This is a genomic window from Streptomyces sp. NPDC002994 (genome assembly GCF_040611155.1).
Taxonomy (GTDB): domain Bacteria; phylum Actinomycetota; class Actinomycetes; order Streptomycetales; family Streptomycetaceae; genus Streptomyces.
Genome location: NZ_JBEXNQ010000013.1, coordinates 1 through 115,343 on the forward strand (window position 1 = coordinate 1; position 115,343 = coordinate 115,343).

Sequence of the window (115,343 nt, forward strand, 5' to 3'; positions counted from 1 at the left end):
GGGGCTCCGCCCCAGACCCCGCTCCTCAAACGCCGGAGGGGCTGGATTTTCCAGCCCGTCCGGCGTTTGAGGACACGCCCGTAGGGCGTCCCGGGGGGCTGGGGGCTTGCCCCCAAGTTCGGGAAGGGGCGGGTAGGGGAAAGCCGAAGGGCCCGGCCGAACGAAGTCGGCCGGGCCCTTCCCCTGGGCGTTACGCCTCGGTCTTGCGGAGGCGGAAGGTCAGGGACAGGCCCTCGTCCGTGAAGGGGGTGCCGTACGTGGCGTCCGCTTCAGCCTTGGTGAAGTCCAGGGCCAGGACCTCGTCCGCGATCAGGGCCGCGTGCTCGGACAGGGCCGCCGCCGTCTCCTCGGAGGTGGTGGTCCAGCGGACCGCGATGCGGTCCGCCACGTCCAGGCCGCTGTTCTTGCGCGCCTCCTGGATCAGCCGGATCGCGTCACGCGCCAGGCCCGCCCGCCGCAGCTCCGGAGTGATCTCCAGGTCCAGGGCGACCGTCGCGCCCGAGTCGGAGGCCACCGACCAGCCCTCGCGCGGAGTCTCGGTGATGATGACCTCCTCGGGGGAGAGGGAGACCGTCTCGCCCTCCACCGTGACCGTTGCCGTGCCCTCGCGCAGGGCCAGGGAGAGGGCTGCCGCGTCCGCCTCCGCCACCGCCTTGGCCACCGCCTGTACTCCCTTGCCGAAGCGCTTGCCGAGGGCGCGGAAGTTCGCCTTGGCGGTCGTATCGACCAGGGAGCCTCCGACCTCCGAGAGGGACGCGAGCGAGGAGACGTTCAGCTCCTCCGTGATCTGAGCCTGGAGCTCCGGGGTCAGAGACTCGAAGCCCGAGGCCGCGACCAGGGCCCGGGACAGCGGCTGGCGGGTCTTGACGCCCGACTCCGCCCGCGTCGCCCGGCCCAGCTCGACCAGGCGGCGTACCAGCGCCATCTGCCGGGAGAGCGTGGGGTCGATCGCTGTGAGGTCGGGGTCCGGCCACGTGGAGAGGTGGACCGACTCCGGGGCGTCCGGCGTCACCGGGGTGATCATGTCCTGCCAGACCCGCTCGGTGATGAAGGGGGTGAGCGGGGCCATCAGGCGGGTGATCGTCTCGACCACGTCGTGCAGGGTGCGCAGCGCCGCCTTGTCGCCCTGCCAGAAGCGGCGGCGCGAGCGGCGTACGTACCAGTTCGAGAGGTCGTCGACGAAGGCGGACAGGAGCTTGCCCGCACGCTGGGTGTCGTACGCCTCCAGGGACTGGGTGACCTGGTCCGTCAGGGCGTGGAGTTCCGAGAGGAGCCAGCGGTCCAGGACGGGGCGGTCCGCCGGGGCCGGGTCCGCCGCGCTGGGCGCCCAGTTCGACGTACGGGCGTACAGGGCCTGGAAGGCGACCGTGTTCCAGTAGGTGAGGAGGGTCTTCCTCACTACCTCCTGGATCGTGCCGTGGCCCACTCGGCGCGCCGCCCACGGCGAGCCGCCGGCCGCCATGAACCAGCGGACCGCGTCGGCGCCGTGCTGGTCCATGAGCGGGATGGGCTGGAGGATGTTGCCCAGGTGCTTCGACATCTTCCGGCCGTCCTCGGCCAGGATGTGACCCAGGCAGACGACGTTCTCGTACGACGACTTGTCGAAGACCAGCGTGCCCACCGCCATGAGCGTGTAGAACCAGCCGCGGGTCTGGTCGATCGCCTCCGAGATGAACTGCGCCGGGTAGCGCTTCTCGAAGAGTTCCTTGTTCTGGTACGGGTAGCCCCACTGCGCGAACGGCATCGAGCCCGAGTCGTACCAGGCGTCGATGACCTCGGGGACGCGCGTCGCGGTCTGCTCGCAGGTGGGGCAGGGGAACGTGACCGCGTCGATGTACGGGCGGTGCGGGTCCAGGGACGACTGGTCGGTGCCGGTCAGGTCCGAGAGCTCGGCCAGCGAGCCCACGCACGTGAGGTGGTTGTCCTCGCAGCGCCAGATCGGGAGCGGGGTGCCCCAGTAGCGGTTGCGGGACAGCGCCCAGTCGATGTTGTTGTTCAGCCAGTCGCCGAAGCGGCCCTGCTTCACCGAGTCCGGGAACCAGTTCGTCCGCTCGTTCTCGCGCAGCATCGCGTCCTTGACCGCGGTGGTCCTGATGTACCAGGACGGCTGTGCGTAGTAGAGAAGCGCGGTGTGGCAGCGCCAGCAGTGCGGGTAGCTGTGCTCGTACGGCGTGTGGCGGAAGAGCAGGCCGCGCGTGTCCAGGTCGGCGGTGAGGGCCTCGTCGGCCTTCTTGAAGAACTGGCCGCCGATGACGTTGAGTTCCGGGGCGAAGGTGCCGTCCGGGAGGACCGGGTTCACCACCGGGAGGCCGTATGCCCGGCAGGTCTTCAGGTCGTCCTCACCGAAGGCCGGAGCCTGGTGGACCAAGCCCGTGCCGTCCTCCGTGGTGACGTAATCGGCGTTCACCACGAAGTGGGCCGGCTTTTCGAACTCGACCAGGGCGAAGGGGCGCTCGTACGTCCAGCGCTCCATCTCCGCGCCGGTGAAGGTCTGGTCGGTCGGCTGCCAGCCTTCGCCCAGGGACTTCTCCAGGAGGGGCTGGGCGACGACGAGGTTCTCTTCGCCGTTCGTGGCCACCACGTAGGTGACGTCCGGGTGCGCCGCCACCGCCGTGTTGGAGACCAGGGTCCACGGGGTCGTCGTCCAGATCAGCAGCGACGCCTCACCCGCGAGCGGGCCCGAGGTGAGGGGGAAGCGGACGAAGACCGAAGGGTCTACGACCGTCTCGTAGCCCTGCGCCAGCTCGTGGTCGGACAGACCCGTGCCGCAGCGGGGGCACCAGGGGGCGACGCGGTGGTCCTGGACCAGCAGGTCCTTGTTGAAGATCTCCTTCAGGGACCACCAGACGGACTGGACGTACGACGGGTCCATGGTCCGGTACGCGTTGTCGAGGTCCGTCCAGTACCCCATGCGGGTCGTGAGCTCGGCGAAGGCGTCGGTGTGGCGGGTCACCGACTCGCGGCACTTCGCGTTGAACTCCGCGATGCCGTACTCCTCGATGTCCTTCTTGCCGTTGAAGCCGAGCTCCTTCTCGACGGCGAGCTCGACGGGCAGGCCGTGGCAGTCCCAGCCGGCCTTGCGGGCCACGTGGTAGCCCCGCATGGTGCGGAAGCGCGGGAAGACGTCCTTGAAGACGCGGGCCTCGATGTGGTGCGCGCCCGGCATGCCGTTGGCGGTGGGCGGGCCCTCGTAGAACACCCACTCAGGGCGTCCCTCGGACTGTTCGAGACTCTTCGAGAAGACCTTGTTCTCGCGCCAGAATTCGAGCACGGCGTGCTCAAGGGCGGGCAGGTCGACCTGGGCGGGCACCTGGCGGTACAGCGACATCGATTCCTCCGGCGGACTGTGACTTCCGTCGGAGGGACGAGAGCGCTGTGCTGCTCCCGCGGTACCACCCTCCTTGGCCCCGGGCGGCGCCCGTGACCCCCTCATTGGGGCAGCGATGCCGGTTCTACTTGCCTTGCACCCGTGGGCGGAGCCCACTGTTCAAAGCTTTCTTCCGGCGGCTCAGGGGTGATGCTTCACGTCGGGCTCCACCCCCGGGCTCACACCGTCCCCGGGTCGCTCTTGGCTGCGTACGACGCTACTCGTCCCCTTCGAGGCCTTTCGCTGCGCCCAGTGTACGGGCCGGGGGGCCGGGGGGCCGCCCCGTTTTTCGCGCGGCGCCGGAGCGTACGGCGATAACCCGAATGGCCATACGTCGTTCCGCGGACTCCGTCCGTGCCCCCGGAGCGGATTACCCGGCGGAGAGCTGGGCACAACCGATGCAGGCTCACCGTGTCCCGCGTGCGGCGGGGCCGAACCGGCGGCGTGCCCCGTTGCCGCGGGGCTGGGGTCGACTTATCGTCCCAGCACGATGCGCGAGCAAGATCACAATATGTGAAGGGGCCGCGGCCATGGTGGCTAAGAAGACCGCCGCAGAGAGCGCAGACGGGATCGGCACGACGGAGCACGCGGAGCACGTGGACAACGCGGACAACGCAGCCGTCGCGAAGAAGGCCGTCGCGAAAAGGGCCGCCGCCAAGGAGACCGCCGCGAAGAAGAGCGCCGCGAAGAAGGCTGTCGCGAAGAAGGCGGCACCGGCCAAGAAGGCACCTGCCGAGAAGGCGGCTGCGAAGAGGGCCGCTCCTGCGGCCAAGGGGGCGGCTGCGGCCGCGGAAGAGACAGGAGCCAAGACGGTGGTTGCAAAAAAGGCTGCGAGCAGGACCACGGGCGTCAAGAAGGCGGCCACGGCCACGACGACAGCGCTTCCCAAGTCCCGCACGGTCGTCCCGGCGGCCCCCGGCGAGCTCGCCGTCAGGCCGGGGGAGGATCCCTGGACCCCGGACGAGGTCTCCGAGGCCCGGGCCGCGCTGGAACAGGAGGTCGCCGGTCTCAGGGCCGAGATCATCGCGTCGGAGGAGGCGGTGACCGGGCTGATGCGGGACTCCGGGGACGGCGCGGGCGACGACCAGGCCGACACCGGTACCAAGAACATCTCCCGTGAGTACGAGCTGGCGCTGGCGGCCAGCGCCCGCGAGCGTCTGGAACAGACAGAGCGGGCCCTGGAGCGGCTGGACGCCGGGACGTACGGACTCTGTGAGATCTGCGGAAAGCCGATCGGCAAGGCGCGCATGCAGGCCTTCCCGCGCGCCACGCTGTGCGTGGAGGACAAGCAGAAGCAGGAGCGCCGCTACTGACACCACCAGTCTGTCCGTACGTGTGTGCCGTACCCTCGTCCTCAGTCAGGCACCTAGGTTGAGGGACTCACGTGGCAGAGGCGGAGCGCATCATCGGTACGCCGGATACCCCTGATGAGGTCGGGGGACCTGAGCCGGAGGAGACCTCCGACGCGGCGGCCTCCGACACGGCTGCGGACGAGCAGCCGGCGGGCAGGGGCAAGCGCAGGATCGCTGTGCTGTTCACGGTGGCCCTCGTGGCCTATGCGCTCGATCTGAGCACCAAGATGCTCGTGGTGGCCAAGCTGGAGCACCACGAGCCGATCCAGGTCATCGGTGACCTGCTGAGGTTCGAGGCGATCAGGAACGCGGGCGCCGCGTTCGGGATCGGCGAGGCCTTCACCGTCATCTTCACGGCCATCGCGGCCTCCGTGATCGTGGTGATCGCCCGGCTCGCGCGCAAGCTCTACAGCCTGCCCTGGGCGATCGCGCTCGGCCTGCTGCTCGGCGGCGCGCTCGGCAACCTCACGGACAGGATCTTCCGCTCGCCCGGCGTCTTCAAGGGAGCCGTCGTCGACTTCATCGCACCGGCGAACTTCGCGGTCTTCAACCTCGCGGATTCCGCGATCGTGTGCGGCGGCATCCTCATTGTGATCCTGTCGTTCCGGGGGCTGGACCCCGACGGGACCGTTCACAAGGACTGACAAGGCATACTCGACGGGTGAGTACCATTCCCGAGTTCCGCACCCTGCCCGTACCCGATGGCCTTGAGGGCGAGCGCGTCGACGCCGCCATTTCCCGGATGTTCGGGTTTTCCCGCACGAAGGCGGCCGAGCTTGCCGCCGCCGGGAAGGTTCAGGTCGACGGGGCGGTGGTCGGGAAGTCCGAGCGGGTCCACGGCGGGGCCTGGCTGGAGGTGGAGATGCCGCAGGCCGCAGCCCCCGTCCAGATCGTCGCCGAGCCCGTCGAGGGCATGGAGATCGTGCACGACGACGACGACATCGTCGTCATAGACAAGCCGGTCGGCGTCGCCGCCCACCCCAGCCCCGGCTGGACCGGCACCACCGTGATCGGCGGCCTCGCCGCCGCCGGGTACCGCATCTCGACCTCGGGCGCCGCCGAGCGCCAGGGCATCGTGCACCGCCTCGACGTCGGTACGTCGGGCCTCATGGTCGTGGCCAAGTCGGAGCGGGCGTACACGCTGCTCAAGGCCCAGTTCCGGGACCGCGTCGTCGTGAAGAAGTACCACGCGCTGGTCCAGGGCCACCCCGACCCCATGAGCGGCACCATCGACGCCCCGATCGGGCGCCACCCCAACCACGACTACAAGTGGGCCGTGACGGCCGAGGGCAAGCCGTCGGTCACGCACTACGACCTGATCGAGGCCTTCAGGGCCGCGTCGCTCCTCGACATCAAGCTGGAGACGGGGCGTACGCACCAGATCCGCGTGCACATGTCCGCGCACCGGCACCCCTGCGTCGGCGACCTGACGTACGGCGCCGACCCGACGCTGGGCAAGCGGCTCGGCCTGACGCGGCAGTGGCTGCACGCGATGCGGCTCGGTTTCGAGCACCCGTCGGACGGGCAGTGGGTCGAGTTCGAGAGCGCGTACCCCGCCGACCTGCAGAAGGCGCTGGACGTGATCCGCGCCGAGAGCGAGTGAGCGCGCGGCGATGAGTACGTCTGCTGCGTACGTCGTCCGGATCGCTGACGGGCCCGCCGACATGGAGGCCTGTTTCGCCGTACGCAAGCAGGTCTTCGTCGTCGAGCAGCGGGTGCCCGCCGACATCGAGTACGACGCGTACGACGCCGGCGCGGTGCACGTTCTGGCCGTGACCGGCGAGGGACTGCCGCTCGGCACGGGACGGCTGCTGTACGGCGCCGCCGCGGCCGGCAAGACCGGCGGGGACGAGTCGGTCGGCTCGCTCGGCCGCCTCGCCGTCAGCCGCGAGGCGCGCGGGCTCGGCGTCGGGGCGGCGCTGGTGCTGGCGATCGAGGACGCGGCGAGGGAGCGGGGGCTGCGCGCGGTGGACCTGCACGCGCAGACGCACGCGCTCGGCTTCTACAAGCGGCTCGGGTACGCCGTGTACGGGCCGGAATTCCCGGACGCGGGGATTGCGCACCAGGCGATGAGGCGCGGGTTGTAGGCGCAGCTCAGAGGCGCTCATGGGGTCACAGCTCAACGCTGTGGCCCCATTTTCGCTGTCCCGCTAATGGTTAGGAAAGTTTCCCAACACTCTTGACGGTAATGGGAAACAACCCTAACTTTCACGCGAACTCCCGTACCGGACCCCACCCGAAGGGAGCACCACCCCCATGCGCAAACCCCTGCTCTTCACCTTGGCGCTCGGAGTTGTGATCGCACTCCAGTCGCCTGTCGGCGCCACCGAATCCGCCTCCTCCGCCTCCTCCGCCGTCTCCGCCAACGGACAGCTCAAGGTCTGCGGCCGCCAGCTCTGCAACGAGCAGGGCCAGGCTGTCCAACTGCGCGGAATGAGCACCCACGGCACCCAGTGGTACTCCCAGTGCGTCACCGACGGGTCGCTCGACGCTCTCGCCGGCGACTGGCGCGCCGACGTCCTGCGCGTCTCGACGTACGTCCAGGAGGGCGGCTACGAGAGTGACCCGCAGCGCTTCACCGCGCTGGCCCAGAAGTTCGTCGACGGCGCGCACCGGCGCGGCATGTACGCCGTGATCGATTGGCACATGCTCGACCCGGGCGACCCGAACTTCAACTTCTCGCGCGCCAAGACCTTCTTCACCGCGATGGCGAAGAAGTACAAGGACAACCCCGGCGTCCTCTACGAAATAGCCAACGAGCCGTCCGGCACGAGCTGGTCGAAGATCAAGTCGTACGCCGAGAAGATCATCCCCGTCATCAGGGCGCAGGACCCGGACGCGGTGGTGCTGGTCGGCACGCGCGCATGGTCCTCGTTCGGCGTCTCGGAGGGCGCCGACGAGCAGGAGGTCGTCCGTAACCCGGTGAGCGCCTCCAACATCATGTACACCTTCCACTTCTACGCCGCCTCCCACCGGGACGAGTACCTGAACGCCCTCAACCGGGCCTCCGACCGGCTGCCGGTGTTCGTCACCGAGTTCGGCACGCAGAACTACGCCGGTGAGGGCGCCAACGACTTCGCCCAGTCCCAGCGCTTCCTCGACCTGATGAAGCGCAAGAAGATCTCCTGGACCAACTGGAACTACTCCGACGACGACCGCTCGGGAGCCGTCTTCAAAACCGGCACCTGTAACGGCGACACCTGGACCGGCAACGGCGTACTGAAGGAAGCCGGCGTCTGGATCCGGCAGCGGATCCGGGAGTAGTGGCACGCTTGGGGTCTTGATCGTCCAGATGGTTGAGATTTCAGAATGGCCGGAAGGTGCACCGTGGATCAATTGGCCCTACTGTTCCTGCTGTTGCTGGGGGCCGTCGTCACGGTGCCGCTCGGGGAGCGCCTCGGGCTGCCGGCGCCGGTACTGATGACGCTCGCCGGGATCGTCCTGGCGCTGCTGCCGTTCGTACCGAATGTCGAGATCCCGCCCGAGTACATCCTGCCGCTGGTCCTGCCGCCGCTGCTGTACGCCGCCGTACAGCGCACCTCCTGGCGGCAGTTCGCCGCGAACATCAGGCCGATCCTGCTGCTCGCTGTGGCGCTCGTCTTCGTGACGATGGCCGCGGTGGCCGCGGTCGCGGGCGCCCTCGTCCCGGGGCTGCCGCTCGCCGCGGCCATCGCGCTGGGCGCGCTCGTCGCCCCGCCCGACCCGGTCGCGGCGACTGCCGTGGCCGGGTCGCTGGGGCTGCCGCGGCGGCTCGTGTCGATCCTGGAGGGCGAGGGGCTGTTCAACGATGTGACGGCCATCGTGCTCTATCACGTGGCGATCGCGGCGGCGGTGAGCGGAACGTTCTCCTGGCCGGTCGCGGTCGGCGAGCTCTTCCTTTCCGCTCTCGTCGCCGTCGTCGTCGGGTTCGGGCTCGGCTGGATGACCGACAAGCTGATGGGCTACCTCGGCGACGCGACCCTGCAGATCAGCCTGACGCTGCTGGCGCCCTTCGTCGCCTATGTGCTGGCTGAGGAGTTCAAGGGGTCCGGCGTGCTCGCCGTGCTCGTCATCGCGCTGTATCTGGCCGAGCACGCCGTCGACGCCGACGACGTACTCGGCCGCATCGCCGGACGGACCTTCTGGCAGATCGTCGACACCCTGGTCACCGGCATCGCCTTCGGGCTGATCGGCCTTGAGCTGCACAACGTCTTCGGTACGGCCGACGATCGCCTGGGCGAGATGCTCGGCTGGGGTGGAGCGATCGTCGCGGTGGTCGTCGGCGTACGGCTGGCGTGGCTGCTGCCGGCGACCTGGCTGGCCAAGCGGCTGCACACGCTGCGGGACTACGACGAGGACATTCCCGTCAGCTGGCGGGAGACCGTCGTCATGTGGTGGTCGGGGATGCGGGGCGTGGCGTCGGTCGCGCTGGCGCTGGCGATTCCGCTCAAGACGGCCGACGGTTCGCCGTTCCCGGCGCGGGAGGAGATCATCTTCGTCGCGTTCGCCGTCATCCTGACGACCCTTGTCGTTCAGGGGCTCACGCTGCCGTGGCTGGTGCGCAGGCTCGGCGTACGCGCGGACACGGGGGCGGAGCGCGAGCTCGAACACGAGCTGGCGGTACGGGCCGCCAAGGCCGCCAAGCGCAGGCTCAAGGAGATCCAGGACGTCGAGGACCTGCCGGAGGACGTCCTGGAGCGGCTCCTGCGTGGTGCGTTCGACATCGGGGCCAGGATCAGTCCGGACATCGTGGACGATGAGCGGCGCGAGGCGTACGCGCAGCGCGTCGAGCGGGTGAAGTCCGTGCACCGGATCCAGCGCGAGATGATGTCGGCGGCGCGGCACGAGGTGCTGTCCGCGCGGAACGAACCGGGGGCGGACCCGGAGGTTGTCGACCGGGTGCTGCATCACCTTGATGTGCGCAGCCTGAGGTAGGGCGATGGCCGGCGCCCGGGGCCGGGTCCGTGTCGCGTCACCCGCGGCCCGTGCGCGGGGTCGGGTCGGTCGTGTCGTCCTCGGCCTGCGTGATCGCCTCCGACAGGGGGCGGCCGTTGCCGTTGGGTGGGTGGGCCGCCGGGGCTGTCGCGATGCGGGGGAGCGCGTACGGGTGCTTCTCGGTCAGCCAGCCGATCAGCTGTTCGCGCACGGTGCACCGCACGGTCCAGACGTCGTCCGCGTCCTTGGCGGTGACGACCGCCCGTACCTCCATGGTGTTCGGCGTCGTGTCGGTGACCGCCAGGCCCCAGTCGCGGCCGTCCCAGGCCTTGCATGTGCCCAGGATCTCCTGGAGCTTCTCCCGCATCAGGTCCACCGGCGCGCTGTGGTCGAGGTGGAGGAAGACCGTGCCGGTCATCTGGGCGCCGCCGCGCGACCAGTTCTCGAACGGCTTGCTGGTGAAGTACGACACCGGCATCGTGATCCGCCGCTCGTCCCAGGTCCGTACGGCCAGGAACGTGAGCGTGACCTCCTCCACCGTGCCCCACTCGCCGTCCACGACCACCGTGTCCCCTATGCGCACCATGTCGCCGAAGGCGATCTGGAAGCCGGCGAAGAGGTTGCCGAGGGTCGACTGGGCCGCGACACCGGCGACGATGCCGATGATTCCGGCCGAGGCGAGCATTGACGTACCGACCGCCTTCATGCCGGGGAAGGTCATCAGCATCGCACCGGCCGCCACCACCGCCACGACGGCGGTCACGATCCGCATGATCAGCGTCACCTGGGTACGGACGCGCCGCACTCGGGCGGGATCGCGTGTCGTGGACGCGTAGCGGGCGTACGACGACTCCACGATCGCGGAGGCGATCCGTATCACCAGCCAGGCGCCGGCGCCGATCAGCACCAGGGAGAGCACCTGGCCGATGCCGGCCCTGTGGTCGCGGACGATGCTCAGGTCGGTCTTCTCGTACGCCCCTCTCAGGACCGCAGCGAGCAGCAGCACCTGCAGTGGGACACGGCAGCGGCGCAGCAGGCCCCACAGGGGGGTCTCGTGGTGACGGGCATCGGTCCGGCGCAGAAAGAGATCGGCGGCCCAGCCGACGAGCAGCGTGAGCGTGACCGAGCCACCGATGATGAGCAACGGGCGCAGTACGTTCTCCATGACTCCGACGCTAAATGGGAGGATGACGGGATGGACATCATGCTTTTCCACTCCGTCTGCGGTCTGCGCCCGGCGGTGCACGCCGCGGCAGAGCGGCTACGTGCCGCCGGGCACCAGGTGCACGTGCCCGACCTCTTCGACGGGCAAACCGCCGAAACCGTGGAGGAGGGTATGGCGATCAAGGACGCCATCGGCCGGGACGAGCTGCTGCGGCGTGCCGTTCTCGCGGCTGCCCCGCACTCCGAGAGCGGTCTGGTGTACGCCGGTTTCTCCTTCGGCGGGTCCGTCGCGCAGAACCTGGCGCTCGGTGACGAGAAGGCCCGTGGGCTGCTGCTTCTGCACGGCACCTCGGACATCGCGGACGACGCTTCGGCGCACGATCTGCCCGTACAGCTGCATGTCGCGGACCCGGATCCCTTCGAGTCCGACGACTGGCTGAACGCCTGGTACCTGCGGATGCGGCGGGCCGGTGCGGACGTGGAGATTTATCGCTATCCGGGAGCCGGGCACCTCTACACCGACCCGGATCTGCCGGACTACGACGCCGATGCGGCCGCGCAGACGTGGAAGGTCGCGGCCGGGTTCCTGGCGACGCTGTAGAGCGGCGCGGGGCCCCGCGCGTACCCGCTTCGGCGGGACGCGCGAGGCCTCGGGAGTACCGGGGTCGGTCAGCCGGCTCGGTACGCCGTCCAGCTGTCGGTCATCCGCATCACCTGGCCGGTCGTGAACTGGTACATGCAGTTGTCGTACGTGTAGTCCATGAAGTTGTGGACCGGGTCGACGCCGGGCTTGCTGGCGCAGGAGTCACGGCCGGTCGGGCACTGGTACGCGGCGCTCTTCTCGGCCGGGGTGTCGGTGACGTAGTCGCCGTTGCCGTTACAGCCGCCCTGGAAGGTGTGGTAGAGCCCCAGCCAGTGGCCGACCTCGTGGGTGGCGGTGTCGCCCTCGTTGTAGTTGGCGGAGCTGCCGCCCGGGAGCGACTTGTCGAGGACGACGACGCCGTCCATGGTCGGGTTGGACTGGTACGAGCTCGGGAAGGTCGCCCAGCCGAGCAGACCGCCGCTGAGGTTGGCGGTGTAGAAGTTGAGCGCGCCGGCGCCGCCCTGACGCAGTGCGGCCTTCATCTCCTTCTCGGCGGTCGAGCCGGACGCCAGGTTGTACCAGGAGGCGTTGTCCGTGTAGTCCGTGGCGGCCAGCGTGAACTGGAAGTTGGAGTTGACGTTTCCGGTGCCCTGGCCGCCGAACGCCGAGTTGAGGACCGCCATCTGGTTGTTGATGTCGGTCGTCGTCAGCTTGCCGGTGGTGCCGCTGTGGATGACGTGGAAGTACACCGGGATGTTCGTGACGGCGGTGGCCGAGAAGTCCCTGGCGGCGCCGCCCGACGTACGCAGCTTGTCGAGTCTCTCGCGCAGGTCCGCGTCCATGGCCTGGGCCTTGGCGGCCGTGACCTCGTTGGGCTCGTGGGCGTGCTGGTCGCCCGAGGGACGCGCCGCGCGGGCGGTGGCGCTCGCGTGGGTGTCCTCGACGCACTTCTCCGTGGGCGCCTTGGCGACGGCCATGCCGGCGGGTGCGGACAGGGTGGACAGGGCCAGGGTTCCGGCCATTACCGCCGTACCGATGAACCGCTTGCGCAGAAGGGGGGATATACGGGCAAGAGCACGCACGTTGACTCCTCGCGGGGGTGGGCGAGGGTGGGTTGTTCCTCGCCGCTGCCCGGAGGTTATGTGTGCATGTCAGATCTTGATGAGAAGCGATCAAGCCCAATCAATTCACAGAGCAATTGGGGCATCGGGACGAAAAGTTTCGGCCTGGTCCAGACTTTGAGATGCGCAGGTAAGGCCTGGGGCTACCGAGGCGGGTGGTGTGTCCGCATTCGGATGGCGGATTAACGCCACCCGCCTCCTGGCGTGATCTGCTCGTAACAGGTTGCCTGGTGGCTGAAAATCGCCTGTCAGAGAACCGGCTGGTTCACCCGCTCGACCTTCTGCGTTCCGCTGAGCGTGCGGTACGAGCGCGCCCAGCGCGCGGTCGCGTCCTGCCGCGTCTTGTCGGAGATGACGAAGTAGTCCATCTGTGAGCGCTCGCCCGTGATGTCGAGGACGCCGAAGCCATGTGAGTCCATGTCCAGCCACTTCACATGGCGGTTGGCGGCCTTGACCGCCGTGGCGGCGACCAGCGAGACGGTCTGCGGCGCGACGTGCAGGATGTCGTCGAGGTTGTCCGAGGAGACCGAGGTGACCACGAACTCGGTCGCCGCCGACGGTGAGAGCGGATACGTCGCCGCCCTGACCGGCACGTCATTGGCCCACGCCATGTGGATGTCACCGGTCAGGAAGACCGTGTTCTTGATCGCCCGGTCCCTGAGGTGGGTGATCAGCTCCTTGCGGTCGTCGGTGTAGCCGTCCCACTGGTCGACGTTGACCGCGAGTCCTTCCTTGGGCAGACCGACCAACTCGGCCAGCGGCTCCAGCAGATGGGCCGGTACGGAGCCGAAGGCCACCGGCGAGATCATCACCGACGTACCGACCAGCTTCCAGGCGGCGTCGGAGGAGGCGAGTCCGGACTTGAGCCAGTCCAGCTGGGCGCGGCCCGTGATCGTACGCTCGGGGTCGTCGACCGAGCCGTTGCCGATTTTCGCCTGCTGGGAGCGGAACGACCTCAGGTCGAGCAGGTGCAGATCGGCCAGTTTGCCGAAGCGCAGCCGTCGGTAGACGGTGCCCTCCGTGGAGGCGCGGACCGGCATCCACTCGAAGTACGCCTGCTTCGCGGCGGCCACGCGCGCGGACCACTCGCCCTCCGCGCCCGGCGTGTGGTTCTCCGCGCCGCCCGACCAGGCGTCGTTGGCGATTTCGTGGTCGTCCCAGATGGCTATGACCGGGTGCGCGGCGTGCAGGGCCTGGAGGTCGGCGTCGGTCTTGTACTTGCCGTGGCGGGTGCGGTAGTCGGCGAGGGTGAGGATCTCGTGGGCCGGCTCGTGCTGCCGTACGACAGACGGGAGCGCGGGGTAGGCGCCGGTCGCGTACTCGTAGAGGTAGTCGCCGAGGTGGAGGACCGCGTCCAGGTCGGCGCGGGCGGCGAGGTGCCGGTACGCCGAGAAGTAACCCGACTCCCAGTTGGCGCAGGAGACGATGCCGAAGCGCACACCGGGCGTGGTGGCGTCGGCGGCCGGAGCGGTGCGGGTGCGGGCGGTGGGGGACACGACCTCACCCGCGGTGAAGCGGAAGTAATAGGCGGCTCCCTGAGCCAAGCCCCTTACGTCGACCTTGACGGTGTGGTCGGTCGCCGCACTCGCGGTCGTCGTACCGCGGGCGACGGTCTTCGAGAACCCCTTGTCCTCGGCGACCTCCCAACTCACCGCCACGTCGGGCCCCTTGCCGGAGCCCGGCCCGGCGTCAGGGGTGGGAGTTATTCGGGTCCACAGGAGGACGCCGTCGGGCAACGGGTCGCCGGAAGCGACTCCATGGAGGAATACGGGTCTCTGTACGGCGTCGGCGGCAGCGGCTCTGGAACTCGTACCGGCGACGACAGGGGCGGCGACAGCGGTGGCGGCGGCGGCCTTGAGAGCCGTGCGGCGGCTGGGAGATGAAGCGAATCGACTGGTCACGGCCGTACATTACTGATCAGTACGGCCCAAGGGTGGGCAAACGCAAAAACGTATCCCCACCCTTGGGTGAAGTGCCGTGCGGCCGCTACGCCTTGAGGGCCTTGTCGATCGCGGTCTTGAACTCTGCGGACGTCATGGGCGGGTTCTCGCCGTCCGAACCGGTGACCTTCTTGCCGTCCATCTTGAGCGTCGGCGTGCCCTTCACGCCGCTCTTGTCGAAGGTGTCCGACATCTTGAGCGCCCAGGCGTCGAAGGTGCCGTTCTGCACGTTCTGCTGGAACTTCTTGTTGCCCTTGAGGGCGTCCACCTCGTCGGCCACCTTGATCAGGTAGTCGTCCTTGGCGAACTTGTCGTCCTGCTCCTCGGGGTGGTTCTTCTGCGAGTACAGCGCGCCCTTGTACTCCAGGAACGCCTCGGGGCTGACGTCGAGCGCGGCGCCCAGCGCGCTCAGCGCGTTCCGCGAGCCCTCGCCGGGGATGGTCGTGTCGATGAAGGTGGCGCCGATGTACTTGACCTTGTACTTGCCGGCGTCGACGTCCTTCACAATCGTCTCGCCGTTGGCCTGCTCGAACGTCGCGCAGACGGGGCAGCGCGAGTCCTCGTACAGCTCCAGCGTCTTCTTGGCGTCCTTCTTGCCGACGACGACGGTCGTGCCGTCCTTGCCTTCGGTGTTCGCCGGAGCGGTGATCTGCTTCTCGTTCTTGGCGGCCTCCCAGGCGGAGGGCTTGTTCGCCTGCATGACGCCGTATCCGACGCCGCCGGCCACCGCCAGGACGCCGACGATCGAAAGGGCGACGATCAGCTGGCGGCGGGTCCTGTCCTTCTTGGCCTGACGCTCGCGCTCGGCGCGCAGCCGCTCGCGAGCCGCTGCTTTGTTGGCCTGGTTGTTGCGTGCACTCATGGTCGTGTTCTCCGTAAGGGGACTGGGGGGGGCTGGAGTAGGGGGCTGCTGGGCTCAGGCGAAAACGCATGCCGAGCGCGGCGGGCCCCTGCGTCCTACGGAGTGCACGAACAGACGGCCGGGGGAGGCGGTACGGACCCGGCGGGCGGGCCGCACCGCGCGGCGTACGGGCCAGTGGGCCGCGCCGGTCGCGGCGACGGCGATCAGCAGCGGCCGGAAGGTGAACGCGGCCACGGTCCGCACCACACCGGCGAGCGCCGCCTCACCGCGCCGCAGCCAGGCCGCGGCGAGCAGCCCCACCGCGATGTGGGCGCCGAGCAGCAGCCAGGGCAAGGCGGGATCGGGGGAGCTGAGGAGGGCGGCAGCGCTCTCCTGGGGGCCCGTGGCCCGTACGAGCGGAGCACCGAGCTCGCCCTTCGCGCCGCCGCCGCACAGCACATCGAACCCGACCGAGCGTAAAGAGCCCGCGACCGGACCGCCCGCAGCGCCATAACAGAGGTGCTGTCCGGTGGTGAAGACCGTGTCGGCGGCCAGCTCCAGCGGTACGAGCAGACCGGCGATCGCGCCGAAGCCGCGCTCCCGGCCCGCCAGTGCGTACGCGACGGCGAACACGGCGGCCGCGATCCCGGCCACCACGGTCAGCGGCAGCGGGACCCGGGAGAGCAGCACATGGGACGCGGCGGAGAGCGTGACAACGAGCGCGGTGAAAAGCGCCGCCCGCACCGCCCTCAGCTGCGTCCCCGATACGTCCATAGCTGGTGAGTTTGCCACGGGTCGCTGTAAGGGAGCCCTAAAGCCGTGGTGGGTGGCCGGTCAGAGGCCGGGGATCCGGCCGTTGCGGAACAGGTCGACGAAGATCTGGTGGTCGGCCCGCGCCCGCGCTCCGTAGGAGTGCGCGAAGTCCACCAGCAGGCTTCCGAAGTTGTCCACCGAGCGCGCGATCGCCGCGTCGATCGCGCGCTCGGTGGAGAACGGCACCAGCGAGTGGCCGCTCTCGTCGTCCGCCGCCGAGTGCATGGTGGCGGTCGCCCTGCCGAGGTCGGCGACGACCGCCGCGATCTCCTCCACCTCGTCGATGTCCGACCAGTCCAGGTCCACGGCGTACGGCGAGACCTCCGCGACCAGCTGCCCCGCCCCGTCCAGCTCCGTCCAGCCCAGCCACGGATCCGCGTGCGCCTGGAGGGCGCGTTGCGAGATCACCGTGCGGTGGCCCTCGTGCTGGAAGTACTCGCGGACGGCGCTGTCGGTGATGTGCCGGGAGACCGCCGGGGTCTGCGCCTGCTTCATGTAGATCACGACGTCGTTCTCGAGGGCGTCGCTGTTGCCTTCGAGCAGGATGTTGTACGAGGGCAGACCGGCAGACCCTATTCCGACGCCACGCCGCCCGACGACGTCCTTCACGCGGTAGGAGTCGGGGCGGGTCAGGCTGGACTCGGGCAGCGTCTCCAGGTAACCGTCGAAGGCCGCCAGGACTTTGTAGCGGGTGGCGGCGTCGAGGTCGACCGAACCGCCGTCGGGAGCGAAGCGGCGCTCGAAGTCGCGGATCTCGGTCATCGATTCGAGCAGCCCGAAGCGGGTCAGCGAGCGGGCGGAGCGCAGCGCGCCGAGCAGCGGGCCCTCGGCCGTGTCCAGGGTGAAGGGCGGCACCTCGTCATTCTTCGCTCCGGTCGCCAGGGCGTGGATGCGCTCGCGGTAGGCGGCGGCGTACGTCAGCACCAGATCAGTGATCTGGTCGTCGCTCAGCGCCTTGGTGTAGCCGATGAGCGCGACGGAGGCCGCGAAGCGCTTGAGGTCCCAGGTGAAGGGGCCGACGTACGCCTCGTCGAAATCGTTGACGTTGAAGATCAGCCGGCCCTGGGAGTCCATGTACGTGCCGAAATTCTCGGCGTGCAGATCGCCGTGGATCCACACCCGCCCGGTGCGCTCGTCCAGGTACGGGCCGGCGTTCTGCTCGCGCTCCAGGTCGGCGTAGAACAGGCCGGCCGTGCCCCGGTAGAAGGCGAAGGCAGAGGCGGCCATCTTGCGGAACTTCACCCGGAAGGCGGCCGGGTCGGCGGCCAGGAGCCTGCCGAACGCGGTCTCGAAGACGGCGAGGATCTGCTCGCCGCGCTGAGTTGCGTCTGTCTGCTGGACCGACATCGCCGGTGGCCTCCTGGTGCATGACGTACATGGCAAATGGGACAGGTGATTCCGCAGGTGATTCCCTTGTCCAACGCCTGACCGTACTCGTGAGTGCCCCCTCGCTGTCAGTCCGCCGAAGTAGACTTCCGAGCTGTCCACCCAACCTGTCACCGACCGTTTTGCCGGAGGCCTTCACCGTGACCAAGCCGCCCTTTACGCACCTCCACGTTCACACCCAGTACTCGCTGCTGGACGGTGCCGCGCGGCTCAAGGACATGTTCGAGGCCTGCAACGAGATGGGCATGTCGCACATCGCGATGACCGACCACGGCAACCTGCACGGGGCGTACGACTTCTTCCATTCGGCGAAGAAGGCGGGTGTGACGCCGATCATCGGCATCGAGGCGTACGTCGCGCCCGAGTCGCGGCGCAACAAGCGGCGCATCCAGTGGGGCCAGCCGCACCAGAAGCGCGACGACGTGTCCGGTTCCGGTGGATATACGCACAAGACGATCTGGGCGGCGAACAAGACCGGCCTGCACAACCTCTTCCGGCTCTCCTCGGACGCGTACGCCGAGGGCTGGCTGACGAAGTGGCCGCGCATGGACAAGGAGACGATCTCCCAGTGGTCGGAGGGCCTGATCGCCTCCACCGGGTGTCCGTCGGGCGAGGTGCAGACGCGGCTGCGGCTCGGGCAGTTCGACGAGGCAGTGCAGGCGGCGTCGGACTACAAGGACATCTTCGGCGAGGGCAAGTACTTCCTGGAGCTGATGGACCACGGCATCGAGATCGAGCGCCGGGTCCGTGACGGTCTGCTGGAGATCGGCAAGAAGCTCAACATTCCGCCGCTGGTGACGAATGACTCGCACTACACCTACGCCAACGAGGCGACCGCGCACGACGCCCTCCTGTGCATCCAGACCGGCAAGAACCTCTCCGACCCTGACCGCTTCCGCTTCGACGGCACCGGCTACTACCTGAAGTCGACCGACGAGATGTACGCCGTCGACTCCTCGGACGCCTGGCAGGAGGGCTGCGCCAACACGCTCCTGGTCGCGCAGCAGATCGACACGGAGGGCTGGTTCCAGGAGCGGAACCTGATGCCCAAGTTCGAGGTGCCCGAGGGCTTCACCGAGGTGACGTGGTTCCGCGAGGAGACCATGCGCGGCATGGCCCGGCGCTACCCGAACGGCATCCCGGAAGACCGGCTCCAGCAGGTCGAGTACGAGATGAAGATCATCATCGACATGGGCTTCCCGGGGTACTTCCTCGTGGTCGCCGACTTCATCATGTGGGCCAAGAACAACGGCATCGCGGTCGGTCCGGGGCGTGGCTCCGCGGCCGGTTCGATCGTCGCGTACGCCATGGGCATCACCGACCTCGACCCGATCGAGCACGGCCTGATCTTCGAGCGGTTCCTCAACCCCGAGCGCATCTCCATGCCCGACGTCGACATCGACTTCGACGAGCGCAGGCGCGGCGAGGTGATCCGGTATGTGACGGAGAAGTACGGCGCCGACAAGGTCGCCATGATCGGTACGTACGGCAAGATCAAGGCCAAGAACGCGATCAAGGACTCCGCGCGCGTCCTGGGCTACCCGTACGCGATGGGCGACCGGCTCACCAAGGCCATGCCCGCCGACGTACTCGGCAAGGGCATCGACCTCAACGGCATCACCGACCCGAAGCACCCGCGCTACAGCGAGGCGGGCGAGATCCGGGCGATGTACGAGAACGAGCCGGACGTGAAGAAGGTCATCGATACTGCGAAGGGTGTCGAGGGCCTGGTCCGGCAGATGGGCGTGCACGCGGCCGGCGTGATCATGTCCAGCGAGACGATCACCGATCATGTGCCGGTGTGGGTGCGGCACAGCGACGGCGTGACGATCACCCAGTGGGACTACCCGAGCTGCGAGTCGCTCGGCCTGCTGAAGATGGACTTCCTGGGCCTGCGCAACCTCACGATCATGGACGACGCCGTCAAGATGGTGAAGTCCAACAAGGGCATCGACCTGGAGCTGCTCAGCCTCCCGCTGGACGACCCGGCGACGTACGAGCTGCTGTGCCGCGGTGACACGCTCGGTGTGTTCCAGTTCGACGGCGGCCCGATGCGGTCCCTGCTGCGGCTGATGAAGCCCGACAACTTCGAGGACATTTCCGCCGTCTCGGCCCTGTACCGGCCGGGCCCGATGGGCATGAACTCGCACACGAACTACGCGCTGCGCAAGAACGGCCAGCAGGAGATCACGCCGATCCACCCGGAGCTGGAGGAGCCTCTCAAGGAGGTCCTCGGCCTCACCCACGGCCTGATCGTGTACCAGGAGCAGGTGCAGAAGGCCGCGCAGATCATCGCCGGCTACTCGCTCGGCGAGGCCGACATCCTGCGCCGCGTGATGGGCAAGAAGAAGCCCGACGAGCTCCAGAAGAACTTCGTCCTCTTCCAGGCGGGCGCGAAGAAGAAGGGGTACTCCGACGCGGCGATCCAGGCGCTGTGGGACGTGCTGGTGCCCTTCGCCGGATACGCGTTCAACAAGGCCCACTCGTCGGCGTACGGACTGGTCACCTACTGGACGGCGTACCTCAAGGCGAACTACCCCGCCGAGTACATGGCGGCGCTGCTGACCTCCGTCAAGGACGACAAGGACAAGTCGGCCGTCTACCTGAACGAGTGCCGGCGCATGGGCATCAAGGTGCTGCCGCCCAATGTGAACGAGTCGCAGTCGAACTTCGCGGCGCAGGGCGACGACGTGATCCTGTTCGGCCTGACCGCCATTCGCAACGTCGGGCAGAACGTGGTGGACTCGATCATCCGGTGCCGGAAGGCGAAGGGGAAGTACAGCTCGTTCCCGGACTTCCTCGACAAGGTCGAGGCGGTCGTCTGCAACAAGCGGACCGTCGAATCGCTCATCAAGGCCGGTGCCTTCGACGAGATGGGGCACACCCGCAAGGGCCTCGTCGCGCACCACGAGCCGATGATCGACAACGTGGTGCAGGTCAAGCGCAAGGAGGCGGAGGGGCAGTTCGACCTCTTCGGCGGCGGCGAGGAGGAGAGCGACGAGCCGGGCTTCGGGCTCGACGTGGAGTTCTCCGACATCGAGTGGGAGAAGTCCTACCTGCTCGCGCAGGAGCGCGAGATGCTCGGCCTGTACGTCTCGGACCACCCTCTCTTCGGTATCGAGCACGTGCTGAGCGACAAGGCCGACGCCGCGATCTCCCAGCTCACCGGCGGTGAGCACTCCGACGGCGCGATCGTCACCATCGGCGGCATCATCTCGGGCCTTCAGCGCAAGATGACCAAGCAGGGCAATGCCTGGGCGATCGCGACCGTCGAGGACCTGGCCGGCTCCATCGAGTGCATGTTCTTCCCGGCGACGTACCAGCTGGTCTCGACCCAGCTGGTCGAGGACACCGTGGTCTTCGTCAAGGGCCGGCTCGACAAGCGTGAGGACATTCCGCGGCTTGTGGCGATGGAGCTGATGGTTCCGGACGTGTCGTCGGCGGGGACCAACGCGCCCGTGGTCCTCACCATCCCGACGGTGAAGGTGACGCCGCCGATGGTCACCAAGCTCGGCGAGATCCTCAAGCACCACCGGGGCAACACGGAGGTCCGGATCAAGCTCCAGGGGGCCCGCAAGACGACGGTGCTGCGGCTCGACCGGCACCGCGTGCAGCCGGATCCGGCGCTCTTCGGAGACCTGAAGGTGCTGCTCGGCCCGTCCTGCCTGGCGGGCTGAGCACGTAGTGAGAAGGGGCGCACCCGTCGTCACGGGTGCGCCCCTTCTTCATGTACCTGCGCGGCGGGGTCAGTTGTGGCCGAAGCGCCGCTGGTGCTTACGGGCAACATCAGCAGGGCTGCCCTGAGCGTGCGTCTGCGGCTGGGCGTGGGACTCGAAGGCACTGTCCTTGGCCTGCTCGGTTCCACGGACCACCGAGGACGCGCGGTCCTGTTGGGCGCCCTGCTTGCGATTCTTGTTCTTGGCCATGGTGCTGCCTCCTGTGGGGGTTCTGGGGGCCAGGGCCGGGACCAGATTCACACAGGTCGACATAGCTCGCATTTTGGATCATTACCGTGCGTAATTGGGGCTGTTACGAAGCAACTTCGGCATCCGCCACGCCGATGATCGAGTTCCGGCCGTTAACCCTTACGCAGTCGGGCAGACTCGAAGGAAGCCTGAAGCATCTCCCCAAGCACTGCCGAAGCACCTGAGCACCTTTCGATCCCGAGGTTCCCGAAAGAGGGTGGAACGCGTGGACCGCTGCGTCGTCCTGGTGGACGCCGGCTATCTGCTGGGCGCCGCCGCGAGCCTGCTCGCCGGAGAACCGGCCCGCTCCCGCATCACCGTGGATCACGCGGCCCTCATCCAGGGCCTGCGAGAACGGGCCGAAGCGGATACGCAGCAGCCGCTGCTCCGCATCTACTGGTTCGACGGCGCGCCCGACCGCGTTCCGCAGCCCGAGCACCGGCGACTGCGGGTCATGCCGCGCGTGACGGTCAGGCTCGGCGCTCTGACCCGGAGCGACGGGCGGTGGGCGCAGAAGGGCGTCGACGCGGCGATGCACGCGGAACTGACCGAGCTGGCCAGAAATCGCGCCTGTTCGGACATTGTGCTGGTGACCGGGGACGGGGATCTGCTACCGGGGCTGATGTCGGCGAAGGAGCACGGCGTAGCGGTGCACCTGTGGGCGGTGCAGGCCGCGGACGGGGATTACAACCAGTCCGAGGACCTGGTCGCCGAGGCCGACGAGCGGCGTGTCCTTGACCGGGTCTGGATCACCAAGGCCGTACGGGCCAAGGACCTCACCGGGATCTGCGCGCCGCCGCCGGTGCCGCGGCCGGAAATCGCCGCGATCCTGTCCGCCCCGCTGCCGGAGTCGGCGCTCGCGGCTTCGGCGGAGCGGGCCGAGCGGGCGGCGCACTCCCAGGCTCAGGCTCAGGCGCGGGCCGAAGCCGAAGCGGCGGGTTCGGGCGCTGCACGGAACGGGTCCGCGGGGGCGGCGGATTCCGCCGCCCCGCCGGCTACCGCGTCGGCCGGCGCCGCGAACGGTTCCGAGGAGGGGGCGCATCCTGCGCACGGCACCAAGGGCGTGCCGACCCCGAAGGACCTCGCGAGCCTGCGCGGGCCCGGCACGCAGGCGGCGCAGCATCCGCATCCGAACACCGCCCCGGCGGCGGGCGCCGCCACCGGGGCCACCTTGCGCTGGTCGTCCGACAAGGGCTGGGCGGAGCGTCCGGGTAACGGCAGTGCGCTGGGCGAGCCGGCCGAGACCGCCTCGCTGCCGACGCTGGCGCAGCTGACCAGTGCGGAGCAGCGCTGGGCGGACCGTGAAGAGGACATCACGACGGTCGGCGGCGACCCGTTCGAGGTCGGGCAGGTCTTCGCCCGGCGGTGGATGGAACGACTGCCGGACCCCGGCCACACGCAGAAGCTGTCGACGATGTACCCGAGGATTCCGCACCGGATCGACGGCGAACTGCTGCGGTACGCGGCACGGTTCGGGCTGCTCGCGCACAAGGATGACCAGATCGACGAGCACGACCGGTACGCGATCAGGGCGGGCTTCTGGCGAGAGATCGACGTACGGGCGGCGGCGGAGCATGTGACGGCGGGGGAGTAGGGAGTGCGGGTGGGTGGCCCTGCGGGGCTGTTCCCCGACCCGCCCCTTCCCGCTGTGACACTTTGCGGCTCCGCCGCGTGAGGGGCTCCGCCCCAGACCCCGCTCCTCGAACGCCGGAGGGGCTGGAGTTGCCCAGGGGAGGGACCCCGCGCCGCCCCGGGGACCGCGCCCGGCCGGGAACCCCGTAGGCTCGTCCCTCGTGAGTACGGGCACAGCGCAGGCGGGACGCAGCACGGGAGTCGTGTGTGCGGTGCGGGAGCTGGTCAAGACGTATCCCGCCGCCCGGGGCCGCCGCGGGGTGCCCGCGACACCGGCCGTGCGGGCCACCGACGGGATCTCCCTCGACGTACGCCGCGGTGAGATCTTCGGGCTGCTCGGGCCCAACGGCGCCGGTAAATCGACCTTGGTACGTCAGCTGACCGGCCTCATGCGGCCCGACTCCGGGAGTGTCGAGCTGCTCGGGCACGATCTCGTCCGGCATCCCGAGCGCGCCTCACGGCTCGTCGGGTACCTCGGCCAGGAATCGACCGCGCTGGACGAGCTGACCGTGTCGCTCGCCGCCGAGACGACCGGGCGGCTGCGCGGGCTCACCGCGAAAGCCGCGCGGGCCGAGCGGGACGGCGTACTCGAAGAGCTGGGCCTGGGCGACATCGCCGGACGGCCGCTCAAGAAGCTTTCCGGCGGGCAGCGGCGGCTCGCCTGTTTCGCCGCCGTACTGGTGGGCGAGCGGCCCGTACTTGTACTGGACGAACCGACCACCGGCATGGACCCCGTCGCGCGCCGCGCGGTGTGGGCGGCCGTCGACCGGCGGCGGGCTGAGAACGGCGCGACCGTGCTGCTCGTTACGCACAATGTCATCGAGGCCGAGACGGTGCTGGACCGCGTCGCGGTGCTGGAGAGCGGCCGGGTGATCGCGTGCGACACCCCCGCCGGGCTCAAGGCGCGCGTCGCCGGTGAGGTGCGGCTCGACCTCGTGTGGCGGGAACGGGCGCCGCTGGACGTGCCCGAGGTCGCGGCGCTGCGGGAGTCCGCGCAGGAGTCCGGGCGGCGCTGGGTGCTGCGGCTGGCTCCCGACGAGGCGCGGGCGGCCGTCGCCGCCGTGACCGGGGGCAGGGCGTTCGCGGCGCTCGACGACTTCACTCTGGCGACGCCGAGCCTCGAAGACGTCTACCTGGCACTCGGCGGAAGCACGAACGGTACGAAGGGGCTGGTCAAGGCGTGAGTGTCGTGCCGGCGGAGGCGGAGACCGGCTCCATGCGGATCCGGGTGGCGAGAGACACGGAAGCCGGCGCGGCCGGTGAGGTGTGGCCCGCGCCGCTCGCGCCCCGCGCGCGGCTGCTGCCGTCTCTCGCCGCCGTCTACCGGGCGCAGTTGTCCCGGGCGCGGGTGGCGCGTATCCCGCTGCTCTTCGTGGCGACGTTCCAGTCCGTCGGGATCATGGTTCTGATGCGCGGGGTCGTCGACGGGGGCGATGAGGCGCGTGCGGTCGTCGCCGGGTCGAGCGTGCTCGTCGTCGCCTTCGTCGCGCTGAACCTGCTCGCCCAGTACTTCGGGCAGCTGCGGGCCAGCGGCGGCCTCGACCACTACGCCACGCTGCCGGTGCCGCCGGCCGCGGTGGTGCTGGGGGCGGCCGCCGCGTACGCCTCCTTCACCGTGCCGGGCACGTTCGTCACGGCCGTCGTCGGGTGCGTGCTCTTCCAGCTGCCGCTCACGCATCTGTGGGTGCTGGCGGCCGTCGTCCCGCTCGCGGGGGCCGCGCTGGCCGGTCTCGGCGCGGCGCTCGGGCTGCTCGCGCCGCGCCAGGAACTCGCGACGCTGCTCGGGCAGCTGGGCATGTCGGCGGCGCTGCTGCTCGGGGTGCTGCCCGCCGAGCGGCTGCCCGTGCCGATCTCGTACGCCCGGGATCTGCTGCCTTCGACGTACGGCGTCGAGGCTTTCGCGCGGACCTTCGACGCGCATCCCGACTGGCCCGCGGTGGCGCTCGACCTGGCCGTGTGCGCGGCCGTCGGAGTTGTCTCGCTGGCGGTCGCGACGTGGGCGTACCGGAGGGCTGCGGTCCGTTAGGCGACCGCCCGCAGTGGTCCGGTGAGGCGTGGGCCGGGGGCGCCTGGCACGATGGCAGGGTGACCGCTCCTCTGACGCCGCCTCACCAGCAGCCGCCGAACGACCCCTGGCAGAAGTCCGACGCCGGGGGCGCCCCGCAGCCGCCGTCCGAGCCCCACCCCGGCCACGGCGGGGGGACGGCCGCGGGCGGGGAACAGGACCCCAGCATCTCCACGGAGGTGGTCAGGGCCGCTGTGGTGGTCCTGGCGCTTACGGTCCTGGGTGTCGCGCTCGGACTGCTGTGGCTGTGGCTGGCGCCGCGCGTGCCGCTGATCTCCACCGACAAGGCCGTCTTCCTCAAGGACACGGAGGGTGAGGAAGCGGTCGGGGCGGACGGCACGTTCGTGCTGCTGGCGCTCGCCTTCGGCGTGGTCAGTGCGGCCCTGGTCTTCTGGTTCAACCGGCGTGGCGGTATTCCGCTGGTCATCGGGCTCGCGCTGGGCGGGCTGCTGGGCTCGCTGCTCGCGTGGGGAGTCGGCGTCTGGATCGGGCCGACGGGCGATGTGGTCGAGCGGGCGCGGGAGGTCGGGCAGGGTGTGGCGTTCGACGCGCCGCTCAAGCTGGGGGCGAAGGGGGCGTTGCTGGCGTGGCCGATGGCGGCGCTGCTGGTTCATCTGGGGCTGACCGCGCTGTTCGGACCGCGGGATCCGGAGCCGGAGTGGGGGGCGGGGTATGGGGACGCGGCACCGATGCCCGGGCCGGGTGCGGGTTCGGGTACGCAGGACGGTACGCCGAGCTGACGCCTGCGGCGGGCCTTTTCCCCGACCCGACCCTTCCCGAACTGGGGCTCCGCCCCAGACCCCGCTCCTCAAACGCCGGAGGGGCTGGGTGGTTGCGGCCGAATCCAGCCCGTCCGGCGTTTGAGGACACGCCCGTAGGGCGTCTGTGTTGTCTGGGGGCTGGGGGCTTGCCCCCAGTTCGGGAAGGGGCGGGGTGGGGAACAGCCCCGCAGGGCACGATCGGCCGCCCGCTCCCCTACGTGCGGCCGATGGGGGCTATTACCGCGTCCGTCAGTTTCGCCAGGTCCGCCGGGGACAGTTCGACCTCCAGGCCGCGGCGGCCCGCCGAGACGCACACCGTGTCGTACGACGACGCCGAGGCGTCCAGCACCGTACGGAGCCTCTTGCGCTGGCCCAGGGGCGAGATCCCGCCCCGTACATAGCCCGTGGTGCGTTCCGCCGCCACCGGGTCCGCCATCGCCGCGCGCTTTCCGCCGACCGCCGCCGCCAGTGCCTTGAGGTCCAGCGAGCCCGCCACCGGTACCACCGCCACCGTCAGCGCGCCGTCGACGTCGGCCACCAGCGTCTTGAAGACGCGGTCCGGCGAGACGCCCATCGCCTCCGCCGCCTCCTCGCCGTACGACGGGGACGCCGGATCGTGCTCGTACGCGTGGAGCGTGTACGCCGTCCCCGCCTCGGTCAGGGCGACGGTCGCCGGGGTGCCTCCGGCCTGGCGCTTCTTCTTGGCCACTGCGGCTCTGCCTCCGGTCGGTTGTCAGTTCGGGCTGGTGGGTGCCCTGGTGAGGTCCACCGCCGGCAGCGAGGGCAGGTGGCGGATCACGGCCGTCTCGGCGCGCAGCAGCTTCAGCTCTTCGCGCAGGCGGGTCGCGATGTCGGGCGCCTGCAGCAGGCGCTGCTTCGCCGGGATGTCGAGAACCGTCGCGGCGGCCACCAGGTACGAGACGACGGACGGCTCGTCCGGCAGCTCCGCCCCGGTGGTCAGCGAGCGCTCACGCGCGCCCGCCAGCCGCTTCTGGTAGCTGCGGAACGCCCGCAGCACGCCCTCGGCCAGCGCACCCGCGTCGTCGCCGGGCTCCTCGGGCAGTTCCTCCACCTCGGCGGTGAGGTACGGGCCGCTCGCGTCGACGGAGAGGATCTTGACGCGGGTCGTCCCGGTGGCCAGCACCTCGTAGCTGCCGTCCTCGCGCTCGCGGATCGTCGCCGCGTCCGCGATGCAGCCCACCCGGTGGAAGGCCTGCACCGGGTCCGGGCCGAAGCCCGCGGCGGGACCCCGCTCGGCCATGGTGGTGGAGTCCGGCATGCCGGGCGCGGTGGTGGCGACCTCACGGCCGTCGCGGATGGCGACGACCACGAAGCGGCGCGGCTCGTCCTCGGGGGAGGAAGAGGCGTCGTCGCCCGAGTCCGCGCCCTTCAGCAGGTCGCGCATCATGGCGCGATAACGCTCCTCGAAGATGTTCAGCGGCAGCACCAGGCCGGGGAACAGCACCGAGTTCAGGGGGAAGAGGGGAAGACGAGCGGTGGTCACAGCGGTTAAGCGTAATGGCCGCCGGTGCCGGCCCCGCGGGCCGTCCTGCGCAAAGGCCGCAAAGGCATCGCCGTGGCCACCTGGATCCTCGCCGTGTCCCGCAGTTCCAGGAACTCGCCCAGCACGTCGTCGCTGAGAAACGCCCAGGGGAACGAGGTCACGTACGGCCCGATCAGCCGGAACTGTTCCAGGGCGTCGGCCCACCGCCCCCTGGTGACCAGGACGTACGCCAGCAGGTTCCGTACCTCGGCCGGCCACGGGTCCCCCGCCGCGTACTCGGCGGACAGCGCGATCGCCAGATCGGCCGCCGCGTCGACGCGCTCGCCGGGGATCGCCGTGGTGCGACCGGCCGTGCCGCCGCTCAGCAGGTGCGCGAAGGCCGCGCGTACGGGCAACGCCTGCACCAGTGATCCCGGCAGCGCGTCCTCGGCGGCTTGTTCGGCGAAGTCGAAGCACTCGCGGTGCGAGCCGTACCACTGGGCGGAGAGGTACTGGAGGGCGGAGACATGGCACCCGTAGTGGTGTGAGGAGCGGCCCACCGCCTGGGCCCACAGTTCCTCGAAAGCGGAATGCGTGGCGTACGTGCCGCGCGCGTGATCGAGGGCAATGCGCCACGGCACCGGGTCGCGCGGAGCGGCATCGGCCGCCGCCTCGATCAGCGGGCCGACGTCTCGCAGCCGCTCCGCACGGGCCGGCGAATCCCACGCCCTGCGCACGGACAGCTCGGCCTTCACGAGCAGGGCGTCGGCGTCGTGCGGGGAGGCGGCCAGCCAGTCGCTGAGCCACTCCTCGCGGCTGTGCGCGAAGGTGGCGAGGCGGGTGGCGTACCGGTCACGGTTCTCCCACTCGGCGCCCTCCCTGGTGGCGGCGAGGAGTTTGGCCGCGGGCCCGTGGTCGCCGAGGGCGGCGGCGACGAGGGTCGGCCCCAGGCGCTCGTCGGGTACGTCGAGCAGCACCTCGTCGTCGTCGAGCAGACCGGCGCCGAGATCCGAGGTGTGGCGGATCATGCGCGCGGCGCTGATCAGAGCGCGAAGGAATGGCATCGTTGAACCATTGAAAACCGCAGGTCGGGGCCGCGCCAGTGGGCGTCTGTGAAGCTTTCGCATCGGCTGGAAAGGTTGTGCTGGCGTCAGTCAAGGGACAGTAAAGGAAGCGGGGGTGGCGGGGGTCGCCGTGGTGTCCCGGTGACCCCCTCCGTCCCCGATCGAACTGGCTCAGCCCCGCCGCAGCAGCCGTGACGCGCCCGCCGCCACCGTCGTCGCCAGGATCCAGCCGAGCAGGATCAGGCCCGCCGCCGCCCACTGCCAGCCGCCGGTCAGCCGCCAGTGCCCGTCCTGTCCCAGGTTGATCACGGGCAGCAGCAGGTCGAGCGCGTACAGGGACGCGTTCCACTGCGGATGTTCCTCGGGTTTGATCGCGGGCGGATCGAGCTGCGCGAACGCCACCGCGCCCGCCGCCCACAGCACCGCCATCCACACCATCGCCCGGCCGGGACGGTAGCCGTACGCCACGGTCCAGTCCTGAAGGAAGCCCCACAGCTTCCCGGCGAGAGGCAGCGTCTCGCGCCGTCTTCGCTGCTTGGCCAGGAGCACTTCGCGGGCGTCGGCGTCCTCCCCGCTGCCGCGCAGGACGGCGGCCAGCCGCTCGTACGGCTCGGGGTTGTACTCCGGAGTCGCCGCCGTCACCCACTCCAGCCGCCGCGAGAGCGGGAACAGCCCGCGCGGCACCAGGGACTCGTAGGTGAAGCCGCCCATGGTGAGGCCGCCGGGGTGCGGCCAGCTGTCCGCCTTGTCCACCAGGTTGCCGACCTTCGCGCCGGACAGCACGACCTTCCCCTCCTCGGGCCGGTCGCAGAGAAACCGCAGCTCGGGCGTCTGCACCCGGCGCATCGACAGCTCCTGCCCGAGCGACATGACGAACCGCGCGCCGTCGAGATCCACCGCGTCGCCGAACCGCCCGTCGTCGAGCCGCAGCCCGCCCTCGCATTCGAAGCGCTGCACGCGCGTGCCGCGTACCGGCGTGTTGCCGATGCCGTACGGCGGAGTGGTCCCCGGCGCCGCGCCACGCGGCCCGATACCGGCCGGTGTCAGGTAGAGCGTGCGCTCGACGGTCAGCTGCGGGGCGTTGAGCGCGCGCCGCCCCTCCACCCCGTACGGCCGGCGCAGCCTGCTGCCGCGCAGGCTCAGCGACACGCCGACCTTCGCGCCGCGCAGGCTGAACTCGCCGTGCGACTCGATCATCTCGGCCTGGAGGTCCTGGGCGACGGACAGACCGTCGGCCGCGATCGAGCGGCCCCTTCGGTCCTGGCGTACGACGATCTGGTTGATCAGCAGATCCGTGCCGATCTGGGCGTCGGTGAGCCGGATGCCGCCGGGGACATGGCAGCGCGGCAGATGCAGGTCGCCCTCGGTGTGCAGCCGGGCCGCCTCCAGACGCGGGATGGAGCAGCCCACCATGCGCAGCGTGGTGAAGTGGCACTCGGGCAGCAGCACCTCCTTCTCGAAGCGGCAGTTGTTCATCTCGACGTACGGCTCGACGCGGCCGCCCGCCAGTTTGAGCGTGCCGGTGATCTGTACGCCGCTGAGCTTGAGCGCGGCGACGCGCCCGGGCAGCGCGGACGGCCCACTGAGCAGCAGCAGCGCGACCACGCGCGCGCGGACGCTGCGTTCCGGGGGCCAGGGCCGGGTGGACAGCGGGTCGTCCAGGACGGGATTGCGGGTGCGAAGGTCATACGTACTGCCGTTGCGGAACGCCTGCCACATGCCGAGTTCCGAGGCACTGAGCCAGTCGGGCGCTTCGACGTCTTGCTGCGGCTCGGTCAAGGCCGCCCCTTTCGCCGATTCGTACAGCCGTTCTTCCCTCTGAGTGACGGGCTGAACGCTAGTGGTCATGAATGACTTGTGGGGCGCGTATCAGCCACTGATACAGAGGCTCGGCTGCCGGATGGGGTCTGAGAGAATTGGCAGCGTGATTTCTCGAATCGATCTGCGCGGTGACGCCCTCCCCGAGGGCGCCGACCTGCGCGACCTGCTGCCCCGTGCCGACTTCGACGTACAGGCCGCCCTCGAAAAGGTGCGACCCATCTGCGAGGACGTGCACCATCGGGGCACGGCGGCGCTGATCGAGTACGCGGAGAAATTCGACGGTGTGAAGCTGGAGCGCGTACGCGTGCCCGCCGAAGCGCTGAGCAGCGCCCTGGAGCAGCTCGACCCCAAGGTCAGGGCCGCCCTGGAGGAATCCATCCGGCGGGCCAGGATCGTCCACCGCGAGCAGCGCCGCAGCGAGCACACCACCCAGGTCGTGCCCGGCGGCACGGTCACCGAGCGGTGGGTGCCGGTCGGACGGGTGGGCCTGTACGCGCCCGGCGGCCGGTCCGTCTACCCCTCCTCCGTGATCATGAACGTGGTCCCGGCCCAGGAGGCGGGCGTCGAGTCGATCGCGCTCGCGTCCCCCGCCCAGAAGGAGTTCGGCGGCCTGCCGCACCCGACGATCCTGGCGGCCTGCGCGCTGCTCGGCATCGACGAGGTGTATGCCGCGGGCGGCGCCACGGCCGTCGCGATGTTCGCGTACGGGACCGATGAGTGCGCGCCCGTGAACATGGTCACGGGCCCCGGCAACATCTGGGTCGCCGCCGCCAAGCGCTACCTCACCGGCCGCATCGGCATCGACTCCGAGGCCGGCCCCACCGAGATCGCCGTCCTCGCGGACGACACCGCCGACCCGGTGCACGTCGCCGCCGACCTGATCAGCCAGGCCGAGCACGACCCGCTGGCCGCCGCCGTGCTCGTCACCGACTCCGAGGAGCTGGCGGCCGCCGTCGAGAAGGAGCTGGAGCCGCAGGTCGCGGCGACCAAGCACATCGAGGACCGGATCGTCCCGGCGCTCGCCGGCCGCCAGTCCGCGATCGTGCTCGTCGCCAGCCTGGAGGACGGCCTCAAGGTCGTCGACGCTTACGGCGCCGAGCACCTGGAGATCCAGACCGTCGACGCCGCCGCGCTGGCCCGGCGCGTACGCAACGCCGGCGCGATCTTCGTCGGCCCGTGGGCGCCCGTGTCGCTCGGCGACTACTGCGCCGGCTCCAACCACGTCCTGCCGACCGGCGGCTGTGCCTGCCACTCGTCGGGCCTGTCGGTCCAGTCGTTCCTGCGCGGCATCCACATCGTGGACTACACGCGGGACGCGCTCGCCGAGGTCACGCACCACGTGGTGACGCTGGCGGAGGCGGAGGACCTGCCGGCGCACGGGGCCGCGCTGAAGGCGCGCTTCGGATGGAAGGTGCCGACGCAATGACGAGAACCACCCGGATTGACGATCTCCCCATCCGCGACGAACTGCGCGGCAAGTCCCCGTACGGTGCGCCTCAGCTGGACGTACCCGTACGGCTCAACACCAACGAGAACCCTTACCCGCTGCCCGAGGCGCTCGTCGAGCGCATCGCAGAGCGCGTGCGCGACGCGGCCCGCGAGCTCAACCGCTACCCCGACCGGGACGCGGTCGAACTCCGCACCGAGCTGGCCCGCTACCTCACCCGCACCGCCGGGCACGAGGTCGCCATGGAAAACGTCTGGGCGGCCAACGGCTCCAACGAGGTCATCCAGCAGCTGCTCCAGACCTTCGGCGGCCCCGGGCGTACCGCGATCGGCTTCGAGCCGTCGTACTCGATGCACGGCCTCATCTCGCGCGGCACCGGAACCGGCTGGATCTCCGGACCGCGCAACGACGACTTCACCATCGACATCGCGGCGGCCGAGAAGGCCATCGCCGAGAACCAGCCCGACGTCGTCTTCATCACCTCGCCCAACAACCCCACCGGCACCGCGGTCGAGGCCGACACGGTGCTCGCCCTGTACGAGGCCGCCCAGGCGGCCAAGGCTGCGACTGCCGGCGCTGTTGTGGTCGTCGACGAGGCGTACGGCGAGTTCAGCCACCACCCGTCCCTGCTGCCGCTGATCGAGGGCCGGCCGAACATGGTGCTCTCCCGCACCATGTCCAAGGCCTTCGGCGCGGCCGGCCTGCGCCTCGGGTACCTCGCCGCCGACCCCGCCGTGGTCGACGCCGTACAGCTGGTGCGCCTGCCGTACCACCTGTCGTCCGTCACGCAGGCCACCGCGCTCGCCGCGCTCGAACACACCGATACGCTGCTGGGGTACGTCGAGCAGCTCAAGACCGAGCGGGACCGCCTGGTCAACGAGCTGCGCGCCATCGGCTTCGAGGTGACGGACTCGGACGCGAACTTCGTCCAGTTCGGCCGGTTCGACGGCGCGGCAGGCTCGCACCAAGCGTGGCAGCGGATCCTCGACCAGGGTGTCCTGGTCCGGGACAACGGCGTACCGGGCTGGCTGCGGGTCACGGCCGGCACCCCCGAAGAGAACGACGCGTTCCTGGATGCGGTACGCGAACTCAAGAAGGAGCAGAGCTCATGAGCCGCATAGGGCGAGTCGAGCGCACCACCAAGGAGACGTCCGTCCTCGTCGAGATCAACCTCGACGGCACCGGCAAGGTCGATGTGTCGACAGGCGTCGGCTTCTACGACCACATGCTCGACCAGCTCGGCCGCCACGGCCTCTTCGACCTCACCGTGAAGACGGACGGGGACCTGCACATCGACTCGCACCACACGATCGAGGACACCGCCCTCGCGCTCGGCGCCGCCTTCAAGCAGGCGCTCGGCGACAAGGTCGGCATCTACCGCTTCGGCAACTGCACGGTGCCGCTGGACGAGTCGCTCGCCCAGGTCACCGTGGACCTCTCCGGCCGCCCGTACCTCGTACACACCGAGCCGGAGAAGATGGCGCCGATGATCGGCGAGTACGACACGACGATGACCCGGCACATCCTGGAGTCCTTCGTCGCGCAGGCCCAGATCGCCCTGCACGTGCACGTCCCGTACGGGCGCAACGCGCACCACATCGTGGAGTGCCAGTTCAAGGCCCTGGCCCGTGCCCTGCGGTACGCCGCCGAGCACGACCCGCGCGCCGCCGGCATCCTCCCCTCGACCAAGGGCGCACTGTGACGGGCCTCTCGACGATCCTGATCGTCGTCGGGCTCTTCCTCCTCGGCGGCGTGTACTCCTTCTGGAAGCAGGAGCTGCCCAAGGGCGTCATCGTGCTGCTCGGCATCGGCGCCGTGATGTGTCTGGTCGCCGGTGTCATGCGAATCCAAGGAATCTGGGCATGAGCGACGCAAGCAAGAAGGTCGTCGTCTTCGACTACGGCTTCGGCAACGTCCGTTCCGCCGAGCGGGCACTGGCCCACGTCGGCGCGGACGTCGAGATCACCCGCGACTTCGACAAGGCCATGAACGCCGACGGGCTCCTCGTCCCCGGCGTCGGTGCCTTCTCCGCCTGCATGAAGGGGCTGCGCGAGGCGCGCGGCGACTGGATCGTCGGCCGAAGGCTGGCCGGAGGCCGGCCGGTCATGGGGATCTGCGTGGGTATGCAGATTCTCTTCGAGCGCGGCATCGAGCACGGTGTGGAGACCGAGGGCCTGGACGAGTGGCCCGGCACGGTCGGCCCGCTCCAGGCACCCATCGTTCCGCACATGGGCTGGAACACGGTCGACGCACCGGCGGACAGCGAGCTGTTCGCCGGCCTCGACGCCGACGCGCGCTACTACTTCGTGCACTCGTACGCCGTGCACGACTGGAGCCTGGAAGTCACCAACGCCAAGATTCGTGCGCCCAAGGTCACTTGGAGCACGCACGGCGAGCCCTTCGTGGCGGCCGTCGAGAACGGCGCGCTGTGGGCGACCCAGTTCCACCCCGAGAAGTCCGGCGACGCCGGCGCCCAGCTGCTGACCAACTGGATCGGAACCCTCTGATGTCCCAGAAGCTCGAACTGCTCCCCGCCGTAGATGTCCGCGACGGTCAGGCCGTGCGCCTCGTCCATGGCGAGTCCGGCTCGGAGACGTCGTACGGCGATCCGCTCCAGGCCGCCCTGGCCTGGCAGCAGGCGGGCGCCGAGTGGCTGCACCTCGTCGACCTCGACGCGGCGTTCGGCACCGGTGACAACCGGGCTCAGATCGCCGAGGTCGCCCGCTCCATGGACATCAAGGTCGAGCTGTCCGGCGGCATCCGCGACGACGCCTCGCTCGCCGCGGCCCTCGCCACCGGCTGCAAGCGCGTCAACCTCGGTACGGCGGCGCTGGAGACCCCGGAGTGGGTCGCCAAGGTCATCGCGGAGTACGGCGACAAGATCGCGGTCGGCCTGGACGTACGCGGCACGACCCTGCGCGGGCGCGGCTGGACGCGGGACGGCGGCGACCTCTACGAGACGCTGGCCCGCCTCGACTCCGAGGGCTGCGCGCGGTACGTCGTCACCGACATCGCCAAGGACGGCACGCTCCAGGGCCCGAACCTGGAGCTGCTGCGCAATGTCTGCGCCGCCACCGACAAGCCGGTCGTCGCCTCCGGCGGCGTCTCCTCCCTCGACGACCTGCGGGCGATCGCCGCGCTCGTCCCCGAGGGCGTCGAGGGCGCGATCGTCGGAAAGGCGCTGTACGCGAAGGCGTTCACGCTGGAAGAGGCGCTGGCGGCGGTGTCCGCATGACGGTTTCCTCCACCGGTTCCGTACGCAAGGTCACGACCGGCGCCCCGTGGGAGGAGCAGTTCGGCTACTCCCGCGCGGTGGAACTGCCGAACGGGCTGGTCCTGGTGTCGGGTTGTACGTCGGTCGTCGACGGCGTCATCAGCGCCGGTGCGCCGTACGACCAGACTGTCACCGCCTTCAATGTCGCCTTCGGCGCGCTGGAGCAGATCGGCCTCGGCCGCGAGGATGTCGTACGCACCCGCATGTACATCACGCATGCCCGGGACGTCGACGACGTAGGCCGCGCGCACAAGGAACTGTTCGACGACGTCCGCCCGGCGGCATCGATGATCATTGTCTCGGGCTTCGTGGACCCGAGCCTGGTGGTCGAGATCGAGATCGAGGCCTACCGAGCAGACCGAGGAGGTCGGGAGTCATGACCCTCGCGGTCCGAGTAATCCCCTGCCTGGATGTCGACAACGGCAGGGTCGTCAAGGGCGTCAACTTCCAGAACCTGCGCGACGCCGGTGACCCCGTCGAGATGGCCAAGCTGTACGACGCGGAGGGCGCCGACGAGCTGACGTTCCTCGACATCACCGCGTCCTCCGGCAACCGGGAGACGACGTACGACGTGGTGCGGCGCACCGCCGAGCAGGTCTTCATCCCGCTGACGGTCGGTGGCGGCGTACGCACCACCGAGGACGTCGACAAACTGCTGCGGGCCGGCGCGGACAAGGTCGGCGTGAACACCGCCGCCATCGCCCGGCCCGACCTGATCCGCGAGATCGCGGAGCGCTTCGGGCGGCAGGTCCTGGTCCTGTCGGTCGACGCGCGCCGTACGGAATCCGGCTCCTTCGAGGTCACGACGCACGGCGGCCGCAAGTCCGCCGGCATCGACGCGGTCGAGTGGGCGCACCGGGCGGCGGAGCTGGGCGCGGGCGAGATCCTGCTCAACTCGATGGACGCGGACGGTACGAAGGACGGCTACGACACGGAGATGATCGCGGCGGTACGCAAGCACGTCACGGTCCCGGTGATCGCCTCAGGCGGCGCGGGCAAGCTGGCCCACTTCCCCCCGGCGATCGAGGCGGGGGCGGACGCGGTGCTGGCGGCGTCGGTGTTCCACTTCGGTGACCTGCGCATCTCCCAGGTCAAGGACACGCTGCGGGAAGCAGGCCACGCGGTCCGCTAGCGGGTGCGGGTGCGGGGCCGCTGCGCGGGGCTTTCCCCACCCCGCCCCTTCCCGAACTGGGGCGCTGCCCCAGGCCCCAGACCACACAGACGCCCTTCGGGCGTGTCCTCAAACGCCGGACGGGCTGGATTCGGCCGCACTATCCAGCCCCTCCGGCGTTTGAGGAGCGGGGTCTGGGGCAGCGCCCCAGTTCGGGAAGGGGCGGGTCGGGGAAAAGGCTCCGCGCAGCGGGCCGGTCGTTACATCGCGATGCCCAGCTTCGCCTCGCGCAGGCGGGCGATCGCTTCCTTGTCGCCCTCCATTTCCACCCGCGCCGCGTCCTGCCGGCCAAACGCGAAGAGGACCAGCTCGCCCGGCTCGCCCGTGACCGTCACCACCGGGGTCCCGCGATGCGCCACCGCCGTCTGCCCGTCCGGGCGCCGCAGCACCACACCCACCGGCGCCTTGCGGCCCAGCACACGCGCCGCCTTCTCGAGCCGGGACCACAGGGCGTTCGCGAAGATCGGGTCCAGTTCGCGCGGCGTCCAGTCGGGCTGCGCGCGCCGGACGTCCTCGGCGTGGACGTAGAACTCGACGGTGTTGGCCGCCTCGTCGAGCTGCTTCAGGGCGTACGGGGACATCCGTGGCGGACCCGTACGGATGAGCTGGATCAGCTCCTCGTACGGCTTGGCGGCGAACTCCGCCTGCACCCGTTCCAGCCGGCTCTTCAGCGCCGCCAGCACTATCCCGCCGGCCGCGTCCGCGCGGCGCTCGCGCACCACCACATGGGCGGCGAGTTCACGGGTGTTCCAGTCGTCGCACAGCGTCGGGGCATCGGGTCCGGCCGCCTCCAGCAGGTCGGCGAGGAGCAGTCGTTCGCGCTTGGCATGAGTCGACATGACGGCCAGCGTAGGGCCGGGACCCCCTCCGGGGCCACGGCGGCGCGCGTCCAATGACCGGACGGGGGCAGTGTGCCGCCCCACGGGAGCGGCACAATGGCGGACATGACCAGTACGCCGCCTCCCAGCAGCCTCGCCCCCGCCATCGCCGCCCGCCTCAAGCGGAGCGCCGACGGCCTGGTCCCGGCCATTGCCCAGCAGTACGACACCGGCGAGGTGCTCATGCTCGGCTGGATGGACGACGAAGCGCTGCACCGGACCCTCACCACGGGGCGCTGCACGTACTGGTCGCGCAGCCGCCAGGAGTACTGGGTCAAGGGCGACACCTCCGGCCACTTCCAGCACGTCAAGGCCGTCGCCCTGGACTGCGACGCCGATACCGTGCTCGTCAAGGTCGACCAGGTCGGCGCCGCCTGCCACACCGGCGACCGCACCTGCTTCGACTCCGACGTCCTCCTCCCGCTCGCGAAGTGAAGTAAGGCGCCGAATCATGGACATCGAGACCTTTCGCAAGCTGGCCGTCGACCGGCGAGTCGTCCCCGTCAGCCGCCGGCTGCTCGCCGACGGTGACACCCCCGTGGGCCTCTACCGCAAGCTCGCCGCCGAGCGCCCCGGCACCTTCCTCCTGGAGTCCGCCGAGAACGGCCGCTCCTGGTCCCGGTACTCCTTCGTCGGCGTACGCAGCGCCGCGACCCTCACCGCCCGCGACGGGCAGGCGCACTGGCTCGGAACGCCGCCCGTCGGCGTACCGGTGGACGGCGATCCGCTCGACGCGCTGCGCGCCACCATCGAGGCCTTGCACACCCCGCGCGACCTCGCGGGGAACCTGCCGCCGTTCACCGGCGGCATGGTCGGCTATCTCGGGTACGACGTCGTACGCCGCCTGGAGAAGATCGGCGAGCACGGGCGGGACGACCTCAAACTGCCCGAGCTGACCATGCTGCTCACCTCGGACCTCGCCGTACTCGACCACTGGGACGGCTCGGTCCTGCTGATCGCCAACGCGATCAACCACAACGACCTCGACACGGGTGTCGACGAGGCGTACGCGGACGCCGTGGCCCGGCTCGACGCCATGGAGGCCGACCTCAGCCGGGCCGTGCCGACGTCGTACGCCGCCCTGCCGCCGTCCGAGCTTCCGCCGTACACCGCGCTGTGGGGCGGCGAGGCCTACCAGGACGCCGTCGACGACATCAAGGAGCGCATCCGCGCGGGCGAGGCCTTCCAGGTCGTACCGTCCCAGCGCTTCGAGACGCCCTGCACGGCGAGCGCCCTGGACGTCTACCGGGTGCTGCGCGCCACCAACCCCTCGCCGTACATGTACCTCTTCCGCTTCGACGGCTTCGACGTCGTCGGCTCCAGCCCGGAGGCGCTGGTCAAGGTCGAGGACGGGCGGGCCATGGTGCACCCGATCGCCGGCACCCGGCACCGCGGCGCCACGCCGCAGGAGGACCAGGCGCTCGCCGACGAGCTGCTCGCCGACCCCAAGGAGCGCGCCGAGCACCTGATGCTCGTCGACCTCGGCCGCAACGACCTGGGCCGGGTCTGCGAGCCGGGCAGCGTCGAGGTCGTCGACTTCATGTCCGTCGAGCGGTACTCGCACGTCATGCACATCGTGTCGACCGTGACCGGGCGGGTCGCGCCGGGGCGCACGGCCTTCGACGTACTGACCGCCTGCTTCCCGGCGGGCACCCTGTCCGGGGCGCCCAAGCCGCGCGCCATGCAGATCATCGAGGAGCTGGAGCCGTCGCGGCGCGGACTGTACGGCGGCTGCGTCGGCTACCTCGACTTCGCGGGCGACTCCGACACCGCCATCGCCATCCGCACCGCCCTGCTCCGCGACGGCACGGCGTACGTGCAGGCGGGAGCCGGTGTGGTGGCCGACTCGGACCCCGTCGCCGAGGACACCGAGTGCCGCAACAAGGCGGCCGCGGTGCTGCGCGCGGTGCACACGGCGAACCGCCTCTGACCGCGATCGGGACGTAAGGGATAGTGGGGTACGTGAGTGCCGCAAACCCCGTACCCCTTCCGCTTCCGCGAAGCGAGACACCGGTCGCGGCGGCCGTCTCCACCGGCCGCCGCAGTCTCGCCGCCGCGCTGCTGCTCGGCGCCCTCGGCGCCGCCGTCGTGCTCCTCGCCTCGGGCCGGCCCTGGGCCGAGGGCGCGGCCGTGGTCCCGGGCGGCACGCTGCCGCTCAAGGTCGAGGGCCAGGACGTCACCGGCGCCCCGGCGGCGCTGGCCATCGTCTCTCTCGCCGCGCTCGTCGCCGTCTTCGCCGTCCGCAGGGCGGGCCGGCTGCTGGTCGCCGGGCTGCTGGCGCTGAGCGGCGCGGGCGCCGCCGTCACCGCGCTCCTCGGCGCCGCCGGCGGCGCGGCCCTCGACGAGAAGGCCGCGAAGACGACCGGCGACGCCGCCGCCGCGGCCACCTCGCTGACGCACACCGCCTGGCCGTACGTGACCGCGGCCGGCGGCCTGCTGATCCTGGTCGCCGGGCTGCTGGCGCTGTGGTGCGGCGGGAAGTGGCCCGCCATGTCGGGCCGTTACGAGCGCGACGGCAGCCCGCGGGCCCGCAAGGTACCCGCCGCCCCGGACCCGGACCGGCCCGAGGACCTCTGGAAGGCGCTCGACCGCGGCGAGGACCCGACGCGCGACGCATGACCCCCGAGATCACCTCGCCGGTCCCCGTGCGGGACAATGACTGGCGAGCGACGAGTGACGAGCGTACGACTCACGGACTCACCGCCTCACCACCTCACTACAGAGCAACAGCAACGAGGAGCAACTCATGGCGGGCACTAGCCACGGACACACCCCGGCCGCCTGGACCGGTGTCACCATCTCCTTCATCGGTTTCTGCATTTCGGGCGCCTTCATGGTGCTGGCCAACCCGCTCGGCTTCTGGGCCGGAGTCGTCGTGATACTGCTCGGTGGTGTCGTCGGAATGGTCATGAAGGCCGCGGGTCTCGGCATGCCGAAGGAGTCCGAGGAGATGGTGCGGGCCCGTAACGAGGCGGGTCGGGCGCAGCCCGGCAGCCAGGTCCAGACCCACTGACGACCGCCAGCGGGTCCTGGGACGCGAGGCGCAGCCCCTGAGGGGCTGCGCCTTTCCTCATGAGCGGGGACAATCGGCGGGTGGATACCGTGCCTTCGCCCGACCCGGCCCCTTCGCCGCCGCCCTCACCGGCCCCCGTGCGACCCGCTCCGGTGTCCCTCGCCCGGCGGCTCGCCGCGCCGGCCGCCACGCTGGCGGGTGTCCTCGCGGCCTTCGCGTACGTCGGCACAGTCGACCCCAACGAGCCGGGCCACTACCCCGTCTGCCCGCTCCTCCAGCTCACCGGGATCTACTGCCCCGGCTGCGGCGGACTGCGCAGCGCGCACGGCGTCGCGACCGGCGACTTCGCCGGTGCGTTCGGCGCCAACGCCATGGCCGTCGTCGGGTACGGGGTCTTCGCCGTGCTGTGGACCGTCTGGGTGGTACGCGCCGCCCGGGGAATCCCGGTGCGGATCACCCTCAAGCCCGTCTACTGGTGGAGCATCGGCGCCGTGGCGGCGGTCTTCAGCGTCGTCCGGAACCTTCCGTTCGGCTCGGCGCTCGCGCCGTGAAGTCCCAGGTAGTGGGACTGATCGCCACTCGATGCGAGACCTGAGGCCTCCTGCGGATAGCATTGGTATGGCTGATCCTGGTCCACCATCACCCTCCCGGAAGGGGGCCGCTCGCGTGAGTGTGCTCGACGAGATCATCGAAGGCGTGCTCGCCGACCTTGCGGAGCGGCAGGCAGGCGTAAGTCTCGACGAGCTCAAGGACCGCGCGGCCAAGGCCTCCCCGGCCAAGGACGGGGTGGCGGCACTGCGCGGCGACGGCGTCAAGGTCATCTGCGAAGTCAAGCGCTCCAGCCCCTCCAAGGGCGCGCTCGCAGCGATCGCGGACCCGGCCGGGCTCGCCGCCGACTACGAGGCGGGCGGCGCGGCCGTCATCTCCGTACTGACCGAGCAGCGGCGCTTCGGCGGGTCCCTGGCCGACCTTGAGGCCGTACGCGCCAGAGTCGACATCCCGGTGCTGCGCAAGGACTTCATCGTCACGGCCTACCAGCTGTGGGAGGCGCGTGCGTACGGCGCCGACCTGGCGCTGCTGATCGTGGCGGCCCTGGAGCAGGAAGCCCTCGTCTCCCTGATCGAGCGTGCCGAGTCCATCGGGCTCACGCCGCTGGTCGAGGCGCACGACGAGGAAGAGGTCGAGCGCGCGGTCGAGGCCGGCGCGAAGATCATCGGCATCAACGCGCGCAACCTCAAGACGCTCAAGGTCGACCGCGGCACGTTCGAGCGGGTCGCCCCCGAGGTCCCTGCGGGCATCGTCACGGTCGCCGAGTCCGGCGTCCGCGGCCCGCACGACCTCATCGCGTACGCCAACGCGGGCGCCGACGCGGTGCTCGTCGGCGAGTCGCTGGTCACCGGCCGCGACCCGAAGGGCGCCGTCGCCGACCTGGTCGCCGCGGGCGCCCACCCGGCCCTGCGCCACGGCCGGAGCTGACACCGACTCCCATGACCACCGTCATCCGCCGTACCGTCGCACTCACCCGGCCGGGGCTTCGCCCGCTCGCCGGGGCGCCGGCGCGTGACCCGCACGCGCCGCTGGCGCGCGGGTGCCGTCCGCGCGGGTGCCGGGCTCCGGCGCGGCGGGTGCGGGGACGCCGGGTGCGGTACCACATCGGTTCCGAGCCGGGTCAGATCAACGGCATGCGATGGCGTCGCGCCGAAGGCGCGCTCTAGCGATCCGCAACCCGTCAAACCGCCGTACCCGTACGCCCGAATGCTCTGAGGCGTACCGGGGGCGTAAGGGGGCGGACTCGCGCGTGGCGCATACGGTCAAGTCCACCCGTTGATCTTTCATGGGGCGCGAGCCCCTTCTGAGGAGTACGTCGGATGTCTTCTGACTTCTTCATTCCGGACCCCGAGGGCCAAATCCCCAGCGCCGATGGCTACTTCGGCACGTACGGCGGCAAGTTCATCCCCGAGGCGCTCGTCGCCGCGGTCGACGAAGTCGCCGTCGAGTACGACAAGGCCAAGTCCGACCCGGCCTTCGTGGCCGAGCTGAACGAGCTGATGGTCAACTACACGGGCCGGCCCAGCTCGCTCACCGAGGTGCCGCGGTTCGCCGAACACGCGGGCGGCGCGCGGATCTTCCTCAAGCGCGAAGACCTCAACCACACCGGCTCGCACAAGATCAACAACGTGCTGGGCCAGGCGCTGCTCACCAAGCGCATGGGCAAGACGCGCGTCATCGCGGAGACCGGCGCCGGCCAGCACGGCGTCGCCACCGCCACCGCGTGCGCCCTCTTCGGCCTCGAATGCACCATCTACATGGGCGAGATCGACACCCAGCGCCAGGCGCTCAACGTCGCCCGGATGCGGATGCTCGGCGCCGAGGTCGTCGCGGTGAAGTCCGGCAGCCGGACGCTGAAGGACGCCATCAACGAGGCGTTCCGCGACTGGGTCGCCAATGTCGACCGTACGCACTACCTCTTCGGCACGGTCGCCGGACCGCACCCCTTCCCCGCCATGGTCCGCGACTTCCACCGGGTCATCGGCGTCGAGGCCCGCCGCCAGATCCTGGAGCGCGCGGGGCGGCTGCCGGACGCGGCTGTCGCGTGTGTGGGTGGCGGTTCGAACGCCATCGGTCTCTTCCACGCCTTCATCCCGGACACGGACGTACGCCTCGTCGGCTGCGAGCCCGCCGGGCACGGCATCCATACCGGTGAGCACGCGGCCACGCTGTCCGCGGGCGAGCCCGGCATCCTGCACGGTTCGCGGTCGTACGTCCTCCAGGACGAGGAGGGCCAGATCACCGAGCCCTACTCGATCTCGGCGGGCCTCGACTACCCCGGCATCGGCCCGGAGCACGCGTACCTCAAGGACAGCGGACGCGGCGAGTACCGGGCCGTGACGGACGACGCGGCGATGCAGTCGCTGCTGCTCCTGTCCCGCACCGAGGGCATCATCCCGGCCATCGAGAGCGCGCACGCGCTCGCCGGCGCGCTGGAGCTCGGCAAGGAGCTCGGCAAGGACGGGCTGATCCTGGTCAACCTGTCCGGGCGCGGCGACAAGGACATGGACACGGCCGCCCGCTACTTCGGCCTGTACGACACCGCAGCCGACGCCACGGTCGAGGCCGACGCCTCCGCCGTCAACGGCGCCGCCGAGATCCAGAGGGACACCAAGTGAGCGGGAACATTCAGCTGCTGACCGACACCCTGGAGCGGGCCAGGTCCGAGGACCGGGCGGCTCTCATCGCCTACCTCCCGGCCGGATTCCCGACCGTGGACGGCGGCATCGACGCGGTCAAGGCGGTCATCGCGGGCGGCGCGGACATCGTCGAGGTCGGGCTGCCGCACAGCGACCCGGTGCTCGACGGCCCGGTCATCCAGACCGCCGACGACATCGCGCTGCGCGGTGGCGTGAAGATCGCCGACGTGATGCGGACGGTCCGGGAAGCGCACGAGGCGACCGGGGCCCCGGTGCTCGTCATGACGTACTGGAATCCGATCGACCGGTACGGCGTCGAGCGCTTCACGACGGAGCTGGCCGAGGCGGGCGGCGCGGGCTGCATCCTGCCCGACCTGCCGGTCCAGGAGTCCGCTCTGTGGCGCGAGCACGCGGAGAAGCAGGGCCTGGCCACGGTCTTCGTGGTCGCGCCGAGCAGCAAGGACGAGCGGCTCGCGACGATCACCGCGGCCGGGTCCGGGTTCGTCTACGCGGCCTCGCTGATGGGCGTGACGGGTACGCGCGAGTCGGTGGGCGCGCAGGCGCAGGACCTGGTGCGGCGGACGCGGGCGACGACGGAGCTTCCGGTGTGCGTCGGCCTCGGGGTCTCCAACGCCGTACAGGCCAAGGAGGTCGCCGCCTTCGCGGACGGTGTGATCGTCGGCTCGGCTTTCGTCCAGCGGCTGCTGGACGCGCCGGATGCCGAGGCCGGTCTGAGCGCCGTACGGGCGCTGGCCGGGGAGCTGGCGGAAGGCGTGCGCAGGAACGGCACGAACAACTGACACGAACACCTGACACGGACAACTGAGTGGTGTAACCCGTACGGGTGGACCTGGACCGGGGAGGCACGCTGGTGCCTCCCCGGTTCGTTGCTGCGGATGTGAGTGACAAGAACCGTGACGGAAAACGAACCGCCCGCGAGCGCCTCATCGAGGAGCGCGAGGCGCAGAAGGCGCGTGACAAGCGCAGGCGGACACTGATCGTGGCCGCCGCCGTGGTCGGCGTGCTGGGCCTGGCCGCCGTGGCGGGCATCCTCGCCGCGAACATGGGCTCGGACGGGGACGGCGACGACAGCGCGAATGCTGTGGTGACGCCCGAGGGCACGGACTCCAAGGGCGATCCGATGATCCCGGTGGGGGCGAAGGACGCACCGTCGACGCTCACGGTGTGGGAGGACTTCCGCTGCCCGGCCTGCGCCCAGTTCGAGAACGCCTTCCGGGAAACGATCCATGAGCTGGAGCGGGCGGGCCAGATCAAGGTCGAGTACCACCTGGCCACGCTCATTGACGGGAACATGGGCGGCTCGGGCTCGCTGAAGTCGGCCAACGCGGCGGCCTGCGCGCAGGACGTGGGCAAGTTCGTGCCGTACCACGACGTGCTGTACCAGAACCAGCCGCCCGAGACCGATGACGCCTTCAGCAAGGACAGCCGTCTGATCGAGCTGGCGGGCAAGGTCGACGGGCTCGTGACCGAATCGTTCAGGCAGTGTGTCGCCGACGGGACGCACAACGGCTGGGTGCAGAAGTCGAATGAGGCGTTCCAGAAGGGCGACTTCCGTGGGACGCCGACCGTGCAGCTCAATGGCGAGTCCATCTTCCCGCAGAAGGGCAACGAGCAGATCTCGCCGGCCAACCTGAGGAAGTGGGTCGCCGAGGCGAACAAGGGCAAGAAGGCGGGGACGGCGACCGCCACGCCGCCGGAGTCCGCGTCCGCCACCTCCCCGGCGCCCGCGCCTCCGGCGCCGTCCGCGCCCCAGGCTTCTGTGCCGCCGGGGGCCGCGTCCCAGGCTTCGGTGCCTCCGGCGTCGTCCGTGCCGCAGGTTTCTGTGCCGCCGGCCTCCGTGCCTCGGGCTTCTGTTCCCCCGGTCACGCCGTAGGCGCTGGGCGTGCGGCGTGGGGCCTGGGCTCGGGGCCGCTCGTTATCCAGACGTTGCCGGGTGGGTTGCCGTACCTCCCGCCCGGCAGGGTAGCGTCGACCCTGCCATGGAACTTGCTTATATCCCCAGCCCGTCGACCGGTGTGATCGAGCTCGGACCGATCCCGCTCCGCGGCTACGCGTTCTGCATCATCATCGGCGTTTTTGTGGCCGTCTGGTACGGCAACAAGCGGTGGGTCGCCCGGGGAGGTAAAGCCGGGACGGTGGCCGACATCGCTGTGTGGGCGGTGCCGTTCGGCCTGGTCGGCGGGCGGCTCTACCACGTCATCACTGACTACCAGCTGTACTTCAGCGAGGGCCAGAACTGGGTCGACGCCTTCAAGATCTGGGAGGGCGGCCTCGGTATCTGGGGCGCCGTCGCTCTCGGCGCGGTCGGCGCCTGGATCGGCTGCCGCCGCCGCGGGATCCCGCTCCCGGCCTGGGCCGACGCGATGGCTCCCGGTCTCGCCTTCGCCCAGGCCATCGGCCGCTGGGGCAACTGGTTCAACCAGGAGCTTTACGGGCGGCCGACGGATCTGCCGTGGGCGCTCAAGATCTCCGAGGGCGTGAACCGCGAGGCCGGGACGTACCACCCGACCTTCCTGTACGAGTCGCTGTGGTGCGTCGGCGCGGCGCTGGTGGTCATTTGGGCCGACCGCCGCTTCAAGCTCGGGCACGGGCGGGTCTTCGCGCTGTACGTCGCGCTGTACTGCGCCGGCCGCGGCTGGATCGAGTACATGCGGGTCGACGAGGCGCACCACGTGCTGGGGCTGCGGCTCAACGTGTGGACCTCGATCGTGGTCTTCGTGCTCGCCGTCGCGTACTTCGTGATCTCGGCGAAGGCGCGGCCGGGGCGCGAGGAGATCGTCGAGCCGGTTGCTCTGGGGAAGGGCGACGCGGGGGATGACGGCGGGGCGGACGCGGGTGCGGACGCGGGTACGGGTGCGGGTGCCGACGTTGGTGCCGGTGCCGACAGCGATGCACCGGGCAAGGCCGACGCCGAGGCCAAGGACTAGCGCGTCCGGGGGAGTTTTGATTTCCCCACCCCGCCCCTTCCCGAAGGCCTCAAACGCCGGCCGGGCTTGATTTCCCGACCTGGGCCGGCGTCGGCCCGTGGTCACCCGGGGCGGGAGGCCAGGGACAGCGTTCTGTGGGCTTGTGCTACTACCGCCGCGTCTACGAAGCGGCCGTCGGGGAGTGCCAGTGCGCCGCCGTCCGCTGCCGCCGCTTTGACGATTTCCTCCGCCTCCTCGACCTCCTGGGGTGTGGGGCGGAACGCGCGCTCGATCACCGGCAGCTGGCGGGGGTGCAGGGCCGTACGGCCCAGGAAGCCCAGCGCCCGCCCCCGCGCGCACGACTCCGCCAGGCCCCGCAGGTCATGGATGTCCGGGTGCACCGACTGGACCGGCGGCTCCAGACCCGCTGCCCGTGCGGCGACCACCACCCGGCTGCGTGGCCACGCGAGGCCGGCGTCGTCCCGTACGCCCAGATCCGCGCGGAGGTCGGCCTCGCCCAGGGCGATGCCCCGTAGGTAGGGGTGCGCCCCCGCGATGGCGTGGGCGTGCTCGATGCCCAGCGCCGATTCGAGCAGGGCGTACAGCGGTACGTCGGGCATCAGGTTCGCGACGTGCCGCACTTCGGCCGGGTCGGTGACCTTGGGGAGGCGGAGGGCCGCGAGGCCCGGCAGTCGGGCCAGGGCGTGCAGATCGGCCTCGGCGAAGAGGCTGCCCAGGGCGTTCACGCGGACGTGGACCGGGGTGGCGGACGGGCGCTCGGTGAGCAGCTCGGCGGTGGCTGAGCGGGCGTACTCCTTGCGGTCGGGCGCGACCGCGTCCTCCAGGTCGACGATCACGACGTCGGCGCCGGAACCCAGCGCCTTGGCTACCGTCTCAGGGCGGTCACCCGGTACGTACAGCCAGGTCAGGGCGGTCAGTGCCGTCAGTGGGGATGTCATTTTGTGCCGCCGGTGGCGCGGAGAGTGGCGATGTCGGACTCGGAGAAGCCCGCTTCGGTGAGTACGGCCTGGGTGTCGGCGTTGTGGGGGCGGCCGGCCCAGCGGATCGCGCCGGGGGTTTCGGACAGGCGGAAGAGGACGTTCTGCATGCGCAGCGGGCCCAGTTCCGGGTCCTCGATCTCGGTGATCGTGTCCAGGGCGCGGTACTGCGGGTCGGCCATGACGTCCTGCACGTCGTAGATGGGGGCGATCGCCGCTTCGGCCTTCTCGAACGCGGCCAGTGCCTCGTCGCGGGTGCGGCGGGAGATCCAGTGGCCGACCGCCTCGTCGAGTTCGTCGGCGTGCTCGGCGCGGCCGCTGCCCGTGGTGAACCACGGCTCGTCGATCAGGTCGGGGCGGCCCACCAGGCGCATCACGCGCTCGGCCACGGACTGGGCCGATGTGGAGACGGCCACCCAGGCGCCGTCGGCTGTGCGGTAGGTGTTGCGCGGGGCGTTGTTACGGGAGCGGTTTCCGGTGCGGGGCTGGATGTAGCCGAGCTGGTCGTACCAGAGCGGCTGGGGGCCGAGGATCGTGAGGATCGGTTCGATGATGGCCATGTCGACCACCTGGCCGCGGTTGGTTGTGGTGCGGGCTGTCAGGGCTGTCATCACCGCGTAGGCGGTCGCGAGTGCCGCGATCGAGTCGGCCAGGCCGAAGGGAGGGAGTGTGGGCGGGCCTTGGGATTCGCCGGTGATCGCCGCGAAGCCGCTCATCGCCTCGGCGAGCGTGCCGAAGCCCGGGCGGTGGGAGTACGGGCCGAACTGGCCGAAGCCGGTGACGCGGGCCAGGACCAGGCGGGGGTTCGCGGCGCTCAGCTCGGCTGGGCCAAGGCCCCATCTCTCCAGGGTGCCCGGGCGGAAGTTCTCGATGATCACATCTGAGGTGGCCGCCAGGCGCAGGAGAGCGTCGCGGCCGGTGGGGGCGGACAGGTCGAGGGTGATCGTGCGCTTGTTGCGGCCGAGGAGTTTCCACCACAGGCCGATGCCGTCTTTGGACGGGCCGTGGCCTCGGGAGGGGTCGGGTTTGGTGGGGTGCTCGACCTTGATCACGTCCGCGCCGAAGTCGCCGAGCATCGTGGCGGCCAGCGGGCCGGCGAAGAGGGTGGCCAGGTCCAGGACGCGGAGGCCGGTGAGGGGGGCCGGTGTGGGCGTTGTCATCTTTTGGTCTTCACTCGTGGTCACGGTCGGTGCGCCTCCGTGTGGGTGAGGTGGGCCAGGGTGTCGAAGCCGATGCCGTCAAGGCCTGCGATGGACGTGGCGAGGCGGTTGCGGAGGGGGGTGGTCCAGTGGGCGGGGATCGCCTCTGGGGAGCCCGCTAGGAGGCCGGCGATGCTGCCTGTGGTGGCGCCGTTGGAGTCGGTGTCCCAGCCGCCGGACACCGCGCGGCAGATGGAGCCGGTGAAGTCGCCGTCGGCGTGGGTGAGGGCGGCGGCGATGAGGGCGGCGTTCGGGATGACGTGCACCCAGTGGTGGTGGCCGTAGGTGGCGTGGAGATCGTCCACGACGGTGTCGAAGTCGCGGGTTCTTCTGGCCGTTTCGATGCCGTGGTGGACCGCTTGGGCCAGGCGGGACTGCGGGGGGACGACGGTCAGGCCGGTGCGCAGGCAGTGGTGTACGTCGGTGGCGCCGGCGGCGGCTTCGGCGATGGTCGCGGCGATGAACATCGCGCCGTACACGCCGTTGGTGGTGTGGGTGAGGGTGGCGTCTCTGTGGGCCTGTTCGGCTGCGGCGGCCGGATTGCCGGGGTGTGTCCAGCCGTGGACGTCCGCGCGGATCAGGGCGCCGATCCATTCTCGGAACGGGTTGTTGTGGGAAGCGGTTTGAGGGGGCGTCAGGCCTAGGAGGAGGTTGCGGTAGGCGATGCGTTCGGCGGTGAAGGTGCGGCCGGCCGGGAGTTCGTCCAGCCATAGGTGGGCGAGGTGGGTTGTCGTGAAGGACTTGGTGTGGCGTTGGAGGAGGAGCAGGTTCAGGAGGGGGTAGTTCAGGTCGTCGTCCTCCGGCATGCCGTTGATGTTCTCGGCGAGGGAGGTGGCGGCGGAGCGGCGGTTCCAGGGGTGGCGGGCGAGGAGGTGGCGGGGGACGCCTTGGGCTGTGAACCAGGTGGTCAGGGGCCAGTTGCCGGTGGCGGTGGCCAGTTGGCGGATGGCGGTGAGGGGGAGTTTCTCGACCGGTTTGCCGAGGAGGCAGCCGGCGGCGCGGCCCAGCCAGGCGGCGTGGAGGCGGTTGAGGAGGGCTGCGGCGGTTGGTCTTGCGGGTCGGGTGTGGCCACTGGTTGCGGGGGCTCTGGGGTCGGTGCCGCGCCGTGGCGTCTCCTCGGTCGTCGAACGTTCGGGTACGGGGATTTCTTCGGGCTCGTTGCGTTCAACGCCCTGCGGGGAGCGCCCCGGCACGTCCCCTCCTGGCACCGGGATGCTGTGCCGCGGGCTGCTCCCGGCGCCGTCCGGTGGCGCGTTCTTGGGTGGGGTTGGGGTGTGTGGCCGGGCCGGCCAGGTGGGGCAGGCTGATCTGATGGTGGGGAGGTGGGTTGGTTCTGGGTGGGGTGTGGGGAGTTGGGAGAGTTCCGTCAGGAGGGCTTCTGCCAGGGTGCGCAGGTGTGGGGGTACGGGGGTGGGGGACGCGCCTGTGGTTGGTGGGGTGGGTGGGCCGCCTGCTGCTTGCCAACGGGTGCTGATCGCTGTCGTGTCGCGGCCGTCCTCCGAGGACTGGCGGAGTTCGTGGGTGATCAAGTCCTCGGGTTGCAGCCAGGTCAGCCTCACGGCGTGCCTGCCAGCGCCGCGAATGTCGCCTCGTGGGTCCGGCGGCGCTCCGTGTCCCGGGCGTACACCTCGCGGGTTACGGCCGCCAGGGTCCGGGGTGGGGCGTGCAGGTCGGTGCGGCTTGCCTCGGCGATTGTTTTTGACCAGTCGGACGGGATGGCTGATTCGCCGTGCATCGCGCCGGCGATCGCCCCGCTCATCGTGGCGATCGAGTCGCAGTCGCGGCCGTAATTGACCGAGCCCAGGACTGTGCGGCGGTAGTCGCCGCCGGCCACCAGGAGCATTCCGAGGGCGATGGGGAGTTCCTCGATGGAGTGCAGGCGGGAGGGGCGGCGGGCGGCGAGGGACGGTTTGCGGTAGTCCGGGCCGACGGTGTCGAAGGGGGCGACGGCGGTGCGGAGGGGGGCGAGTGCGGACTCGAAGTCGTGGTGGCGGACCGCTGCTTCGGCTACCGCTTCGATTGCTGCGCGGGTGCCGTCCTTGGCGAGGGACAGGCAGGTGTCCACCACTGTGGCGGGGGTGGCTTCGGGGGCGCAGGCGGCGGCTACCGCGGCGGCGAAGACTCCGGCTGCCTCGCGTCCGTACGACGACTGGTGGGCGCCGGCGATGTCGATTGCTTCGGCGTACGCCGCTGGGGGGTTGCCCGCGTTGATCAGGCCGACCGGGGCCATGTACATCGCGGCGCCGCAGTTGACGATGTTGCCCGTGCCCGCCTCGCGGGGGTCCACGTGTCCGTAGTGGAGGCGGGCGACGATCCACTTCTCGGCCAGGAAGATGCGCTGGAGGGGGAGGGCCTCCTTTTCCAACTCCGGGATCCAGACGGGGGATTCGATGAGTTCGGGGACCAGGTGGTCGGCCATTGAGTAGGCGTCCAGGTGGTCGCGTACGGCGTCGTACACGCGGACCAGGGCGTGGGTCATGAGGGTGTCGTCCGTGATGTGGCCGTCGCCCTTGTGGTACGGGGCGATGGGGCGTGCCGTACGCCAGTCTTCGTGGAAGGGGCCGACGATGCCGTGGACGCGGCCGTTGTGGCGTTCGGTGATCTGTTCGGGGGTCCAGCCTTCGACCGGGCCGCCCAGCGCGTCGCCGACTGCCGCGCCGATCAGGCTGCCGGTGGTCCGGTCCTCCAGGGTGAGGGGTGGGAATGTCGCCATGGTTCGGTCAGCCCTTCATGGGGTGGGTGGGGTGGGTGGGGTGGAGGTGTGTGGTGAGTTTTTCGGCCAGTTCCACCAGGTCTGTGCCGGCCAGGCGGGGGAGGGCGCAGCCGACCAGGGTGCGGCAGGTGTCGCGCCAGCCGGGGGGCAGGGCGTCGCCGCCGCAGAGTGCGCCGGTCAGTGCGCCGGCGAGGGCGGGGGCCGAGTCGGCGACCCGGGACAGGCAGGCGGCGGCGGGTACGGCCTCGGTTACGCGGCCGCGGGCGGCGGTGGCGAGCGCCAGGGCCACGGGGACGGTTTCGGCGGCGGCGATGCCGTAGCTGTAGACGTGGTCGACGATTTGGTGTTCGAGGGTGGGGACGAGGGCGAACGCTCCGGCGTTGGAGGTGGTGGCGAGGTGTACGGCGTGGGCTGCGTTGCGGCCGATTTCGGTGGCTTCGGGGAGCTGGGCGAGGGCGGCGTTCACGGCTTCGTCGACCCCGGCGCCGCCCAGGGCTGCCGCGATCGCCGCGGCCATGGCGCGGGCGCCGTGGACGCCGTCGCCGTCCTGGGTGTAGCGGGCGTCGAACTCGGCGAGCTCGGCGGCGGCGATCGGGTCGCCGGGGTGGGCGGTGGCGAGGACGGCGGCGCGGATGCAGGCCGCGTCGTCGAAGTAGTGCGGGTTGTCGTGGCCGGTCGCGGGTGGGCGCAGGCCGGTGGCGAGGTTGCCGAGGCCCGCGCGTACGGAGATCCGGGCGCGGAGGGGGAGTACGGCGGACTCGACCTCGGGGGCGCGGTCGGCTGCGGCGGCGACCTCGGCGGCGAGGGCGGTCCAGGCGCGGTCGACCGCGGCCCGGATCTTGCCGGGGGTGGCGGCGAGGATCGTACCGGCTGTGAAAGCGGCCCACTCGGCGTCGTCGGAGGGTCCGAGGCGCAGGGGTTCGGGGGGCTGGTTGAGGGCGATGGGGACGGGGAGGGTGGTGGTGGCGTTCTGCTCGGCGAAGGTGTCGAGTTCGCGGGTGAGGCGGCGGGTCCAGTCCGGCATGCGGGCGGCGCGGTGGCGGGCGGCGGGCCAGCCGGCGGCGTCGCCCGCGGCCAGGCCGAGGAGGAGCCCTTCGATCCGGCGCGGACCGGCCACGCCCCTGGCGGCCACCGCAACCCCGGACCGTGCGCCACGTGTGTCGGGCCCGGGCCAGCTGGGGGCAGGGGCTGCGCCCCTGGGGGTGGAGCCCGGCGCTCCGCGCGGGCGGTGGGGTGGGGCTGCGGTCTGGGGCGTTGTGCCCGGCGCTTCGCGGGAGCTGGGAGGTGCGGCCGTGCCCCTTGGGGTTGTGTCCGGCGCTTCGCGCGGGTGGTGGGGTGGGGCTGCGGTCTGGGGGGTTGTGTCCGGCGCTTCGCGGGAGCTGGGAGGTGCGGCCGTGTCCCATGGGGTTGTGTCCGGCGCTTCGCGCGGGTGGTGGGGTGGGGCTGCGGTCTGGGGGGCTGCGCCCGGCGCTTCGCGCGGGCTGGGGGTGTCGTCCGGGGCGGGGGTGTTGTCGGTGGGGGTGGACTCGGGGGTTGGCGTGGGCTGTGGGGGGTTGTAGGGGGTCATCGCGCTGCCCGGGGGGTGTGGGGGGTGGCGTGCGGGGGGTCGTCGTCCGGGGTGAGGAGGTCTGCCACGTCCAGCACGTGGTGGTTGCGCATCGAGGGGAGGCAGCTGCCTCTGGCCGGGGTGATGGCAGCGGACCAGGCCAGGGGGATCGCCCCCGCGCCGCACATCGCGCCGGCCAGGGCGCCCGCCACCGCCGCCGTGGTGTCCGCGTCGCGGCCCATGTTGACCGCCGTCAGGACTGAGCCGGCGAAGTCGCCGCGGGACGCCGCGAACGCGCCGAAGGCCAGGCCCACCGCCTCAGGGGCCAGGTCCGTCCAGGGGTAGCCGCCGATCACCACCGCCGAGCGGACCGCGCGTTCGCCCTGTGGGGCGGCGGCCACCGCTCGGCGCAGGGAGCGGGCCGTCCAGGAGTCGGACGGGATGACCGAGAGGGCGGCCGCGGTGATCGCGGAAGGGGTTCCGCCCGTCATGGCCACCGCCACGCCCGCCGCCACCGCCTGGCCGCCGTAGATGCCCTCGCCCTCGTGGCTCACGCAGCCGTCGATCGCCACCAGCCGCGCCGCCTCCGCCGGGTGGCCCGCCGCGAAGACGCCGAACGGGGCGGCGCGCATCGCCAGGCCGTCGCTCCACGCGTGGCGGTGCTGGGCGGAGATGGGGGCGGCCAGGCCGCGGCGGAGGTTTTCCAGCGTGCCCCTTTCGCTGAAGCCCGCGCCGCGGAACGGTCCCTCGTCCAGGTCGGCGATCCACAGGTGCCAGGCGTTCTCGACGTGGGCCACGGTGAGCGCCGAGCCGTGGCGGGCCAGGAGGAGGCCGGAGAAGATGGCGTACTCCGTGTCGTCCGTACCGGCGGGATCGCAGGACACGAAGCCCTCGATGCGGCCCCAACGGCGGCGGATCTCGGATGGCTTCATGTTCTCCGCCGGCGCCCCGAGCGCGTCGCCCACCGCCAGGCCGAGCAGGGCGCCCCGTCCCCTGTCGCGGAGCGCCCGAACGCCGTGAAGTTCGCGCAGCCTCTGAAGCGCGCGGCCGTGACCGGTGCGGGATCGCATGCAATCAACTCCCAGGGCTCGTTCCTGGATCTGTGCCACGCGAGGGCCCGGCGAAGGCTCCGAAACGTCAGCGTCACCCGGTCGGCGTGGGGTCTGAGCTGCGGGTAAGTACGGCCTGCCTTGCTGGCGGGCGTCTTGAATCGTGCGTACTTTCGATGGCGTTGAGGGGGTGGAGGGGCCGCGGACGGCCCCGCCTCCGGCGAGAGGGGAACTGGCGACATGGCCATCATCGAGACCGAGGCGACGCTCCACGAGGCGCACCGCGACAACCACACGCACCGTGACGTGAATGGGGGTTGGCTGCGCCCGGCGGTCTTCGGGGCCATGGACGGTCTGGTGTCGAATCTGGCGTTGATGACCGGGGTGGCCGGTGGTTCCGTGGGGCAGCAGACGATCGTCATTACGGGGCTCGCCGGGCTTGCCGCCGGTGCCTTCTCCATGGCGGCGGGTGAATACACCTCCGTGGCCTCGCAGCGCGAGCTTGTCGAGGCCGAACTCGACGTGGAGCGGCGTGAGTTGCGCAAGCATCCCAAGGACGAGCTGGAGGAGCTCGCCGCGCTGTACGAGTCGCGGGGGGTCGAGGCCGGACTGGCGCGTGAGGTTGCCACGCAGCTGTCCCGGGATCCCGAGCAGGCGCTGGAGATCCATGCGCGCGAGGAGCTGGGCATCGACCCCGGGGACCTTCCCTCACCCCTGGTCGCCGCCGTATCGTCGTTCGGGGCGTTCGCTCTGGGTGCTTTGTTGCCCGTACTGCCGTACCTGCTCGGGGCCTCGACGATGTGGCCCGCGGTGCTGCTGGCGCTGGTCGGGCTCTTTGCCTGCGGGGCGCTGGTGGCCAGGGTGACGGCGCGTTCCTGGTGGTTCAGTGGCATCAGGCAGCTGGCGCTCGGTGGGGCCGCCGCCGGTGTGACGTACGCCCTCGGCACTCTGTTCGGAACGGCCGTAGGGTGAGACCCTATGCGGGGCTCCACATAAGTACTCTGTTACTCGGTGGTTTCATCTTCGCAATCACCGGGCAAGAGCCCACGACACCGCAGGCAATGACGCCTGCGCTGTGATCGCCCGACGGGTGTCGGTCTGTCCGCCCGTGAACCACCTGCACCGCTATGCGCGGTGTCCGCATGCTGGAATGAGCTATCCACCTCGCGAGAAGCCAGCCATCATGTAACCTGCACGAAATTTCGCGGAGGGCCAACGTCGTCCCTCGGTAGTTGCATATGCCACGACGACGACGGGAGTGCCAATGCGTTCCGACGCCTGGTCGCCCATGGACGGTCGCCCCGCCCAGCAGGGGATGTACGACCCCCGTAACGAGCACGACGCCTGTGGCGTCGGCTTTGTGGCCACCCTTACCGGTGTGGCCAGCCATGAGCTGGTCGAGCAGGCGCTGACCGTACTGCGCAATCTCGAACACCGCGGTGCCACAGGATCCGAGCCCGACTCCGGCGATGGCGCCGGAATCCTGCTCCAGGTTCCCGACGCGTTCCTGCGCGAGGTCACCGAATTCGATCTTCCCGAGGCCGGGGCGTACGCCGTCGGCATTGGTTTCCTTCCCGCAGACGGCTCCGCACAGGCCGTCGAGCAGATCGAGACCATCGCCGGTGAGGAAGGTCTCGACGTTCTGGGGTGGCGTGAGGTTCCCGTCACTCCCTCGCTGCTCGGCAACGGCGCCCGCGCCACCATGCCGGCCTTCGCCCAGATCTTCGTGGCGGACGGTACGTCGACGGGGCTTGAGCTCGACCGCAAGGCCTTCGTGCTGCGCAAGCGCGCCGAGCGTGAGGCCGGTGTCTACTTCCCGTCGCTCTCCGCGCGGACCATCGTCTACAAGGGCATGCTCACCACCGGGCAGCTGGAGCCGTTCTTCCCGGACCTGTCCGACCGGCGCTTCGCGACGACTGTGGCCCTTGTCCACTCGCGCTTCTCGACGAACACCTTCCCCAGCTGGCCGCTCGCCCACCCGTACCGCTTCGTCGCGCACAACGGCGAGATCAACACGGTCAAGGGCAACCGCAACTGGATGAAGGCCCGCGAATCCCAGCTCGCGTCCGACCTGTTCGGTGCGGACAAGCTGGAGCGGATCTTCCCTGTTTGTACGCCCGACGCGTCCGACTCCGCTTCCTTCGACGAGGTACTGGAGCTGCTCCATCTGGGCGGGCGCTCGCTGCCGCACGCCGTGCTGATGATGGTCCCCGAGGCGTGGGAGAACCACGACTCGATGGACTCGGCCCGGCGGGCCTTCTACCAGTACCACGCCACGATGATGGAGCCCTGGGACGGCCCGGCGTGCGTCACCTTCACCGACGGCACCCAGGTCGGCGCCGTACTCGACCGCAACGGTCTGCGTCCCGGTCGCTACTGGGTGACGGACGACGGGCTTGTCGTGCTGTCGTCCGAGGTGGGCGTGCTGGACATCGACCCGGCGAAGGTGGTCCGCAAGGGACGGCTGCAGCCCGGCAAGATGTTCCTGGTCGACACCGCCGAGCACCGGATCATCGAGGACGACGAGATCAAGGCCGGTCTGGCCGCCGAGGCGCCGTACCAGGAGTGGCTGGAGGCGGGTGAGATCGAGCTGGAGGATCTGCCCGAGCGTGAGCACATCGTGCACACGCACGCGTCGGTTACGCGCAGGCAGCAGACCTTCGGGTACACCGAGGAAGAGCTGCGCGTCATCCTCGCGCCGATGGCCCGTACCGGTGGCGAACCGCTCGGTTCCATGGGTACGGACTCGCCCATCGCGGCGCTGTCCGAGCGGCCCCGGCTGCTCTTCGACTACTTCACCCAGCTCTTCGCCCAGGTCACGAACCCGCCGCTGGACGCCATCCGCGAGGAGCTCGTCACCTCGCTGCGCTCCACGCTCGGCCCCCAGGGCAACATCCTGGAGCCGACCGCCGCGACCTGCCGCAATGTCACGCTGCCGTTCCCGGTGATCGACAACGACGAGCTGGCCAAGCTCATACACATCAACGCCGACGGCGACATGCCGGGCCTGACGGCCGCCACGCTCTCCGGCCTCTACCGCGTCAGCGGCGGCGCCGACGCGCTGGCCGCCCGTATCGAGCAGATCTGCACCGAGGCAGACGCCGCCATCGAGGCCGGCGCCCGCCTGATCGTGCTCTCCGACCGGCACTCGGACGCCGAGCACGCGCCGATCCCGTCGCTGCTGCTGACTTCCGCTGTGCACCATCACCTGATCCGTACGAAGCAGCGCACCCAGGTGGGGCTGCTCGTCGAGGCCGGCGATGTGCGCGAGGTGCACCATGTCGCGCTGCTGATCGGTTTCGGTGCGGCCGCCGTCAACCCGTACCTCGCGATGGAGTCCGTCGAGGACCTCGTCCGCGCCGGTACGTTCATCGAGGGCGCGGAGCCCGAGCAGGCCATCCGGAATCTGATCTACGCGCTCGGCAAGGGCGTCCTGAAGGTCATGTCCAAGATGGGCATCTCGACTGTCGCCTCCTACCGGGGCGCACAGGTCTTCGAGGCTGTCGGTCTGGACGAGGCCTTCGTCGAGAAGTACTTCAACGGTACGGCGACCAAGATCGGCGGCGCCGGTCTGGATGTGGTGGCCCAGGAGGTCGCCGCCCGGCACGCCAAGGCGTACCCGGCCTCCGGCATCGCCGCCACGCACCGCGCGCTGGAGATCGGCGGCGAGTACCAGTGGCGGCGCGAGGGCGAGCCGCACCTGTTCGACCCGGAGACGGTCTTCCGCCTCCAGCACGCCACGCGCAACCGCCGGTACGACATCTTCAAGCAGTACACGGACCGGGTGAACGAGCAGTCCGAGCGGCTGATGACGCTGCGTGGGCTGTTCGGGTTCAAGAGCGGTCGCGAGGCTATTTCGATCGATGAGGTCGAGCCGGCCTCCGAGATCGTCAAGCGCTTCTCCACCGGCGCCATGTCGTACGGCTCCATCTCGCAGGAAGCGCACGAGACGCTTGCCATCGCCATGAACCAGCTGGGCGGCAAGTCCAACACCGGTGAGGGCGGCGAGGACGCCGAGCGGCTGTACGACCCGGCCCGGCGCTCCAGCATCAAGCAGGTCGCCTCGGGGCGTTTCGGTGTGACGAGCGAATACCTCGTCAACGCCGACGACATCCAGATCAAGATGGCGCAGGGCGCCAAGCCCGGCGAGGGCGGTCAGCTGCCCGGCCACAAGGTGTACCCGTGGGTCGCGAAGACCCGGCACTCGACGCCGGGTGTGGGGCTCATTTCGCCGCCGCCGCACCACGACATCTACTCGATCGAGGACCTGGCTCAGCTGATCCACGACCTCAAGAACGCCAACCCGGCCGCGCGTATCCACGTGAAGCTGGTGTCGGAGGTCGGTGTCGGCACGGTCGCGGCGGGTGTGTCCAAGGCACACGCCGATGTGGTGCTGATCTCGGGCCATGATGGTGGTACGGGTGCTTCTCCGCTTACCTCGCTGAAGCACGCGGGCGGTCCCTGGGAGCTCGGGCTCGCCGAGACCCAGCAGACGCTGCTGCTCAACGGGCTGCGCGACCGTATCGTGGTCCAGACCGACGGCCAGCTGAAGACCGGCCGCGACGTCATCATCGCCGCGCTGCTCGGCGCCGAGGAGTTCGGTTTCGCGACCGCGCCGCTCGTCGTGTCCGGCTGCGTCATGATGCGTGTCTGTCACCTGGACACGTGCCCGGTCGGTATCGCCACGCAGAACCCGGTGCTTCGGGACCGGTTCTCCGGCAAGGCCGAGTACATCGTCAACTTCTTCCAGTTCATCGCGGAGGAAGTGCGCGAGCTGCTGGCGGAGCTCGGCTTCCGTACGCTCGAAGAGGCCGTCGGCCACGCCGAACTCCTCAACACCGACGCGGCCGTTCAGCACTGGAAGGCGCAGGGTCTCGACCTGGAGCCGCTCTTCTACGTGCCCGAGCTGCCGGAGGGCGCGGTCCGTCACCAGATCACGACCCAGGACCACGCGCTGGAGAAGGCGCTCGACAACGAGCTGATCAAGCTCGCCGCCGACGCCCTGGCCGTGGACAGCGCCGAGGCCGCCGGGCCGGTGCGCGCGCAGGTCGCGATCCGCAACATCAACCGGACCGTCGGCACGATGCTCGGTCACGAGGTGACGAAGAAGTTCGGCGGGGCCGGTCTGCCCGACGACACCATCGACATCACCTTCACGGGGTCGGCCGGTCAGTCGTTCGGTGCGTTCGTGCCGCGTGGTGTCACGCTGCGGCTCGAAGGTGATGCGAATGACTATGTGGGGAAGGGCCTTTCGGGTGGCCGGATCGTTGTCCGGCCGGACCGGGGCGCCGACCACCTCGCCGAGTACTCGACGATCGCGGGCAACACGATCGCGTACGGCGCCACGAGTGGCGAGCTCTTCCTGCGGGGCAGGACGGGCGAGCGCTTCTGCGTCCGTAACTCCGGCGCCACGGTGGTCTCGGAGGGCGTGGGCGACCACGGCTGCGAGTACATGACCGGCGGTCGCGCGGTGGTGCTGGGCGAGACCGGGCGTAACTTCGCGGCCGGCATGTCCGGCGGTGTCGCGTACGTCATCGACCTCGACCCGGACAACGTCAACTCCGGCAACGCCGGGGCGGTCGAGGCGCTCGACGAGACCGACCAGGTGTGGCTGCACGATGTGGTGCGCCGCCATGAGGAGGAGACCGGTTCTACGGTCGCTTCAAAGCTGTTGGCTGAGTGGGACACCGCGGTGACCCGCTTCAGCAAGATCATCCCGTCCACGTACAAGGCAGTGCTCGCCGCCAAGGACGCCGCTGAGCTCGCCGGTCTCTCCGAGCAGGAGACCACCGAGAAGATGATGGAGGCGGCGACCAATGGCTGACCCCAAGGGCTTCCTGACCACCGGACGCGAGGTCGCCAAGACCCGTCCCGCCGGTGAGCGCGTCAAGGACTGGAACGAGGTCTACGTTCCCGGCTCCCTGCTGCCGATCATCAGCAAGCAGGCCGGGCGCTGCATGGACTGCGGCATCCCGTTCTGCCACAACGGCTGTCCGCTGGGGAACCTGATTCCCGAGTGGAACGACTACGCCTACCGCGAGGACTGGGCGGCGGCGAGCGAGCGGCTGCACGCGACGAACAACTTCCCGGAGTTCACCGGGCGGCTGTGCCCGGCTCCGTGCGAGTCGGCGTGCGTGCTCGGCATCAACCAGCCGGCCGTGACCATCAAGAACGTCGAGGTCTCGATCATCGACAAGGCGTGGGGCAATGGTGACGTCACGCCGCAGCCGCCCGAGCGTCTGTCGGGCAAGACTGTGGCTGTCATCGGCTCGGGGCCCGCTGGTCTCGCGGCCGCGCAGCAGCTGACGCGGGCCGGCCACACGGTCGCGGTGTACGAGCGCGCCGACCGCATCGGCGGGCTGCTGCGCTACGGCATCCCCGAGTTCAAGATGGAGAAGGTGCACATCAACCGGCGCATCGAGCAGATGCGCGCGGAGGGCACCAAGTTCCGTACGGAGGTCGAGATCGGCCGCGACATCGACGCCGCGAAGCTGCGGCGCCGGTACGACGCGGTGGTCATCGCCGCCGGCGCGACGGTCTCCCGCGACCTGCCCGTCCCGGGCCGCGAGCTGAACGGCATCCACTTCGCGATGGAGTACCTGCCGCTCGCGAACAAGGTGCAGGAGGGCGACCTGACGGTCTCCCCGATCACCGCCGAGGGCAAGCACGTCGTGGTCATCGGCGGCGGCGACACCGGCGCGGACTGCGTGGGCACCGCCCACCGCCAGGGCGCGGCGTCCGTCACGCAGCTGGAGATCATGCCGAAGCCGGGCGAGGACCGTAACGCCAACCAGCCGTGGCCGACCTTCCCGATGCTCTACAAGGTCACCTCCGCGCACGAGGAGGGCGGCGAGCGGGTCTACTCCGTGTCCACGACGCACTTCGAGGGCGACGAGGACGGCAATGTCCAGTTCCTGCACCTCGTCGAGGTGGAGTTCAAGGACGGCAAGCTGGAGCAGAAGCCGGGCACCGAGCGCAAGATCCCCGCTCAGCTCGTCACGCTGGCGATGGGCTTCACGGGGACGGACCAGGAGAACGGTCTCGTCCAGCAGTTTGGCCTGGAGCTCGACGCGCGCGGTAATGTGGCGCGCGACGCGGAGTACGCGACGAACGTCGACGGCGTCTTCGTCGCCGGTGACGCTGGGCGCGGTCAGTCGCTGATCGTGTGGGCGATCGCCGAGGGCCGCTCGGCGGCCCGTGGCGTGGACCGGTTCCTGACGGGGGCGAGCGAACTGCCCGCCCCGGTGAAGCCGACGGACCGTGCGCTGACCGTCTGACGTACGCACCCCAAAGACGTCCCGTACAACGGCGTACGGAACTGATCGGCGCCCGCCCTGTCCCCGACCGGACTTGGGGCGGGCGTCGCTGCGCGTGCGGGGACGTGGGCGCGGCCCGGCAGGAGGGTGACCCCGGCGTGGAACCTACGCGTTCGGGGAGCCCGCGGGCGCGGGGGTGGGTACGGGCACGATGACGGGGGGCGAGGGTGGCGGGGCCGTGTCGAGCAGTTGCTGCTCGACCCACTCCAGGTCGTCGATCGCGTGCTCGATGTCCTCTTCCAGCACCGCGAAGATCAAGGGCGTCTCGGGCATGGCTGTCCGGAACGTGGTGGCCCGGCGCCGCGCCGCGCGAAGGTATTCGAGAACGGTCCGGGTCTGCTGTGCCGGAGGAACCCCGATGTACTCGCTGAGCAGCGATTCCAGCGTGAGTGACGCCTTCTGGACATCGGTGGTCATGACGGCGAACAGATCCCAGGGCTGCTCGTTCTCCTGTGGAAGTTGCGCGCGGAGCCACTCGTATGCCTGGTCCCGCCGGACGAGCGCCTCATGTACGTTGCGTCGCACCGATTGCAGGGCCAGCCTGACTTCAGGTGGGACGGGATAGCTCTGACCAGGGTCGACGTCCAGCGCCTTGCGCAGGTCGGCGAGGTTGGTGAGGGACTTGTCTATGTCATTTATGGCGACGCGCAGCACTCCGATGTTCCGATAGAACTCGGGGTCCCTGCACTGGAGATCGTGATAGCCGGAGAGCCGCTCCGCCGCTGCCTTGACATTGCGTTCCATCAACGCGATCTGCTCGAAGGCCCCGGAGTCCCGCAGAACCTCCATCGCACGCTCTCCGCGTGGTCTGGTCAGCGCCTTCGCGAAACAGAAGCCGGCCAGTGAGAAGAGCGTGCCGACGACGAAGTCCTTCTCCTGATTGAAGATGTTCTGAAAGTTCTGGTACGCGACCACGGATATCAAGATCAGGGTGCAGAGACCGCCAAGGCCCCATCCGTACTGGCTTGTTGAGACGTTCCCCCTACCGTTCGACCGGTACCTCATCGCCCGTCCCCCTCGGCGCAGTGGTCAGTGGAAGGTCAAGGGTCTTGAGCTCGGTCTGTGGTGTCAAGGTCGGAACAACGGCGCGCGGGGGCATCAGCATGCGGTGGACCAGGACCGCTGCCGCCGTCATCACGATAGCCACCAGCGTCAGGGCGAACTGCCAGGCGTACGTGAACTGTCCGGCCAGTTCGGCGTGGCCCGGGCCCGCCAGCTTGCCCGACGCCACGTCCGCCGCCAGGGCGTCGTCGCCCACGCGGGACTGGACCAGAGTGATCAGGGCGGCGCCGAAGACGGCGAGCATCAGGGAGTTGGAGCCTGCCCGGATCGTGTTGAGCAGACCCGATGCCATGCCTACGTGTTGCTGCCCGACCATGCTCATGGCCTGTGCGTCGACCAGGCCCATGCTCAGACCACTGGCCACGCCGATCAGGATCAGCGGGGCCGCGAGGGTGGCGGCGCCGGCGCCCGGGCGCAGCAGGAGCGCCAGCAGGGCGTTGCCGGTGGCGGACAGCAGCAGGGCCGTACCGATCAGGTGGCGGGGCGGTACGCCGCGGTTGACCAGCCGGCCGCCGATCTGCGGGACGACGAAGACGGGGGCGGTCATCATCAGCATGATCAGGCCCGCGTCGCCGGCGGAGAGGTTGTTGGCGCCCTGGAGGTAGGTGGGGAAGAAGATCATCACTCCGGAGGAGCCGATGGCCACGGAGGTCGCGCCGACGATCCAGCCCATGAAGCGGCGGTTGCGCAGCAGCGCCAGGTCCAGCATGGGGTGGGCGGCGCGGCGTTCGATCGCCACGAAGAGCGCGAGGAGGCCGAGGCCGCCCAGCAGGGGGACCAGTACGAGCGGGCTGGTCCAGCCCGCCTGACCGCCCTGCGTGATGGCGAACATGACCAGGCCGAGGGCCGTGATGAAGGTGACCGCGCCGGCCCTGTCCACGCGGGGGCGGGCCGTGGCGCGCGACTCCGTCATGAGGAACGTCGCGGAGATGATGACGATCCCGGCGACCCCGAAGACGAGGAACGTCGTACGCCAGCCGAACGCGCCGACCAGTGCGCCGGAGACGGTCGGGCCGACCGCGATGCCGATGCCCGCGACCGTTCCGACGGTCGCGAACACCTTGGTACGGGCCGGTCCTTCGAAAGTTGACGCGAGGATCGCGCCGCCGCCCGCCATCACGCCGGCCGCGCCGATGCCCGAGAGGGTACGGGCCGCGTCCAGGACGAGGATGCTCTGGGCGGTGGAGGCGACGAGGGTGCCGGCGGTGTAGATCGCGGCTCCGATCGCGTACACCTTCCGCCGCCCGAAGAGGTCGCCGAGCGAACCCGCGACGAGCATGAAGGCGGACGCGGTGAGGAAGTAGCCGGTGACGACCCACTGGAGGGACGCGCCCGAGGCGTCGAGGTCCCGGCCGATCTCCGGGAGGGCGATCGTCGTGCCGGACATGGACATGGGGAACGTGAGGTAGCCGAGCAGGACGATCAGCAAGGTCACCTGGGGGCGGGGGACGCGTAGCACGGGGCGTATCGGCTTCATTGGTCAAAGCCTCGTACCTCAAGCGGAGTTGAGGTCAAGCGCCATCTATTGACTAAAAGTCAATTGCGCTCCAGTGTGTCGGGGCATGACAGCGCTGAATGAACTCGCGGCAGAACTGGGCGGGGCTCAGCCGCCTCCGAGTGTCGCCGGGCTGACCGACAGCCAACTTCGGCTCCTCGCCGAGGCGTTGCGCCGCGAGCGCGAGGCCCGCGCCTCCGGTCTCGGCGACGCGGCGGAGGAAGCCCTCAAGCTCGTGCCCGCCCTGGCCCGTGGCCCCGTACGCCGCATCCTCTTCAAGTGAGCCGGTGATCCCCGACATGGACAAGCTCCGCAACAGGGCCGAGACCGAGAAGATCGCCGCCCTCGTGGGCGAGGGCCCCGACCGCCTCGCCTTCCTGCGTGCCCTCCCCGCCGACGACGTACGCCGCCTGCGCGAACAGGCCGTCGCCTCGCTCTTCGACGGTACGCCCGAGATGCTCGACCGGATCGCGAAGGCCACCAAGCTGGTCCCGGCCGGCGTCGCCGCCGCCATCTCGCAGAAGGCGCTCGGGCCGCGCCTCGCCGCCGCGGTGGCGGGCAAGCTGGAACCGCCGCGCGCCGCCGACATCATCGAGAAGCTGCCGGTCTCCTTCTCCGCCGAGTCCTGCGCGTATCTCGACCCGCGCCGCATCCCGGGCATCGTCGACCGGCTGGACGAGGACCTGCTCGTACGGATCGCCGTCGCCCTCGCGGAACGCGGCGACCACCTCACCATGGGCCGCTTCGTCGGCCACCTGCGCGATTCCGCGCTGGAGCGGATCCTGCCGCAGGTGCCGGACGACGTGGTGCTGCGTACCGGCTTCGCCATCGACATGCCGGAGCGGCTGGGCCGGATCATCGGCCTGATGGGGGAGGAGCGGCTCGCCGCCGTCATCGCCTCGGCCGCCGACAGCGGACTGTGGCCCGAGGCGCTGGCCATCGCCGGAATGGTCCCGGACGCACAGCGCGGACGCATCGCCTCGCTCGCCGCCGGGCAGCCCGAGGAGCGGCTGGACCCGCTGGTGCTGATCGTGGCTGAGCAGGACCTGTGGGAGTCGCTGCTGCCGCTCGTCGCCCTGCTGGGAGAGGGGGAGCGGCGGGCGGTCGCGGGGCTGCCGTCGCTGCGCTCGGCGGACGTACTCGGCCAGGTCGTACGGGCTGTGGTGGCGACGGGGCTCTGGGCGGAGTTCCTGCCGCTGGTGGACGTGCTGCCCGCCGAGTCCCGGAAGACGGTCGCGGACGCGGCGGCGGGCCTCACGGACGGCGAACTGGACGCGCTCGCCCGCGAGGTGGACAAGCGCGACCTGTGGGAACTGGTGCTGCCGCTGGTGGAGTTGATGGACGACACCGGCAAGCAGCGGGTCTTCGAGCTGCCGGCCTTTCAGGAGCAGGGGGGCGGGTGAGGTCGTAACGGGCGGGTCGTGGCGGGGCGGGTGCGACCGGCCCTGCGGGGGCTTTTCCCCTACGCCACGGCCGACGTCAGCGCCGATGTCTTCATCAGCACAAGCGCGACCAGCAGCACCAGCACCCCGGCGCCCGCCGCCACCTGGATCGCCGTGCGGTTCTTGCGCGGTGCGTACGCCAGAGCCAGGCTGACCAGGGCGCCGGTGAGCAGGCCGCCCAAGTGGGCCTGCCAGGACGCGAACAGGGCCGAGACCACCATCCAGATCACGAGGCCCGTCATGAAGCGGTTCACCGCCTGCATGTCGCGGCCCAGGCGGCGACAGATCACGTAGTACGACGCCGAGACGCCGAAGATCGCGCCCGAGGCGCCCACGACGAGGGTCTGCGGCGCGATCAGGTAGACGAGTACCGAACCGCCGAGCGCCGACAGGAGGTAGAGACCGGCGTAGCGCGCCCGGCCGAGCTGGTCCTCGACCGTCCTGCCCACGTTCCACAGACAGAACATGTTCATGACGATGTGCATGATCCCGAAACTGCCCCCGGTCGGGAGAAGGTGGAGAAAGGCGCCCGTGAAGAGCCGGTACCACTCGCCCTCGGCCACCCCGGCGAGGGTCGGCTCTGGATAGCCCCGGCCGGGGTCGCCCCCGTCCTCCGGGCCCATCAGCGCCCAGCCGATCATGCCGAACCGGTCGAGGAGGTCGGGACGCGCCAGTGCGCCGAGGTAGGCGAGGACGTTCAGCGCGATCAGTGTGTACGTGACCACGGGCGCCGCCGCCCCGGCGACCGTGCCGCCGAAGACGGTGCGTGCCTGGCGTACCGACTTGTGGCCCTCCTTCACGCACTCGGGGCACTGGTGACCGACCGCCGCCTCACGCATGCAGTCGGGACAGATGAAGCGCTCGCAGCGCGTGCAGCTCACGTACGTCTCGTACTTGGGGTGGCGGTAACACGTCGTGACAGCGGCTTCCACAGCCGGCTCCTTGGACTTCTGGGCAAACGGGGGAGAGCCGGTGGGGGTCGGCGCCGATCAAGATAACGTACGGATCCGTCCCAGCCAGTCGGCAGCGGAGTCGAGCGCCGCGTCCGCCTCCGGCAGGTGGCCCGCCGCGCCCAGGAAGCCGTGGAACATGCCCGGGTGGAGTCGCACTTCGGCCCGTACGCCCGACGCGGCCAGCCTGCGGGCGTACGCCAGACCCTCGTCCCGCAGCGGATCGCAGTCGGCCAGGACGATCAGGGCCGGCGGGAGGCCGGTGAGGGTGGGGGCGAGTCCGGGGGAGGCGTGCGGATCGGACGGGTCGCCGTCCGGGCCGAGGTACTGCTCCCAGTACCAGCGCATATGGGCGGTGGTGTGGAAGAAGCCCGTGGCGTACGCCGCTGCCGAAACGCCTTCGAGACGGTGGTCCAGAGCCGGGTAGAAGAGGAGCTGGGCCGCGATCGCTTCCGGGGCCCGCAGCGCCGTAACCGCCGCCAGGTTGCCGCCGCTGGAGTCGCCCGCGACGACGATCGGCCCCGACCAGCGCGCGGACGCCTGCTGGACGACGGTGTACGCGTCGTCGGCCGCGGCGGGGAAGCGGTGCTCCGGGGCCAGGCGGTAGCCGGCCGAGACGACCGGGGCGCCGGTGCGGGCGGCGAGCTCGCGGCAGAGGCCGTCGTGGGTGTCGAGGTCGCACAGCACCCAGCCGCCGCCGTGAAAGAAGACGATCAGCGGGCCGTCGTCGGGGGTGGTGGAGTGGGGGCGGTAGAGCCGTATCGGTACGCCGTCCCAGACGTCGTCACTCACGCTGTCCAGTTCGCGGACCGGCGGCCCGGCGCCCGCTTTCGAGGCCGCTCGCAGGGCCTCGGCGTCCCCGGGGCCGGGGAAACCGGCGGACATCGCGTCGCAGAGCGCGCGGGCGCGTGGGGTGAGGGGATCCGTGGGGTCTGGGATTCCGTGGTCGATTCCGTGGTCGGTCATCCGGTCGTCGACCCGCCGTCCACGGTGAGTTCGGTGCCGGTGATGTACGACGACGCGTCCGAGACGAGGAAACGCACGAGCTCTCCGACCTCCTCCGGCCTTCCCATCCGCCCCAGCGGCAGATGCGACCAGTCGCGGCCCGCGACCGACGACACCATCGGGGTGTCGATGGCGCCGGGGTGGACCGAGTTCACGCGGATCCTGTACGGCGCGAGATCCAGCGCGGACGAGCGGGTCAGGCCGCGCAGGCCGAACTTCGTGGACCCGTACGCCGCATGGCCGGGGATGCCGACCAGGCCGGCCGTCGACGAGACGTTCACGATCGAGCCGCCGCCTGCCTCCTTCATCGCGGGTACGACGGCCTGGATGCCGAGGAACGGGCCGAGGAGGTTGACCCGTAACAGCGTCCCGAAGTTGGTGAGGGTCTCGTTCTCGACGGACGCGGTGCGCCACAGGGCGGCGTTGTTCACGAGGGCGTCGATCCGGCCGTACGCGGACAGCGCGGCACCGACCGTCTCGGCCCAGCTCTCCTGCGACGACACGTCATGGCGTACGAACAGACCGTGCTCGCCCAGGGGCTTCGCCACCTCCCGGCCCTCGTCCTCCCGTACGTCCGTGATGACCACGCGCGCGCCGGCCTCGGCGAAGAGCCGGGCCTCGGCCGCGCCCTGGCCTCGGCCGGCGCCCGTGATGACGACGACCTTGCCGTCGAGCGAGATGCCACTGCTGCTCACTTGCCCTCCCGTGCCCTGAAGTGGGGTATGACGGTCTCGCCCCACTGGCGGATGGTCTCCATGCACGCCTCCTGCGGGACCGTGCCCATCTGGATGAGGCACATCACCTCGTCGACACCGATCTCGCGGAGCTGCTCGACGTAGGCGATCGCGGTCTGCGCGTCGCCGTAGGCGTGCTCGGCGTTGTACGTACCGGTGTCGACCGGGCGGGCCGGGATGTGGGCGTCGTGGAGCCTGGCGACCAGCGCGTCGCGGTTCTTGGCGAGCGCGGCGACGTGGTCCGCGGCCTCCTCGTCGTCGCCGTATCCGGTGGGTGCGGGTCCGTTTCCGTACCAGTGCGCGATCGACTCGGCGAAGAAGCGCTGACCGCGGGTGCCGATCCGCAGGGCCTGCTCGGCGTCGTCCAGGACGATGGTCGGGCAGAGCGCGGAGAGGTGGTTGTTGACCTCCGTCGACACGAAGCGCTCGCCGCTGCGGGTGGCGATGGCCTCGTCGTACACCTTGCGCATCTCGCGTACGTCGTCGGCGCCCGCGAAGCCCATCACGAGCGCGCCGATGCCCAGTTCGGCGGCCAGCTTGAGTGTGTCGTGTTTGGAGCAGGCCATGAAGAGAGGTGGGTGCGGGGCCTGGACGGGGCGGGGCAGGATCGCGCCGGGGCCGATGTCGATCGAGCCGTGCCATACGAACTCCTCTTCGCGCCAGGCGGCGGAGAGGATGCGCAGGGCCTCTTCCATCTGCGGGTACGTGTCCTCGGGCCGGACGCCGTACATCCGCATCTCCTGCTGGGTGGCGCCGCGGCCGGAGCCGATGTCGACGCGCCCGCCGGAGAGGACGTCGAGCATCGCGGCGCGCTCGGCGACGCGTACGGGTGCTGGTAACCGAAGGGCATGGTGACGACGCCGTGGCCGATGCGGATCTTCGACGTACGGGCGGCGACCCAGGTCAGGAAGATCTCGGAGGCGCTCATGTGGGCGTACTGGGTGAGGGAGTGGTGTTCGACGGCCCAGATACGGTCGAAGCCCATCTCCTCGGCGTAGACGGCCTGTTCGACGCAGTCCTTGATGACCTGGCGCTCGCGGTCGGGGGTCGGGTCGGCGAGCTGCGCCTCGAAGATCATGGAGAACTTCACGGTGGGGTGTCTCCTCCTTGGGTCTGTCTTTCAGCGGGTCATTACTAATCGAAATACTTCTAGCAGGCATATAGCTGCTGGGGGAAGGGTGTCTGTCATGTCCGCCCGTAGACTGCGGTCCGTGACGGAGAAGAAGCAGGGGAACGAAGAGGAGCGGCCCGCGCCGCCGGCGACGGGTTCGCTGCCGGCGACGAGCTGGGCCGTACTCGGACTGCTGTCCTTCGGGGAGGAGCTGTCCGGCTACGACCTCAAGAAGTGGTCGGACTGGTCGCTGCGCTTCTTCTACTGGAGTCCGTCGTTCAGTCAGATCTACAGCGAGCTGAAGCGGCTGGAGAAGGCCGGCTTCGCGACCTCGCGCATGGTCGCGCAGGACACCGGCACCCGCGACAAGCGCGTGTACAGGATCACCGACGCGGGCATGGACGCCGTCCGGACCTGGGCGCGCGAGGCCCCTGTCGACCCGCCGGTGCTGAAGCACGGGCCGATGCTGCGGCTGTGGCTCGGGCATCTCCTCGAACCCGAGCAGATGCGTGAAGTGCTCGCTCAGCACCGGGAGTTCGCGGAGAAGATGCGTCGGCGCGCGCTCGCGGACGTCGAGGGGGCGAAGGGAAAGGCGGCGTGGGCGTATCCCACGCTCACCCTCAAGTGGGCGGAGCGGTACTACGCCTCCGAGCGCGACCTGGCCGACGCGATGCTGTCGGACATCGAGGAGCTGGAAGCCTCGGGGCGTAGGGACGGGCGCGGGGACGGGCGCGGTACGCGGCCGTAGGTGCGGCGGAAGTAGAGCAGTGGGTCGCTCTCGCGGAGCGCTGTCAGGGCGGTGATCCTGCCGAGGGCGATGGCGTGGTCGCCGCCGTCCAGGACGTCTTCGAGGTCGCACTCGATCGTGGCCAGGGCGTCGCCGAGCAGTGGCGCGCCGTTGGTGCCGTGGCTCCAGCGCACACCGCCGAACTTGTTCCCGCCCGTGACGGCGAACTGCCGGCACAGTGACTGCTGGTCGGCGGCGAGGATGTTGACCGCGAAACGGGTGGCGGCGCGGATCTTCGGCCAGGTCGACGAGGTGTGGGCGGGGCAGAAGCAGACCAGCGGCGGGTCGAGCGAGACCGAGGAGAAGGACTGCACCGCCATGCCGGTGGGCTGTCCGTCGGGTCGCAGTGCGGTGACTACGGCGACTCCTGTGCAGAAGCTGCTGAGCGCGCTCTTGAGGGCCGAACTGTCGACAGGGGCGGTGGGGGGTGAGGGTCGGCATTGCTGTCCTCCGGTGAAGGTTATTATTCCTACTAGGTATATGCCTAACCGAAACGCTGTGATTGGATACCGGCCACGCTCGCACGTCAAGTAGGAGGGTTCGTTGAACAGCCCCCAGCAAGTGCCCGCCAAGCAAGTGCCGTTCCGCGCCCAGCAAGTGCCGCTCCCTGCCACGCTCGCGCAGCTCCCCGAGTACGCCGCCGCCCGGTACGGCGAGCGCGAAGCCCTCGCCGACGGGGAGGTCCGGTGGACCTTCGCCCGGCTCCGCGAGGAGACCGCCGCGGCCGCGCGCGCCGCCGTGGCCCACGGGATCCGCCCCGGCGACCGGGTCGCCATCTGGGCCCCAACAGCCGCCAGTGGATCGCGGCGGCGCTCGGCGCGGTCGGTGCGGGAGCCGTTCTCGTACCGGTCAACACCCGCTACAAGGCCGCCGAAGCCGCCGACATCATCCGCCGCAGCGGCGCCAGGGTCCTCCTCACCGAGCGCGGCTTCCTGGGCACCGACTACGTCGCCGCCCTCCACGGCTCGGGCGAAGACCTCGGGCGCCTGGGCTCCACCGTCGTTCTGCGCGGCGATGGGGGCGCGGAGTCCGGGCAGAGCCCGGCACCGGCAGCTTCGCTGCCCTGAGCTGGGACGACTACCGGCGCGCCGGCGAGCGCGTACCGGAGAGCGAGCGCGTCGCGCGCCTCGCCGCCGTACGCCCCCGAAGACCTCTGCGACATCCTCTACACCTCAGGCACCACAGGCCGCCCCAAGGGCGTCACCACCACCCACGCCCAGACCGTCCGCCTCTACGACGAGTGGTCCCGGCTGGTCAGCCTGCGCACCGGCGACCGCTACCTCCTCGTCAATCCCTTCTTCCACACCTTCGGTTACAAGGCCGGCGTCATCGCCTGCCTGCTGCGCGGCGCCACCATGCTCCCCGAGCCGGTGTACGACATCGACCGCATCCTGCTCCGCATGGCCGCCGAGCGTGTCACCTGCCTGATGGGCCCGCCCACCGTCTTCCACGGTCTGCTCCAGCACCCGGGCCGCGCCTCGCACGACCTGTCCGCCCTGCGCCTCGCCGACACCGGAGCCGCCTGTGTGCCGACCGAGCTCGTGGAGCGGATACGTACCGAACTCGGCGTGCCCGACGTCTTCACGGCGTACGGGCTAACCGAATCCGGCGGCGTCGTCTCCGTCTGCCCGACCGACGCCGACGCCTGGACCGTCGCCCACACCGTCGGACTCCCGCTGCCCGGCACGGACGTACGCATCGTCTCGCCGCCCGGTGACGTCCTGCCGGCGGGTGAGCCCGGCGAGGTGCAGGTACGCGGCTACCACGTCATGCCCGGCTACCTCGACGACCCCGCTGCGACCGCCGAAGCCGTCCTGCCGGGCGGCTGGCTGCGCACGGGCGACATCGGCGTACTCGACGCGCGCGGCTACCTCACCATCACCGACCGACTGAAGGACATGTACGTCGTCGGCGGCTTCAACGCCTACCCGGCGGAGGTCGAGAACGTTCTGCTCGGGCATCCGGTGATCACCGACGCCGCGGTCGTCGGGGCGCCCGACGCGCGGCTCGGCGAGGTCGGCGTCGCCTTCGTCGTCACGGCCGGGCCCGTCAACGCCGAGGAGCTCACCGCCTGGACGCGGGAGCGGCTCGCCAACTTCAAGGTGCCGCGGCGCTTCGTGACCGTGGAGTCGCTGCCGCGCAACGCGGGCGGCAAGCTGCTCAAGGGCGAACTGCGGCGCGCGGCCGGCGGAGACGGAGACGGAGACGGAGACGGAGACCGCCAGTGAGGTTTACCGCGGAACAGAACGAACTGCGCGATGCCGTACGGGCGGTGCTCACCCGCCACGAGGGCGGAGCCGCGTGGACACCGCTGACCGCCCAAGTGGGCGCGGCGGCCCTCGCCGTGCCGCAGGAGTACGGCGGTCTCGGCTTCGGGAGCGTCGAAGTGCACGTGGTGATGGAGGAGTTGGGCCGGGTACTCAGCCCCGTCCCGTACCTCGGCTCCGCCGTGCTCGCGACGCAGGCGCTCGTGGCCTCGGGTGACGCCACGGCGTGCGCGCGCCTGCTGCCACCGCTCGCCGAAGGCACCGCGACCGCGGGGCTCGCGTGGGCCGAGGCCGACGGCTGGGCGCCGGGTGATGTCGCGGCGTACGCCGAAGGGGGCCCGGGAGACTGGCTGCTGACCGGGACGAAGGAGTACGTCCTGAGCGGCGAGGCTCCATCCGCCACCCACGGCACCCTGCTCGTCTTCGCCCGTACGCCCGCCGGACTGGCACTCTTCGCCGTGGACCGGCCGGCTGCGTCTTCACCCCACTCACCGCCATGGACCGCACCCGCTCACTGTCCCGCGTCACCCTCACCCGTGCCCCTGCCCGGCTCGTCGGAGCCGAAGGAGACGGGGAGCGGATCCTGGGGAGGGTGCGTGACCTGGCGTGTACCGCACTCGCCGCGGAACAAGTGGGCGCGGCTGAGCGGGCCTTGGAGATCACCATCCAGTACGCCAAGGACCGCGTCCAGTTCGGCCGACCCATCGGCTCCTTCCAGGCGGTCAAGCACCGGCTGGCCGACCTGTACGTGCAGGTCGAGTCGGCCAGGTCCATCGCCCTGGCCGCAGCTCATTCCGACGCCGCCCCCGCCATCGCCGCCGCCGCTAAGTCCGCCTGCTCGGAGGCGTATTCCGCTGTGGCGAGCGAGATGATCCAGCTGCACGGCGGCATCGGCATCACGTGGGAACACCCCGCTCACGACTACTTCAAGCGGGCCCACGGCTCGGCCCAGCTCTTCGGCCCCCCGGCCGCGCACCGCGAACGTATCGCGACCGGCCTTGGATGGACCGGGGTGACGTAACCTCGACAGTCCCCCCACTCCCACCAGCCCGTAACCGAACTGCGTACGAAACGGAGACCCGACGTGGCGATAAGCCTCCACAAGGTCGAGGAGACCGCGCCCGCGCTCGTCAGCTTCTACAAGAGCGCCGGCGTCTCGCTGCAGAAGCACGGGCTGAGCGGGCAGCGCGCGGCCGTCTATCTGGTCCTTGACTACTCGGGTTCGATGAAGCCGTATTACAAGGACGGCAGCGTGCAGGCGCTCGCCGACCGGGTGCTCGGACTCTCGGCCAATCTCGACGACGACGGCAGCGTGCCGATCGTCTTCTTCTCGACGGACGTCGACGCGGTCACGGACATCGCCCTCGACAACCACCAGGGGCGCATCGACAAGATCGTCGCCGGGCTCGGGCACATGGGCAAGACCAGCTACCACCTGGCCATGGACGCGGTGATCGACCACTACCTCGACAGCGGGTCGACGGCGCCCGCACTGGTCGTCTTCCAGACCGACGGGGGTCCGATCAACAAGCTGGCGGCGGAGCGGTACGTCTGCAAGGCCGCGAAGCTGCCGCTGTTCTGGCAGTTCGTGGGCTTCGGCAATACGCGAAGCACGCAGTTCGACTTCCTGCGCAAGCTCGACGAGCTGGCCGTCCCGGCGAGGCGGCCGGTCGACAACGCGGGCTACTTCCACGCCGGGCTGGATCCGCGCCAGGTCTCCGACACCGAGCTGTACGACCAGTTGGTGCGGGAGTTCCCGGTCTGGCTGGCGGCGGCGCGGGCGCAGGGCATCGTGCGATGACCGTCCGGGTGCTGAGGATGGCCGACCGCGAGGCCGTGGCGTGGAAGAACGGTGGCGGCGTCACCCGCGAGATCGCGGCATGCCCGCCGGACGCCGGGATGGCCGGCTTCGACTGGCGGATCAGCCTCGCGGAGGTCGAAGCGGACGGACCTTTCTCGGTGTTCCCCGGGGTGGACCGGATCCTGACGATGACCGAGGGCGCGGGGATGGAGCTCACGGTGGGCGGGGAGCGGCGGCTCGTGGACCAGCGTTACGCCCCGTACGACTTTCCCGGGGACATCGCCACCGACTGCCGGCTGCTCGACGGCCGGGTCGTGAACTTCAACGTCATGTACCGCAGGGGCCGGACGGCCGCGAGGGTCGCGGTGCTGCGCGGCAAACTGAACGTCGCAGTCCCGCCGGGAGGGACGGCGGTGATCGTCGCGCTGGGCGGGAGCGCGTCGTTCGACGGCATCACCCTTGACCGGTACGACGCCGTGGTGACGGCGTCACCGGGCAGCCTCTCCACCAGGGGGCACGCGGCGATCGTCACCCTCACCACCGCCTGACCGACAGTGCGCGATCAGTTGCGCGGTATCGACGTACGCCGCCTCGCGGGCCTCCAGGAGACGCGCATCTCGCTCGTGGCGATCTGTGCGGCGACGGACTCGGTGCCGGCGGTTTCCGACGCCCAGGCCGCGTAGCCGTCGGGGCGGACGAGCAGAGTCGTGCGGCGGTCACTCGCCCAGTGCGCCACCGTGAGGCGCTCGTCGTGGTCGACCTCCGTGTCCCGTGGCGTGATGAGCACGAACCGCCCCGCGCGAAGCGCCTCGTACAGCCGGCCCTCCTGGAGCTCGATGTCCGGCACGCGCCTGCCCGTGAGCGGGTGGGCGCCGCGCGGAGCGCCGTACGCGTAACCGATGCCGGTGATCTGACCGATCGCCCTGCGGGCGACCGGACGTACGTTGCCGGCGATCAGCGTCAGCAGGGAGCGGAGTCCGCGCTGCAGCGGGTTGTGGGCCATGGCGAGGCGGATGAGCGCGCCACTGCTGCGCAGCACGGCCTTGCCGACCGGGTGCCGTTCGTCGTGATACGAGTCCAGCAGCCCCTCCGGGGCCTGGCCGTTCACCACGGAAGCCAGCTTCCAGCCGAGGTTGGCCGCGTCCTGGAGGCCGGTGTTCATGCCCTGGCCGCCGGCCGGGGAGTGCGTGTGCGCCGCGTCGCCCGCCAGGAGGACCCGTCCCACCCGGTACCGCGGGACCTGGCGTTCGTCGCTGTGGAAGCGGGACATCCAGCGGGCGTCGTGCATACCGAAGTCGCTGCCGAAGGCGCGCCGGGCGATCTCGCGCAGCTCATCGAGCTCAACGGGTGCGGTGTCGGGGATCTCGCCGCGCGTACGGTCCCAGCCGCCCACGCGCCAGTACCCGTCCCCGAAGGGGATGAGGAAGCCGAAGGCCGTGCCCATGCCGTTCACCGCGGCCGTACGGTCGGGTTCCTGGGCGAGCAGCACATCCGCCAGGACGATCGACTTGATGACCGAGTGCCCGGGGAAGGGCAGGTCCAGCGCTTCGCGCACGGCGCTGCGCACTCCGTCGGCGCCCACCGCGTAGGCCGCCCGCAGTGTCTCGGCCGTACCGTCCTCGCGTCGCACGTCGAGCGTCACGCCCGCGTCGTCCTGTGCGAGCCCGGTGACCTCCGCTCCGTACACGAACGTCGCGCCGTTCTTCTCGGCCCGGCGCATGAGCAGCTTCTCCACCTCGAACTGCGGAGTCACCAGCAAGTACGGGAAACGCGAAGGGAGATCGGAGATGTCGAGGGCGAGCGAGCCGAAGAGCCGCAGGCGCGTGACGATCTGACCGGTGGTGACGAGCTCGTCGGCGAGGCCGCGGGCGTCGAGCTGCTCCAAGGTGCAGGCGTGCACACCGAAGGCCCGGGTCAGGTTGCTGATGCCCTGACGGCGGCGCTCCACCACCGTGACGGGGACCCCTGCGGCGGCCAGGTCACCGGCGAGCAGCAGCCCGGTGGGGCCCGCGCCGACGACGATGACGTTGCGCTGAGAAGTGGTACCGGTCGTGCCGTGCATGGCGACCTCCTGATGCCAACGCTTGTTGGTCAACGCTTGTTGGCCAATGTAGAGCACAAGTCGAGCCGATGTCAACGGTTGTTGGCCTACGCGTGTTGTCAATGGCGGGCGTGGTGTCGGCGAGATCCGGAGCGTTGTCGGATGAAAATCTGGATACCCGACAGACGGTGTCGGGTATCCAGGGTTCCATGACGTCATGGTTAACGGTTGGGCAGACTTCCAGGTGGCGGAACCGCAGTTCGCAAAGACCGTGCAGCAGCGATTCCAGCAGTACAAGCACCATGTCCTCGCGACGATCCGAAAGGACGGATCGCCGCGCGTGACGGGGCTCGAAGTGACGTTTCTCCACGGAGAGTTGTGGCTCGGCATGATGCCGCACTCACGCAAGGCGCAGGACCTTCAGCGCGATCCGCGTTTCGCCATCCAGGCGAACCCGGGCGCGGATGAGCAGATGCGGGACGGGGACGCGCGGATCAGTGGCCGGGCGGTGGAGGTCACCGATCCGGACGTCATCGCCCGGTTCGTCGGAGAGATCAAGCCGCCGGAGCCGTTTCATCTTTTCCGCGTGGAGCCGACGGAGGTTGTCGGGACCTCCATCGAGGGCGACGCGCTGGTCGTACGGGCGTGGCGGCCGGGCCGACCAGTACGCACGATTCGCCGGGGCAACGGCGACGAAGGGATTCAGGAGGGCTGAGACCGTTCGGTCGGCGGGCCTTTGGGCCAGTGGCTGTGTGTTGACCGCGTGTCACGTGGCAGCCAGTACCTTTGACCGGCACTCGGCGGGGGTCCCCCATGCGTCCCGCAGTGGGCGGGCCTTGCGGAGCCAGAGGGAGAGGTCCAGTTCGTCCGTGTAGCCGACCGCCCCGTGCAGCTGGAGCGCGGTCCGGGCGGCGGCGTAGGCCGCCTCGCCTGCAGTGACCTTCGCGGCGGCGATATCGGCCGAGGCCATGGACAGGGCGGCACCGAAGAGCAGTGGCCGGGCGAATTCCAGACCGATCAGGGTGTCGGCCAGCCGGTGCTTGACCGCCTGGAAGCCGCCGATGGCCGTCCCGAACTGCGTGCGTTGCTTGACGTACGCCACGGTCCGGTCAAGCAGCGCGAGCCCGGTGCCCAGCGCCTGTGCGGCGGTGGCGAACGACGCCCGGTCGGCGGCGTACACGGCGGCTGCCGTCACGGCCGGCCCCGAGGCGAGCAGTTCGCCGCCCCGCTCCGGCCGGAACAGGCGGCGCGCCGGATCCGCGGACGCGTGGAGCGCGCCGTACCCGGGAGCGAGTCGCAGCTCGGCGTCGTGCACGGTGAGGAGGTACGTCGCCGAATCCGCGTCCAGCGCGTACGGGCCGCCGTCCGGAAGCGTGAGCGTCGCACTCGCCTCGCCCGAGGCCAGCGCCGGCAGCAGCCGCTTCGCGGGGCCGTCCTCGCCGTGTCCGGCCAGGTGGGCCAGCAGGGCGGCGGTCGCGACCGTCTCCACCACCGGACCGGGCACCGCATGCCGCCCCAGCTCCACAAAAGCCACCGCCAGTTCGACCGGCAGCGGCCCCACACCCTCGTACGCCTCGGGAACGGCCAGCGAGAACACGCCCGCCTCTCCCATACGCGTCCACAGTGCGTTCCCGGGATCAGGGTTTTCGGCCGCCCAGGAGCGTACAACCGACGGCGTGTCCGCGGCGCTGAGCATCGCTTCCAGGGAACGTCCGAAAGCGGCCTGCTCGTCGGTCAACAGAAACCTCATCAGCGGCGGCCCTTCGGGAGGCCGAGCAGGCGCTCGGCGATGATGTCGCGCTGGATTTCGTTGGTGCCCGCGTAGATCGGTCCGGCGAGCGAGAACACATAGCCCTCCGCCCACTCGCCCCGCGCCAGCTCCCCGTCCGCGCCCAGCAGATCGAGCGCCGTCTCGTGCAGAGCGATGTCGTAGTCGGACCAGAAGACCTTGTTGAGGCTGGACTCCGCTCCGATGACCGCGCCCGCCGCGAAGCGCGAAGCGTTGGCGTACGTGAACAGCTGATAGGCGCGCGCCCCGACGACCGCGTCCGCCACCCGGTCACGCAGCGCCGTGTCCGAAGGATCAGCCGACGTACGCCACTGCTGTACGAGCCGGTCGGCGGCGGCGACGAAACGGCCGGGGGAGCGCAGGGTCAGCCCGCGTTCGTTCCCGGTCGTCGACATGGCGATCCGCCAGCCCTGCCCCGGCTCCCCGATGACGTCCTCGTCCGGTACGAACACGTCGTCCAGGAAGAGCTCCGCGAAGGCGGGCTTGCCGTCGAGCCGGCCGATGGGGCGGACGGTGACTCCGTCGGCCTTCAGGTCGAACATCAGGTAGGTCAGGCCGTGGTGGGGCTTCGCCGCCTCCGCGTCCGTACGGAAGATCCCGAAGGCCCGGTCCGCGAAGGCGGCCCGCGACGACCAGGTCTTCTGCCCCGACAGCAGCCACCCGCCGTCGGTCCGTACGGCCCGGGACTTGAGGGAGGCGAGATCCGATCCCGACTCCGGCTCGGACCAGGCCTGCGCCCAGATCACCTCACCGCTCGCCATGGACGGCAGAACCCGGGAGCGCTGCTCGGCGGTGCCATGGTCGAAGAGCGTCGGCGCGAGGAGGTTGATGCCGTTCTGCGAGACCCGCCCGGGCGCGCCCGCCGCGAAGTACTCCTCCTCGAAGAGGAGCCACTTGAAGATGTCGACGCCCCGGCCGCCGTACTCCTGCGGCCACGACACCACCGACCAGCGGTCCGCGTGCAACCGCGCCTCCCACGCGCGATGAGCCGCGAAACCCTCCTCCGTCTCCAGGGAAGGCAGCGGCTCGGCGGGAACACGCGCCGCCAGCCACGCCCGCGCCTCGGCGCGGAAGGAGGCCTCCTCGGGGGTGTGCTCCAAGTCCATCAACTGCTCGCCTTCTTCATCGCGGAGATGTCCATCCCGCCGAGCGAATCGGCGGCGGTCTCGGCGTTGTGGGCATGGGCGAGGTGATGCAGTCCGAAGACCGCGTCCATGCCGGTGTGCAGGCCCTGAAGGTCCTCCGCCTGGTTCACGGCCCGCTTGGTGAGGGCCAGTCCCAGGCGCGGCATTTCGGCGATCCGAAGGGCCAGTTCCTCGGTACGTTCCGCCAGTTCGGACCGTTCCACGACGCGGTTGACCATGCCGACCTCGTACGCCCTGCGCGCGGGCATCCGGTCGCCCGTGTAGAGGAACTCCTTGGCGATCCGTGGCGGCATCACCCACGGGTGCGCGAAATACTCGACCCCGGGAATGCCCATCCGCACCACCGGATCGGCGAAGAACGCGTCCTCGGAAGCGACGATCAGGTCGCAGATCCAGGCGAGCATCAGCCCGCCCGCGACGCACGCTCCCTGGACGGACGCGACGACCGGCTTCGGCAGTTCGCGCCAGCGCCGGCACATCCCCAGATAGACCTCCGACTCACGCGCGAAGCGCGACTCGGCGCCCTGCTTGTCGGAGTGGTCCCACCAGAGGCCCGCCTTGCGCTCGAACGGGAGGTGGGCGTCGCGCTCCGGGGTGCCGATGTCGTGGCCGGCGCAGAAGTGCTCGCCGGCTCCGGCCAGCACGACGACCTTGACCTCGGAGTCCTCCGCCGCCCGGTAGAAAGCGGCGTCCAGGGCGTAGGTCATCGCGGAGTTCTGGGCGTTGCGGTAGCGCGGTCGGTTCAGGGTGACGTGCGCGACCGGGCCGCGTCGCTCGTACAGCACAGGCTCTTGGTGATCGGTGGGAGTGGGCGTCGGAGTGGGCATCGGCTCATCCTTCCCTAACAAGTGTTTGGTAGGTTAACGTACGGCCATGAGTAGCGTCGAGGAGTTCCGCACTGAGGTCCGGACCTGGCTTCAGGCCAGCCTCAGCGGCGAGTTCGCGGGCCTCAAGGGCCGCGGCGGACCGGGCAGAGAGCACGAGGCGTTCGCCGAGCGCCTCGCCTGGGAACGGCACATGGCGGTTCACGGGTGGACCTGCGTCGGCTGGCCGGTGCGGTACGGCGGCCGGGGCGCGACCGTCGAGCAGCAGATCGCCTTCCACGAGGAGTACGCCCTCGCCGACGCCCCCGCCCGCGTCAACCACATCGGCGAACAGCTGCTCGGACCCGCCCTCATCGCGTACGGCACCGAGGAGCAGAAGGCCCGCTTTCTGCCGCCGATCGTTGCTGTGGAGGAGCTGTGGTGCCAGGGTTACAGCGAGCCCGACGCCGGCTCGGACCTCGCCGCCGTACGCACGAGGGCCGAGCTTTCCGAGGACGGCGGCCAGTGGCTGGTGAACGGCCAGAAGATCTGGACCTCGCTCGCGCACGAGTCGCAGTGGTGCTTCGTCGTCGCCCGCACCGAGCCCGGCTCGCGCCGCCACGCGGGACTCTCGTACCTCCTCGTCCCCATGGACCAGCCGTCCGTCGAGGTGCGGCCGATCGTCCAGCTCACCGGGACCAGCGAGTTCAACGAGGTCTACTTCGACGACGCTCGTACGGACGCGGCGAACGTCGTCGGTGAGGCCGGCGACGGCTGGCGCATCGCCATGGCGACCCTCGGCTTCGAGCGCGGCGTCTCCACCCTCGGCCAGCAGGTGGGTTTCCGGCGGGAACTGGAGGCGCTGGTCGCTCTCGCGAAGCGCAACGGCGCGATCACCGACGCGCTGATCCGCGACCGGCTCGTCAGGGCGTGGATCGGCCTGGAGACCATGCGGGCCACCGCCGCGCGCGAAGTCGCACCCTCGGTCGCCAAGAACTACTGGGCGCGCTGGCACCGCGACCTCGGTGAACTCGCCATGGACGTGCGCGGCGCCGCGTCACTGCTGGCCGCCGGGGCGCCGTACGACCTCGACGACTGGCAGCGGCTGTTCCTGTTCTCCCGCGCCGACACCATCTATGCCGGATCGGACGAGATCCAGCGCGACATCATCGCCGAGCGTGTGCTCGGCCTGCCGAGGGAGGTACGGGCATGAGGGCACCCGGGAACGGCCCCAAGGACGTTCCGGGGAACGCTCCAGAGGGCGTACCAGGGAACGCTCCGGGGAACGTTCCCGAGTACGTTCCGGGGCACGGTCTGCTCCAGGGGCGCACCGCCGTCATCACCGCCGCGGCCGGCGCCGGCATCGGCGGCGCCACAGCGCGCAGATTCCTGGAGGAAGGCGCGCGCGTTCTCATCGGTGACGCCCACGCCCGCCGCCTCAAGGAGACCGAGCAGGCGCTCGCCGAGGAGTTCGGCGCTGACAACGTCGCCTCCCTGCCGTGCGACGTCACCGAAGAGGCCCAGGTACAGGCGCTCTTCGATCTCGCCGTATGCGAACACGGCGGCCTGGACATCGTCGTCAACAACGCCGGCCTCGGCGGCACGGCCGAGCTCGTCGACATGACCGACGAGCAGTGGTCCAAGGTCCTCGACGTGACGCTGAACGGCACCTTTCGCTGCACCCGGGCGGCGCTCCGCGCCCTGAAGGCGGGCGGCCGGGGCGGCATCGTCGTCAACAACGCCTCAGTCGTCGGCTGGCGAGCCCAGGCGGGCCAGGCCCACTACGCCGCCGCCAAGGCCGGCGTCATGGCGCTCACCCGGTGCGCGGCCGTCGAGGCGGCGGCGTACGGCGTACGCGTCAATGCCGTCGCCCCCAGCCTCGCCATGCACCCGCACCTGGTGAAGGTGACCTCCGCCGAGCTGCTCGCCGAACTCACCGAGCGCGAGGCGTTCGGCCGGTACGCCGAGCCCTGGGAGGTCGCGAACGTCATCGTCTTCCTGGCCAGCGGATACTCCTCGTACATGACCGGCGAGACGGTCTCGATCAGCAGTCAGCGTGCCTAGGCGTGCCTGGACGGACAATGGCAGCGTGCCTAACAACGTGCCTAACAACGTGCCGAACAAGAAGAAGAACCAGGTGACCGCCTCGCCCGAGCGGCGCCGTGAACTCCTCGACACGGCGGCCGAGGTGTTCGCCGCCCAGGGCTACAACGCCACCACCGTCCGCAAGATCGCGGACGCGGCGGGAATGCTCGCGGGCAGCCTCTACTACCACTTCGATTCCAAGGAATCGATGCTCGACGAGATCCTCTCGACCTTCCTGGACGAGCTGTGGGAGGGGTACGACGCCGTGCTCGCCGCCGGGCTCGGGCCGAGGGAGACCATCGAGGCGCTCGTCACCGAGTCCTTCCGGGAGATCGACCGGCACCGCGCCGCCGTCGCGATCTACCAGAAGGAGTCCAGGCACCTGTCCGCGCAGCCCCGCTTCCACTACCTCGCCGACTCGCAGCAGAAGTTCGAGAAGGCGTGGCTGGGGACGCTGGAACGCGGGGTCGCGGCGCAGGTCTTCCGCGCCGACCTCGACATCCGGCTCACCTATCGATTCGTCCGCGACACCGTCTGGGTCGCCGCGTCCTGGTACCGGCCGGGCGGCCTGCACAGCCCCGACGAGATCGCCCGCCAGTACCTGTCGATGGTCCTGGACGGCATCGCTCTGCGTACGTAAAACCGCTCGTCAACGCTCGTCATACGTTTGTCACCCGAGAAGGAGCAGCAGTCATGGCCGAGGCTTACATAGTCGAAGCGGTACGCACCCCTGTCGGCCGGCGCAAGGGAGGCCTCGCGGCCGTCCACCCCGCCGACCTCGGGGCGCACGTCCTGAAGGCCCTCGTCTCGCGCTCCGGCATCGACCCGTCGGCGGTCGAGGACGTCGTCTTCGGCTGCCTGGACACGGTGGGGCCGCAGGCGGGCGACATCGCCCGTACGGCGTGGCTGGCGGCCGGCCTCCCGGAGGAGGTGCCCGGGGTCACGATCGACCGGCAGTGCGGGTCCTCGCAGCAGGCGGTGCACTTCGCGGCCCAGGGCGTGATGTCGGGGACGCAGGACCTGGTCGTCGCCGGGGGTGTCCAGAACATGACGCAGATCCCGATCGCCTTCGCCTCCCGGCAGGCGGCGGAGCCGCTGGGCCTCACGGAGGGCCCGTTCGCGGGCTCGGAGGGCTGGCGCGCACGGTACGGCGCGCAGCCGGTGAACCAGTTCCACGGGGCGCAGCTGATCGCCGAGAAGTGGGGCATCTCGCGGCTCGACATGGAGGAGTTCGCCCTTCGGTCGCATCAGCGGGCGATCCGAGCGATCGACGAGGGCCGCTTCGAGCGCGAGACCGTGGCGTACGGGGACGTGACGGTCGACGAGGGGCCGCGCCGTGACACGACGCTGGAGAAGATGGCGGGGCTGAAGCCGGTCCTGGAGGGCGGCACGATCACGGCGGCGTGCTCGTCGCAGGTCTCGGACGGTGCGGCGGCGATGCTGATCGCATCCGAACGGGCGGTCGCGGAACACGGGTTGACGCCGCGCGCCCGTATCCACCACCTGTCCGTGCGGGGGGAGGACCCGATCCGGATGCTGTCCGCGCCGATCCCGGCGACGGCGTACGCGCTGAAGAAGGCCGGCATGACGATCGACGACATCGACCTGGTCGAAATCAACGAGGCCTTCGCGCCTGTTGTGCTGTCCTGGCTGAAGGAGACGGGCGCGGACCCCGCCCGGGTGAACGTCAACGGCGGTGCGATCGCGCTGGGTCACCCTTTGGGGGCGACCGGCGTCAAGCTGATGACGACGCTGCTGCACGAACTGGAGCGTACGGGGGGCCGGTTCGGCCTCCAGACGATGTGCGAGGGCGGCGGCCAGGCGAACGTCACGATCATCGAACGCGTCTGAGGGGGCGGGAGTGGCCCCGTCCCCCCGCAGCGCGCCCGTTACTGGGACAGCGTGAAGCCCAGGAGTACGCCCGCCGAGACTTCCACCGTCCCCGGGGCCAGGTCGCCCTCGGAGGCGCCGCCGCCGGAGCCGTGGCCGCGGTGGCCCCGCATTTCGTACGACTCGGCGTCGACGTCCTGGATGTGCACGACGGCACCGAGCGACGCCCCGGCCGTCTCCGCGTAGACCTCGGCCTTGCGGCGGGCCGCGGCCACCGCCTTGCGTCTGGCCTCGTCGCGCATCGCGGGCTTGTCCCGTACGTCGAATTCGACGCCGTCGACCCGGTTGGCGCCGGCGGCGACGGCGTCCACGATGAGCTGCTGCAGCCCGTCGATCGCGGTCGACTCGACGACGTAGGAGGTGCGGCAGCGGTAACCGAGGAACTGGCGCTTCGCGTAGTCCTCGTACTCCGGCGGTGCCGGCCTCCTGATGGGCTCGGAGCGCGGTGTTGGCGGCGGCCGGGGGCCGCGGCGGGACGCGGTCTCACGTACGACGATCTTCTTCGGGCGAAGGGGTGGTGCTCCGGCGCCATCGTGTTAGAGTGGACGAGTTGCAGTTTTGGTACCCATAAACATTATGTGCGCCTGACGGGAATGCTTCCTCAGGCGCATTTTGTTTTCTTTCCGGTTCTCCGGATGGGGCTCATTGCGGCGACGTGGAATCCGTACAGTGCGGATTTCCGGATCTGCCCCAGTTTTTTAGGAGAATGACATGGCTACTGGAACCGTGAAGTGGTTCAACTCGGAAAAGGGCTTCGGCTTCATCGAGCAGGACGGCGGCGGCGCTGACGTCTTCGCTCACTACTCGAACATTGCCACCCAGGGCTTCCGTGAGCTCCAGGAGGGCCAGAAGGTCTCCTTCGACGTCACGCAGGGCCAGAAGGGCCCGCAGGCGGAGAACATCGTCCCGGCCTAATTCGCCGACGCGATACCTCGCTAGCCGGGGCCCGCACCGTGAAGGTGCGGGCCCCGGCTTGTGCTTGTTCCCAGGAAGGCAAAACCTGAATGACCCGCTCCGAACGCCCCGCCGCCGCCAGCACCGCACGCTCCGCCCGTCCCGTCCGCAATCGCTCCTCGCAGGCCGCTCGCGGCAAGGCGCCCGCAAAGGGCCCCGCCCGCAGGGCCACGCCTGTGCAGGGTGAATTCGCGATGCCGGAGACCATTACCCCGGCGCTGCCGGCCGTCGAGAACTTCGCCGATCTCGACATGCCCGCAGCCCTGCTCAAGACCCTGGCGGCCCAGGGTGTGACCGAGCCCTTCCCCATTCAGGGCGCGACCCTGCCGAACTCGCTCGCGGGCCGCGACATCCTCGGCCGCGGGCGCACCGGATCCGGGAAGACCCTCGCCTTCGGCCTCGGGCTGCTGGCCCGCACCGCGGGCCGGCGTTCCGAGCCGCGCGCGCCGCTCGCGATGGTCCTGGTACCCACCCGCGAGCTCGCGCAGCAGGTCACCGACGCGCTCACGCCGTACGCCACGGCCGTGAACCTGCGGATGGCCACCGTCGTCGGCGGCATGTCGATCACCAAGCAGGCGAACACGCTGCGGCGCGGAGCCGAAGTGCTCGTGGCCACCCCCGGCCGCCTGAAGGACCTCATCGAGCGCGGCGACGCGGACCTCGGCCAGGTGTCGATCACCGTCCTGGACGAGGCCGACCAGATGGCCGACATGGGCTTCCTTCCGCAGGTCACAGCGCTGCTGAAGCAGGTCGAGCCGGACGGGCAGCGGATGCTGTTCTCGGCGACGCTCGACCGTAACGTCGACCGGCTCGTACGGATGTTCCTGACCGATCCGGTGGTCCATTCCGTGGACCCGTCGGCGGGCGCCGTGACGACGATGGAGCACCACGTGCTGTACGTCGCCGACGAGACCGACAAGAAGGCCGTCGCCACGCGCATCGCCGCCCGCGAGGGGCGCGTCATCCTCTTCGTGGACACCAAGCGCGCGGCGGACCGCTTCGCGAAGCGGCTGCTGGCGAGTGGCGTGTACGCCGCGGCGCTGCACGGCGGCCGTTCGCAGCCGCAGCGCAACCGCACGCTCGACCAGTTCAAGGCCGGGCAGGTCACGGCACTGGTGGCGACCAATGTGGCGGCCCGCGGTATTCACGTCGACGACTTGGATCTGGTCGTCAACGTGGACCCGCCGACTGATCACAAGGACTACCTGCACCGCGGCGGGCGTACGGCGCGGGCGGGCGAGTCCGGCAGCGTCGTCACGCTGGTGCTGCCCGACGAGAAGCGCGAGATGACGCAGCTGATGTCGGCTGCCGGCATTGTTCCGCAGACCGCGCGGGTCAAGTCCAGTGACGACGAGCTGACCCGGATCACGGGTGCGCGCGAGCCTTCGGGCGTCGCCATCGTGATCGAGGTTCCGCAGCAGCAGCAGGCTTCCGCGAAGCCGAAGCGGCGTCCGCAGCAGAGCGGCGGCGGTGGCCGTGGTGGTGGCGCCGGTCGCGGTGGCGGCGGTGGTGGCGCCGGTACCGGTGGAACCCGTACGCAGGGCGAGCGAACGCAGGCCGGTGGCGGTGGCCGTGGCCGCGCACAGGCCGGTGCTGGTGGTCGTGCGTCACAGGGTGGTGCCGGTGCCGGTGCCGGTGCCGGTGGCAGTGGCGGTCGTGGCCGTGGGCGTGGTGGCCGCCGGAGCGCGGCTGCGTAAGGGGTGTGACCTGCGGGGTCAATGGCCGGAGGGGCTCCTGTCGAGCCCCTCCGGCGATTGAGGAGCGGGGTCTGGGGCGGAGCCCCGGTTACCGGCGCGGGCGCCCCTAGTGGCGCAGCAAGCTCGCCCGGAGCTTCAGCAGTGTACGGCGGTCCAGGTTCAGGCCCTCCGTGAGGTAACGGTCGAGGCTGCCGTAATCCGCCTCCACCCGCTCCAGGGCCGCGTCCAGATAGTCCATCCGTACCTCCTGGAGCGGGATCAGCAGATCCGGGTTCTGCATCATCCCGGACTGCTTTAGCCCGTCACGAACCTTGGCGTCGTGCGCAGCGCGGTACGTGTTCGACGCGAGGTAGTCGCGCTCCGCCGTACGCGACGGTACGCCGAGGGCCCGCAGCAGTACGTAACTCGTCCAGCCCGTACGGTCCTTGCCCGAAGTGCAGTGGTACAGCAGCGGTGAGCGGCGATTGCTGTTCGCGATGTCGCGCAGCGTCTCGGCGAACCGCGCCCGGTTCTCCGGGTGGGTGACGAACGTACGGTAGACGTCCCGCATGAATGCCGCGGCCTTTCCGTCCCCCAGCATCTCCTCCTGCCGCACAGGGTCCTTGGAACCGATGGCGGTCATCAGCTGCGCGTACAGACCGTTGTCGGTGACCGGCCGGGACGTCGCGGTGAGGCCGGGCGGCAGCCGGTCGGCGCCGTCGTACTGGACCTCGACGGGGACCCGGAAGTCGACGACCTTCGTCAGACCGAGGCGGCCGAGCGCGGCGACATCGGACTCGGTGAGCTTGCCGAGCGCGTCGGCGCGGTAGACCTGCCCGTAACGGACCTCGGCCCCGTCGTACGTGCGATATCCGCCCAGGTCACGGACGTTGGTCGCGCCCTGGAGCGGGATCTGGCGGACCGTTTCGTGCTGGGTGGTGGCGAGTGTCGGGGACGCGGCGAAAGCCGAAGTGGTGGCGGGCAGACACCCGATGGCGAGAGCGGAGACGACCGCTCCGGTCGCCAGGCGAATGCGGGTTCGGGCGAGACGGCTCATCTGACAACTCCTGTGAGGAGAAGGAATCACCCTGGTGTCGGCAGGGCGCGGAGCGAGGTCATCGGTGCCTGGAATCGTTCGAGCGTTTCGTTCGCTTCGGCCATGACACGTGCCACCAGTTCCGCGCAGGACGGCAGATCGTCGATCAGACCCGCCACCTGCCCGGACGCCATCACACCCAGATCGGTGCGGCCGTCGACCATGGAGGCCTTGAGCAGCATCGGGGTGTTGGCGGCCAGCAGGACCTGACTCCAGCTCAGGTCCTTGCCGTGCTTCATGGCCAGACCGTCGCGGACCATGGCGGTCCAGCTCAGGCCGGAGATCTTCCTGAATCCGGCTGCGCGGCGTACCGCTGCCGCCAGCGCCTTCGTACGGCCCGCGTTCTCCAGGGAGTCGACGAGATCCGTACGGAGCATGCGGTGCGGCAGGCCGTCGACGGCCGTGGTGACCGTGACCTCCTTGACGCTCGCCGCCAGGTATCTGGCCTTGACGGCGTCGGGGACGGTCGAGTCGGAGGTGAGCAGGAAGCGCGTGCCCATCCCGATGCCGGCGGCGCCGTACGCCAGCGCGGCGACCAGGCCGCGGCCGTCGTAGAAGCCGCCCGCGGCGATCACGGGGATGTCGACGGCGTCGACGACTTGGGGGAGGAGGACCGTCGTGGCCACTTCCCCCGTGTGGCCGCCCCCCTCGCCGCCCTGCACCATGACGGCGTCCGCGCCCCAGGCCGCGACCTTCTCGGCGTGCCGGCGTGCGCCGATGGACGGGATGACGACGACGCCCGCGTCCTTCAGCTCCGCGATGAGGTCTCTGGAGGGGGCGAGTGCGAAGGAGGCGACCTTCACGCCCTCGTCGATGATGATCCGTACGCGCGTCCGCGCATCGCCCGCGTCGGCGCGCAGATTCACGCCGAAGGGCGCGTCCGTACGGGACTTGACCTCGCGTACGGCGTGGCGGAGCTGCTCGGTGGTCATCGTCGCGGAGGCGAGGATGCCGAGCGCCCCGGCGTTGGCGGAGGCCGAGACGAGGCGGGGTCCCGCGACCCAGCCCATGCCGGTCTGGACGATGGGGTGTTCGACTTCGGTGAGTTCGGTGAGCGCCGTCTTCATCAGGCCCTGACCTCGCGGTCACGCAGGCCCTCGGGGTCGATGACCTCGCGGATGAGGCGCAGTTCGCCGGACGTGGGCTCGCGGGTGTACGGCACGTCTTCGGGGATGTCGAGGGCGAAGTCCGTCGCTTCCTGGACCTGGGCGGCCGTGACGCCGGGGTGGCGGGCGGCGAGGCGCATCGAGTGGTCGGGCGTGTCGAAGTCGAGGACGCCGAGGTTGGTGACGACGCGCGGGATGCGGTGGTAGCGGGTGGCGCTCGGGCCTGCGGCGGCAGCGCTGTCGTAGCCGACGCCGGACACCATGTCGACCTTGTCGACGAAGACGCGGGTGGAGTGCTTCGGCACCCAGTAACTCGTCGGGTTGTTGAGCGTGTTGACGGGTGCGCCGCGTACGCCGAGGAGCTGGCGGGAGGGCTGCTGCCAGTCGCCGATGCAGGAGATGTTCTGGTTGCCGAAGCGGTCGATCTGGCTCGCGCCCATCATGACGTGGCGCCTGCCGCCGGTGACCATGGCGAGGTGCTGGCGGTACGGGAGCCAGCCCTCCGGCGTGCCGTCCAGGCCGACGAGCGTGGCCTCGCCGTCGGTGAGGAGGAGGTCGGGGGAGAAGGTGCGCTTGGCGAGGCGGGCGCCGATGGCGGGGACGGTGCCCATGGGGCTGGCCAGGACTTCGCCGTTGTCGCGCCAGGCCTCGGCGCAGGCGATGACGCAGTACTCGGCGCGCGTGACGGTTGCAGTGGTGGTGCTGGTCACTTCTGCTCCTCGTGCCAGGCCTGTACGGCGGACTGGTAGGCCTTCTCGTTGCCGGACAGGAAGCGCTCGGCGAACTCGGGCCAGGGCGTGGCCGCGTACAGCCGCTGGAAGGCCTCGTCGCGGCCGTAGTCGGGGGCGCACGAGGTGAAGTGCGCGCCGTTCGGGGTCTCGACGACGCCGGTGACGTAGTGGCGCTTGACGAGGAGGCTCTGCGGCGACGCCGACTTCGTCAGTTCCGCCGTCTCGACCACCTGCTCGCAGGAGACGTACGCCGCGTCGGCGGCCTCGCAGAACAGATCGTCGAAGTACGGATCGGGGCCGAGGTACTGGCCGTTGCCGAGCCGGTCGGCGCGGTTCATGTGGACCAGCGCGGCGTCCAGGCGCAGGGCGGGTACGGCGACGAACTCCTCCCCGTCGTCGTACGGCGAAGTGACCGTACGGAGGGATGGATTGACGCGCATGACGTCGGAGCCGATGCCGGCCCGGACGGGCATGAAGGGGAGTCGGTTGGCGGCCGCGTGCAGCCCCCACATGAACATCGCTTCGTCGATTTCGGTGAGCTCGATGGCGCCGCTCTGGCGGGCCGTACGGAAATGCGGCTCCAGGGGGATCGAGTCGAGGGTGACGAAGGCGGTGACGAGCTTGCGGATCTTGCCTGCGGCGGCGAGGAGACCGACGTCGGGGCCGCCGTACGAGACGATGGTGAGATCAGTGATCTCGGAACGGAGCAGTGCTCTGACCAGGGCCATCGGTTTACGGCGCGAGCCCCAGCCGCCGATGCCGACTGTCATGCCGCTGTGGAGTCGGCCGACGGCCTCTTCGGGTGTCAGTAGCTTGTCTGTCACGGCTGCTTGTCCTCCTGGGCCGAGGTGTTGCCGAAGGTGTCGCGGACGCGGTCGGCGATGCCGGTCAGGTTGGCCTCGAAGGTGAAGCCCTGCTCGAAGCGGTAGCTGCGGCGTACGTCCACGGGGTCGATGCCGTTGATGGCGACCTTGGCCAGCCGGATGAGGCTGCCGTCCTTCTGCGCGATCTCGCGGGCCAGGCTGAGGGCTGCACCCAGGAGTCGGTCGCGCGGGACGACCTTCCAGACCGAGCCGTGGGCGTGCAGTTCGGCGGCGGTGGCGGTGCGTGATGTGTAGTACAGCGCGCGCATCAGGTGCTGCGGGACGAGGCGAGCGAGGTGGGTCGCGGCGCCGAGCGCGCCCCGGTCGAGTTCGGGCAGGCCGAAGGTGGCGTCGTCGGACGCGACGATCACGTCGGCGTTGCCGACGAGGCCGATGCCGCCGCCCAGGCAGTAGCCGCCCACGGCTGCGACGACGGGCACCTCGCACTCGTATACGGCGGCGAACGCCTCGGCGCAGCCGCGGTTGGCACCGACGAGGGAGGCGTGGCCGGCGTCGCGTTGCAACTCCTTGATGTCGACGCCGGCGTTGAAGCCGCGGCCTTCGGCGGCGAGGACGACGCAGCGGACGTCGGGGTCGCGGCCGGCGGTGCGTATGGCGTCGGCGAGGTCGTACCAGCCCTGCACGGGGAGTGCGTTGACGGGCGGGAAGTCGACCGTGACGACGGAAATGCCCTTGTCCGGGCCTTCCGGGCTTGAGGTGGAGACACCCATGAGTGGATCAGCTACCTTTCCACCAAACATTTGTTAGGTGGGGAAGGTAGCAGCGAATGGAACTGAGCGGGAGGGTCGCAGTCGTCACCGGCGGCACGCGCGGCGTCGGCGCCGGCATCGCGCGGGCGTTCCTGGCGGCGGGGGCACGGGTGGTGATCTGCGCGCGTCGCCCCCCGGACGAGGTGGTGGAAGCGGGGGGCCGCGAGGCGGAGTTCCGGCCGCTGGACCTGCGCGACCAGGTGGCCGTCCAGGACTTCATCGCGGGCGTGGTGGCGACGTACGGACGGCTCGATGTGCTCGTCAACAACGCGGGCGGGACGCCGTACCGGCTGCTGGGGGAGGGCGAAGCGGCCCGCCACGCGCGGGTCGTGGAACTCAACCTGACGGCACCGATGACGGCCTCTCTGGCGGCGTACGAGCACCTTCGCGCGTCCGGTGGCTCGGTCGTGATGATCGGCAGCGTCAGCGGGACCAGGCCGTCGCCGGGGACGGCGGCGTACGGGGCGGCCAAGGCGGGGCTGGAGAACCTGGCCAGGTCGATGGCGGTGGAGTGGGCGCCCGACGTACGGGTGAACACGCTCGTCCTCGGCATGGTCCGCACCGAGCTCTCGCACCTGCACTACGGCGACGAGGCCGGCATCGCGGCCGTAGGCCGGACGGTCCCGGCGGGGCGGCTCGCGGAACCCGGCGAGATCGGCGACGCGGCCGTTTTCCTTGCCTCGGCGCGGGCCTCGTACGTAACCGGCGCGTCCCTCCTCGTTCACGGCGGCGGGGAACGTCCCGCCTTCCTCGACGCGGCAACAGTCAACAGTCAACAAGGAGAAGTGAAATGACCGGTACCGGAGTTGGGGTCGGAGTCGGAATCTGCGACGGACGAGTCGTCGTCGTGACGGGCGCGGGGCGGGGGCTGGGCCGCGCCCACGCCCTGGCCTTCGCGGCGGAGGGCGCGAAGGTGGTGGTCAATGACCTGGGGGTCGGACCGGACGGCGCGGGGGCGTCGGCGAGCCCGGCGCAGCAGGTGGTCGAGGAGATCGTGGCGGCGGGCGGAGCGGCGGTGGCCCACGGCGGGGACATCGCGACGGCCGGGGGCGCGGCGTCGCTGGTCGCCACGGCGGTCGAGACGTTCGGGCGGCTCGACACCCTCGTGAACAACGCCGGGTTCCTGCGGGACCGGATGCTGGTGAATCTGGACGAGGACGACTGGGACGCGGTCATGCGCGTACACCTGAAGGGCCATTTCCTGCCGCTGAAGTACGCCGCGCAGTACTGGCGGGCAGAGGCGAAGGGGGGCCGGGCGGTCGCCGCCCGCGTCGTCAACACCAGCTCGGGGGCGGGCCTGCTGGGGAGCGTGGGCCAGGGCAACTACTCGGCGGCGAAGGCGGGGATCGTAGGCCTGACGCTGGTCGCGGCGGAGGAGATGGGGCGGTACGGGGTCCAGGTCAACGCCATCGCACCGGCGGCGCGTACGCGTATGACGGAGCGGACGTTCGCCGAGACGATGGCGGCGCCGGGCACGCCCGACGAGTTCGACGCGATGGCCCCGGAGAACGTGTCGCCGCTGGTGGTGTGGCTGGGCTCGGCGGCGTCGGCCGGCGTGACGGGGCGGGTCTTCGAGGCGGAGGGGAGCCGCATCACGGTCATGGAGGGCTGGCGCGCGGGCCCGACGGCGAACAAGGGCGCGCGCTGGACCCCGGCGGAGGCAGGCGAAACGGCATCCAAACTGCTGGCGGAGTCCGCGACACCGGGCCGGGTGTACGGGGCGCGGTAGCGGGGTGAGGGCTTGCGGGCCTGCCGTGCCGCTGCTGGTCCGCTGACGGACACGGCGGAGCGGGCGCTGCGCGCCGTGGGCCGGCTCGGACCCGCCGTACTCCTGTCGTGCGGGCGCGTGTGGAGGTGGACTGCTGGGACTACTCCTGACGGCCGGCCGCGAGCAGGCGTTCGGAGGTTGGTGGCGGGTGAGGTGAACGTACGGAAAAGTCCCGGGAGTTGACATTGACGCGGCGCTCTCTACGCGCGTCATCATGATGCGCATGAGAATCCCCCCACGTCTCTCAGCCATCGGCGGCATCGCCGCCCTCGTCTGCACCCTTCTCGTCGGCGGCCCGGTCACGGTCGCCGCAAGTGCCGCAAGTGCCGCAAGTGCCGCCACCGCCACCGCTCCCGCGGTCGGTGACATCTGCTACTCCGCCCTGCCCTCCCAGGCGCACGACACCCTCGACCTGATCGAGGCGGGCGGGCCCTACCCGTACGAACAGGACGGGACCGTCTTCCAGAACCGGGAGCAGCTGCTGCCGGACCGGACCACCGGCTACTACCACGAGTACACGGTCGTCACGCCGGGATCACCGGACCGCGGGGCCCGCCGCATCGTCGCGGGCGACGCGGCGCAGGAGGACTACTACACCGCCGACCACTACGCGTCGTTCGACCTCGTCGACTACGGCTGTTGACGCCTGGTCGGACACGCCGGGGGCGACCGAGGGTGGCGGGGCCTGACGGCCCGGCCGCCCGGGCCCCAAGTCGTGGGCGGAGAGCGGCTTCCTGAAGACGGCGCGGACCGTGGAGCAGCCGGCCGTGGCCATCGGTACGCCGCTTCAGCGGCCTCGCGGCGAAGGGGGCGCGACGCGGACTTCGGGCGCGGCGACAGCGTCTACGACCTCTCTCAACTGCTCGGCGGCTGTCATGGGGGACACGTACCCGGGACCCGGGGCGACGCCATAGCGGCGGGCTTTCCCCTACCCGCCCCTTCCCGACACTGGGGGCAAAACATCACAGCGGGAAGGGGCGGGTCGGGTCGGGGGAAAGCCCACTCACCGGTAGCGCGGCGGCGTCCGTTCCAGCCGGCGCCGCACCGCAGCGTCCGCCACGGACTCCAGCGCCTCGACCGCCGTCGCATACGCGTACCCCTCCGGATCCTCCTCCCGCAGCAGACGGGCCAGCGCCTCGACCGCCCGGTCGTCCCCCCGCACCGCCAGACCGCGCGCCGCCTCCGCCGCCGTGTCGGGATCGTGGTCCTCCAGGCGGTCCGCCAGCGCCTCCCGGATCTCAGGGGTGTCCGCGTCGAGACCGGCGAGCGCCAGCGTCGCCCAGTCACGCACCTCGTCATCCGGGTCGCGGCTCAGCGCGATCAGCGCGGCCGCCCCCTCGCGGTGATCGGCGGGGACAAGGCCGATGAGGGAGAGGGCCACCCGGTGCCGCACCTCGGCGTCGGGATGGCCGACATGGCGCAGGATCTCGGGCAGGGCCGAAGGGTCACCATGGTGCCCCAGCGCCAGCACAGCGGCCTGGGCCAGCTCCGAATCGCGGTCCCCCGCCGCCCGCGCCAGCTCCCGCAGCAACGGCAGGGCGCGCGCGGCGAACGGCTTCCCGCCCTGCTCGAAGCCGAGCTGCGCCAGAACGTCGGCGGCGAACGCCTGCCGCAGGGGATCACCGCTCGCACACCACGCGGCCGCCGCCTGGAACGTCTCCTCGTCGCCCCGCCGCCACAGCGCGGCCACGGACTCCATCCACTCGTCCCGGCCGGGGTCACCGCTGCTCAGGGCCCGGTCCGCGAGCTCCTCGAAGGGCGTACGGATGCCCAGCTGCTCCTCCAGGAGGGTGGCGATCGCGGCGTGCCCGGTCTGCTGCTCGTTGCCGGCCGACGGCCTGCCGTCCCGCAGCAGCTCGACGACGACGGTCTCCCCGCCGTCCTGCACGAAGCGGCTGGTGACGGTCTCGAGCTCCGCGACATCAGCGCCGGCAGCGTCGCCGAAGGTCTCCAGAAGCCCCGCCCGCAGCTCCTCCTCCACATCGGCTTCGAGCCACCGCCGCGCCTCCTCCAGCGCCTCCCGCCGCGCGGAAGCACCGTGCCGCAGAAGCGTCCGTACGGTCTCCGTGGACCCGCGCCGCGCGGCGAGCACCAGCGGTGGCTCCGTACCGGGAGCGGGGAGGTCGGGATCGGCGCCGTACTCCAAAAGCGCCTCCACGATGTCCGCGTGGCCCTGCCTCACCGCCCAGGCCATCGCGGTGAACCCGAATTCCTCACGCAGGTCGGGCGTCGCGCCCGCCGACAGCAGGGCCTCCACCACCTCCGTGTGGCCGCCGACCGCCGCGCCGCACAGCGGCAGGTCACCCGCCTCGGGGCCGCTCGCGCGGTCGGGATCGGCGCCGGCGGCGAGCAGCAGCCGCACCATGCCGGGGCGGTCCTGTACGGACGCTCTGTAGAGCGCGGTTTCACCCTCGTCGGTGGCCTCCGCCGGGACACCGGAGCGCAACAGCCGTACGACGGCGTCGTCCGATTCCTCGTACAACGCTTCGAACAGGGTCTGCAGGTCCGCTGCCGGATCATTCGTCATGTTTCGACCCTACGTGTGCGTGTTCACGTGTCGCATTCGAGAATCGTGCGGCAGAGCGCGCAGCGTGCCCGTACACGGCCGCGCACGGGCACGCGGATGCGCTGCTGGCACGTGGGACACGGGAACGACACGCGCAGCGTGTCGCGGCCGCCACCCTCGAAGGCGTACGACGAGGACCCGGACCCGGACGTGGACCCGGACGAGGAGCCGTCCGCACGGCTGCCGTTCTCCTGGGCGTACCGCCGCTCCTTGGCGTACCGTCGGCGCCCCGCCCAGCCCGCGGCCGTCAGCGGCGGCTGCTGTTCGTCGCGGCGCGCCTGTGCGAGCCCCTTGGTGTACGCCGTGTACGCCTGCGCGCTGGTGAACCAGGGCGCGGGGTCCTCACCGAAGGCGATCGCCCGCTTCGCCAGGACGTACCCGAACTCCTCCGGCGTGAGATAGCCGAGCTTCTGGCTGGACGCGCCGTCCTCGCGGAACGCGTCGAGCAGCAGCCAGCCCGCCCCGAGATACGTCGTCACGGTGTCGGTGAGGATCTCGTTGTCGCGGGTGCCGGCGAAGGCGAGACCGAGCCGGTGCAGCAGGATGTGCGTGATCTCGTGGGCGAGGGCGGCCCCGATGTCGTTGCGGTGGGTCCTGAAGCGGCCATTGAGCTCGATGAAGTACTCCGGACCGGCTGCCAGCTCCACACTCGCGGCGTGCTCCATCTCGCGGAAGCTCACGATCATGCGGGCGTCCGGCAGATGCAGATGCTGGACAAGGGCGCGGGCCACGCGCTGGGTGCCGAGGTAAAGATCGTCCTGGTCGGAGAAGGCCACGTCGGCGGGAAACACGCTCGGGGCGTAGGTGTGCACACCCTCGTACGAGAGCCGCTTGTGGAGCGCGGCAAGGGCGGACCGCACGGTGGCCAGATGCGGATAGCCGTGTACGACCTCGCTCCCGCTGGTCACGTCCGCACTCACCCCCACACGTCTCCACACGACGGTGAACAGGTCTCCACTGTAGGCGGATTAGGCGGCCCGGGGTGGGTTTCCCGCCGGTGGGCCCGCCGGGGTGGCCGCGGTGGGCTCGGGACGCGTGTTGCGGGGTGTGGCTGGAATGCCTCCCTTGTCGGGCGGGGGGACAGCTCCACATAATCCAACAGCGACTTGACGGGCGCATGCCATCTACGGGGTGGTGTGCGTGCTGTCCGTCGTGCGTGTGCACAGCGACCCCCCACGTTTCCCACGAGAGGCAGTTCGTTGAAGAACCTTCTGCACGCCCTCAAGAGATGCGCAGCCGCCGGCGCAGTGATCCTCGCCGCGGTCAGCATCCAGCCCGCCGCCGCGTCCGCGGCCTCCGCGGCGACGCCGCCCGTCGTCGGCGGAACCCGCGCCGCCCAGGGCGAATTCCCGTTCATGGTCCGGCTCTCCATGGGCTGCGGCGGCTCGCTCATCACCAAGAACATCGTCCTGACCGCCGCCCACTGCGTGAACGGATCCGGCAACAACACCAGCATCACCGCCACCGCCGGTGTCGTCGACCTGCGGAGCGCAAGCGCCATCAAGGTCAGGTCCACCAAGGTCCTCCAGGCCCCCGGCTACAACGGCACGGGCAAGGACTGGGCACTGATCAAGCTCGCCAGTCCGATCGAGCTGCCCACTCTGAAGATCGCCGACACGACGGCGTACAACAGCGGCACCTTCACCGTCGCCGGCTGGGGCGCGGCCACCGAGGGCGGCAGTCAGCAGCGCTACCTCCTCAAGGCCCAGGTCCCGTTCGTCTCCGACGCCACCTGCAAGCGTTCGTACTCCGACCTGGTGGCGGGCGAGGAAATCTGCGCCGGCTTCACCGCGGGCGGTGTCGACACCTGCCAGGGCGACTCGGGCGGCCCGATGTTCCGCAGGGACAACACCAACGCCTGGATACAGGTCGGGATAGTCAGCTGGGGCAATGGCTGCGCACGTCCCAACTACCCCGGCGTGTACACCGAGGTGTCCACCTTCGCCGCCGCCATCAAGTCGGCTGCCGCGAGTCTGTGACTCGGCTGACTCGGCCTGTGAACCACCCCTGAACGAGCTTCGACGGGCGGGTGCTGGACGCGTTAGTCCAACACCCGCCCCTCCTTTGTCCATAGGCGCACTCGCCCCTCGCGGCGCATGTTGGCGTGCACACCATGCCGTCGAGCGACAGGAGAGCGAGCGTGCACGCAACTGACCCCGGACCGAGCCGCAGGACCGTGGTGGCAGCCACCGCCGCCACCGCACTGGCGGGCGCCGGCCTGGCCCTCGCCGGACCCTCCACCGCCGCCTTGGCGGCCGATGGCGAGACCGTGCTGCGCTCCCGCGAACTGGAGGTGCGCGTCGACCGCGCCTTCCCGCGCATCGTGTCGTACACCGACCGCGGAACGGGCGCCAGGCTGTACGGGCAGGCAGACCCGGTCACCGCGGTGCTGATCGACGGAACCGCCCGTACGCCCGAGGTGACCGCCCGCGCGGGCCGCGATCTCGCCACGTACACCCTGGCCTTCGACGGCGGAACCGAGATCGAGGTGGAGATCCGCGTCAGCGGCCGGCAGGTCGACTGGCGGGTCACGAAGATCGCCGACACCGCCGCACTGCGCGTCGGCACCCTCCAGATCCCCTCGCTCGCGTTCTTGTCGGTACGCGGCGACCAGCCCGGCGCCGCGCTGCTCGCCGCCCGCGTCCAGCTCGACAAGGCCAAGAGCGGCGACACCCTGGTGCGGCCCGCGCCGGACACGCTCCCTGACGCCGAGCCGCTCGGCTGCGCGTACGCCGTCGTCGCCCACGACCGGCTCGGCGGCGCCGTCGAGACCAACACGACGTACGACAAGCCCACCAGTGCGGCAGGGACCACCTGGGAGAACGGACGGCTGTGGCGGCAGACGCTCAAGAAGGACGGTTACGTCGAGGTGCGGCTGTCCTGCGGGCAGTGGACGCACCGCGCGGCGACCGCTCCCGTGAACGCCACCGAGCCGCTCCCGTACGCCACCGTAATCATCACCGGTGACCGCAACGGCGACGGCGTCGTGGACTGGCAGGACGCCGCCATCGCCTTCCGCGACATCATGGTGACGCCGCTGGGCGCGGACGAACAGCACCTGCGCGTCGTCCCGCACATCCCCTTCAACTTCGCCAGTCAGGCCACCAACCCGTTCCTCGCGACGCTCGACAACGTCAAACGCGTCAGTCTCTCGACGGACGGCCTGCGCCAGTACACGCTCCTCAAGGGCTACCAGTCCGAGGGCCACGACTCCGCCCACCCCGACTACGCGGGCAACCACAACAAGCGCGCGGGCGGCCTCGGCGACCTCAACACCCTCGTGCGTGAAGGCCGCAAGTGGGGAAGCGATTTCGGCGTTCACGTGAACGCCACCGAGTCGTACCCCGTCGCGAACGCGTTCTCCGAAACGCTCGTCGACAAGACCAACGAACAGTGGGACTGGCTCGACCAGAGCTACCGCATCGACCAGCGGCGCGATCTCGTCTCCGGCGACATCATCAAGCGCTTCAAGGACCTGCGCAGCGAGACCGACCCCGCCCTGAACATGCTCTACATCGATGTCTTCCGCGAGTCCGGCTGGACCTCGGACCGGCTGCAGCGGGCCCTGCGCGAACAGGGCTGGCAGATCACCACCGAATGGGGCCACGGCCTCGAACGCTCGGCCCTGTGGGCGCACTGGGCCACCGAAGTCGACTACGGCGGCGACACCTCGCGCGGCATCAACTCCCAGTTGATCCGCTTCATCCGCAACCACCAGAAGGACGTCTTCGCCGACAAGTGGCCGACGCTCCTCGGTATCCCGCGCACAGGAAACTTCGAGGGCTGGGTCAACAAGACCGACTGGAACACCTTCTACCAGCTGATCTGGACCGACAGCCTGCCCGCCAAGTACCTCCAGGCGTACCCGGTCAAAACCTGGGGCGCGCACGAGATCACCTTCTTCGGGCCCACCAGGACGTCCGTGAGTGATGCGGACGGCACACGCCGCATCACCACCGACGGGCGTGCTGTGTACGAAGCAGGGCGCTACCTCCTGCCCTGGGAGCCGCGCGAGGCCACCGACCCCCACAAGCTCTACCACTACAACCCGGCGGGCGGCAGCAGCACCTGGCGGCTCCCGCGCGGCTGGGCGGGAGCGTCGAAGGTGGCGCTCTACAAGCTCACCGACCAGGGGCGCGAGCACGTCCGCGACGCCCCCGTACGCTCCGGCAAGGTCACCCTCCACGCCGAGGCGAAGCAGCCGTACGTCGTCTACCGCACCCGGGTGCCGGCGACCGCCGACCCGCACTGGGGACAGGCCACACCACTGCACGACCCGGGTTTCAACTCCGGTTCGCTGGACGGGTGGACCGTCAGCGGGCCGGCCTCGGTCGAGCTGAGCGCCATCGGGGACTACGAACTGGTCATCGGCGCGGGCGGGGCCGCGGCCGTCGGTCAGCGCCTCGCGCGCCTGGCACCCGGGACGTACGCCGCGTCCGTGCAGGTCGAGGTCGGGGCGCAGGCGGGGGAGCGGCGGCGCGCGGCGCTCACCGTACGGACCGCCGACGGGACCACGGCCGAGAACTGGACCGACACCTCCACGGCCGTCAACCTCGTCGCCGCCGACCGCAAGCACGACACCCGGTTCCAGCGGATGTTCACGTACTTCACCGTTCCGGAAGGCGGTGGCCGAGTGGACCTCACCCTGCGCGCGGACGCGGGCGACGCACGGGTGCGCTTCGACAACGTACGGATCGTTCCCGCGAAGCGAAGCACGAGGCTCGCGGCGCTCGCCTTCGAGGACTTCGAGAACGTGCCGCAAGGGTGGGGTGTTTTCGTCAAGGGCGACGCGGGGGGCTCCACCGACCCACGCACCCACATCGCGCAGCGGCACGCCCCGTTCACGCAGCGAGGCTGGAACGGCAAGGTGATCGACGACGTCATCGACAGCTCGGAGTCGCTCAAGTCGCGCGGCGAGAACGACGGCCTGGTCTACCGGACCGTGCAGCACACCGTCCGCTTCGAGGCGGGCAAGCGTTACCGGGTCTCCTTCCGCTACGAGAACGAGAAGGCCGGGCAGTACGCGTGGATCACGGGTGTCGACGAACCGGCCGGCCGCGAACTCGACCGCAAGGCACTGCCCGTCGCCACCGAACCGACCGTGCTGAGCTATGAGTTCACGGCGCCCACCAAGGGCGAAACGTGGGTCGGCCTGCGCAAGACCGGTGACGACGGGACGGCGGAGTTCGTCCTTGACACCTTCGAGGTGCGCGAAATGTAAGACGTGCGGGACGTGCAGGACGCGTAAGGGGTAACGCCCTGGAGGGCCGGTCCTTACAACGGACGGACCGGCCCTCAAGGCGTTCAGCCTCTGTCAGCCGAACTCCGGCGAGCGCTCACCGGCGCTCTCCAGCTCAAGCACCCACACCTCGTTCGCACCCTCCCGCAGAACGGGCCCGGGAACGTACAGAGCCTCCTGGGGACCCGCCGCCCAGTACCGGCCCAGGCAGAAGCCGTTCACCCACACGAAGCCCCGTTCCCAGCCGGGCAGCCGCAGCGACGCATCGCCCGCACCCCGGACTTCGAACGTTCCCCGGAACAGCCCCGACGCGCCCGCCCTCGCTTCCGGAGAACGGTAGGGAACCTTCCCCAGCGCGTCCGCGTCCTCGAACGCGTCCAGGGACAGCCCCCGCGCCCGTACACCGTGCAGATACTGCCGCTCATGCAGTACGCCGCCCGTGATGCCCTTCGACTCGGCGAAACGGGGCCCGTAATTGACCCGCCCCAGCGACTCCACCCACAGCTCCACCGAAGCGGGCCCCGCCACCGGCTCGTCCAGCGCTGTGTATCCGGTGGCCTCACCCGCCCCGCCGTCGAGCACCCCCGCCCGCACCCCGTCGACGTACACCACAGCCCGGTCCCGCAGCCCCGTCACGCCCAGCGGATACGCCCGGCGCGGCCCCGGCACCTCCACCCGGTAGCGGACAAGCCCCCGGTCCACACCCAGCTCCTCGAACGTCGGCGGCATCGCAGACTCGGTCTCCGCGCCCCCGAGCACCTCCAGTACGTCGCCGAGCGGCGCCCACCCCGTCAGCTCCGCCGGCACCGGCTCACCCAGCACGGCAGGCGCGGCCGGCACGTCAGGCAGCGGGGCCGCACCCTCCTGGTAGAGCGCCAGGACGTCCCGGAACAGCCAGAACTTCTCCGTGGGGCGGCCGTACTCGTCGATGGGCGCGTCATAGTCGTACGACGTCACGGTCGGCCGCAGCTCCCCCTCGTGCAGCGCACCGGAACGGTTCGCCCCCGACCAGCCCGCGAAATTCGTACCCCCGTGCGCCATATAGACATTGACCGACGCACCGCACTCAAGAATCTCGTTCAGCGCCGCCGCCGCGTCCGCGGGATCCCGTACGACATGCTCCGCACCCCAGTGGTCGAACCATCCGCACCAGAACTCCATGCACATCAAAGGACCCGAAGGCTGATGCCGCCGCAGCGTCTGGAAGCCCTCACGCGCCCCCGACCCGAAGTTCGCCGTCGCCAGCACCCCCGGCACCGAACCGCCCGTCAGCATGTGGTCCTCGGGCCCGTCGGAAGTGAACAGCGGCACCGTCACACCGCACTCCCGCAGGAACGCCGTCAGGTGCCGCAGATACACCTGGTCCGAGCCGTAACTGCCGTACTCGTTCTCGACCTGCACCATGATCACCGGGCCGCCCCGGTCGATCTGCCGCGCCACCACCTGCGGCAGCAGCTGCCCGAACCACCGCTCCACATGCCCCAGATACTCCGCGTCGCGCGTGCGCACGCGCGAGCCGAGGGCCCCCGTCAGCCAGTGCGGCAGCCCGCCGTTCTCCCACTCGGCACAGATGTACGGCCCCGGACGTACGATCGCCCACAGCCCCGCCTCCCGCGCCGCGTCCAGGAACCGGCCCAGCGCCCCCGCGTCACGCAGCCGCCCGGGCTCCGGCTCGTGCAGATTCCACGGGACGTACGTCTCCACACAGTTCAGCCCCATGGCACGCAGCATCGCGAGCCGGTGCCCCCACTGCCCCTCATGCACCCGGAAATAGTGCAAAGCCCCCGACAGCAGCCGCACCGGCCGCCCGTCCAGCTCGAAATCCCGCTCACCCACCGTGAAGTCAGCCACGGTCCCCGCCTCTCGCTCCATTATCAGCGCCTCAACCTCACCCTCTGGCGGCGGAGCGGTCCATGGACAAAGATCAGCGCTGTTTGGACACAACGCGATGGGGGAGCGGATGTACCACACCTGGATGCGCTATTTCACCCCCAGCCCCACCCACCACAAGCTCGGCCTGGTCTGCCTCGGAGTCGGCCTCCAGCACGGCACACTTCCCACCGTCGGCCCCCGCACCCTCGACCACCACGTCGCCGTCGTCATCAGCGCGGGCAGCGGCTGGTACCGCGGCCCCGACGGGCGACGCGTCACCGTCACCGGCCCCGCCCTGATCTGGCTCATACCCGGCATACCCCACCATTACGGACCCGATCCCGCCACCGGCTGGGACGAGAGCTTCGTCGACTTCACCGGACCGGCCACCACCACCTACACCGAACTCGGCTACATCGAGCCCGACCGCCCCGTCGTCCCCCTCGCCGACACCGCGGCCGCCCGCGCCGCCGTCGGCCGCATCGCCCGCGCCGCACGCCGCGGAAACCCCCTCCTCGAAGTCGAGACCGGCGCAGCCGTCCACGAACTCCTCGTCGCACTGCGCCGTGCCCGCGCCGACGTCGGAGCCGACGGAGACCCCGTACTCCAGGCCCTCGCCCGCGACGCCTTCCAGCCCCTGACCGTCGCCGAACACGCCTCCCGCCACGGCATGACCCCGGCCGAGCTGCGCACCGCCGTACGCCGCGCAGCGGGATGCAGCCCCAAGGACTACCTCCTCGGCATCCGCCTCGGCCGCGCCAAGGAGCTCCTCGCCGCCACCGAACTGCCCGTCGCCGCCGTAGCCCGCCGCGTCGGCTACGACGACCCCGCCTACTTCTCCCGCCTCTTCACCCGCCGCGTCGGCATGGCCCCCGTCCGCTTCCGGGAACAGCAGGGGCGGGCCGTCCACGGCGGCTGGAGCCACCAGATCCCAGATCCCGAACACCCACCGACCATCGCGACCCGACCCACGTAAGCTCGCTGACCATGACCTCCAGCGAATCCAGCGAAATCGACGAGTCCGTCATCGCCGAACTGAGCCGGCTGCGCGACAGCATCGACAACATCGACGCCGCCGTCGTCCACATGCTCGCCGAGCGCTTCAAATGCACCCAGCAGGTCGGCCTCCTCAAGGCGCGGCACCAGCTGCCCCCCGCCGACCCGGCCCGCGAGGCCCGCCAGATCGTCCGCCTGCGGGAACTCGCGGAAAGCGCCAAACTGGACCCGGCCTTCGCCGAGAAACTGCTCAATTTCATCATCGCGGAGGTCATCCGCCACCACGAAACGATCGCGAAGTCTTAAGGGCAGCCAAGGGCAGCCAAGGGCAGCCAAGGGCTGCCAAGGTCGACTGAGGGCGGTTAAGAGCAGCTAAGAGCAGCCCCCGGCGGGCTCCGCAGGGCAACCGAAACCGCTGTGCCACCCGCACGCCATCAGGCAGCATGTCCCCATGTCCGTACTGACGCGCGACGAAGCGCAGACCCGAGCCCAGCTCCTCGACGTCCACCGGTACACGGTCGACCTCGATCTCACCCGCGGTGAAGAGACCTTCGACTCCCGTACCGTCATCCACTTCACCGCACACACGGCCGGGGACACCTTCGTCGAGCTCAAGCCCGCCACGCTGCGCACAGTCACCCTCGACGGACAGCCACTCGATCCCGAAACGCTGGTCGACAACCGCCTCCCCCTCACCCGCCTCACCGCCGGCGACCACGAACTGCACATCGACGCCGACATGCGCTACTCCCGCACCGGCGAAGGCATGCACCGCTTCACCGACCCCACCGACGGCGAAACGTACGTCTACACCCAGCTTTTCCTGGAAGACGTCCAGCGCGTCTTCGCCGCCTTCGACCAGCCCGACCTCAAAGCCGTCTTCGCCCTCACCGTCACCGCCCCCGAAGACTGGACCGTCCTCGGCAATGCCATCGCCGAACACCACGGCGCCGGCCGCTGGACACTCGCCCCCACCTCCCTCATCTCCACCTACCTCGTCGCCGTCGCCGCGGGCCCCTGGCACTCCGTACGCACCCAACACGCCGGCCTGCCCTTCGGCCTCCACTGCCGCCGCTCCCTCGCGCCGTACCTCAACACCGACGCCGACGAGATCCTCGACATCACCCGCGCCTGCTTCGACCGCTACCACGAGAAGTTCGAAGAGCCCTACCCCTTCGACTCCTACGACCAGGCCTTCGTCCCCGAATTCAACGCCGGCGCCATGGAAAACCCGGGCCTCGTCACCTTCCGCGACGAGTTCATCTACCGCTCCGCCGTGACCGACACCGAACGCCAGACCCGCGCCATGGTCATCGCCCACGAAATGGCCCACATGTGGTTCGGCGACCTCGTCACCCTCCAGTGGTGGGACGACATCTGGCTCAACGAGTCCTTCGCCGAATACATGGGCTACCAGACCCTTACCGAAGCCACCCGCTTCACTGACACCTGGACCGACTTCGCCGTCGCCCGCAAGGGCTGGGGTTACGACGCCGACCAACGCCCCTCCACCCACCCCGTCGCCCCCGACCCCCACGCCGTCCCCGACACCGCGTCCGCCATGCTCAACTTCGACGGCATCTCCTACGCCAAGGGCGCCTCCGCCCTGCGCCAACTCGTCGCCTGGCTCGGCGAGAAGGACTTCCTGGCCGGCATCAACACCCACTTCGCCCGCCACAAATTCGCCAACGCCACCCTCGCCGACTTCATCGACAACCTCGCCGGCGCCACCGACCGCGACGTCCACGCCTGGGCCGCCCAATGGCTGCGCACCACTGGTGTCGACACCCTCACCCCCGCCGTCGGCGAGACCGACGGCATGTGGCACGTCACCGTCGACCAGCAGGGCAGCCGCCCCCACCGCATCGCCGTCGGCGCGTACGACCGCGACCCCATCGACGGCCGGAGCCTGGTCCTGCGCGAGCGGTTCGAAGTCGACGTACCGCACAACGAGCCCGTGACGGTACGCCCCGGCCGCCGCCCCGCGCTCGTCGTCCTCAACGACGGCGACCTGACGTACGCCAAGATCCGCCTCGACGAGCAGTCCGAAGAGCCGGCCCTGCGCAACCTCTCCGCCGTCCCCGACCCGCTCACCCGCGCCGTCCTGTGGAACTCCCTGCGCGACATGGTGCGCGACGGCGAGCTCGAACCCGTCGCCTACCTGGAGACCGCCCGCGCCCACCTCCCCGAAGAAACCGACCTCGCGATCGTCCAGGGCGTACTCACCTTCGCCCACACTCAGATCACGGACCGCTACCTCCCCCCGTCCGAACGCCCCACCGCCCTCGCCACCCTCACCACCCTCTGCCGAGACCTCCTCCGCCGCACCGAGGACGGCAACGGCGCCGGCCTGCGCCTCACCGCCGTACGCCACTTCATCGACGCCGCCACCCAGCCCGACGGCATCCAGGACTGGCTCCACTCCGGCAGCGTCCCCGGCGGCCCCGAACTCGACCCCGAACTGCGCTGGCGCATCCTGCGCCGCCTCGCCGTACTCGGCGCCACCGACGAGGCCGCCATCGCCGCGGAGCTCGACCGCGACCCCAGCGCCACCGGGCAGGAAGGCGCCGCCCGTTGCCGCGCCGCGCTGCCCACACCGGAGGCCAAGGCCGCGGCCTGGACCCGCATGTTCGAGGACGACACCCTGTCCAACTACCTCTTCAGCGCCACCGCCCAGGGGTTCTGGCAGCCCGAACAGACGGCTCTCGTACGCGACTACGTCCCCCGCTACTACCGCGACGCCAAGGCCGTCGCCGACCGCCGCGGCCCCGCCATCGCCGAAGCGGCGGGGCGTTACGCCTTCCCCCACTTCGCCGTCGACGCGGACTCCCTGCGCCTGGGCGAGGACTTCCTGCGCGACGCCGAAATGATCCCGTCCCTGCGCCGCAAACTCGCCGACCAACTCGACGACCTGCGCCGGGCCCTCGCGGTACGGGGTAACTGAGGCTCCCCGGGGGCGCCGGGAAACGCCGGAGGGGCTGAAGATTGCCGCACGCGGCACTATCCAGCCCCTCCGGCGTGCGAGGACGTGACGGCCTATGCTGGTCCGGTGACGCTACCGGACCTGGTTCGGCTCCGCCGGGCCCGCGACCTGATGGACCGCGACTACGCGCAGCCGCTCGACGTCCCCGCGCTGGCACGCGCGGCGCACATGTCGGCCGGCCACTTCTCCCGCAGCTTCCGCGCCGCGTTCGGGGAGACGCCGTACAGCTACCTGATGACCCGCAGGATCGAACGGGCAAAGGCCCTGCTGCGGCGCGGCGACCTCTCGGTGACCGAGGTCTGCTTCGCCGTCGGGTGTACGTCACTGGGGTCGTTCAGCTCGCGGTTCACCGAGCTCGTGGGCGAGAGCCCAAGCGCGTACCGGGCCCGTCGGCATGAGCACGGTGCGGCCATCCCGGCCTGCGTCGCCAAGATCTTCACGCGCCCGGTAAGGAACGCGGAACCGGTCAGGAATGGAGAAGCGAATCACGCGGCCCGCCCGTAGCGTGGGCTGCATGGACATCAAACTTTCACAGTGCTTCATCGCCGTCGACGACCACGACAAGGCGCTCGCCTTCTACCGCGACGTGCTCGGACTCGAGGTGCGCAACGACGTCGGATTCGAGGGGATGCGCTGGGTGACGGTCGGCTCGCCGTCGCAGCCCGACGTGGAGATCGTGCTGGAACCGCCGCTCGCGGACCCGAACGCCTCGCCGGCCGACAGGCAGGCCATGGCGGAGCTGCTGGCCAAGGGCATGCTGCGCGGCGTGATTTTCTCGGCCGACGACGTCGACGCCATGTTCGAGCGCGTCCGGGCCTCGGGCGCCGACGTGCTGCAGGAGCCGGTCGACCAGCCCTACGGGGTTCGCGACTGCGCCTTCCGTGACCCCGCGGGCAACATGCTGCGCTTCGCCCAGCGCCCCGCCAAGTGAGCCTGTCGCCGGCCGGTCACCGTACCGGCCGGCGACGGCCCGCTCCGCACCTCCCAGTCGAGACCGGCCGGTCGGCCGCCTCCCGAATCGGCGGCCCCGCCCAACAAATGGAGACACGATGAGCCCCGTCACGAGGACGGACACGCAGTCGCCCGCGCCGCACGCTGCCGACAGCCACGATCTGATCCGCGTGCACGGCGCGCGCGTGAACAACCTCAAGGACGTCAGCGTCGAGATCCCGAAGCGCCGGCTGACGGTGTTCACCGGCGTCTCCGGCTCCGGCAAGAGCTCTCTGGTGTTCGGCACGATCGCCGCGGAGTCGCAGCGGCTGATCAACGAGACCTACAGCGCCTTCGTTCAGGGCTTCATGCCGACGCTGGCGCGGCCCGAGGTCGACGTACTCGAAGGACTGACCACCGCGATCATCGTCGACCAGGAGCGGATGGGCGCCGATCCCCGCTCCACCGTCGGCACCGCCACCGACGCTAACGTGATGCTGCGCATCCTCTTCAGCCGGCTCGGGAAGCCGCACATCGGCCCGCCCAGCGCGTACGCCTTCAACGTCCCCTCGGTCCGGGCGAGCGGTGCGATCACGGTCGAGCGCGGCGCCAAGAAGGCGGTGAAGGCGACCTTCTCCCGCACCGGCGGCATGTGCCCGCGCTGCGAAGGCCGGGGCACGGTCACCGACATCGACCTCACCCAGCTCTACGACGCCTCGAAGTCGCTCGCCGAGGGCGCGTTCACCATCCCCGGCTGGAAGTCGGACAGCTTCTGGACCGTGCGGGTCTACGCCGAGTCGGGCCTCCTGGACCCGGACAAGCCGATCAGCAAGTACACCAAGAGGGAGATGCAGGACTTCCTCTACCGGGAACCGACCAAGGTGAAGGTCGAGGGCGTGAACCTCACCTACGAAGGGCTGATCCCCAAGATCCAAAAGTCGTTCCTGTCCAAGGACAAGGAGGCGATGCAGCCGCACATCCGGGCGTTCGTGGAGCGAGCGGTCACCTTCGCCACCTGCCCCGAGTGCGACGGCACCCGGCTCAGCGAGGGGGCCCGGTCGTCGAAGATCAGGCGGATCAGCATCGCCGACGCGTGCGCGATGGAGATCCGCGACCTGGCCGAATGGGTCCGCGGCCTCAAGGAGCCTTCGGTGGCCCCGCTGCTCACCGCGCTGCTGGGGACCCTCGACTCGTTCGTGGAGATCGGCCTCGGCTACCTCGCGCTCGACCGGCCGTCGGGCACGCTGTCGGGCGGCGAGGCGCAGCGCGTCAAGATGATCCGCCACCTCGGCTCCTCGCTCACCGACACGACGTACGTCTTCGACGAGCCCACCATCGGCCTGCACCCCCACGACATCCAGCGGATGAACGACCTGCTGCTGCGACTTCGGGACAAGGGAAACACGGTGCTCGTCGTGGAGCACAAGCCGCAGACGATCGCGATCGCCGACCACGTCGTGGACCTCGGCCCCGGCGCCGGCACGGCGGGCGGCACCGTCTGCTTCGAGGGCACCGTCGAGGGGCTGCGGGCCGGCGGCACCGTCACCGGCCGCCATCTCGACGACCGGGCCACCCTCAAGAAGCCGGTACGGACGCCCACCGGCACGCTGGAGATCCGAGGCGCGACGAGGCACAACCTGCGGAACGTCAACGTCGACATCCCGCTCGGGGTGCTGTGCGTGGTCACCGGCGTCGCCGGCTCTGGCAAGAGCTCGCTGATCCACGGATCGCTTGAGCACGGTTCAGGGGCCGCCGGGTCGGGTGTCGTCTCGGTCGACCAAGGCGCGATCAAGGGCTCGCGACGGAGCAACCCGGCGACGTACACCGGACTGCTCGACCCGATCCGCAAGGCGTTCGCGAAGGCCAACGGCGTGAAGCCGGCGCTCTTCAGCGCCAACTCCGAGGGTGCCTGTCCCACCTGCAACGGCATCGGCGTCATCTACACAGACCTGGCGATGATGGCCGGCGTCGCCACCACCTGCGAGGACTGCGAGGGGAAGCGGTTCGAGACATCGGTCCTCGACCACCACCTCGGCGGCCGCGACATCAGCGAGGTACTCGCGATGTCAGTGACCGAGGCCGAGGAGTTCTTCGCCGCCGGCGAGGCGAGCACGCCGGCCGCGCACCGCATCCTCGGCCGGCTCGCCGACGTCGGGCTCGGCTACCTCACCCTCGGCCAGCCGCTCACCACGCTGTCCGGCGGCGAGCGACAGCGGCTCAAGCTGGCCACCCACATGGGAGAGAAGGGCGGCGTGTACGTCCTCGACGAGCCGACCACCGGCCTCCACCTCGCCGACGTCGAGCAGCTGCTCGGCCTGCTCGACCGGCTCGTCGACTCCGGCAAGTCGGTCATCGTCATCGAGCACCACCAGGCGGTCATGGCGCACGCCGACTGGATCATCGACCTCGGCCCCGGCGCCGGCCACGACGGCGGCAGGATCGTCTTCGAGGGCACACCCGCCGACCTCGTCGCCGCCCGCTCCACCCTCACCGGCGAGCACCTGGCGGCCTACGTCGGCGCCTGACCGAACCACTGGCGGACACCGCAAGTCACGCGCAGCCGACCGGTGACGGCCCGAGCACCGCCAGGGCGCCACCCCGGGGGATGCCGCGTCGAACTCCGTTGCGCTCCCCAGCTGTTCGAAAACGCAACGAGTACCGACGGCGAGCCCAGACACTTGACGCGCACGCCTCCGGCGTTCGCGGCCACCCCACGCGTTCCCGGCCCCGTTTGTGGCTACGCCGCTCGTCCGGGCCCCGTTTGCGGCTACGTCACGGGTCCCGGCTCCGTTTGCGGCTACGCCATGGGTCCCGGCTCCGTTTGCGGCCACCCCACGCGTCCCGGCCCCATTCGCGGCCACCCCACGCGTCCCGGCCACCGCCAGTGCCACCGCCCCGACCGCCCCCATATCAGCTCCGCCGAATCCAACTCTCCCCACCCGCCCGGCAGTACCACTTTCGGGTTGAGATCGTTGAGCAGTCCGGACGCACCGGCTCATGCCTGTACACGCTGGTGTGCCAGCCGAAGCGCACCCGAAGGACCCGAAGGACCCCGCATGAGTACGCCGCCCCCCGGCACCCCCCTCCCGTCCCTCGCCGGCGGTGCAGGTGGGGCCGCCGTTCTGCGGCCGCTGATCGACACCGTCCTGGACGCCCTCCACACAGGCGCCGCCGCCCGAGGCGGACCCCTCCCCGCCGGCGGCCCCGGCGCCGTCACCCAACGACTCCTGGACGCGACCCGGCCCGTACTGCCCGCCACCGGCACCGGAGCCGAAGAAGCACTCCGTACCCTCGTCCGCGCCCTCACCGAAGGCGCCGCGGACCCGGCCGACCCCCTGTGCGTCGCGCACCTCCACACCCCGCCGCTCGCACTCGCCGTCGCCGCCGACCTCGCCGCGTCCGCGCTCAACCCGTCCATGGACTCCTGGGACCAGGCCCCCGCCGCATCGGCCCTGGAAGCCGAAGTCGCCCGTACGATCGCCGCCGAGGTCTACCCCCACGCGCCCGCACCCGACGCCCTCGTCACCACCGGCGGCACCGAATCCAACCAGCTCGCGCTCCTCCTGGCCCGCGAACGCCACGGCCCCGTACAACTCGTCCACGGCGCCAACGCCCACCACTCACTGTCCCGCGCCGCCTGGTTCCTCGGGCTCCCCGAACCGGTGACCGTCCCCGCACCCGCCGGCGTCATCGACCTCGCCGCACTCGACGAAGCCCTCACCGACCTGCACCACCACCCGCCCCTCCTCGTCGCCGCCACCGCCGGCACCACCGACACCGGCCGCATCGACCCCCTCCCCGAAATCGCCGACCTCTGCGCACGCCACAACGCCGAACTGCACGTCGACGCCGCGTACGGCGGCCCCCTCCTCTTCAGCGACGTACACAGAACCCGCCTCGCAGGCCTCGACCGCGCCCACAGCGTCACCCTCGACCTGCACAAACTCGGCTGGCAACCCGTCGCCGCAGGACTCCTCGCCGTCCCCGACACCGCCACCCTCGCCCCCCTCGGCCACCAGGCCGACTACCTCAACGCCGACGACGACACCGAAGCCGGCCTCCCCGACCTACTCGGCCGCTCCCTGCGTACGACCCGACGCCCCGACATCCTCAAGATCGCCGTCACGCTCCGCGCCCTCGGCCGCCAAGGACTCGCCGACCTCGTCGACCGCACCTGCGCCGCCGCCCAGCACCTCGCCGACCTCGTCGAAAAAACCCCCGGCCTCGAACTCCACGACCGACCCACCCTCAGCACCGTCCTCTTCCGCCCCACCGGCGCCGACGACACCGACATCGCCACCATCCGCCGCACCCTCCTCACCGAAGGCCGCGCCGTCCTCGGCCGCGCCCCCGCCGACGGCCGGCTCTGGCTCAAAGCCACCATCCTCAACCCCCACACCACCCCCAACGACCTCGCAGCACTCCTCTCACTGCTCCCACCCCTGTCACTTCCGGAAGGCAGCACCCACCGATGACCGCCGCCCCCCAGCCCCAAGAACCCGAGCAGCCCCACGACCTGGTCGGCATCGGCATCGGCCCCTTCAACCTCTCCCTCGCCGCCCTCGCCGACGGCGTACACGGCGGCCTCGCCACCGCCTTCTACGAACAACGCCCCGCCTTCCACTGGCACCCCGGCCTCCTCATCGAAGGCGCCACCCTCCAAGTCCCCTTCCTCGCCGACCTCGTCACCCTCGCCGACCCCGCGAGCCCCTGGTCCTTCCTCAACTACCTGCGCACCCGCGAACGGCTCTTCCCCTTCTACTTCGCCGAGCGCTTCCACATCCAGCGCGCCGAATACGACGCCTACTGCCGCTGGGTCAGCGACAGCCTCCCCGGCCTCCACTTCGGCCACCAGGTCGACGCCGTCCGCTGGAACGCCGAACGCGACGCCTTCGAAGTCGACTTCACCCAGCTCGACGCCGACGGCGAAGCCGAAGCCCTCGGCCGCGCCTACACCCGCAACGTCGCCCTGGGCGTCGGCACCGCGCCGTACATCCCCGAACCCCTCAAACCACTCGCCGAAGCCCCCACCGTCCCCGTCATCCACTCCTCCGCATACCTCGACCACCGCGAACGGCTCCTGGCCGCCGAACACATCACCGTCATCGGATCAGGACAGTCCGGCGCGGAAGTCTTCCTCGACCTCCTCCGATCCCGCCCCGTCGGCCGCGAAAAGATCACCTGGCTCGCCAGGACCGAAGCCTTCGCCCCCATGGAGTACTCAAAGCTCGGCCTGGAACACTTCACCCCCGACTACAGCCGGTACTTCCACGCCCTCCCCGAGTCCGTACGCGACGACCTCGGCCCGCGCCAGTGGCAGCTGCACAAAGGCATCGACGCCGACACCATCGCCGCCATCCACGACGAGCTGTACCAGCGCACTCTCCAGGGCGGCTGGCCCGACGCGGTCCTCACCCCAGGAGTCTCCGTACGCACCGCCGGCCGCGTCGGCACCACCAAGGTCGAACTCCACCTCGAACACCTCCAGCAGGGCACCCGCTCCCGCCTCACCACCGACGCCGTCATCCTCGCCACCGGCTACCGCGAACGCCCCCTGGGACGACTCCTCGCAGGACTCGACCCCTACATCCGCCGCGACGCGGCCGACCGGCCCCGGATCGACGACCAGTTCCGTATCGTTCTCGACCCCACCGTGACCGGATCCGTGTACGTACAGAACGCCGAGCGGCACACCCACGGCGTGGGTGCGCCCGACCTCGGCCTCGCCGCGTGGCGCAGCGCGACGATCCTCAACTCGCTCACCGGGATGGACCCCTACCCGCTGCCGCGCCGCACGGCGTTCACCAGCTTCGGCCTGGAACGCCGCGAGGCCCCCAGGGTCCCCGCACAACAGCCGGCCCTGACCCCGCTGGCCCAGGGGCACTAGTGGCCCAGGGCCAACTAGTCGCGCGCCCCGCCTAAAACACCGGCACACCGTCCCGCGTCAGCTTCCAGCCCACCGCCGCGAACTCCGCCGGATCCAGCGTGCCCTTCCCCTTCACCCACGTAATGATCGTGTTCCGGATCTCCTCCGAATTCGCCCACAACTGCTTCGCCCCCGCGATATGCGGAAACGCCCCACCACCACTCGCCCGATAGTTGTTCACCGCCAGCACGAACTCCGCCGCCCCCTCGACCGGCTCGCCCTCGAAAGCCAGATTCACGATCCGCGAACCGGCCGGCTTCGCGATGTCGATCTCGTACGTCACACCCGACACCACGTCGTAGTTGTAATCCGGGGTATTCCCCGCATTCGTCAGCTTCGACGTGTCCACCGGAGCCCCCGCCGCCGTCTGCACGTAATACCGCGCCGAGAACTCCAAGTACTCCTTCAGCTGCGCACCAGTCAGCAGCCGCGCCTCAAGCGTGTTCTCGAACGGATACAGACCCGCCGCATCCCTGATCGTCACCTCGCCCGCCGGCACCGCCGCCGTCCGCGAGAAACACGACGCCTGCGACAGCACCGGCAGCGCCGCATACGCCCCGCCCGCCAGCGCCGCCTTCACCGTCTCCACCTGTACGTGATTGATCAGGTCGATCAGCGGCTCGTCCTTCCACGGCGCCTGCGCCGTCGTCATCGTGGCCGTCGACGTACCGATGACCTGATTGACGTACGCCACGACCTTCTCGTGCTCGTCACCCAGCAGCTTCGTGATCTCCGGGTCCTCGGCGACCGTATTGGAGTTGAGGACCTTCGCCCCCACCTTCTCCACCACCCAGCGGCCCTTCGACCACACCAGATCGAAGTCGAAAAGCGTCAGCCGCTGCCCCCACTTGAGCGGCTCCGACAGGACGACCTTCTTCCCCGTCTCCTTGTTCTCGACGAAGTACTCGGCGATCTCCGTGTGCGCGTGCCCGACGAGGATCGCGTCGATCCCGGGGACCTGCTCGGCCACCAGACCCGCCGCGTTCTCGACGTACGGAAGCTGGTCACCGTACGACGACGTGCCGCTCGATCCGGAGTGCGCCGAAACGATGACCACATCCGCACCCATGGAACGCAGCTTCGGCACCCACTTCGCCGCCTGCTCCTCCAGACCCGGGAACGTCATCTTCCCCTGCACGTTCTGCTTGTCCCAGATCGCGATACCCGGGTTCGTCAGACCGAGCACCGCAACCCGCACATCACGGCCGTGCGGCGTACGCAGCCTCTTCATGAAGTACGGAGGGAACGCCGGACGCAGCGTCTTCGCGTCCAGAGCGTTCGCACCGAGGAGCGGAAAGTCGCACTGCTCCTCGAACTTGCGCAGCACCGGTATGCCGTAGTTGAACTCGTGGTTCCCGAGAGCGGCCGCGTCGTACCCGATGGCGTTCATCGACTGTGCCATCGGATGCACAGGGCCGTGCTGCGCGGTGATCGGGTCGACCTTGGCGTAGTAGTACGACAGCTGCGTTCCCTGGATGGTGTCGCCCGCGTCGATGAGCAGTGTGTTACGGCGGCCCTTCTCCTCGCGGATCTGGTTCACCAGGGTGGAGATCTTCGCCAGGCCCACGTCGTTGTGCGCCTTGTCGTCGAACTCCTTGTCCGTGAAGTAGTCCCAGTTGAAGACATTGCCGTGCAGGTCGGTGGTGCCCATGACGGTGAAGGAGTACCGCTTCGGCGGACGCCCGGGGCCGTGGCCGTGGCCATGTGCTTCAGCGGGCGCGGCGACAGCCCCGCCCGCTATGGCCACACCGGCCACACCGGCTCCGGCGGCGGCCGAGCGGCCCAGGAACGTCCTACGGTTCAGCGGCATTGTTGTCTCCTCGTTCTGTGCTTCTGTCGCACAACGTGACGCGCGTAGATTCTGACCCAACGAGCCACATCAGCAACACCCCTAACGGCTTTCGATCTGATGACCACCCCGCTGTCACAGCCGAGTGCGACAGTGGGAAGCGTGACCGACGAACCCAGGAACCCCGCAACGAACCAGTCAGCGAACCACACAGCCCCGTACGGCACCCCCGCAGCGCCGCGCCTCGCCGTCCAAGGCGAAGCGCGCCTCGAATTCGACCCCGAAATCGCCCACATCGGCATCACCGTCAGCGCCCGCGGCACGGACCGCCGCACCGCACTCGAAGACCTCACCCGGCGCAACGCGCTCGCCCTCGACCTCGTCAAGACCTACGGCGACGCCGTCGAAAAGCTGGAAACCGGCGCCTTCTCCATCAGCCCCGAACTCACCCGCCACGGCCGGAGCGACCGCATTCGCGCCTACCACGGACGCGTCCACATCACCGCCGTACTCACCGACTTCACCGCACTCGGCGAACTCACCACCCGCCTCGCCGACCTCGACCTCACCCAGGTCGACGGCCCCTGGTGGTCCATGCGCCCAGACTCACCCGCCTACGGCGAAGTACGCCGCCAAGCCGTACGGGAAGCCGTCAAACGCGCCCGCGAATACGCCCAGGC

Annotated in this window: 100 protein-coding genes and 3 pseudogenes (1 of these 103 running past the window's edge); 63 read left to right on the forward strand and 40 right to left on the reverse strand. The window is 70.2% G+C overall.

Annotated features, from left to right (window positions below; all coding sequences use genetic code 11):
• Window positions 1-190: 190 nt before the first annotated feature.
• Window positions 191-3,328, reverse strand: coding sequence for an isoleucine--tRNA ligase (ileS, locus tag ABZX79_RS18695; RefSeq protein WP_355258312.1), 3,138 nt, complete (start codon window positions 3,326-3,328; stop codon window positions 191-193).
• A 569-nt stretch (window positions 3,329-3,897) separates the two neighbouring features.
• On the opposite strand from ileS, the gene ABZX79_RS18700 reads away from it, so the two are divergent.
• From ABZX79_RS18700 to ABZX79_RS18725, 6 genes are all read left to right on the forward strand, one after another.
• A complete protein-coding gene (locus ABZX79_RS18700) occupies window positions 3,898-4,680 on the forward strand; it encodes a TraR/DksA family transcriptional regulator (RefSeq protein ID WP_355258315.1) in 783 nt (260 codons plus the stop codon).
• A gap of 71 nt (window positions 4,681-4,751) precedes the next feature.
• The gene (lspA, locus tag ABZX79_RS18705) at window positions 4,752-5,363 is read left to right on the forward strand and encodes a signal peptidase II (protein WP_355258318.1); all 612 of its coding nucleotides are present in this window, start codon (window positions 4,752-4,754) and stop codon (window positions 5,361-5,363) included.
• Window positions 5,364-5,380: 17 nt separating this feature from the next.
• Window positions 5,381-6,322: an RluA family pseudouridine synthase gene (locus tag ABZX79_RS18710; RefSeq protein WP_355258321.1), complete on the forward strand. Its 942-nt coding sequence runs from the start codon at window positions 5,381-5,383 to the stop codon at window positions 6,320-6,322.
• A gap of 10 nt (window positions 6,323-6,332) precedes the next feature.
• Window positions 6,333-6,806, forward strand: a complete 474-nt coding sequence (locus tag ABZX79_RS18715) for a GNAT family N-acetyltransferase (RefSeq protein ID WP_355258324.1) — start codon at window positions 6,333-6,335, stop codon at window positions 6,804-6,806.
• A gap of 169 nt (window positions 6,807-6,975) precedes the next feature.
• Entirely contained in the window at window positions 6,976-7,983 is a 1,008-nt protein-coding gene (locus ABZX79_RS18720) for a glycoside hydrolase family 5 protein (RefSeq protein ID WP_355258327.1), read from the forward strand.
• A gap of 63 nt (window positions 7,984-8,046) precedes the next feature.
• Window positions 8,047-9,633 (forward strand): Na+/H+ antiporter, encoded by a 1,587-nt coding sequence (locus ABZX79_RS18725; RefSeq protein WP_355258330.1) that lies wholly within the window; start codon window positions 8,047-8,049, stop codon window positions 9,631-9,633.
• A 37-nt stretch (window positions 9,634-9,670) separates the two neighbouring features.
• Here ABZX79_RS18725 and ABZX79_RS18730 read toward each other — a convergent pair whose 3' ends face one another.
• Window positions 9,671-10,798 (reverse strand): mechanosensitive ion channel domain-containing protein, encoded by a 1,128-nt coding sequence (locus tag ABZX79_RS18730; RefSeq protein ID WP_355258333.1) that lies wholly within the window; start codon window positions 10,796-10,798, stop codon window positions 9,671-9,673.
• Between the two features lie 30 nt (window positions 10,799-10,828).
• On the opposite strand from ABZX79_RS18730, the gene ABZX79_RS18735 reads away from it, so the two are divergent.
• Window positions 10,829-11,398, forward strand: coding sequence for a dienelactone hydrolase family protein (locus tag ABZX79_RS18735; protein ID WP_355258336.1), 570 nt, complete (start codon window positions 10,829-10,831; stop codon window positions 11,396-11,398).
• A 68-nt stretch (window positions 11,399-11,466) separates the two neighbouring features.
• Here the strand turns inward: ABZX79_RS18735 and ABZX79_RS18740 are convergent, their stop codons facing one another.
• From ABZX79_RS18740 to ABZX79_RS18760, 5 genes are all read right to left on the reverse strand, one after another.
• Window positions 11,467-12,462 (reverse strand): zinc metalloprotease, encoded by a 996-nt coding sequence (locus tag ABZX79_RS18740; protein ID WP_355258339.1) that lies wholly within the window; start codon window positions 12,460-12,462, stop codon window positions 11,467-11,469.
• A gap of 287 nt (window positions 12,463-12,749) precedes the next feature.
• Window positions 12,750-14,402, reverse strand: a complete 1,653-nt coding sequence (locus ABZX79_RS18745) for an alkaline phosphatase D family protein (protein ID WP_355258341.1) — start codon at window positions 14,400-14,402, stop codon at window positions 12,750-12,752.
• Window positions 14,403-14,487: 85 nt separating this feature from the next.
• On the reverse strand, window positions 14,488-15,303 hold the full coding sequence (locus ABZX79_RS18750; protein WP_355258344.1) for a DsbA family protein: 816 nt from the start codon (window positions 15,301-15,303) through the stop codon (window positions 14,488-14,490).
• Between the two features lie 54 nt (window positions 15,304-15,357).
• Window positions 15,358-16,056: a hypothetical protein gene (locus ABZX79_RS18755; protein WP_355258347.1), complete on the reverse strand. Its 699-nt coding sequence runs from the start codon at window positions 16,054-16,056 to the stop codon at window positions 15,358-15,360.
• A gap of 60 nt (window positions 16,057-16,116) precedes the next feature.
• Entirely contained in the window at window positions 16,117-17,442 is a 1,326-nt protein-coding gene (locus ABZX79_RS18760) for a DUF2252 domain-containing protein (protein WP_355258350.1), read from the reverse strand.
• A gap of 179 nt (window positions 17,443-17,621) precedes the next feature.
• Between ABZX79_RS18760 and dnaE the strand changes: the two genes are divergently transcribed.
• Window positions 17,622-21,158, forward strand: a complete 3,537-nt coding sequence (dnaE, locus tag ABZX79_RS18765) for a DNA polymerase III subunit alpha (protein WP_355258353.1) — start codon at window positions 17,622-17,624, stop codon at window positions 21,156-21,158.
• 69 nt (window positions 21,159-21,227) lie between these two features.
• Here the strand turns inward: dnaE and ABZX79_RS18770 are convergent, their stop codons facing one another.
• Entirely contained in the window at window positions 21,228-21,407 is a 180-nt protein-coding gene (locus tag ABZX79_RS18770) for a hypothetical protein (protein ID WP_214977433.1), read from the reverse strand.
• Window positions 21,408-21,663: 256 nt separating this feature from the next.
• On the opposite strand from ABZX79_RS18770, the gene ABZX79_RS18775 reads away from it, so the two are divergent.
• The 4 genes from ABZX79_RS18775 (at window position 21,664) to ABZX79_RS18790 (ending at window position 25,883) form a co-directional block, all read left to right on the forward strand.
• Window positions 21,664-23,040 (forward strand): NYN domain-containing protein, encoded by a 1,377-nt coding sequence (locus ABZX79_RS18775; RefSeq protein ID WP_355258357.1) that lies wholly within the window; start codon window positions 21,664-21,666, stop codon window positions 23,038-23,040.
• A gap of 241 nt (window positions 23,041-23,281) precedes the next feature.
• Window positions 23,282-24,262 carry an ABC transporter ATP-binding protein gene (locus tag ABZX79_RS18780; RefSeq protein WP_355258836.1) on the forward strand — a complete coding sequence of 327 codons (981 nt, stop codon included), beginning with the start codon at window positions 23,282-23,284 and terminating at the stop codon, window positions 24,260-24,262.
• Between the two features lie 32 nt (window positions 24,263-24,294).
• Window positions 24,295-25,104, forward strand: a complete 810-nt coding sequence (locus ABZX79_RS18785; protein ID WP_355258839.1) for an ABC transporter permease — start codon at window positions 24,295-24,297, stop codon at window positions 25,102-25,104.
• Between the two features lie 59 nt (window positions 25,105-25,163).
• Window positions 25,164-25,883, forward strand: a complete 720-nt coding sequence (locus ABZX79_RS18790; protein WP_355258360.1) for an ABC transporter permease — start codon at window positions 25,164-25,166, stop codon at window positions 25,881-25,883.
• A 235-nt stretch (window positions 25,884-26,118) separates the two neighbouring features.
• Here the strand turns inward: ABZX79_RS18790 and ybaK are convergent, their stop codons facing one another.
• From ybaK to ABZX79_RS18810, 4 genes are all read right to left on the reverse strand, one after another.
• Window positions 26,119-26,613 (reverse strand): Cys-tRNA(Pro) deacylase, encoded by a 495-nt coding sequence (gene ybaK / locus ABZX79_RS18795; protein WP_355258363.1) that lies wholly within the window; start codon window positions 26,611-26,613, stop codon window positions 26,119-26,121.
• A gap of 24 nt (window positions 26,614-26,637) precedes the next feature.
• On the reverse strand, window positions 26,638-27,408 hold the full coding sequence (locus ABZX79_RS18800) for an LON peptidase substrate-binding domain-containing protein (protein ID WP_355258366.1): 771 nt from the start codon (window positions 27,406-27,408) through the stop codon (window positions 26,638-26,640).
• A gap of 5 nt (window positions 27,409-27,413) precedes the next feature.
• Window positions 27,414-28,451, reverse strand: a complete 1,038-nt coding sequence (locus ABZX79_RS18805) for a hypothetical protein (RefSeq protein WP_355258368.1) — start codon at window positions 28,449-28,451, stop codon at window positions 27,414-27,416.
• A gap of 171 nt (window positions 28,452-28,622) precedes the next feature.
• Window positions 28,623-30,230 carry an oxidoreductase gene (locus ABZX79_RS18810; protein ID WP_355258371.1) on the reverse strand — a complete coding sequence of 536 codons (1,608 nt, stop codon included), beginning with the start codon at window positions 30,228-30,230 and terminating at the stop codon, window positions 28,623-28,625.
• 145 nt (window positions 30,231-30,375) lie between these two features.
• On the opposite strand from ABZX79_RS18810, the gene hisD reads away from it, so the two are divergent.
• Genes hisD through hisF form a run of 8 tightly spaced genes read left to right on the forward strand, consistent with a single transcriptional unit; the run spans window position 30,376 to window position 36,125 of the window.
• Window positions 30,376-31,698, forward strand: a complete 1,323-nt coding sequence (gene hisD / locus ABZX79_RS18815; protein WP_355258374.1) for a histidinol dehydrogenase — start codon at window positions 30,376-30,378, stop codon at window positions 31,696-31,698.
• Window positions 31,695-32,831 (forward strand): histidinol-phosphate transaminase, encoded by a 1,137-nt coding sequence (locus ABZX79_RS18820; RefSeq protein WP_355258377.1) that lies wholly within the window; start codon window positions 31,695-31,697, stop codon window positions 32,829-32,831. Before hisD ends, ABZX79_RS18820 begins: the two co-directional genes overlap by 4 nt.
• The gene (gene hisB / locus ABZX79_RS18825) at window positions 32,828-33,421 is read left to right on the forward strand and encodes an imidazoleglycerol-phosphate dehydratase HisB (RefSeq protein ID WP_214977423.1); all 594 of its coding nucleotides are present in this window, start codon (window positions 32,828-32,830) and stop codon (window positions 33,419-33,421) included. Before ABZX79_RS18820 ends, hisB begins: the two co-directional genes overlap by 4 nt.
• Window positions 33,418-33,585 carry a hypothetical protein gene (locus tag ABZX79_RS18830; RefSeq protein WP_214977422.1) on the forward strand — a complete coding sequence of 56 codons (168 nt, stop codon included), beginning with the start codon at window positions 33,418-33,420 and terminating at the stop codon, window positions 33,583-33,585. The genes hisB and ABZX79_RS18830 overlap by 4 nt, the downstream gene beginning before the upstream one ends.
• The gene (hisH, locus tag ABZX79_RS18835) at window positions 33,576-34,226 is read left to right on the forward strand and encodes an imidazole glycerol phosphate synthase subunit HisH (RefSeq protein WP_355258842.1); all 651 of its coding nucleotides are present in this window, start codon (window positions 33,576-33,578) and stop codon (window positions 34,224-34,226) included. Before ABZX79_RS18830 ends, hisH begins: the two co-directional genes overlap by 10 nt.
• On the forward strand, window positions 34,226-34,954 hold the full coding sequence (priA, locus tag ABZX79_RS18840; RefSeq protein WP_215126203.1) for a bifunctional 1-(5-phosphoribosyl)-5-((5-phosphoribosylamino)methylideneamino)imidazole-4-carboxamide isomerase/phosphoribosylanthranilate isomerase PriA: 729 nt from the start codon (window positions 34,226-34,228) through the stop codon (window positions 34,952-34,954). Before hisH ends, priA begins: the two co-directional genes overlap by 1 nt.
• Entirely contained in the window at window positions 34,951-35,373 is a 423-nt protein-coding gene (locus ABZX79_RS18845) for a RidA family protein (protein WP_355258383.1), read from the forward strand. Before priA ends, ABZX79_RS18845 begins: the two co-directional genes overlap by 4 nt.
• Window positions 35,370-36,125 carry an imidazole glycerol phosphate synthase subunit HisF gene (hisF, locus tag ABZX79_RS18850; protein WP_355258386.1) on the forward strand — a complete coding sequence of 252 codons (756 nt, stop codon included), beginning with the start codon at window positions 35,370-35,372 and terminating at the stop codon, window positions 36,123-36,125. Before ABZX79_RS18845 ends, hisF begins: the two co-directional genes overlap by 4 nt.
• Window positions 36,126-36,364: 239 nt before the next feature.
• Here hisF and ABZX79_RS18855 read toward each other — a convergent pair whose 3' ends face one another.
• Window positions 36,365-37,003 carry a TIGR03085 family metal-binding protein gene (locus ABZX79_RS18855; protein ID WP_355258388.1) on the reverse strand — a complete coding sequence of 213 codons (639 nt, stop codon included), beginning with the start codon at window positions 37,001-37,003 and terminating at the stop codon, window positions 36,365-36,367.
• Window positions 37,004-37,108: 105 nt separating this feature from the next.
• On the opposite strand from ABZX79_RS18855, the gene hisI reads away from it, so the two are divergent.
• The 11 genes from hisI to lgt all read left to right on the forward strand — a co-directional run bounded on the left by hisI (window position 37,109) and on the right by lgt (window position 46,191).
• Complete coding sequence (gene hisI, locus ABZX79_RS18860) at window positions 37,109-37,477, forward strand: phosphoribosyl-AMP cyclohydrolase (protein ID WP_355258391.1); 369 nt, start codon at window positions 37,109-37,111, stop codon at window positions 37,475-37,477.
• 16 nt (window positions 37,478-37,493) lie between these two features.
• Window positions 37,494-38,972, forward strand: coding sequence for an anthranilate synthase component I (locus ABZX79_RS18865; protein WP_355258394.1), 1,479 nt, complete (start codon window positions 37,494-37,496; stop codon window positions 38,970-38,972).
• 23 nt (window positions 38,973-38,995) lie between these two features.
• Window positions 38,996-39,661 (forward strand): TIGR02234 family membrane protein, encoded by a 666-nt coding sequence (locus ABZX79_RS18870; protein ID WP_355258397.1) that lies wholly within the window; start codon window positions 38,996-38,998, stop codon window positions 39,659-39,661.
• Between the two features lie 127 nt (window positions 39,662-39,788).
• The gene (locus ABZX79_RS18875; RefSeq protein ID WP_355258400.1) at window positions 39,789-40,055 is read left to right on the forward strand and encodes an HGxxPAAW family protein; all 267 of its coding nucleotides are present in this window, start codon (window positions 39,789-39,791) and stop codon (window positions 40,053-40,055) included.
• Between the two features lie 80 nt (window positions 40,056-40,135).
• Window positions 40,136-40,606, forward strand: coding sequence for a DUF2752 domain-containing protein (locus ABZX79_RS18880; RefSeq protein WP_355258403.1), 471 nt, complete (start codon window positions 40,136-40,138; stop codon window positions 40,604-40,606).
• A 115-nt stretch (window positions 40,607-40,721) separates the two neighbouring features.
• Window positions 40,722-41,531, forward strand: coding sequence for an indole-3-glycerol phosphate synthase TrpC (gene trpC, locus ABZX79_RS18885; protein WP_355258406.1), 810 nt, complete (start codon window positions 40,722-40,724; stop codon window positions 41,529-41,531).
• A gap of 11 nt (window positions 41,532-41,542) precedes the next feature.
• The gene (locus ABZX79_RS18890) at window positions 41,543-41,770 is read left to right on the forward strand and encodes a tryptophan synthase subunit(beta) (protein ID WP_355258408.1); all 228 of its coding nucleotides are present in this window, start codon (window positions 41,543-41,545) and stop codon (window positions 41,768-41,770) included.
• Window positions 41,771-41,923: 153 nt separating this feature from the next.
• Window positions 41,924-43,222, forward strand: a complete 1,299-nt coding sequence (trpB, locus tag ABZX79_RS18895) for a tryptophan synthase subunit beta (protein ID WP_355258411.1) — start codon at window positions 41,924-41,926, stop codon at window positions 43,220-43,222.
• Entirely contained in the window at window positions 43,219-44,043 is an 825-nt protein-coding gene (gene trpA / locus ABZX79_RS18900; RefSeq protein ID WP_355258414.1) for a tryptophan synthase subunit alpha, read from the forward strand. Before trpB ends, trpA begins: the two co-directional genes overlap by 4 nt.
• Window positions 44,044-44,141: 98 nt before the next feature.
• Window positions 44,142-45,137 carry a thioredoxin domain-containing protein gene (locus ABZX79_RS18905; protein ID WP_355258417.1) on the forward strand — a complete coding sequence of 332 codons (996 nt, stop codon included), beginning with the start codon at window positions 44,142-44,144 and terminating at the stop codon, window positions 45,135-45,137.
• 106 nt (window positions 45,138-45,243) lie between these two features.
• Window positions 45,244-46,191, forward strand: coding sequence for a prolipoprotein diacylglyceryl transferase (gene lgt, locus ABZX79_RS18910; RefSeq protein WP_355258420.1), 948 nt, complete (start codon window positions 45,244-45,246; stop codon window positions 46,189-46,191).
• Window positions 46,192-46,292: 101 nt separating this feature from the next.
• Here lgt and ABZX79_RS18915 read toward each other — a convergent pair whose 3' ends face one another.
• From ABZX79_RS18915 to ABZX79_RS18940, 6 genes are all read right to left on the reverse strand, one after another.
• On the reverse strand, window positions 46,293-47,129 hold the full coding sequence (locus ABZX79_RS18915; protein WP_355258423.1) for a CoA ester lyase: 837 nt from the start codon (window positions 47,127-47,129) through the stop codon (window positions 46,293-46,295).
• Entirely contained in the window at window positions 47,126-48,328 is a 1,203-nt protein-coding gene (locus ABZX79_RS18920; protein WP_355258426.1) for a CoA transferase, read from the reverse strand. Before ABZX79_RS18920 ends, ABZX79_RS18915 begins: the two co-directional genes overlap by 4 nt.
• Before the next feature lie 20 nt (window positions 48,329-48,348).
• The gene (locus ABZX79_RS18925) at window positions 48,349-49,926 is read right to left on the reverse strand and encodes an ADP-ribosylglycohydrolase family protein (protein ID WP_355258429.1); all 1,578 of its coding nucleotides are present in this window, start codon (window positions 49,924-49,926) and stop codon (window positions 48,349-48,351) included.
• Window positions 49,923-51,080, reverse strand: coding sequence for an ADP-ribosylglycohydrolase family protein (locus ABZX79_RS18930; protein WP_355258431.1), 1,158 nt, complete (start codon window positions 51,078-51,080; stop codon window positions 49,923-49,925). Before ABZX79_RS18930 ends, ABZX79_RS18925 begins: the two co-directional genes overlap by 4 nt.
• A 7-nt stretch (window positions 51,081-51,087) precedes the next feature.
• Window positions 51,088-52,212 (reverse strand): ADP-ribosylglycohydrolase family protein, encoded by a 1,125-nt coding sequence (locus tag ABZX79_RS18935; RefSeq protein ID WP_355258434.1) that lies wholly within the window; start codon window positions 52,210-52,212, stop codon window positions 51,088-51,090.
• A 431-nt stretch (window positions 52,213-52,643) separates the two neighbouring features.
• Window positions 52,644-53,696 carry an ADP-ribosylglycohydrolase family protein gene (locus tag ABZX79_RS18940; RefSeq protein WP_355258437.1) on the reverse strand — a complete coding sequence of 351 codons (1,053 nt, stop codon included), beginning with the start codon at window positions 53,694-53,696 and terminating at the stop codon, window positions 52,644-52,646.
• Between the two features lie 219 nt (window positions 53,697-53,915).
• On the opposite strand from ABZX79_RS18940, the gene ABZX79_RS18945 reads away from it, so the two are divergent.
• From ABZX79_RS18945 to ABZX79_RS18955, 3 genes are all read left to right on the forward strand, one after another.
• On the forward strand, window positions 53,916-54,647 hold the full coding sequence (locus ABZX79_RS18945; protein ID WP_355258440.1) for a VIT1/CCC1 transporter family protein: 732 nt from the start codon (window positions 53,916-53,918) through the stop codon (window positions 54,645-54,647).
• 292 nt (window positions 54,648-54,939) lie between these two features.
• Window positions 54,940-59,499 carry a glutamate synthase large subunit gene (gltB, locus tag ABZX79_RS18950; protein WP_355258443.1) on the forward strand — a complete coding sequence of 1,520 codons (4,560 nt, stop codon included), beginning with the start codon at window positions 54,940-54,942 and terminating at the stop codon, window positions 59,497-59,499.
• A complete protein-coding gene (locus ABZX79_RS18955; protein WP_355258446.1) occupies window positions 59,492-60,952 on the forward strand; it encodes a glutamate synthase subunit beta in 1,461 nt (486 codons plus the stop codon). The genes gltB and ABZX79_RS18955 overlap by 8 nt, the downstream gene beginning before the upstream one ends.
• 144 nt (window positions 60,953-61,096) lie before the next feature.
• Here ABZX79_RS18955 and ABZX79_RS18960 read toward each other — a convergent pair whose 3' ends face one another.
• Both ABZX79_RS18960 and ABZX79_RS18965 read right to left on the reverse strand, forming a co-directional pair.
• Entirely contained in the window at window positions 61,097-61,906 is an 810-nt protein-coding gene (locus ABZX79_RS18960) for a hypothetical protein (protein WP_355258449.1), read from the reverse strand.
• A 67-nt stretch (window positions 61,907-61,973) separates the two neighbouring features.
• Entirely contained in the window at window positions 61,974-63,530 is a 1,557-nt protein-coding gene (locus tag ABZX79_RS18965) for an MFS transporter (protein WP_355258452.1), read from the reverse strand.
• A gap of 85 nt (window positions 63,531-63,615) precedes the next feature.
• Between ABZX79_RS18965 and ABZX79_RS18970 the strand changes: the two genes are divergently transcribed.
• Together ABZX79_RS18970 and ABZX79_RS18975 are read left to right on the forward strand one after the other, a co-directional pair.
• Entirely contained in the window at window positions 63,616-63,831 is a 216-nt protein-coding gene (locus ABZX79_RS18970; RefSeq protein WP_355258455.1) for a hypothetical protein, read from the forward strand.
• Between the two features lie 4 nt (window positions 63,832-63,835).
• Entirely contained in the window at window positions 63,836-64,951 is a 1,116-nt protein-coding gene (locus tag ABZX79_RS18975; protein WP_355258458.1) for a hypothetical protein, read from the forward strand.
• A gap of 59 nt (window positions 64,952-65,010) precedes the next feature.
• Here the strand turns inward: ABZX79_RS18975 and ABZX79_RS18980 are convergent, their stop codons facing one another.
• The 4 genes and pseudogenes from ABZX79_RS18980 to ABZX79_RS18995 form a co-directional block, all read right to left on the reverse strand.
• Window positions 65,011-65,922 (reverse strand): rhomboid family intramembrane serine protease, encoded by a 912-nt coding sequence (locus ABZX79_RS18980; RefSeq protein WP_355258461.1) that lies wholly within the window; start codon window positions 65,920-65,922, stop codon window positions 65,011-65,013.
• A 57-nt stretch (window positions 65,923-65,979) separates the two neighbouring features.
• Window positions 65,980-66,906, reverse strand: coding sequence for an alpha/beta hydrolase (locus ABZX79_RS18985; protein WP_355258464.1), 927 nt, complete (start codon window positions 66,904-66,906; stop codon window positions 65,980-65,982).
• Window positions 66,903-67,640, reverse strand: a complete 738-nt coding sequence (locus ABZX79_RS18990) for a glucose 1-dehydrogenase (RefSeq protein WP_355258467.1) — start codon at window positions 67,638-67,640, stop codon at window positions 66,903-66,905. The genes ABZX79_RS18985 and ABZX79_RS18990 overlap by 4 nt, the downstream gene beginning before the upstream one ends.
• Window positions 67,637-68,769: pseudogene (locus tag ABZX79_RS18995) on the reverse strand (LLM class flavin-dependent oxidoreductase). The gene ABZX79_RS18990 and the pseudogene ABZX79_RS18995 overlap by 4 nt, the downstream one beginning before the upstream one ends.
• A 121-nt stretch (window positions 68,770-68,890) precedes the next feature.
• Between ABZX79_RS18995 and ABZX79_RS19000 the strand changes: the two are divergent.
• Window positions 68,891-69,538 (forward strand): PadR family transcriptional regulator, encoded by a 648-nt coding sequence (locus tag ABZX79_RS19000; protein WP_355258470.1) that lies wholly within the window; start codon window positions 68,891-68,893, stop codon window positions 69,536-69,538.
• Here ABZX79_RS19000 and ABZX79_RS19005 read toward each other — a convergent pair.
• The gene (locus tag ABZX79_RS19005; protein WP_355258473.1) at window positions 69,430-70,191 is read right to left on the reverse strand and encodes a flavin reductase family protein; all 762 of its coding nucleotides are present in this window, start codon (window positions 70,189-70,191) and stop codon (window positions 69,430-69,432) included. The two genes, ABZX79_RS19000 and ABZX79_RS19005, sit on opposite strands and share 109 nt — an antisense overlap.
• Here ABZX79_RS19005 and ABZX79_RS19010 point away from each other — a divergent pair.
• From ABZX79_RS19010 to ABZX79_RS19030, 5 genes and pseudogenes are all read left to right on the forward strand, one after another.
• Window positions 70,175-71,805 (forward strand): annotated as a pseudogene (locus ABZX79_RS19010) (FadD3 family acyl-CoA ligase). The gene ABZX79_RS19005 and the pseudogene ABZX79_RS19010 sit on opposite strands and share 17 nt — an antisense overlap.
• A gap of 44 nt (window positions 71,806-71,849) precedes the next feature.
• Window positions 71,850-72,044: pseudogene (locus ABZX79_RS19015) on the forward strand (acyl-CoA dehydrogenase family protein); the annotation flags it as partial.
• A gap of 296 nt (window positions 72,045-72,340) precedes the next feature.
• Window positions 72,341-72,865 carry an acyl-CoA dehydrogenase family protein gene (locus ABZX79_RS19020; protein WP_355258476.1) on the forward strand — a complete coding sequence of 175 codons (525 nt, stop codon included), beginning with the start codon at window positions 72,341-72,343 and terminating at the stop codon, window positions 72,863-72,865.
• Between the two features lie 63 nt (window positions 72,866-72,928).
• Window positions 72,929-73,645, forward strand: a complete 717-nt coding sequence (locus ABZX79_RS19025) for a VWA domain-containing protein (protein WP_355258479.1) — start codon at window positions 72,929-72,931, stop codon at window positions 73,643-73,645.
• Window positions 73,642-74,193: a HutD family protein gene (locus ABZX79_RS19030; protein ID WP_355258481.1), complete on the forward strand. Its 552-nt coding sequence runs from the start codon at window positions 73,642-73,644 to the stop codon at window positions 74,191-74,193. Before ABZX79_RS19025 ends, ABZX79_RS19030 begins: the two co-directional genes overlap by 4 nt.
• Before the next feature lie 14 nt (window positions 74,194-74,207).
• On the opposite strand, the gene ABZX79_RS19035 is transcribed toward ABZX79_RS19030, so the two are convergent.
• Window positions 74,208-75,707: an FAD-dependent oxidoreductase gene (locus ABZX79_RS19035; protein WP_355258484.1), complete on the reverse strand. Its 1,500-nt coding sequence runs from the start codon at window positions 75,705-75,707 to the stop codon at window positions 74,208-74,210.
• Window positions 75,708-75,903: 196 nt separating this feature from the next.
• Between ABZX79_RS19035 and ABZX79_RS19040 the strand changes: the two genes are divergently transcribed.
• Window positions 75,904-76,401: a pyridoxamine 5'-phosphate oxidase family protein gene (locus ABZX79_RS19040; RefSeq protein WP_355258487.1), complete on the forward strand. Its 498-nt coding sequence runs from the start codon at window positions 75,904-75,906 to the stop codon at window positions 76,399-76,401.
• 51 nt (window positions 76,402-76,452) lie between these two features.
• Here ABZX79_RS19040 and ABZX79_RS19045 read toward each other — a convergent pair whose 3' ends face one another.
• The 3 genes from ABZX79_RS19045 to ABZX79_RS19055 are packed head-to-tail and all read right to left on the reverse strand — an operon-like array spanning window position 76,453 to window position 79,447.
• Window positions 76,453-77,436, reverse strand: coding sequence for an acyl-CoA dehydrogenase family protein (locus ABZX79_RS19045; protein ID WP_355258490.1), 984 nt, complete (start codon window positions 77,434-77,436; stop codon window positions 76,453-76,455).
• Window positions 77,436-78,581 carry an acyl-CoA dehydrogenase family protein gene (locus ABZX79_RS19050; protein WP_355258493.1) on the reverse strand — a complete coding sequence of 382 codons (1,146 nt, stop codon included), beginning with the start codon at window positions 78,579-78,581 and terminating at the stop codon, window positions 77,436-77,438. The genes ABZX79_RS19045 and ABZX79_RS19050 overlap by 1 nt, the downstream gene beginning before the upstream one ends.
• Window positions 78,581-79,447 carry an enoyl-CoA hydratase gene (locus ABZX79_RS19055; protein WP_355258496.1) on the reverse strand — a complete coding sequence of 289 codons (867 nt, stop codon included), beginning with the start codon at window positions 79,445-79,447 and terminating at the stop codon, window positions 78,581-78,583. The genes ABZX79_RS19050 and ABZX79_RS19055 overlap by 1 nt, the downstream gene beginning before the upstream one ends.
• Window positions 79,448-79,493: 46 nt before the next feature.
• Between ABZX79_RS19055 and ABZX79_RS19060 the strand changes: the two genes are divergently transcribed.
• The 4 genes from ABZX79_RS19060 to ABZX79_RS19075 are packed head-to-tail and all read left to right on the forward strand — an operon-like array spanning window position 79,494 to window position 83,359.
• The gene (locus ABZX79_RS19060; protein ID WP_355258499.1) at window positions 79,494-80,636 is read left to right on the forward strand and encodes an acyl-CoA dehydrogenase family protein; all 1,143 of its coding nucleotides are present in this window, start codon (window positions 79,494-79,496) and stop codon (window positions 80,634-80,636) included.
• A complete protein-coding gene (locus ABZX79_RS19065) occupies window positions 80,633-81,487 on the forward strand; it encodes an SDR family oxidoreductase (protein ID WP_355258502.1) in 855 nt (284 codons plus the stop codon). Before ABZX79_RS19060 ends, ABZX79_RS19065 begins: the two co-directional genes overlap by 4 nt.
• 49 nt (window positions 81,488-81,536) lie before the next feature.
• Window positions 81,537-82,148: a TetR/AcrR family transcriptional regulator gene (locus tag ABZX79_RS19070; protein WP_355258845.1), complete on the forward strand. Its 612-nt coding sequence runs from the start codon at window positions 81,537-81,539 to the stop codon at window positions 82,146-82,148.
• 53 nt (window positions 82,149-82,201) lie between these two features.
• Complete coding sequence (locus ABZX79_RS19075) at window positions 82,202-83,359, forward strand: acetyl-CoA C-acetyltransferase (protein ID WP_355258505.1); 1,158 nt, start codon at window positions 82,202-82,204, stop codon at window positions 83,357-83,359.
• Window positions 83,360-83,397: 38 nt separating this feature from the next.
• Here the strand turns inward: ABZX79_RS19075 and ABZX79_RS19080 are convergent, their stop codons facing one another.
• Complete coding sequence (locus tag ABZX79_RS19080; protein ID WP_355258848.1) at window positions 83,398-83,895, reverse strand: SIMPL domain-containing protein; 498 nt, start codon at window positions 83,893-83,895, stop codon at window positions 83,398-83,400.
• A 214-nt stretch (window positions 83,896-84,109) separates the two neighbouring features.
• Here ABZX79_RS19080 and ABZX79_RS19085 point away from each other — a divergent pair, with 214 nt between their 5' ends.
• Together ABZX79_RS19085 and ABZX79_RS19090 are read left to right on the forward strand one after the other, a co-directional pair.
• A complete protein-coding gene (locus tag ABZX79_RS19085) occupies window positions 84,110-84,313 on the forward strand; it encodes a cold-shock protein (RefSeq protein ID WP_015607926.1) in 204 nt (67 codons plus the stop codon).
• An 89-nt stretch (window positions 84,314-84,402) separates the two neighbouring features.
• Window positions 84,403-86,049, forward strand: coding sequence for a DEAD/DEAH box helicase (locus ABZX79_RS19090; protein WP_355258508.1), 1,647 nt, complete (start codon window positions 84,403-84,405; stop codon window positions 86,047-86,049).
• A gap of 106 nt (window positions 86,050-86,155) precedes the next feature.
• Here the strand turns inward: ABZX79_RS19090 and ABZX79_RS19095 are convergent, their stop codons facing one another.
• From ABZX79_RS19095 to ABZX79_RS19115, 5 genes are read right to left on the reverse strand one after another with little or no spacing between them, the layout of a single operon-like run.
• Window positions 86,156-87,085 (reverse strand): tyrosine-protein phosphatase, encoded by a 930-nt coding sequence (locus ABZX79_RS19095; protein ID WP_355258511.1) that lies wholly within the window; start codon window positions 87,083-87,085, stop codon window positions 86,156-86,158.
• A 26-nt stretch (window positions 87,086-87,111) separates the two neighbouring features.
• Complete coding sequence (locus ABZX79_RS19100; protein WP_355258514.1) at window positions 87,112-88,191, reverse strand: nitronate monooxygenase; 1,080 nt, start codon at window positions 88,189-88,191, stop codon at window positions 87,112-87,114.
• Window positions 88,191-88,940: a CoA-transferase gene (locus ABZX79_RS19105; RefSeq protein WP_355258517.1), complete on the reverse strand. Its 750-nt coding sequence runs from the start codon at window positions 88,938-88,940 to the stop codon at window positions 88,191-88,193. Before ABZX79_RS19105 ends, ABZX79_RS19100 begins: the two co-directional genes overlap by 1 nt.
• The gene (locus ABZX79_RS19110; protein WP_355258520.1) at window positions 88,937-89,785 is read right to left on the reverse strand and encodes a CoA-transferase; all 849 of its coding nucleotides are present in this window, start codon (window positions 89,783-89,785) and stop codon (window positions 88,937-88,939) included. Before ABZX79_RS19110 ends, ABZX79_RS19105 begins: the two co-directional genes overlap by 4 nt.
• Window positions 89,782-90,555 carry an enoyl-CoA hydratase family protein gene (locus ABZX79_RS19115; protein WP_355258523.1) on the reverse strand — a complete coding sequence of 258 codons (774 nt, stop codon included), beginning with the start codon at window positions 90,553-90,555 and terminating at the stop codon, window positions 89,782-89,784. Before ABZX79_RS19115 ends, ABZX79_RS19110 begins: the two co-directional genes overlap by 4 nt.
• 56 nt (window positions 90,556-90,611) lie before the next feature.
• Here ABZX79_RS19115 and ABZX79_RS19120 point away from each other — a divergent pair, with 56 nt between their 5' ends.
• From ABZX79_RS19120 to ABZX79_RS19130, 3 genes are all read left to right on the forward strand, one after another.
• Window positions 90,612-91,388, forward strand: coding sequence for an SDR family oxidoreductase (locus tag ABZX79_RS19120; protein ID WP_355258526.1), 777 nt, complete (start codon window positions 90,612-90,614; stop codon window positions 91,386-91,388).
• Window positions 91,385-92,323 (forward strand): SDR family oxidoreductase, encoded by a 939-nt coding sequence (locus ABZX79_RS19125; RefSeq protein WP_355258528.1) that lies wholly within the window; start codon window positions 91,385-91,387, stop codon window positions 92,321-92,323. Before ABZX79_RS19120 ends, ABZX79_RS19125 begins: the two co-directional genes overlap by 4 nt.
• A gap of 262 nt (window positions 92,324-92,585) precedes the next feature.
• On the forward strand, window positions 92,586-93,005 hold the full coding sequence (locus ABZX79_RS19130) for a ribonuclease domain-containing protein (protein WP_355258531.1): 420 nt from the start codon (window positions 92,586-92,588) through the stop codon (window positions 93,003-93,005).
• A 360-nt stretch (window positions 93,006-93,365) separates the two neighbouring features.
• On the opposite strand, the gene ABZX79_RS19135 is transcribed toward ABZX79_RS19130, so the two are convergent.
• Together ABZX79_RS19135 and ABZX79_RS19140 are read right to left on the reverse strand one after the other, a co-directional pair.
• Entirely contained in the window at window positions 93,366-94,889 is a 1,524-nt protein-coding gene (locus ABZX79_RS19135; RefSeq protein WP_355258534.1) for an ankyrin repeat domain-containing protein, read from the reverse strand.
• A gap of 23 nt (window positions 94,890-94,912) precedes the next feature.
• A complete protein-coding gene (locus ABZX79_RS19140) occupies window positions 94,913-95,836 on the reverse strand; it encodes a hypothetical protein (protein ID WP_355258851.1) in 924 nt (307 codons plus the stop codon).
• Between the two features lie 291 nt (window positions 95,837-96,127).
• On the opposite strand from ABZX79_RS19140, the gene ABZX79_RS19145 reads away from it, so the two are divergent.
• Window positions 96,128-96,907 (forward strand): serine protease, encoded by a 780-nt coding sequence (locus tag ABZX79_RS19145; protein WP_355258537.1) that lies wholly within the window; start codon window positions 96,128-96,130, stop codon window positions 96,905-96,907.
• A gap of 134 nt (window positions 96,908-97,041) precedes the next feature.
• The gene (locus ABZX79_RS19150) at window positions 97,042-100,149 is read left to right on the forward strand and encodes an endo-alpha-N-acetylgalactosaminidase family protein (RefSeq protein ID WP_355258540.1); all 3,108 of its coding nucleotides are present in this window, start codon (window positions 97,042-97,044) and stop codon (window positions 100,147-100,149) included.
• Window positions 100,150-100,242: 93 nt separating this feature from the next.
• Here the strand turns inward: ABZX79_RS19150 and ABZX79_RS19155 are convergent, their stop codons facing one another.
• Window positions 100,243-102,018 carry a beta-galactosidase family protein gene (locus ABZX79_RS19155; RefSeq protein WP_355258543.1) on the reverse strand — a complete coding sequence of 592 codons (1,776 nt, stop codon included), beginning with the start codon at window positions 102,016-102,018 and terminating at the stop codon, window positions 100,243-100,245.
• Between the two features lie 109 nt (window positions 102,019-102,127).
• On the opposite strand from ABZX79_RS19155, the gene ABZX79_RS19160 reads away from it, so the two are divergent.
• The 8 genes from ABZX79_RS19160 (at window position 102,128) to ABZX79_RS19195 (ending at window position 112,835) form a co-directional block, all read left to right on the forward strand.
• Window positions 102,128-103,015: an AraC family transcriptional regulator gene (locus tag ABZX79_RS19160; protein ID WP_355258546.1), complete on the forward strand. Its 888-nt coding sequence runs from the start codon at window positions 102,128-102,130 to the stop codon at window positions 103,013-103,015.
• Between the two features lie 11 nt (window positions 103,016-103,026).
• Complete coding sequence (locus ABZX79_RS19165) at window positions 103,027-103,341, forward strand: chorismate mutase (RefSeq protein WP_215126117.1); 315 nt, start codon at window positions 103,027-103,029, stop codon at window positions 103,339-103,341.
• A gap of 145 nt (window positions 103,342-103,486) precedes the next feature.
• Window positions 103,487-105,979 carry an aminopeptidase N gene (gene pepN, locus ABZX79_RS19170; RefSeq protein ID WP_355258550.1) on the forward strand — a complete coding sequence of 831 codons (2,493 nt, stop codon included), beginning with the start codon at window positions 103,487-103,489 and terminating at the stop codon, window positions 105,977-105,979.
• Window positions 105,980-106,084: 105 nt separating this feature from the next.
• A complete protein-coding gene (locus tag ABZX79_RS19175; RefSeq protein WP_355258553.1) occupies window positions 106,085-106,522 on the forward strand; it encodes a helix-turn-helix transcriptional regulator in 438 nt (145 codons plus the stop codon).
• Between the two features lie 10 nt (window positions 106,523-106,532).
• Window positions 106,533-106,949, forward strand: coding sequence for a VOC family protein (locus ABZX79_RS19180; RefSeq protein WP_355258556.1), 417 nt, complete (start codon window positions 106,533-106,535; stop codon window positions 106,947-106,949).
• Between the two features lie 118 nt (window positions 106,950-107,067).
• A complete protein-coding gene (locus ABZX79_RS19185) occupies window positions 107,068-109,473 on the forward strand; it encodes an excinuclease ABC subunit UvrA (RefSeq protein WP_355258559.1) in 2,406 nt (801 codons plus the stop codon).
• Window positions 109,474-110,004: 531 nt separating this feature from the next.
• A complete protein-coding gene (locus tag ABZX79_RS19190) occupies window positions 110,005-111,423 on the forward strand; it encodes an aminotransferase class V-fold PLP-dependent enzyme (protein WP_355258562.1) in 1,419 nt (472 codons plus the stop codon).
• Window positions 111,420-112,835, forward strand: coding sequence for a SidA/IucD/PvdA family monooxygenase (locus ABZX79_RS19195; protein WP_355258565.1), 1,416 nt, complete (start codon window positions 111,420-111,422; stop codon window positions 112,833-112,835). The genes ABZX79_RS19190 and ABZX79_RS19195 overlap by 4 nt, the downstream gene beginning before the upstream one ends.
• A 31-nt stretch (window positions 112,836-112,866) precedes the next feature.
• Here ABZX79_RS19195 and ABZX79_RS19200 read toward each other — a convergent pair whose 3' ends face one another.
• Window positions 112,867-114,684: a 5'-nucleotidase C-terminal domain-containing protein gene (locus tag ABZX79_RS19200; RefSeq protein ID WP_355258568.1), complete on the reverse strand. Its 1,818-nt coding sequence runs from the start codon at window positions 114,682-114,684 to the stop codon at window positions 112,867-112,869.
• Between the two features lie 99 nt (window positions 114,685-114,783).
• Here ABZX79_RS19200 and ABZX79_RS19205 point away from each other — a divergent pair, with 99 nt between their 5' ends.
• A protein-coding gene (locus tag ABZX79_RS19205; RefSeq protein WP_355258571.1) for an SIMPL domain-containing protein crosses the window boundary here: on the forward strand, window positions 114,784-115,343 show its 5' portion. It continues 220 nt past the right edge of the window; the window shows 560 of its 780 coding nt (coding positions 1-560); the start codon lies at window positions 114,784-114,786; its stop codon lies off the right edge, out of view.

Bases quoted from the DNA above. Each gene is read 5' to 3' on its own strand.
- ABZX79_RS19030 (WP_355258481.1), top strand. From the start codon at position 73,642: ATGACCGTCCGGGTGCTGAGGATGGCCGACCGCGAGGCCGTGGCGTGG.
- ABZX79_RS18820 (WP_355258377.1), top strand. From the start codon at position 31,695: ATGACGAGAACCACCCGGATTGACGATCTCCCCATCCGCGACGAACTG.
- ABZX79_RS19035 (WP_355258484.1), bottom strand. From the start codon at position 75,707: ATGCACGGCACGACCGGTACCACTTCTCAGCGCAACGTCATCGTCGTC.
- lgt (WP_355258420.1), top strand. From the start codon at position 45,244: ATGGAACTTGCTTATATCCCCAGCCCGTCGACCGGTGTGATCGAGCTC.
- hisF (WP_355258386.1), top strand. From the start codon at position 35,370: ATGACCCTCGCGGTCCGAGTAATCCCCTGCCTGGATGTCGACAACGGC.
- ABZX79_RS19160 (WP_355258546.1), top strand. From the start codon at position 102,128: ATGTACCACACCTGGATGCGCTATTTCACCCCCAGCCCCACCCACCAC.
- ABZX79_RS19200 (WP_355258568.1), bottom strand. From the start codon at position 114,684: ATGCCGCTGAACCGTAGGACGTTCCTGGGCCGCTCGGCCGCCGCCGGA.
- ABZX79_RS19130 (WP_355258531.1), top strand. From the start codon at position 92,586: ATGAGAATCCCCCCACGTCTCTCAGCCATCGGCGGCATCGCCGCCCTC.
- ABZX79_RS18855 (WP_355258388.1), bottom strand. From the start codon at position 37,003: ATGTCGACTCATGCCAAGCGCGAACGACTGCTCCTCGCCGACCTGCTG.
- ABZX79_RS19150 (WP_355258540.1), top strand. From the start codon at position 97,042: ATGCCGTCGAGCGACAGGAGAGCGAGCGTGCACGCAACTGACCCCGGA.
- ABZX79_RS18750 (WP_355258344.1), bottom strand. From the start codon at position 15,303: ATGAGTGCACGCAACAACCAGGCCAACAAAGCAGCGGCTCGCGAGCGG.
- ABZX79_RS18985 (WP_355258464.1), bottom strand. From the start codon at position 66,906: ATGACCGACCACGGAATCGACCACGGAATCCCAGACCCCACGGATCCC.
- ABZX79_RS18970 (WP_355258455.1), top strand. From the start codon at position 63,616: ATGACAGCGCTGAATGAACTCGCGGCAGAACTGGGCGGGGCTCAGCCG.
- ABZX79_RS19065 (WP_355258502.1), top strand. From the start codon at position 80,633: ATGAGGGCACCCGGGAACGGCCCCAAGGACGTTCCGGGGAACGCTCCA.
- ABZX79_RS19020 (WP_355258476.1), top strand. From the start codon at position 72,341: ATGGACCGCACCCGCTCACTGTCCCGCGTCACCCTCACCCGTGCCCCT.
- ABZX79_RS19120 (WP_355258526.1), top strand. From the start codon at position 90,612: ATGGAACTGAGCGGGAGGGTCGCAGTCGTCACCGGCGGCACGCGCGGC.
- ABZX79_RS18940 (WP_355258437.1), bottom strand. From the start codon at position 53,696: ATGCGATCCCGCACCGGTCACGGCCGCGCGCTTCAGAGGCTGCGCGAA.
- ABZX79_RS18755 (WP_355258347.1), bottom strand. From the start codon at position 16,056: ATGGACGTATCGGGGACGCAGCTGAGGGCGGTGCGGGCGGCGCTTTTC.
- ABZX79_RS18965 (WP_355258452.1), bottom strand. From the start codon at position 63,530: ATGAAGCCGATACGCCCCGTGCTACGCGTCCCCCGCCCCCAGGTGACC.
- ABZX79_RS18890 (WP_355258408.1), top strand. From the start codon at position 41,543: ATGACCACCGTCATCCGCCGTACCGTCGCACTCACCCGGCCGGGGCTT.
- ABZX79_RS18845 (WP_355258383.1), top strand. From the start codon at position 34,951: ATGACGGTTTCCTCCACCGGTTCCGTACGCAAGGTCACGACCGGCGCC.
- ABZX79_RS19195 (WP_355258565.1), top strand. From the start codon at position 111,420: ATGACCGCCGCCCCCCAGCCCCAAGAACCCGAGCAGCCCCACGACCTG.
- ABZX79_RS18730 (WP_355258333.1), bottom strand. From the start codon at position 10,798: ATGGAGAACGTACTGCGCCCGTTGCTCATCATCGGTGGCTCGGTCACG.
- ABZX79_RS19075 (WP_355258505.1), top strand. From the start codon at position 82,202: ATGGCCGAGGCTTACATAGTCGAAGCGGTACGCACCCCTGTCGGCCGG.
- hisB (WP_214977423.1), top strand. From the start codon at position 32,828: ATGAGCCGCATAGGGCGAGTCGAGCGCACCACCAAGGAGACGTCCGTC.
- gltB (WP_355258443.1), top strand. From the start codon at position 54,940: ATGCGTTCCGACGCCTGGTCGCCCATGGACGGTCGCCCCGCCCAGCAG.
- ABZX79_RS18770 (WP_214977433.1), bottom strand. From the start codon at position 21,407: ATGGCCAAGAACAAGAATCGCAAGCAGGGCGCCCAACAGGACCGCGCG.
- ABZX79_RS19100 (WP_355258514.1), bottom strand. From the start codon at position 88,191: ATGAAGACGGCGCTCACCGAACTCACCGAAGTCGAACACCCCATCGTC.
- ABZX79_RS18805 (WP_355258368.1), bottom strand. From the start codon at position 28,451: ATGCCATTCCTTCGCGCTCTGATCAGCGCCGCGCGCATGATCCGCCAC.
- trpB (WP_355258411.1), top strand. From the start codon at position 41,924: ATGTCTTCTGACTTCTTCATTCCGGACCCCGAGGGCCAAATCCCCAGC.
- ABZX79_RS19045 (WP_355258490.1), bottom strand. From the start codon at position 77,436: ATGAGGTTTCTGTTGACCGACGAGCAGGCCGCTTTCGGACGTTCCCTG.
- ABZX79_RS19095 (WP_355258511.1), bottom strand. From the start codon at position 87,085: ATGAGCCGTCTCGCCCGAACCCGCATTCGCCTGGCGACCGGAGCGGTC.
- ABZX79_RS19050 (WP_355258493.1), bottom strand. From the start codon at position 78,581: ATGGACTTGGAGCACACCCCCGAGGAGGCCTCCTTCCGCGCCGAGGCG.
- ABZX79_RS19040 (WP_355258487.1), top strand. From the start codon at position 75,904: ATGGTTAACGGTTGGGCAGACTTCCAGGTGGCGGAACCGCAGTTCGCA.
- ABZX79_RS19190 (WP_355258562.1), top strand. From the start codon at position 110,005: ATGAGTACGCCGCCCCCCGGCACCCCCCTCCCGTCCCTCGCCGGCGGT.
- ABZX79_RS18760 (WP_355258350.1), bottom strand. From the start codon at position 17,442: ATGTCGGTCCAGCAGACAGACGCAACTCAGCGCGGCGAGCAGATCCTC.
- ABZX79_RS19125 (WP_355258528.1), top strand. From the start codon at position 91,385: ATGACCGGTACCGGAGTTGGGGTCGGAGTCGGAATCTGCGACGGACGA.
- ABZX79_RS19185 (WP_355258559.1), top strand. From the start codon at position 107,068: ATGAGCCCCGTCACGAGGACGGACACGCAGTCGCCCGCGCCGCACGCT.
- ABZX79_RS18735 (WP_355258336.1), top strand. From the start codon at position 10,829: ATGGACATCATGCTTTTCCACTCCGTCTGCGGTCTGCGCCCGGCGGTG.
- priA (WP_215126203.1), top strand. From the start codon at position 34,226: ATGTCCCAGAAGCTCGAACTGCTCCCCGCCGTAGATGTCCGCGACGGT.
- ABZX79_RS19115 (WP_355258523.1), bottom strand. From the start codon at position 90,555: ATGGGTGTCTCCACCTCAAGCCCGGAAGGCCCGGACAAGGGCATTTCC.
- ABZX79_RS19135 (WP_355258534.1), bottom strand. From the start codon at position 94,889: ATGACGAATGATCCGGCAGCGGACCTGCAGACCCTGTTCGAAGCGTTG.
- ABZX79_RS19090 (WP_355258508.1), top strand. From the start codon at position 84,403: ATGACCCGCTCCGAACGCCCCGCCGCCGCCAGCACCGCACGCTCCGCC.
- ABZX79_RS18920 (WP_355258426.1), bottom strand. From the start codon at position 48,328: ATGACAACGCCCACACCGGCCCCCCTCACCGGCCTCCGCGTCCTGGAC.
- pepN (WP_355258550.1), top strand. From the start codon at position 103,487: ATGTCCGTACTGACGCGCGACGAAGCGCAGACCCGAGCCCAGCTCCTC.
- ABZX79_RS18865 (WP_355258394.1), top strand. From the start codon at position 37,494: ATGGACATCGAGACCTTTCGCAAGCTGGCCGTCGACCGGCGAGTCGTC.
- ABZX79_RS18915 (WP_355258423.1), bottom strand. From the start codon at position 47,129: ATGACATCCCCACTGACGGCACTGACCGCCCTGACCTGGCTGTACGTA.
- ABZX79_RS19060 (WP_355258499.1), top strand. From the start codon at position 79,494: ATGAGTAGCGTCGAGGAGTTCCGCACTGAGGTCCGGACCTGGCTTCAG.
- ABZX79_RS18930 (WP_355258431.1), bottom strand. From the start codon at position 51,080: ATGGCGACATTCCCACCCCTCACCCTGGAGGACCGGACCACCGGCAGC.
- ABZX79_RS19055 (WP_355258496.1), bottom strand. From the start codon at position 79,447: ATGCCCACTCCGACGCCCACTCCCACCGATCACCAAGAGCCTGTGCTG.
- ABZX79_RS18715 (WP_355258324.1), top strand. From the start codon at position 6,333: ATGAGTACGTCTGCTGCGTACGTCGTCCGGATCGCTGACGGGCCCGCC.
- ABZX79_RS19180 (WP_355258556.1), top strand. From the start codon at position 106,533: ATGGACATCAAACTTTCACAGTGCTTCATCGCCGTCGACGACCACGAC.
- ABZX79_RS19165 (WP_215126117.1), top strand. From the start codon at position 103,027: ATGACCTCCAGCGAATCCAGCGAAATCGACGAGTCCGTCATCGCCGAA.
- ABZX79_RS18720 (WP_355258327.1), top strand. From the start codon at position 6,976: ATGCGCAAACCCCTGCTCTTCACCTTGGCGCTCGGAGTTGTGATCGCA.
- hisI (WP_355258391.1), top strand. From the start codon at position 37,109: ATGACCAGTACGCCGCCTCCCAGCAGCCTCGCCCCCGCCATCGCCGCC.
- ileS (WP_355258312.1), bottom strand. From the start codon at position 3,328: ATGTCGCTGTACCGCCAGGTGCCCGCCCAGGTCGACCTGCCCGCCCTT.
- ABZX79_RS18785 (WP_355258839.1), top strand. From the start codon at position 24,295: ATGCGGATCCGGGTGGCGAGAGACACGGAAGCCGGCGCGGCCGGTGAG.
- ABZX79_RS18945 (WP_355258440.1), top strand. From the start codon at position 53,916: ATGGCCATCATCGAGACCGAGGCGACGCTCCACGAGGCGCACCGCGAC.
- ABZX79_RS18955 (WP_355258446.1), top strand. From the start codon at position 59,492: ATGGCTGACCCCAAGGGCTTCCTGACCACCGGACGCGAGGTCGCCAAG.
- ABZX79_RS18875 (WP_355258400.1), top strand. From the start codon at position 39,789: ATGGCGGGCACTAGCCACGGACACACCCCGGCCGCCTGGACCGGTGTC.
- ABZX79_RS19085 (WP_015607926.1), top strand. From the start codon at position 84,110: ATGGCTACTGGAACCGTGAAGTGGTTCAACTCGGAAAAGGGCTTCGGC.
- ABZX79_RS18700 (WP_355258315.1), top strand. From the start codon at position 3,898: ATGGTGGCTAAGAAGACCGCCGCAGAGAGCGCAGACGGGATCGGCACG.